This window comes from Bacillus sp. FSL K6-0138, assembly GCF_037982765.1.
Taxonomy (GTDB): domain Bacteria; phylum Bacillota; class Bacilli; order Bacillales; family Bacillaceae; genus Bacillus; species Bacillus glycinifermentans.
Genome location: NZ_CP150286.1, coordinates 3587501 through 3702843, shown reverse-complemented (window position 1 = coordinate 3702843; position 115343 = coordinate 3587501). Strand labels below are relative to the sequence as shown.

Below are 115343 nucleotides of genomic sequence, written 5' to 3'. Positions count from 1 at the left end.
CCGTTTCTGAACGGAATCACTTCGCGGTGTTCAGGAGACAGAAGGTCGGAACCGCTCATCAAGTAATCTTTCGTATCCACGCCCATCAAGTGAAGCAGGGTAGGTTCCACATCGACTTCGCCGCCGTATTTGTGGGATTTTACCCCTTTGACACCCGGTGCGTGGATGAACAGCGGAACCCGCTGTAATTGAGCATTCTCATACGGTGTAATATCTTTGCCCAATACTTTGGACATCGCTTTATTATGGTTTTCAGAAATGCCGTAGTGGTCGCCGTACATGACCACAATCGTATTATCATACAATCCTGATTTTTTCAGATCGTTGAAAAACTGTTCGAGCGCCTGATCCATGTAATGAGCCGATTGGAAATACTGGTCAACGACGCTGTCGCCCGTGTTTCCGGCCGGGAAGTCTGTATCGCCTTCATCCATTTCAAACGGGAAATGGTTTGACAGCGTGATGAACTTCGTATAGAACGGCTGCTTCAGGCTATTTAACAGCGGCATGGATTCTTTGAAGAACGGTATATCCTTCATGCCGTAGTTTTTCGTATTCTCTTCGCTCATATCGTAGTACGTCGCGTCGAAAAATTTGTCATATCCGATGGCTTTGTACATTTCATTGCGGTTCCAGAACGTTTTGTAGTTGCCGTGGAAAACCGCGGATGTATAGCCTTGGGATTTCAAAATCGCCGGTGCCGACTGAAGCGTGTTTTGCGCTTTATTGATGAATACCGAACCTTGTGATAAAGGATACAGCGAGTTGTCCATCATAAATTCGGCGTCTGATGTTTTACCTTGTCCAGTTTGGTGGAAAAAGTTATCGAAATAGAACGTTTCATTGTCGTGTGCCAGCGAGTTTAAAAACGGCGTAACTTCTTTGCCGTCAACCTTATAGTCGATGATAAAATTCTGCAGCGATTCCATCGAAATATAGACGACGTTCATGCCTTTCGCTTTTCCGAAATACTTAGGATCCGGCTTATCATAATTGGCTTTGATATAGTTTTCGACGTCTGTAACATCGCTTGATTTTGCAAAGGCGCGCTGGCTGTTTGACCTGATGTTTTGAACCGCGTCGTAGATTGTGAAGTTGTATGTGCCCAAATACTTCACAAGGTAGTTCCGGTCAAATGAGCGGGTGAGAAGCTCCGGACGGTCCATCTCCGCAACTGCAAGATTGGCGAGAAAGACCAGGATGCTTGCACCCATTACGATTTTAAACGGACGCTTTGTCGTTTTTTCAGACGGTCTGTTATAAAAAACGGCCAATGCGATCAATATGATCGTATCGATAAAATAAAAGACATCGAGAGGATGCATTAATGAGAAAATACTGTCCCCGAGCTGTCCGCCGTTTGTTCTTGCCTGCATGATCGTAGGCAGCGTGATAAAGTCACTGAAAAATCTGTAGTATACGATGTTTGCGTAAAGCAAAAAAGACATTAAAAAATGAATCACTATTATGGCTGTCTGCTGTAATTTTTTCTTGAACAGAAGTCCAAATCCAAGAAAGAACAAGCTTGAGCTAATCGGATTCACAAAAAGCAAAATCTTTTGTACTATGTTGGTTATTCCTAAATTAAATTCAATTACATAAGCAGCATACGTTTTTAGCCATAGCAATACAACGGCTATCAGAAAAAAGGCAAGCCCTCTTTCCTTTATAAATCTTTTCATTGTTACACTCCTTTTTCCGGATCAGCATAAAACCATCGGAACGAAAGAAAAAACGAATGTATAAAATATACCATGAAATGCCGATTTAGAAAAGCGTTAACTGAGCCGGCCGAAGAAACGGCAAAACCCCCGGCGGAAAACGGTTTTTTGAGGATTTTTCAGCGATCTGGAAATATTTTGCGCAGACTAGTATTGGCTCTGTTATTGTTTTATGGCAGACTGATTTATAATATGAATGAAAAAGGCTGGTGAGAACATGGATTTCTCATATCTAATCTCTGAGGACAGAATTAAGCGGGCGATTGAGGACGGGGAGTTTGACAGGCTGCCGGGAATGGGCAAGCCGCTTAAAAAAGATGAAGCAGCCCATGTTCCAGAAGATCTCCGGATGGCTTACAGGGTGCTGAAAAACGCCGGAATGGCCGGTGATGAAGGGGCTTTGAAAAAAGAGCTGATGACCATTGAAGAATTGATCGCCAAATGTACGGACGAAAGCGAACGCGAGCGGTTGATGGAAAGAAAAACGGAAAACAGGCTCAAGCTTGACAGGCTTGCAGACAAAAAAGGCCTGTTCGACAAACCTGCGTCCGCTTTTTATAAAGATAAGGTGTATCGCCGGTTCGGCCGTTAGCAGAAATAGAGGCAGACCTTAAAGGTCTGTTTTTTTATTTTTTTGAAAGCGCTGTAAAAAATCTGTTGACTACTTGTATATACAGATATACAATAAAAGCATAACATGTATATACAAGTATAGAACGGAGGGGTTGGCATGGGGGAACTGAACAGATCTGCACGGCAAATTGCCGATGCTATCGGCGGTGCGGAAAATATAGCAGCGGCCACTCACTGTGTGACTCGTTTGCGATTTGCATTAATAGATGAAAGCAAGGTTGATCAAGAGGCGCTTGATCAAATTGACGTCGTGAAGGGATCGTTTTCGGCGAACGGCCAGTTTCAGGTGGTGATCGGCCAGGGGACGGTCAACAGCGTATACGCCGAGTTCGTGAAGGAAACAGGAATCGGCGAAGCCACGAAGGATGATGTGAAGAAAGCTGCTGAGAAAAAGATGAATCCTTTGCAGCGTGCCGTGAAAACGCTTGCAGATATTTTTATTCCGATTTTTCCGGCAATTGTTACAGCTGGATTGCTGATGGGGATCAACAATATTTTAACGGCACAGGACATTTTCTTCAGCGGGAAGTCGATCGTTCAAGTTTATCCGCAGTGGGCTGATCTGGCCAATATGATCAATTTGATTGCGGGAACGGCATTCGCCTTTCTGCCTGCCTTAATCGGCTGGTCGGCCGTGAAGCGTTTCGGCGGCAATCCGCTTCTTGGGATCGTGCTCGGCGTCATGCTGGTGCATCCGGATCTCTTAAACGCCTGGGGATACGGTGCTGCGGAGCAAAGCGGAAAAATCCCCGTTTGGAACCTTTTCGGCCTTGAGGTGCAGAAGGTCGGGTACCAGGGGCAGGTGCTGCCGATATTGATCGCTTCCTATTTGCTTGCGAAAATTGAGCTGTTTTTAACGAAGCGGACTCCCGAAAGCATTCAGCTGCTCGTCGTTGCTCCGATCACGCTGCTTGTGACAGGCTTTGCGTCGTTTATCATCATCGGGCCGGTTACATTTGCAATTGGAAACGCTTTAACTTCCGGGTTTATTGCGGTATTCGGCACATTCGCAGCTCTTGGGGGCCTCTTGTACGGCGGGTTGTACTCGGCCCTCGTCATAACCGGAATGCATCACACGTTCCTTGCGGTTGACCTGCAGCTCATCGGCTCTAAGCTCGGCGGGACATTTTTATGGCCGATGCTCGCGCTCTCCAATATCGCTCAAGGGTCGGCGGCGCTTGCGATGATGTTCATTGTAAAAGATGAAAAACAAAAAGGGCTTTCTTTAACATCAGGTATTTCCGCTTATCTCGGCATTACAGAACCGGCGATATTCGGGGTGAACCTGCGGTACAGGTTTCCGTTTATCATCGCGATGATCAGCTCCGGGCTTGCCGGAATGTATATTTCCTCACAAGGCGTTTTGGCGAGCTCTGTCGGAGTCGGCGGCGTCCCGGGCATTTTCTCAATCATGAGCCAGTATTGGGGCGCGTTTGCGATCGGAATGGCTATTGTGCTGGTGGCGCCGTTTGCCGGAACATACGTCTATGCAAGAATGAAACAAAAATCCTAAACGGGAAGAGACGCATGTTGCGGTCTCTTTTCCCTTTTCAATAGAAAGAAAGTGGTGGTGCTGATAATGGAAACGAAACAACAGCCATGGTGGAAAACAGCCGTGGTCTATCAAATCTATCCGAAAAGCTTCAACGACACGACAGGAAGCGGTGTCGGCGATATTCAGGGCATCATCGAAAAGCTTGATTACATAAAAGAGCTTTCCTGTGATGTCATTTGGCTGACGCCGATCTACGAATCTCCTCAACGTGACAACGGCTATGACATCAGCGACTATTACCGGATTCATGAAGATTACGGAACAATGGAGGACTTTGAGCGGTTGTTGGAGGAAGCCCACAAACGCGGCTTAAAGGTGATCATGGATCTTGTCGTCAACCATACGTCGACAGAGCACAGATGGTTTAAAGAAGCATCATCGGCGAAAGACAATCCTTACCGGAATTTTTATATTTGGAAGGATGGGAAGCCGGACGGATCAGAGCCGACGAACTGGGAGTCGAAATTCGGCGGCTCCGCATGGGCATTTGATGAAAAGACGGGTCAATATTATCTCCATCTTTACGATGTGACGCAGGCTGATTTGAATTGGGAGAATGAAGAGGTCAGAAAAAAAGTATATGAGATGATGCATTTCTGGTTCGAAAAAGGGATTGACGGCTTCAGGCTCGACGTCATCAATGTCATTTCCAAAGACCAGCGCTTTCCGGATGACGACCAAGGAGACGGACGGAGGTTTTATACAGACGGTCCGCGCGTTCACGAATTTTTGCATGAAATGAACAGGGAAGTCTTTTCACAATATGACAGCATGACAGTCGGAGAAATGTCATCGACATCAATTGCCGATTGCATCAAATACACGAACCCTGACAGTCAAGAGCTGAATATGGTGTTTAACTTCCATCATTTAAAGGTCGACTATCCAAACGGGGAAAAGTGGAGCTTAAGCGAATTTGATTTCTTGAAATTAAAGAAGATTCTTTCTGAATGGCAGACGGAGATGAATAAAGGAGGCGGCTGGAATGCGCTGTTCTGGTGCAACCACGATCAGCCGCGGATCGTCTCGCGCTACGGGGACGACGGGAAGCACCGCAAAAAATCGGCGAAAATGCTGGCGACGGCGATCCATATGCTGCAAGGCACCCCTTACATTTATCAAGGTGAAGAAATCGGAATGACCAATCCGAAATTTGATGATATTTCGCAGTATCGGGATGTGGAATCTATAAATATGTATTGCTTAATGAAAGAAGAAGGAAAGCCCGAACAAGAGATCATCGGCATCTTAAAAGCGAAATCGCGCGATAATTCGCGGACACCGATGCAATGGAACGGCGGGGAAAACGCAGGGTTTACGACGGGAACGCCTTGGATTCCGATTCCCGCAAACTACAAAGACATCAATGCCGAGGAAGCGCTGCAAGATCCCGATTCGGTTTTTTACCATTATAAAAAGCTGAATGAGCTGCGGAAAGAATACGAGATTATCACAACAGGCGATTTTCAGCTCATTCTTGAAGGCGATCCGCAGCTTTTCGCATATATAAGAAACGGAAAAAACGAAAAGCTCCTCGTCATCAATAATTTCTACGGCAAGGAAACCGAGTTCCGCCTGCCTGAAACTATCGATTGCGAAGGGTATTCTGCCGAGGTTCTGATCACAAACGATCCGGAGATTCCGGAACAATTCGGCCGTTTTACGGTAAAGCCTTATCAATCGATAGTTTATCATCTTGCCAAACCATGCTAAACTAAGCTGGGTGGTAAAAAATGAAAGTCAACAAATATGTCATGATTTATAAAGAAATCGCCGAACAAATCGATCAGGGCATCCTGAACGCCGGCGATATCCTGCCGTCGGAACACGATCTGACAGACCGGCACGACACGTCGAGGGAAACCGTTCGAAAAGCGCTGAATATGCTTGCTCAAAACGGCTACATTCAAAAAATCAGGGGAAAAGGATCAGTCGTCCTCAACAGGGAAAAAATGCAGTTCCCGGTTTCCGGACTGGTCAGTTTTAAAGAGCTTTCCGAAACGCTTGGAAGAGAGACGAGCACGACCGTACATGAATTCGGCTTGACCCATCCGGGTGTATATATCCAAAAACAGCTTCGGATCAAAGAAGACGAAGAGGTATGGCGAGTCGTCAGGTCCCGGACAATCAACGGAGAGCGCGTCATCCTTGATAAGGATTATTTTATCCGTAAAAGCGTCCCGCTTTTAACGAAAGAGATATGCGAGGATTCCATTTATCAATATATTGAGGAGGAGCTTGGACTCGCGATCAGCTATGCCCACAAGGAAATCGTCGTTGAGCCGTGTACGGAAACGGATCAAACATATTTGGATTTAAACGGATATGAGCACATCGTCGTCGTGAAAAACTATGTGTTCCTCGATGACACGACACTGTTTCAATATACGGAAAGCAGACACCGGCTTGATAAATTCCGGTTTGTCGATTTTGCAAGACGGGAAAAGTAGCATGGTTCGCCTGACGGCGGCCGTGTTTTTTTGTGTGGAGCCGTTTCTCATCGCGTCCAATCTGAATATGATGCCAAAGGCAAGGCATGAGAAATGGAGGCTATGCGAATGATTCATGAGACCGTTAAGGTTGGAAAGAACGTGGTATTGGGAGAAGGTGCCGTCATTGAAGAAAACGTGGCGATCGGGGATGACGTGACGATCGGCCACCATGCGATCATCAAGAAGGATACACAGCTCGGAAGCGGAGTGATGATCGGCGATTTGGCCGTACTCGGCAAAGAGACTTCTTCAAATAAAAAAATGGCGCGCCAGCCGAAAAAAGCAGGCGGACCTTTGGTGATTGAAGATGGATCCGTCATCGGTTCAAACGTTGTCATCTACAGAGACGTCCGCTTGGGAAAGGGCGTGTTTGTGGGCGATATGGCAAGCATCCGCGAAAATGTAACAGTCGGAGAAGAAAGCATCATCGGCCGAAGCGCCATGGTTGAGAACAATACAAAGATCGGGTGCAGGGTTACCGTCCAAACGGGATGCTATATCACCGCCGATATGGAAATCGAAGATCAAGTATTCATCGGTCCGTGCTGTTCAACATCAAATGATAAATATATGGGAACGGGAAATTATCAATATAAAGGTCCAACGATTAAAAGGGGAGCAAAAATCGGCAACAATGCGACATTGCTGCCATCTGTCGTTATCGGAGAACACGCCGTAATCGGCGCCGGAGCCGTCATCACAAGAGATATTCCCGCCGGAAAAACCGCTTACGGCAACCCGGGCAGGGTGATGAAATAACCGTCTTCTATCGAGTGACGGTTATTGACTTTGAGAGAATATATGTTAAATAACGTGACTGCTTGAGAGAAAAAGTCATAGTATATAAAGCTTCAATTTCTATTGAAAGGTAATTGCAGCGAATATATGAAAGAATTGGGGGTGGAAACATGTCCATTCAAAACGCAGTGATTAACGGCAGTTTTGAAAACGGGTCCCTCCCTCCCTGGGCAGGTGCAAATGCTGCTGTTACAAGCCTATTTTCCCATTCGGGGTTTTTCTCGGCAGCTCTTATTGGCGGAACAGTTACTTCCTTCATTGCACAATTTGTTCCGGCAAGTCCGGGAGAAGGAGAGGAATTTCTCGTTTCTTTGGCGAAAACCGGCTTTCTTCCGGCTCCTTCGGTCACAATACAGGTCAGTTATTTTGACAATCAGTTTAACTTTCTTGGAAACGGTCTATTTGCTACCATTCCGGCAGGGAGAATACCCGCTGTCGAAAACGGGACGTGGCTGGAAGTTTACCAAACGACAACTCCGGCTCCGTCAGGAACCACACAGGCATTCATTTTAATCAACAATCTTCCGCAAGCGGGAACCGCGAATATTTTTGTTGATGATGTTGCTTTGTTGAATGCCACGGGAGCGACGGGTCCAACTGGTGCAACGGGAGCAACCGGAGCAACAGGAGCCACAGGGGTAACGGGAGCGACAGGAGCCACGGGTCCAACTGGTGCAACGGGAGCGACAGGAGCGACAGGCGCAACAGGAGCCACAGGCCCAGCCGGAGCGACAGGCGCAACAGGAGCCACCGGACCGACAGGAGCGACAGGAGCAACGGGAGTAACAGGAGCGACAGGAGCAACGGGAGTAACAGGAGCAACGGGAGCGACAGGACCGACCGGAGCAACGGGAGCGACAGGACCGACCGGAGCAACGGGAGTAACAGGAGCAACGGGAGCGACAGGACCGACCGGAGCAACGGGAGCGACAGGACCGACCGGAGCAACGGGAGCGACAGGACCGACCGGAGCAACGGGAGCGACAGGACCGACCGGAGCAACGGGAGCGACAGGACCGACCGGAGCAACGGGAGCGACAGGACCGACCGGAGCAACGGGAGCGACAGGACCGACCGGAGCAACGGGAGCCACCGGAGCGACAGGAGCAACCGGAGCAACAGGCGCCACCGGAGTAACGGGAGCCACCGGAGCAACAGGAGCCACAGGGGTAACGGGAGCGACAGGACCGACAGGACCGACCGGAGCAACGGGAGCCACCGGAGCGACAGGAGCAACCGGAGCAACAGGAGCCACCGGAGCGACGGGAGCAACAGGAGCCACAGGGGTAACGGGAGCGACAGGACCGACAGGACCGACCGGAGCAACGGGAGCCACCGGAGCGACAGGAGCAACCGGAGCAACAGGCGCCACCGGAGCGACAGGAGCAACGGGAGTAACAGGAGCAACCGGAGCCACGGGTCCAACTGGTGCAACGGGAGCGACAGGACCGACCGGAGCCACGGGAGTAACAGGTCCGACTGGCCCAACCGGACCAGGAAGCTTACTTGCAGCCCCAGCTCAGTCAACCTCTCCGCAAACATTAACCATTGGAACGGAAACATCAGTTTTAACAACGTCTATTGTTTCTGCAGCTGACCAAAACATAAAACTGGATTCTATGGCTGAAGTAGATATAGTCATAGGGCCTGCTACTGCTTTTAGCTATAGTGTTATTTTCAGTTTGATTAGAAATGGAGAAGTGGTTGCTGAAGTGTCTGCTGATGCTCAAGATGAAAAATCGGCAGGAACCGTTCGGGTATATAGCGAAATTCCTAATATAACTTGGATTGACATTCCGGGTGCAGGCTCTCAATCTTATGAAATTAGATTAAATGTTACTGGCACAAATCTTCTTTCAGCAACAGTAAATACAAGGTCTTTAAATGCTATAATTTTTGATTAGTTTATAGAAATCCCTTTAGGCAATGTATAACGTACATGCTTAAGGGGATTTTTTATTTGGTAAAGAAAAAATGCCGAAGGTATGACATGAGCTGCAAGCCTTATTTTGATTGACCTTTAAAAGAAGGTCAAAAACCTTAGCACATAACCTAGGATATTAAAACTATATTTAGAATTAAATCTTTATCTTAAAAAACCCTCCTTTTTTTCTGTTTGTAAAAAGAATGAAAATAGAGGATTTTATCTATACGATTCTTATGTATTTTTCATACTTCTATTTGAGGGATGTTTTAATCTCTATTTTAAAAAAAGGTGGTGAAATATGTTTGCCAATCGAAAATAGAATAACGAATGGAGGATTTGAAACAGGCTCTCTTTCACCTTGGTCGGGTTTCAATGCTTCAATAACTTCCAATTTTAGTCACTCCGGTTTTTTCAGTGCTAGTTTATTAACTACATCTATTGCAATATTGGCTCAAAGTTTTCCGGTAAATCCAGGGGAAAACTTTGAATTTCTTTTATCCATCTCTAAAGCAAATAACAACTCCAATCCTGATATTTTAGTAGTAGTAGATTTTTATGATGCTTCATTTAACTTTTTGGAACAGGGATTAAGCATTACAGTTCCTGTGAATCATCTTTTTGCGAGTAATGTTTGGAATGAAATATATGCAACAACTGAGATCGCGCCACCTGGAGCAGCAGTAGGTACACTCTTGATTCAAAAACTTCCTCTTTCAAACGGAGCTCCAATTTTAATTGATGATGTTGCTATGTTAACAATCGAGCAACCTGGAGTGACAGGACCAACAGGACCAACCGGAGCAACGGGTTCAACCGGAGCCACCGGGGCGACAGGAGCCACGGGAGCCACTGGTGCAACCGGAGCCACTGGAGCGACAGGAGCCATCGGAGCAACAGGTGCAACGGGAGTAACAGGTCCGACGGGAGCAACAGGCCCAACCGGAGCAACAGGAGCCACCGGAGCAACAGGAGCCACAGGCCCAGCCGGAGCGACTGGCCCAACCGGAGCAACAGGAGCCACGGGAGCAACCGGAGCGACAGGAGCCACGGGTCCAACCGGAGTAACAGGTCCAACGGGAGCAACGGGAGCAACCGGGGCAACGGGAGCAACCGGAGTAACAGGTCCAACGGGAGCCACCGGAGCGACCGGAGCAACAGGTCCAACGGGAGCAACAGGCGCAACTGGAGTAACCGGCGCAACTGGTGCAACCGGAGCGACAGGAGCAACAGGACCGACAGGTCCGACGGGACCAACCGGGGCAACCGGAGCCACCGGAGTAACAGGAGCAACCGGAGTAACAGGAGCAACGGGTCCAACGGGAGCCACTGGTGCAACCGGAGCAACCGGAGCCACCGGAGTAACAGGAGCAACGGGTCCAACTGGAGCGACAGGTCCGACAGGAGCGACAGGAGCCACTGGTGCAACAGGAGCAACCGGAGTAACGGGAGCAACCGGAGTAACGGGAGCCACCGGAGCAACAGGAGCCACCGGAGCGACAGGTGCAACGGGTCCAACCGGAGTAACAGGTCCAACGGGAGCAACGGGAGTAACCGGAGCGACAGGAGCAACGGGAGTAACAGGAGCAACGGGAGTAACAGGAGCAACCGGAGTAACAGGAGCAACGGGAGCAACCGGAGCGACAGGAGCCACCGGAGCAACAGGTGCAACGGGAGTAACAGGTCCGACGGGAGCAACGGGAGTAACCGGAGCTACGGGAGCAACGGGAGCCACCGGAGCGACAGGAGCAACAGGACCGACAGGTCCGACGGGACCAACCGGGGCAACCGGAGCCACCGGAGTAACAGGAGCCACCGGAGTAACAGGAGCCACCGGAGTAACAGGAGCCACCGGAGTAACAGGAGCGACAGGAGCCACCGGGGCGACAGGAGCCACCGGAGCAACAGGTGCAACGGGAGTAACAGGTCCGACGGGACCAACCGGGGCAACCGGAGCCACCGGAGTAACAGGAGCAACGGGAGTAACCGGCGCAACAGGTGCAACCGGAGCGACAGGAGCAACAGGCCCAGCAGGTCCAACAGGAACAACTGGAGCGACAGGAGCCACCGGAGCGACAGGAGCCACCGGAGTAACAGGAGCCACCGGAGCAACCGGAGTAACGGGAGCGACAGGCGCAACCGGACCGACCGGAGCAACAGGTCCAACGGGAGCCACCGGAGCGACAGGGGCAACCGGAGTAACGGGAGCAACCGGCGCAACAGGAGCCACTGGCGCAACCGGAGTAACGGGAGCGACAGGTGCAACGGGAGCAACCGGGGCAACGGGAGCAACCGGGGCAACAGGAGCAACGGGAGCAACCGGGGCAACAGGAGCAACGGGAGTAACAGGAGCAACGGGAGCAACCGGGGCAACAGGAGCAACGGGAGTAACAGGAGCAACGGGAGTAACCGGAGCGACAGGTGCAACAGGCCCAGCAGGTCCAACTGGAGCGACAGGTGCAACAGGAGCCACTGGCGCAACCGGAGTAACGGGAGCGACAGGTGCAACGGGAGCCACCGGGGCAACCGGAGCCACCGGGGTAACCGGAGTAACGGGAGCCACCGGGGCGACAGGAGCCACGGGAGCCACTGGTGCAACAGGAGCCACCGGAGCAACCGGACCGACAGGTCCGACGGGACCAACCGGGGCAACGGGACCAACCGGAGTAACAGGTCCAACGGGAGCAACCGGAGTAACAGGAGCAACCGGAGTAACAGGAGCAACCGGGGTAACAGGAGCCACCGGGGTAACCGGAGCAACGGGAGCGACAGGCCCAACAGGAGCAACCGGAGTGACGGGTCCAACCGGAGCAACCGGTCCAACTGGAGCGACAGGAGCGACAGGAGCCACTGGTGCAACAGGAGCAACCGGCGCAACAGGAGCCACTGGCGCAACCGGAGTAACAGGAGCAACCGGGGTAACGGGAGCCACTGGAGCAACAGGTGCAACGGGAGTAACAGGTCCGACGGGAGCAACCGGAGTAACAGGAGCAACCGGAGCAACGGGAGCAACAGGAGTAACCGGAGCAACCGGAGTAACAGGAGCAACCGGGGTAACAGGTGCAACGGGAGCGACAGGTCCGACAGGAGCGACGGGAGTAACCGGAGCGACAGGAGCAACGGGTCCAACCGGAGTGACAGGAGCAACGGGTCCAACCGGAGTAACAGGTCCAACGGGAGCAACCGGGGCAACGGGAGCAACCGGAGCGACAGGCGCAACGGGAGTAACGGGAGCAACAGGAGCAACGGGAGCAACCGGAGTAACGGGAGCGACAGGGGCAACAGGGGCAACAGGACCGACAGGTCCGACGGGACCAACCGGGGCAACGGGAGCAACCGGAGTAACGGGAGCGACAGGCGCAACTGGACCAACCGGGGCAACGGGAGCAACCGGAGCGACAGGCGCAACGGGAGTAACGGGAGCAACAGGAGCAACGGGAGCGACAGGAGCAACTGGACCAACCGGGGCAACGGGAGCAACCGGAGTAACGGGAGCGACAGGCGCAACTGGACCAACCGGGGCAACGGGAGCAACCGGAGTAACAGGTCCAACGGGAGCAACCGGACCGACCGGAGCAACAGGTCCAACGGGAGCAACAGGCGCAACTGGAGTAACCGGCGCAACTGGTGCAACCGGAGCGACAGGCGCAACTGGAGTAACCGGCGCAACTGGTGCAACCGGAGCAACAGGTCCAACGGGAGCAACAGGCGCAACTGGAGTAACCGGAGTAACAGGAGCAACGGGTCCAACGGGAGCGACAGGTCCGACAGGAGCAACGGGTCCAACGGGAGCGACAGGAGCCACCGGACCGACCGGAGCAACAGGAGCAACGGGAGCGACAGGTCCGACGGGACCAACCGGAGCAACCGGAGCCACCGGAGCGACAGGAGCAACCGGAGCCACCGGAGCGACAGGGGCAACAGGACCGACAGGTCCGACGGGACCAACCGGTGCAACGGGAGCAACCGGAGCAACGGGTCCAACGGGAGCGACAGGTCCGACAGGAGCAACGGGAGTAACGGGAGCGACAGGAGCGACAGGAGCAACGGGAGTAACCGGAGCGACAGGGGCAACAGGACCGACAGGCCCAACCGGAGCCACCGGAGCAACGGGAGTAACCGGAGCGACAGGAGCAACGGGAGTAACGGGAGTAACGGGAGCGACAGGAGCAACGGGAGTAACCGGAGCGACAGGAGCAACGGGAGTAACGGGAGTAACGGGAGCGACAGGAGCAACGGGAGTAACCGGAGCGACAGGAGCAACGGGAGTAACCGGAGCGACAGGAGCGACGGGAGTAACCGGAGCGACAGGAGCAACGGGACCAACCGGAGTGACAGGAGCAACGGGACCAACCGGAGTGACAGGAGCAACGGGTCCAACCGGAGTGACAGGAGCAACGGGTCCAACCGGAGTGACAGGAGCAACGGGAGCAACCGGAGTAACAGGTCCAACGGGAGCAACCGGACCGACCGGAGCAACAGGTCCAACGGGAGCAACAGGCGCAACTGGAGTAACCGGCGCAACTGGTGCAACCGGAGTAACAGGAGCCACCGGGGTAACGGGAGCCACTGGAGCAACAGGAGCGACGGGTCCAACCGGAGTGACAGGAGCCACTGGAGCCACGGGAGCGACGGGTCCACCAGGTCCAACCGGACCACCAGGGGCGATAGTTGAGGGATCGCCAGGTCCAACCGGTCCACCAGGCCCAACTGGACCAGCTAGCCCGCAAACAGCGCTTTTCTTTACAAATACCTCAGGCTCAATTTCAGTCTATAATCCACCAACTGTTCCGTTAAATACTGAAGTAACTGTTGTGACAGTACCAGGTGTAGCTGTAAGCATTGGTCAAAATGTTAAAATCGATTATGCTCTTGCGGTGGAGGCTGTAAATGCTGCAAACAGCAATATTATTTTTGAATTAAGGCTTTATCGAGATGGGTCTCTACTTCAAACTAGAATATTTAATAGAAGTCTTGCGGTCGCTGGAACACAAAGATTTCCGTTAGCGAACACTTTTGTTGATGTTATACCTGCTGCTGCAACGGCTACCTATACAGTCAGAGTAGCTGTAACAACGGCTTCAAACGTAACTTCTGCAGCGGCATTCAATAGGGATTTAAATATCATTCGATTCCCTTAGGAAAAGGGGGATGTTCTTTTAGAGCATCCCTTTTTATTTTTTAATTAACTAAAATAGAAAGTTTTTAGAGCATCCATTTTAAAAATATCTAGACTCCCTAATTGTAGCTATAAATGTGTTTTATTCGTATGTAAAATAACGTGACCGAGTTATATATGAATTCATAGTATATGCTAGCTTCAATCTTTGAATAAGCATTGAAGCAAATCTAAGAAAAGGAGGTAAAATCCTATATGTCGATTCAAAATGTAGTTGTTAATGGGGGGTTCGAGACAGGGACACTCCCGCCTTGGATTGGCCAAAATGCAACGGTCACAACTCAATTTTCTCATTCAGGTTTTTGGTCGACAACATTGCTGGGAGGAAATGTGGTTTCGTTTATAGCGCAATTTGTCCCAGTTAATCCTGGAGAGGGGTTAGAGTTTCTAGTATCTTTGGCCAAATCAGGATTTTTACCATCTCCTCAAGTGCAAATACAGGTTTCTTTTTTTGATAGTTCATTTAACTTCCTTGGACAGGGGCTATTTGTTAATATTCCATTTAATAGATTACCGGTTGTTGAAAATAACACATGGATTGAAATCTACCAAACGACAGATCCTGCTCCTTCGGGATCTACCATGGCGTTTATTTTAATTAATACGCTTCCGCAATTTGGAACTGCCAATGTCATAGTAGACGATGTAGCACTTTTACAGACTGATGGAGCGGCAGGTCCAACAGGTCCAACAGGTCCAACAGGAGCAACCGGCCCAACCGGTCCGACAGGAGCGACAGGCCCAACAGGCCCAACAGGCCCAACAGGAGCAACGGGAGCGACAGGAGCAACGGGAGCGACAGGAGCAACGGGAGCAACCGGTCCGACAGGAGCGACAGGTCCAACAGGAGCAACCGGTCCGACAGGAGCGACAGGTCCAACAGGAGCAACCGGTCCGACAGGAGCGACAGGCCCAACAGGAGCAACCGGTCCGACAGGAGCGACAGGTCCAACAGGAGCAACGGGAGCGACAGGTCCAACAGGAGCGACAGGCCCAACAGGAGCAACGGGAGCGACAGGCCCAACAGGAGCAACGGGAGCGACAGGTCCAACAGGAGCGACAGGCCCAACAGGAGCAACGGGAGCGACAGGCCCAACAGGAGCAACGGGAGCGACAGGCCCAACAGGAGCAACGGGAGCGACAGGCCCAACAGGAGCAACCGGTCCGACAGGAGCGACAGGAGCGACAGGCCCAACAGGAGCAACCGGTCCGACAGGAGCAACCGGTCCGACAGGAGCGACAGGTCCAACAGGAGCGACAGGTCCAACAGGAGCAACCGGCCCAACAGGAGCGACAGGAGCAACCGGTCCGACAGGAGCGACAGGAGCAACCGGTCCGACAGGAGCGACAGGAGCAACCGGTCCGACAGGAGCGACAGGAGCAACCGGTCCGACAGGAGCGACAGGTCCAACAGGAGCAACCGGTCCGACAGGAGCGACAGGCCCAACAGGAGCAACGGGAGCGACAGGTCCGACAGGAGCAACCGGTCCGACAGGAGCCACCGGAGCAACGGGAGCGACAGGTCCGACAGGAGCCACCGGAGCAACCGGAGCAACCGGCCCAACAGGAGCAACCGGTCCGACAGGAGCGACAGGCCCAACAGGAGCAACGGGAGCGACAGGAGCGACAGGTCCGACAGGAGCGACAGGAGCAACGGGAGCGACAGGTCCGACAGGAGCAACGGGAGCGACAGGTCCGACAGGAGCAACCGGAGCAACGGGAGCGACAGGTCCGACAGGAGCGACAGGTCCAACAGGAGCAACCGGTCCGACAGGAGCGACAGGTCCAACAGGAGCAACCGGTCCGACAGGAGCGACAGGCCCAACCGGAGCAACGGGAGCGACAGGTCCGACAGGAGCAACCGGTCCGACAGGAGCCACCGGAGCAACGGGAGCGACAGGTCCGACAGGAGCAACCGGAGCAACCGGAGCAACCGGCCCAACAGGAGCAACCGGTCCGACAGGAGCGTCAGGCCCAACCGGAGCAACGGGAGCGACAGGAGCGACAGGTCCGACAGGAGCAACGGGAGCGACAGGTCCAACAGGAGCAACCGGTCCGACAGGAGTAACAGGAGCCACCGGAGCAACGGGAGCGACAGGTCCGACAGGAGCGACAGGATCAACAGGAGCAACCGGTCCGACAGGAGCGACAGGTCCGACAGGAGCAACGGGAGCGACAGGTCCGACAGGAGCAACGGGAGCGACAGGCCCGACGGGACCAACCGGCCCATAACAACAATTTAGTTGCTATATAGCTTGTTTTCTAACTGGTTTGTCTATTTGGAATCGGGGAAAGTTTTAAGGGGTGTATGAAAGCTGCGGTTTTCATACGCCTCTTTTTATGTACTGAAAGAAAAAGGACTGCCGATAAGCTAAGGCAGTCCTTCTTTTTTATATGGATCAATCAAATTGTAAGTAAATGTTTGATCTCTATTTTTAGTTTATCAATGTTTTGTTTATATGTTTCACCTCCGGAGCTTAAACTCAAATCAAAGTAGTGCTCCATTTTTTCAATCAGCGGCATGACGCACATCTTCCTCTCTTCCTGATCGAGATGCTGTGTAAAGTTATTGCTTTGGTAATCAATTGCTGTGTTTGCATAGACTTTTCCAAGCGTATAGTACTTCATCGCGGCTCGCTCGGTCGGCTCAAGCTCATTCCATTTGATGTTCGGCAAATAGATTTCTTCGCTGAAATGGTTGATGATATATTCCATTACATAAATAATAGACGGAATTCTTTTAGCGACATTGTAGGTGAAATTATCCTGGTGCCTGCGGTAGCAATAGGCAGGTTTGTGAACGTATCGGCGTTTCCAGCCGCGTTTGATGTTTACAATGCTGTTGAGCGCGTCGCCGGCATATGGATTTTTGGAATCGACCACCCAGGAATGGTTATGATCCCGGTAAAAAGACAGTTTGTATAGCCCGACCATTGGATACACGCCGGAACCGCTTCTTTCAAAGGTCCTGCGGACGGTTTCATTATCTGTATAAGGCTTATAGATCCAGCTCCCGATTCGATTTCCGTTTTTATCGACCAGCAAAAAGTCGCCGTACACATAATCCAAATCCTCTTGTTCAAGAAAATATGTGATAAAATCAGCGAGCACCTCTTCATGCGCCAAATAGTCATCCGCGCTGATAGGCATAACATATTCTCCAGAAGCTTCTTCAAAAATTTCTGCAAATGCCGTATCCGCCATGCCGGAATTTTCGCGATGGCATATCGCTTTGATATGGGGGTATTTGTCTTGATATGCACTGATAATGTCAAGGGAATCGTCTGTAGAACAGTCATCTACGATGATGATTTCGATGTTCGGGTGCGTTTGATTGATCACGGATTGAAGGCATTGGTCCAAAAAGCGGGCGTAGTTATAATTCACGATGCCGACCGTGATTTTGGGAGGATCAAAAAAGACGGTCCGGGTTTTTGTTTTTGCGGGTTTTGCAAATCGGGAGACGGTTTCTTCGATTGTTTTCATTTGTTTTTCTAATGAATAGTGTTCTTCGATAAAGGCGCGGTATTGGTTTGATGAATAGTCGTCTTCAGTGATCATTTCGACGAGTTCATCAATCGTATTCCATACATAGGATCCATCATAAATGGTTTTGGCGCCGTAAAAATTGTGAACGAGCGGCTTCAGCCCTTTTGCCATCGCTTCCATTACCGACATTTGCTGGCTTTCTAAAAGGCTTGTCGAAATCAGGTAGTGCTTATCCTCCAAGTATTGATTAACATCACTTTGCCAGCCGTCGATTTGAACACTGCCTGCTAGACCAAGTTCTTCAATCATTTGCTGAAAGTATAATTGATAGCGGATGTCCTGGTACTGGCCTGCGATAAATAGCTTATATCTCGGGTCTTTGTCGTGGATGGCCTTAAACGCGTGCAATAAAAGCATCGGGCCTTTCTTGTAATTGATATATCCGACATAAGCGATATGAAATCCTTTTTCGCGCTCTCTAAACGTATACCGCTCTAAATCAACTCCGTTTGGAATCGTCACGGTCTTCGTTTTATCCAGGCTTTTCACATGCTTGACGATGTACTCCTCCATATGCTTACCATCAAAAATGACCTGGTCAATAACATCCCAGCGAACCTGATAAGGATACGATGTAAAAGCCTCATAGCTGTGAAGCCTGCAAATTAAGGTTTTTTCGTGAGCGAGAGGCAGTTTGCTTCCGTAAATGGTTAGGTTGTCGCACCATTCAAACCAGCAAATGTCCGCCCACTTCATCCCGTTGTCGATTTGTCTGAGATCTGTGATGATCAGTTTCAGTGCTCTGTATGATTTTGGGAGATGTTCGGCTACAGAGTGTATAAACGTATCTAAACCGGGTTTGACAAAAAAGACGATTTTCGGCCGAAGGCTTTCGACGCTTCGAAAAAGTTCGATTTTCTCGCGAAACAGTTTTTCTTTCTGTACTTTATCCATAAAAAGAGCGGCATCATCATACCATTCACAGGCTTCTTGAAGGCGGCGCTTTTTCTCATTGATAAAACCTAAACTGACCAGCGAGGAAATCTCGAATGGATCGGTTTTCATTTTCTCCTCAATCAGCCGTTCAGCTTCGTCCCATCTGTTTTCATCTATCATTTTAATGATGCCGTTGTCCGTAGCAGCGAGATCGAGTGAACACAGCAGCAGTTCTAATTCATTGTTTTGGGTCATCAAAATCCTCCTGTTAGACGTTGAATTTCACTAGTAATATCTATATTCACAAATAGAAAGAAGTTTCCGGGTGATCCATTGATTCATGATAAGGACACAAACAAGAAGCATAATGCTCTCATAATCTATTGAAGTGAAAATAAAGATGAAGGAAGTGAACGGTTTGATCACAATCAGCCTTTGTATGATTGTTAAAAATGAAGAAGAAGTATTGGCAAGATGTCTTGATACCGTAAAAGACATCGTAGACGAAATCAATATCGTCGATACGGGATCGACCGATAAAACGGTGGAGATTGCGAAACAATACACAGACCGCGTCTTTTTCTTTGAGTGGATCGGCGATTTTGCAGCCGCAAGGAATGAATCGTTTAAGCATGCCACGAAAGATTACATTCTATATCTTGATGCAGATGATGTCCTGCTTGAGAAAGACCGCAAGAAATTAAAAGAATTAAAAGAGACGCTCGATCCGTCCGTTGATTCGGTCTCGATGTATTATGACGCCGGAACGGATGAATTCGGAAACGTCACGTTACGATACCGGCGCAACCGCCTGGTCAAACGCGAGAAAAATTTTAAATGGAGAGGCGACTGCCACCAGTATCTGGAGGTTTACGGCAATATCATCAATGCCGATATTTCGGTGACGCATAAAAAAATCCGCCATTCCGTCGGACGGAATCTCAATATTTATCAAAAGAAAATTGACCGCGGCGATGCGTTTTCTCCGAGAGACCATTTTTACTACGGAAACGAACTGAGAGAGAACGGGCATTATGAGAAGGCGATCGAAAGCTATAACAAAAATATTGAAATGAAAGAAGGATGGATTGAGGACAAAGTATACGCCTGCATCAATAAAGCGGACTGCTACCGCTATCTCGGGGATATGGAAAATGAGCTCAGATCGCTGTTCCAGTCGTTTGAATTTTCGAAAACGCCGCGCGCGGAGACATGCAGCAGAATCGGTTACAACTTTCAGCGCAGGCGGGAATATCAGGCGGCGATTTATTGGTATGATCAGGCGACAAAGCAGGTTCCAGACTCAAATAAATGGAGCTTCAGCTATCCGGCGTATTACACATGGTATCCGCATCTGCAAATGTGTGTGTGTTATTATAATTTGGGAGATTTTGGGAAATCGTATGAACACAATGAAGAGGCCAGAAAATATCGTCCGGAGGATAAGTCCGTCCTTCATAATAAGCAGTTGCTTGAAGGAAAATTAGGCATAAAAAAATAATCGGGGAAAAGCTTACTTTTGAAAAGTAGGCTTTCTTTTAGGCGGCGGGTGGCAATTTGCAGTGCGAGATCATAAATTATTCCAAATCAAGCTGAATAACGAAGGAGGGATCTATGCTGCGCGAAACTTACCTTTCATTTGACGGCTGCACCAGGATGATAACGGATGAGCCGTTATTGACGGCATTGGAAAATACGTTCACGATCGAGTTTTGGGCAAAGCCTGAGGCCGAGACTTTACACGACTTCCGGTTCGCCGTTACGCCGATTTCCGGAGCCTATGGGGACGGCGATGATTCGCGGGCCGGTGTGGGTGTGGCCGTTGGAACGGACGGCGTTGTCATATATGAGCATACAGCGGACGACCTGGCAGCTGTTTTGCATTGTGCCGCGTCGCTCTATGATTGGACGCACATCGCCGTTGTATATGATGATAAAGTCCCGTCCATTTACATCAATGGAGCGTTTGCCGCAAAGGGGACGGTCAGCAGAAGCGATGCGGCGGTTCCGTCAGGCGTGTTCGGGGGAATGAAGACGGGCGGCTTTTATGAGGGAGGCCTGAAAGAAATAAGAGTGTGGAAGGCAGCAAAAACACAATCGGAGCTCAAACGGCACATCAATCAGGAACTTCGCGGAGATGAATCAGGCCTTTTCAGGTATTGGAAATTAGACGAAGGAGCTGGGGACACGGTCAGAGATTCGGTCAATCATCTTCACGGAACGATTGCGAAAGCGAAATGGCAGATGTCAGAGACGCCGATCAACATCTTATTTGCGTACATCGTACCGAGCGGAGGGATTGAAACGCTAAACAGGCAGCGCTGCTACGGACTGGCTAAGCATAAGGTTAACTGCCATTTTTTATACACAGCAGACGGGATCGGTCTGCAAAATGAGCTCGATACGTCAATCTTTGTCACGGACAGTGACGAAGAAATCAAACAGATCATTTATGAGGGTAAATATGACGCGATCGTCGTCAGCTCGGATGTTCGGTTGGCGAAAAGGCTGCGCAATCTCGGATATCAAGGGATTCTGATTTATGAAATTCAAGGGGCGGGAATCAACAAGGAATACATTGACCAATATATTAAACATTTCGCTTATTCGGTGGTTCAGAAGGATTGTGATGCCGTGCTGCACCCGCCGACGCCGCATCTCGTCAAAGCGATCAACACGTATTTTCCTGCTAAGAAAAAGTTCTGTTTGCAAAATTGTTTTCATACGAAAGAATTTCACTATCAAGTCTATCCTTTAGAAAAAAATCCGGTGATCGGCTGGGTTGGGAGGCTTGAAGACAATAAAAACTGGCGGGAGTTTTTGTTGATCGGAGCGGAATTTATCAAGGAAAATCCTGAAGTCAAGCTATGGATGTTCGAAGACAGTACCTTGTCGAGAGCAACGGAGAGAAACGCCTTTGAACAAAAACTCAAAGAACTGAAAATCAGCCGGAATGTGGAGATTTTCGCCAATCAACCCCATCGTAAAATGGCGGAATACCTCTCCATCATCGGCGATTCCGGCGGCTTTTTGTGCTCTACATCAAAAGTGGAAGGGTTCGGGTATGCGGTTCTTGAAGCTATGGTTTGCAGGTGCCCCGTCCTGTCTTCAAACTCGGACGGCGTGCGCAATTTCATCGACCACAACGTGACGGGGAAATTCTATCGGTCAGGCAGCATTGAAGAAGCAGTCAAAGAAGGGAAAGAATTGATGGATAATCTAGCTTTAAGAGAAGTAATCAGACAAAATGCCGTCAAACACATTGAAACGAATTTTTCTCCGGACAAGTACGCAGAAGAATTCTTACGCATGATAAAAAAACTCAAAAAAGGGTGAAAGTCAATATCCCTCTGAATCCAGAGGGATATTTGTCATTTCTTTAAAATGTCGGCAAGCGTTTCCGTATGGTATATCTGGCTGAATGCCGGTTCGTTTTCCGGGATGACGGCGCGATGGCTGATGTGCCCGTTGTCATTGACAAAAAAGACGATATGCTTTGCTTCGGCGCCCCTTGCTTTGTATTGGAGATAATAATGAAACAAACGATTCAGCATCACGTGATTCGAAGGAAAAGCGCCTTTTCCGTAAAGCATGGCGAGCGGTGCATCGGCATTTTGGATTCCGGTTAAAATAGCGGTGTCTTCAGAGGCACCCGGCAGATGGAGAAAGGTCAGCCGCGGATCTTCAATTGCTTTGAGCGCTTCGGACGCCGATTGATCAGGCGTTGTGTCAAGCGCCGTAATCTGATAATTGCTGAACGTCTGTTCAAGGAGCCGCTCCAGTTGATCGACCGTTTGCAGAGATCCGTCAGAAACCGGATAGATGACCGTCAGCTCACACGGAATGTTCCGCCGCTTTCTGGCTTCGAGCTTTGCGAGGTTTAGCGCATGGCGAAATCTGCGATGCTGCTCCTTTGAGTGCCTCAGCTGCGCCGATACGCTCAATGGGGAATCGACCCGGTACGCCGCTAACACCTCCGGAATGTACACAATATCGCAATGTTCGGTCAGCCGCAGCCAATACTCATAATCTTCGACAGGCCACAGCTGATATCCGCCCGTCTTTGCCGCCGCTTTTGACTTATACATAAAAGAGGCGCCGATAAAGCAAATATCGAGAAGCGTTTCCTTCGGCTGCCCCTGATAATTGGAAAATTGCTCTCTTAGGACGGTGCCTTTGTGGTCGATATGGTAAAAATTGCTGTAGGATAAGCCGACGTTTTCCGGCGCGTTTTCAAGCGCGTTCCGATGCTTTTCGATAAATTCGGGATCATACACATTATCGCTGGACACCCATGTTAAGTAACGAATCGATTCAAACTTCTGCAAATAGTTGAAACCCGTATTTAAAGCTTTTGCGATCCCTTCATTTTTCTCCTTTTCAATCAGATGAACCCTCTCGTCTCCTTCGGTTTCGCGTTTGATGATCTCGATATGATCACTCGGTGCTCCGTCAGATACGACGGCAAAATAATAGTTTGTAAAGCTTTGCTCAAGCACCGATTTCAGCGCAAGTTTCAAATAGTCATGATTCTGTTTATACACGGGCATGACAATTCCGACATCCCTCATTTGCATCCCTCTTTAACTTCAAATTTTCACCTTCTTGATAGATTATGTTTTTCTTCATGTTGCTGATATAGGTTTTTCGCCGCTACAGCCGTGACAAGTTCGGAACGTCACACATAAATTATTGGGAACTTTCTCTTGAAGGAGGAATCGGGATGATCCCGTTAATCAATTTGAAACGGCAGTTTCAAACGGTAAAACAAGATATGTTGATAGAGTTTGAGCAGGTATTGGACAGCGGGCAGTATATATTGGGGCCGAAAGTCAAAGAGCTGGAGAATAAAACGGCCGAAAAGCTCGGCGTGCGGGATGCCGTGGCGGTGGCCAACGGAACGGATGCTTTAGTGCTGACGCTGAAAGCGTTTGGCATCGGAAAAGGGGATGAAGTGATCACAACGCCGTTCACCTTTTTCGCTACCGCAGAAGCCGTCTCAAGGGTCGGGGCGACCCCCGTGTTTGCAGACGTCGACCGCGGCACATACAATCTTGATCCGGCAAAAATAGAAGAAAACATCACACCGGCTACAAAAGCGATCATTCCCGTTCATATTTTTGGCCAGCCGGCTGATATGGACGAGATCAATGCGATCGCCAAAAAGCACGGGCTGATTGTGATTGAAGACGCCTGCCAGGCATTCGGCGCGGAATACAAAGGCCGTCCCGCAGGCAGCCTCGGGGATGCGGCCTGCTTCTCATTTTTTCCGACGAAAAATTTAGGCACGCTGGGCGACGGGGGAATGGTAACGATGTCTGATCCTGAAGCGGCCGAACGTGTAAGGACGCTCAGAACGCATGGTACAAGCAAAAAATACTTTCACGACAAAATCGGTTTTAACAGCCGGCTTGATGAACTGCACGCGGCCGCCTTGCTCATTCTGCTTGAAAAAATCGACGGCTGGAATGAACAAAGAAGAAAGGTCGCCGGCAAGTACCGTGAGGCATTGAAAGAGGCATCAAACCTGACGCTGCCGACAGAAAAAGAAGACTGCTCCCACATCTACCACCTCTTCTGCATCGGAGCAGAAAACCGTGAAGAGATCATGCAGGCGCTTGAAAACCGGCAAATCCACTCAGGCATATACTATCCGTGCTGTCTTCATCTTCAGGACGTCTACTCTTCATTGCAATACAAAAAAGGAGATTTCCCGGTGGCCGAATCATTGTCTGACACGCTTTTTGCGATTCCGATGGACCCTTTCCTTACAAGCGATGAACAGGATCAGGTCATCTCCGTGCTGCTTGCAAAAGGAGGAGGGAAGACGTGACGGTTCGATTTGGACTGATCGGCTGCGGTTATATATCAAAAAAACACCTGTTCACCTTAAGCGGGCGCCCTGAAGCAGAGCTTGCAGCGGTCAGCGATGTAACCGAAGAGCGTATGGACGAAGCAGCTGACTACTATCAGTCATTGAGAAGCTTAAAGCCTGAGGTCGCCCGCTATCGGGAATATCCCGACATGCTGGCAGATCCGTCGATCGATGCGGTAATCGTTGCGGCTGTTTCGGGTCTTCATGCAGAAATGGCGAAACGGTCCCTGCTAGCCGAAAAGCATGTCATTCTCGAAAAACCGATGACACTGTCGCTCGAGAAGGCCGATGAGCTCATCCGGCTGGCGAAAGAGAAAAAACGTAAGCTCATGGTCTGCCATCAAATGCGTCATCGGCCGATCATGAAAAAAATTAAAGAAACGATCGAAGAGGGAAAATTAGGGAAGCTGTACTTAGGTACTGCGGCGCTTCGGCTCAACCGGTCTCCGGCTTACTACGCAGCGGCTTCATGGCGCGGGAATTGGGAAAAAGACGGGGGGATGCTCATCAATCAGGGGATCCATCTGGTCGACCTTCTGCAATGGTTTTTAGGAGACGTGACAAGCACATACGGCGATATCCTGACTGCTTCGCCAGGGAAAGAAACGGAAGACGTAGCACTCGGCATCCTGACGTTTGCCAATCAGGCAAAAGGCGTCATAGAAGCCAACATCATCACACAGCCGAACAATCTGGGAAGCTCGCTGTCCATTTTCGGGGAAAAGGGTTCGATTTCGTTGGAAGGCCCGTCATTAAACCGGATCAGCCGCTGGTATATTGCAGGGGAAGAGACGGACAGGGAAGAAGCGGAAAAGCTGATTGATCTCCGGGGTGAACAGGAGGCGATGTACGACAACTTCATCCGTTCCATCCGAGCGGACGAACCGCTCTTGATTGACGGCAGCGAAGGAAAAAAAGCGCTGGACACGATATTCGGAATCTATCAATCCGCACTGACAAAGGAAGTGGTGCATCTCCCCCTTCCATCATTTCAAACGGCTGACATGAGAAAGAAATAGGTGTCGCAAATCGGTAAACCGTCCCTTTCAAAAAAAGAGATAAAACATATTTTATTAAAGGAATGTATGAAGGGGCGATTAAATACATGAATAATCAAGAACAGCAACACCGGACGATAGCTGTCATAGGCCTGGGGTTTGTCGGTCTGCCCTTGTCTATGCTGCTGATATCAAAAGGGTTTTCTGTCATTGGCATCGATTTGGACGAAACGAAAATCAAATCTTTGAAAGCCGGGAACAGCTATATTTCTGATATAAAAGGAGAAACGATCAAGAGCGCCATTACGAGCGGCTTTTTTCGGCCTGCCGCTGACTACGGGCTGATCAAAAAAGCCGAGGCGGTGATTATATGCGTGCCGACGCCTTTGGACGATGAATCGGCTCCGAACCTGGACTACGTGACAAAAGCGGCGGAATCGATCAGGGAGCACCTGCAAAAAGGCCAGCTTGTTGTCTTGGAAAGTTCGACATACCCGGGTACGACGAAAGATCTCGTCAAACCGATTTTGGAAAAAAGCGGCCTGGCGTGCGGGAAGGATTTTTATCTTGCCTATTCACCGGAACGCGTCGATCCCGGCAATAAGTTTCCGATCGAAGTCGTTCCGAAAGTTGTCGGGGGAGCGTCGGACGCCTGCCGGGATCAAGTCTATCAGTTATACAGCAGCATCTATCAGGAAGTCGTTCCGGTCACATCTCCTGAAACGGCCGAGCTGACAAAGCTGCTCGAAAACACGTACCGGTTCATCAATATTTCATTTATTAACGAATTTGCGATGATCTGCGACAAGCTAGGTGTTGACGTATGGGAAGTCATCAGGGCGGCGAGCACGAAGCCGTACGGATTTGCTGCGTTTTATCCGGGTCCGGGAATCGGCGGCCACTGCATTCCGGTCGATCCTTTATATTTGCAATTTATCATCGAAAAAAGAGGCATCTCAAGCGACTTCATTCGACTTTCGGAAGAGATGAACGACAGGATCGTCCGCTATATTGCCGAACGATCGCTGCAATTGGCGCAAAAAGAAAACACAACAGAAGCGAACATTCTCATCTACGGCGTCACATATAAACGAAATGTCGCGGACGTGCGCGAATCAAAATCGCTCGACATCATCGAGAAGCTCGTCGGGATGGGGGCGGAGGTTTCCTATCACGATCCGCATTTTCCAGAGCTTCGAATCGGCGGAAAGGCGTTTTTCAGTCAACCGATTAATTCCGAAACGCTGAAGGAGTACGACTGTATCGTCATTTTGACGGACCACGCCGAACTGCCGAAAGAACTCCTCTTACAACACGCAAAAGTCATCTTTGATACGAGGGGAATTTTAACAGACAGCTCAGGAAACGCTAAAGTCGTTCAGCTCGGAAACGGTCTTTCACAGCCGTGTCATCCGTCAGCAGAAAGCGGATGAAATATAACGGATATATCATGAGAAACAGGTTGAACGACCACCAGAACGGATCGAAATCCCCGCTGAACAGCCAAAAGGCGATCGCTTGCAGGCCGGAACAGAACGTTAGAACAAGGGATACCAGGGCGGCGCTTTTCCATAACGGCCGCTTTTTTTTATGCAAATATAAGCTGGCGAGACCGCTGATCGAAATCAAAAGATCCAGCGGCAAAAACGACCAGTTCCAAGCGATGACGACCGGATCGTCATAATTCTTAAATGCCGCGCTTTCCGGAATGAGGTGAAAAAACGTAACGAACCAATATAAAATAAAGCCGATATCTGTAACAAGCAAAAACGGTTTCAAATATTTCACGGTTTCCTCCTGGTTCAATTGATTGACCGGTGCTCTGTTATATTCAATGCGACGACTCCGGTGATAATCAGAATGATAGAAACGGCTTTCACGATACTGACGCTTTCACCCAAAAAAAGAAAACCGATCAGCGAAATCAAGACGATTCCGACCCCGGACCAAACGGCATAAGCAACGGAAACGTCCATCGTTTTCAGGGTGAGCGTCAAAAACGCCAGGCTCGCACCGTAAAACGCAAGCAGTAGAACGCTCGGAACAACCTTTGAAAAGCCGTTCGACAGCTTCATGCTGACCGTTCCCGCCGTTTCAAACACGACCGCTAAACATAAATAAAGCCAGTGCACATCGATTCCTCCTCTAATCTTGTTTTGTGCTGATCCCGTGTATCAAAATATCGACGGCGGACTTCAGCATCTCTCCCATCGTAAAGCGGTTTTTCAAAGAAGAAGCGGGATCATAAATCTGATTCAGGCTCCCTGTATACATGTGAATGAATAACGGCAAATCGATCTCTTTGATGATTCCTTGCGCCATTCCCTGGTTGAACAGATCTTCTACAACGGCCCAATCGTCTTTTAAGAACGAATCGAGCTTCAGCCATTGGTCATAGTGATATTTTTTCAATTCCGCCAATAGGCGAATATCCATGAATTCAAAATCGGCTGGAACGGCAATCAAAATTTGTTCAATTTTTTCTATCGTGCCAAGCTGTTCATTAGCTGCGATGGCTTGCTCTTTTTCTTTAATCTGTGAGACGACATGATCGATGACTTCGGCTACAAGGTCGTCTTTTGATGCGAAGCATTCATAAATCGTGCGTTTGCTGACGGCCAGCTGTTTTGCTAAATCGTTCATCGTAAAGGTAAATCCTTTTTGCCGAATGAGATGAATCGTTTCCTTCAGCATTCGTTCTTTCATTTCTGTTTGCTCCTTTCTGGTACCTAAGAAAACATTTCGGTACCAAAGGTATTATATACCGGAATTGGACAAATGTAAAATTCTTCTCGCTCACGCCCAGATCAATTCAGAATACAATGTGGTAAAACAGTGCTTAAAGGGTGAGGACCGTGTGGATCGGAGTATCGTTGATCGTCTTGGGGCTGGGGATCAGCATTTTTGCCGTCAGTCTCATTGTCAGCTATTTGTTTGTGATGCCAAACAGGAGCAGCTATGAAGAAACGTTTTTCAGCGGTGTCAGGAATGGGGAGATTATTGCCGATGTGTATCGATCGCATGACAAAGAGGAGCTTTTTTTGACTGCTGAGGACGGCTGCCGGCTTCATGCGATGTATTTCCCGGCTCCGGACAGCCGGAAAGCCGTGATCATCGCCCATGGCATTAAATGGTCGCTGTTTGGTGGCTATAAATATGTTGAGCTGTTCCAGTCGCTCGGCTATCATGTGCTGCTTTGCGACAGCAGATGCCACGGATTAAGCGGCGGTTCGCATGTTTCCTACGGATACTATGAAAAGAACGATTTGGCGATGTGGATAGATGAACTTGAAAACAAGCTTGGGAAAGGCGTCTTTGTCGGCGTGCTCGGCGAATCGCTCGGAGCGGCGGCCGCCGTTGAACTGATGAAACAGGATGAGAGGATTCGATTTTGCATCGCGGATTCGTGTTTCAGCGATTTAACAGAGCTTTGCCGCTACCAGCTGAAAGGGGCCGTCAAGCTGGTTGTGCCGTTTCTCATTCCGCTGACGAGCATGCTGATTAAACGGCGTCACGGCTGGAGCCTTGCCGACATTTCCCCGGTCCGCGATCTTGAACAGACGGATACGCCGCTGTTCATTATCCACGGCAAAAATGATCAGCTCGTTCCGCCGCAAATGGCCGAAAGCCTGTACGAGCGGAAAACGGGAATCAAGAAGCTGTATTTGATCGAGGGAGCGGGACACGTCGGCGGATTTCGCCAAAACCCCGAAGTTTATATCCGGAAGGTTCAAGACTTTTTGCTGCAGGTTGAACCGGTCAAATAGTTACTCGGCAGCCGCCGATTGTTTGCGCGCTTCTTCGATTTTATCGGCATGCGACACTCCCCAGTTCATCATTTGGTTGATGATCGGAATTAACGTCTGGCCGAATTCAGTTAAACGGTATTCGACTTTTGGGGGAACCTGCTTATAAATTTCGCGGTGAACGATGCCGTCGCGCTCCAGCTCGCGAAGCTGCAGGGTCAGCATTCTTTGCGTTACTTTAGGGATTAAGCGGCGCAGCTCGTTAAAGCGCTTTTTCCCGTCTATTAAATGAAACAGGATCACGCTTTTCCATTTGCCGCCGATAATGTCAATCGTCGCTTCAACCGGGCATGAATATCCGGCCGGTCCTTTGCAGTCTTCCATCTTCATCTCTCCTTAGTATAAAAAATGATACTATCCAACAAAAATGTGCGTACTTTTTATCTTTTATTATAATAATTAGAATGTAATTGAGAAAGGAATACACTTTTTAGTAAAGGAGAGAAGCAAATCATGGCAGATCAATCAAAGAAACAGGAGATTCTTGAAGCATTTCGATTCAGACATGCCACAAAAGAATTCGACCCGGATAAAAAGATTTCAGATGAAGATTTTCAGCTTATTCTGGAGGCCGGCCGACTGTCGCCAAGCTCAGTAGGACTGGAGCCGTGGAAATTTGTCGTCGTTCAAAACAAAGAGCTGCGCGAAAAGCTCCGTCAAGTCTCATGGGGGGCACAGGGACAGCTCCCGACCGCCAGCCATTTCGTGCTGCTGCTCGGCCGCACGGCTAAGGAAATGAGATATGACTCCGACTATATCGCACATCAATTAAAGCATGTGAAGAAAATGCCGGATGACATCATCGAAAACATGGTAAAAGAAGACGGCGTGATCAAGAGCTTCCAGGACGGCGATTTTCACTTGTTCGAAAGCGACAGGGCGATGTTTGACTGGGTCTCCAAACAAACGTACATCGCGCTTGCCAATATGATGACGGCAGCCGCTTTGATCGGCATCGATTCCTGCCCGATTGAAGGCTTCAATTATGACAAGGTTCATGACATCCTTGAAAAAGAAGGCCTGCTTGAGGAAGGGCGGTTTGACATTTCGGTAATGGCCGCGTTCGGATACCGCGTTAAAGAGCCTCGTCCGAAAACAAGGCAGGAGCTTGATCAAGTCGTGAAATGGGTCAACTAAAAAAAAGCCGGTTCTCCGTGATCTGCACCCTGTCAAGTAGACAGTGGAAATAACTAAAACACACTAGACGGCTTTAGCCCTGTATTCCACTGGGCTGAGGCCGTTTAGTTTTTCTTGTAGACGATCGTGGTTGTAAAAGTGGATATATTCATCAATTGCGCTTTGAAGTGCCTCAAATGTCTCGTACGAATTCCGTCTGTATTTCTCGCATTTTAATTTCCCCCAAAACGACTCAATGGGGCCGTTATCAATACAGCGGCCGACGCGGGACATACTCTGTGTCATATTTGCGTTTTCAATCATCCTTCTAAACTGGTGGGACGTGTATTGAAAACCTCTGTCGCTGTGAAGGAGAGGACGTGCGTTTGGGGCTGCCTCAAGCGCTTGGTTCAAGGTTTTAAACACAAGGGCGTTATTATTGGATTTCCCCAGCACATAAGACACGACCATTCCCTCATGAAGATCTAAAATGGCACTGAGGTACGCTTTCCGATGGCCGTATTTTAGCTCTGTCACATCAGTCACCCATTTTTGATTTGGTTTGTCCGCTTTAAACTCTCGATTCAGGATATTTTCGGACACATGTTGAGGCGTCGCTTTGCCGTAACGTTTTTTCTTCCGCCGAATGACACACTCCAGCTTGGCAATTTTCATCAGCCGATAGATGCGCTTATGATTGAGGCGCTCTTTAAAGCGGCGGTTCATGTTTAAGGTCATTCTGCGGTATCCGTAGATACCGCCAATTTGTTCGTGAAGTAGCGCCATTTTGGCGATAATCTTTTCATTCTGTTTTTCTCTCGCTGAAGGTACTCGGCTCCTCCATTTGTAATACCCCTGGCGCGAAACTTCGGCAATCTCACATAACATTTGGACAGAAAAGCCTTCTTTTCGATTCAGCTCTAAAATGGCGAGATATCGATCTTCGTACCGAACCTGACTTAGAACCGCCTCCTTTTGATCTCTTCCAACTTTTTTAAGAACGCATTCTCTGCGCGCAAACGCTCATTTTCCTGTTCCAGCCGTTTGTTTTCCCGTTGAATTTTTTCTTCAGGTGTCAGTTCTTCTTCGGTTTTGCGTTTCCCTCGGTTGTCTTTTAAGGCCTCTTCTCCGCCTTCTTGATACTTTTTCACCCATTGATACACCTGTTGGTAGGAGACTTGATGAATCTCCATTGATCTGGCGTAGTCCTTTCCATGAGCTAGACAATCCTTCGCAATCTCAATCCGTTCTTCCAATGAAACGTTCTTCCGTTTGGTCATCAAACGATTCCTTCCTCTCCCGCTGTCTTTTAACGTTTTATGACCATTATAAAGCTCAACCCACTTCATGAGTACGGATTTACTGGAAATCTTATATTTTCTCGAGATTTCTCTTTGAGAGTAGCGTCCGGATAAGAAGTCTTTCACGGCATTGTATTTTAATTCTGCGGGATAGAACTTATGGCGCTTTGAACGTTCCAAACTCTCCACACCCGCCATATCATGCGATGTTCTCCATTCACGAATCGTTTCGGCATGAATGCCATATTTTTCTGCGATCTCCTTCACCGAATTATTGCCCTGATCACATTCTGATAGAATATTCAATTTTTCTTCTTTTGAAAACCATTTTCCAGCCATGAAAAAACTCCCCCAAGGCAAACAGATTTTTTTATTTCATCTGTCTACCTTTAGGGGAGCATATCACCGCAGAACCGGCTTTTTTATATTTACATTTGATTGATTTTTTTCCGGTGGTAAAGGTAGAGACCGCTTCCGGATACGAGCAGCAAAAGGCCGAACATGAGCCAATTGTAGATAGTAGAGGCCGTATCAGGCAATGATCCGTTTGCCTGATCAGCCGGGTCTTGTCCGCCGTTTACACCGTCTGTGCCGTTTCCGGAGCTCCCGCCGGCGGGATCGTCTCCGCTTGCGGGCGGAGCTGAAGGCGTCCCGGCATTGCGTGCGTTTAAGACGGTATATTCGCTGAAATGATTCACATATCCGGCGACGGTTTGGTCTTTCGTGTAGCCGTTTTTCACTTTTGTGAAGCGGTTATGCTTCCGGTCGACGTGATAGACGCCTGCTTGTTTGTCAGGCTTATCGACTTGGAAAAACAGTCCGACCGGCTTTTTGAATGAGCTGACGGCTTTTCCTTTTTGGCGGATACTGAAATCGTACACTTTCGTAACCGCCTGTTTGATGTCCTTCCCGATTTTGATGCCGATCTCCGTCTCTTCCTTTTTCAGATTTGCGGCCGGAAGCGCCATGGCGATTTTATCGTTTTTCAGCGTAATGTTTGGATCGTTCGTTCTTTCTTTAATGAGATTGGTTTGCGCTTTTGCCATGTTCAGCTTAATGTCTTCCTGCTCTGTATCAGGGAAATAGACGATCGCCTTGTTGGCGTTTTGCGCGTATGTTTGAAACGGCTTTTCCTTCAGCGTCCATATGCCGGTTGCCTGCTTATCCGGCAGGAAAACCTCCGTGATTCTGTCTTCGATGCTCGGTGAGACCGAAGCGGATAATTTAAGCTGTTCCGTAAAAATCTCATAGTCGGTAAATCCGAGATCCACTCCATTTTTCGCCTGTTTAAAGACAGAGTAGCCGTCACCGCCTCCGCCCATAAAGTTGTTTGTGGCGACACGGTACGTTTTCTTTAGGTTAAGCGGCCGGGACTTGCCTTTTTCATCGGCAAGGTTCACGTCTAAAATTCGTTCCCCTTTCGGTTTATTCAATGTAAAAGTATACGTTAAACCGGCCACATGAGGAAACGCGCCGCCGCCTTCTTCCACCTGGCTGACGCCGTGCTCAAGCGCTTCTTTGATCTGTGCTCCGGTCAAATCGGCGGCATAAAGCGTATTTCCGAACGGCATCACGGTAAGAACCTCGCCGAGAGTGACGGGGCCTTTGTCGATTCCGCTTCTGATTCCGCCGCCGTTTGTGATCGCAATGTCAGCGCCGCCTGCTTGTTTGGCCTTTCTAAGCATACCGTCTGCAATGAAGTTCCCGAGGTTGGTTTCCTTTGACCTGACATGCTCGCGGGTTCCGTCCAGGGGAACATCGGCAATGCCGACGACTTCGGTTTTTAAGTCTTCAAGTTCATTTTTAAAACCGTCAAGTATACCTTTGGCATCTTTATCCTCGGCCGTATTTTCATCGATTGCGATCAACCTGGAGCCCGATTTGCCCGTTTGAACGATTCCGTTTTCATCAAAGGCGACATCGACTCTCCCTAAAAACTGTCCGTAGTCTTTTGCCTGGGCGACGATTGTCGGCTCCTGATTCGGAACGACTTCCAACCGGTCGACGAGCGTATGCGTGTGTCCGCCGATGATCAAATCGATTCCCTGCACTTTTTTCGCCAGCTCCAAGTCGCGGCTATAGCCGATATGGGTGAGGGCGATGATTTTGTTGACCTTTTCTTTCTCCTTGATGTCCTTGACGGTTTTTTCTGCGGTTTGATACGCGTCATTGAAGGCGATGTTTGCCCCGGGACTTGACGTATATGACGTATCCTCAGTCGTCAGTCCGAAAACGGCTACCTTTTCGCCGTTCACATCAAGGAGAATGTACGGATAGATTCCCGTTTTTTTAGGTTCGCCGGCCTTTAAGACCGCCGGTTTTTGCGCGAATCGGTTCAGCTTCGGCTCTTTTGACACATCGACATTAGAACTGACGATCGGAAATGCAGGCGCCTCGAATTTATGTTTGTTCCCCGGATCAACTGCGGCGCCGTTTCCGCCGAGAAAATCGGCCAGCACGCCCGGTCCTTTGTCAAATTCATGGTTGCCGAACGTCATCGCGTCATAGCCCATCATGTTCATCAGCTTCAGATCGGCGAGGCCGTTCCATTTTGTAAAATAAAGATCTCCGGAAAACACATCGCCGGCATCAAGCAGAATATTGTTTTGTGTTTGCGAGCGGACTTCTTTTACCTTTGCTGCGCGTCTTGCCGCATTGTCGAGGTGTGCGTGTGTATCATTCGTATGCATCACCGTTAACGTCCAGTTTTCATCATCTTTCGGCGGCTCTGATCCATCTGCGTCAAAATTCAGCTTGTATACGCCGTATCCGCTGTTTTCGGATTCTCTGACGAAATCGATGTCTTTTGCTTTCTCGGCAAAAGGCTTCGCAAGAAGGGAAGATTCAAACGTCACGTTTGCTCCTTTAATCGGCGCGATCGACCAGTTGTTGTCCGCGGCCGGATTGATCGTTCCTTTTTCTATAATGTAATTCATCAGCACCTGCCGGTTTTCGTCAGCAGCTGCGTACACGACTTTGTCCTGTGTCAAGTGAGGGAATCCGCCTCCGCCGGAAGCGCGGTAGTTGTTGGTGACAACGAGAAATTCCTGATCGTCCTTGACGGGCTTTCCGTTATAGGCGAGGTTTTTGACGCGGCTGGCCTCGGGATGTTTCAGTCCGCCTGTAGTGCTGTATTTCGCCGGCTGTGTGACATCGATCTGATACGTCACACCGTCGATCACATCGAAATTGTATGATCTGAAGTCCGGATTAAGGAGCGACTGTTCTCCCGTTTTAGATGGATCGATTTGGTTGAATTGCCCCGCGGACATCTCGATCCAGTCTTTGACCTCTTTTCCGGTCAGTTTGACGATATACAGCGTATTGTCGTACAAGTACAGGTCGCCGATGTTTTTAATGGCGAGATCGCCGGCTTTTATGTTCGTAAAGTAATCAGCGCCGTTGCGGCCTCCCGCTTTAAACGGAGCGCCGGCCGACAAGATCGGCAGGTCCTTGTATTCCGTATCTTTCATGACGTCCTCGGCATACCACTTTTGCGCATCAGTGACGATCTGGATGGACGGATCGTCCTTTACTTGGGAGAAAAAGCTGTTAATATCCGTTTCCGTTTTGCCGACGGGTTTGCGGACGTAGTCCAGCGTTTTCTCATGGGTATCCTGAATGGCTGACACCACCGTTTCGTTTTGCGAGGCTACGTTTCCGGAGACGGCTTCCGTTTTCGCGCTTGCATCCTTGACCGTCCATTTTCCGCCGATTTTTTCAAGCTGCATATCGATAATGCCTAAATGGCTCCCCCAGTTTTTCGGCATCACGACCGGAATCCCGTTAATTGTGCCTTTTTGAATATCAATTTTCGCATTTCCGGCATAATCGGGGCCGGGGAACAGGCCGTGCTGGTGGCCTGAGATGATCGCGTCGATCCCGTCAGCTTTCAAAGCAAGGTCAAGCACGGCATTTTCCGCTCCTGCCGGCTGTTCTTCAGTTTCGATGCCGGTGTGAGCGATCGCGATGATCACGTCGGCGCCTTCCGCTTTCATTTTCGGAATCGTTTCTTTTGCTGATTCGGCAATGTCCTGCACCTTGATTTTGCCGTCCAGGTGCTTTTTGTCCCATGTTAAAATCTGCGGCGGGACAAATCCTGTGTAGCCGACTTTCAGCTGCTGCTTTTGCCCGCTTTCGTCGGTGAATGTCCTCTCTTCGATTGTGTACGGCTTATATTTGTTTTGCCCGTCCATCGTTTTGATATTGGCGTTGACGATGGGAAATTGTGCACCTTTGAGTGTCCCGTCCAAAAATTCAAGCCCGTAGTTGAATTCGTGGTTTCCGAGCGTGCCTGCGTCATATTTCAGCTTGTTCATGACATCAATGATCGGGTGTGTTTTCGAGCCGGAGATGATCGGTTCGCGTTCATGTTTGAAGACATATTCTCCAAGAGGGTTTCCTTGAATCAGGTCGCCGTTGTCGACGAGAAGCGTGTTAGGATTTCGGCTGCGGTATTTTTCGATGAGCTGCGCCGTCCGGGACAGCCCGAATTCCGCCGTCTCTTTGTCGGCATAGTAATCATAATTCATCATATGTGCGTGAATATCCGTCGTGCCCAATATGCTGAGATTGACAAGGGGATGTTCTTCCGCATGGGTCTGGGTGTTTGGAAAGAGTAAGCTAAGTATCATCGCTGAGGTAAGCAGAATACGGAGAACTGAAAACCGTCTATTCTGTATTCCCACCATTTCTCCACCTTTCAGATTAAAGTAACACCCTCTATTGTAAGAACTTTTTGTAAAGTTTTGTAGATATTTCGTTTCGAATATTGTAAACAGTCTGAAATTGATTCTAAAGTCTTCGTCTGTCTGACAATCCTTTTGGGTATTTCGGAGGATCCGGCCGCCGGATGTTTTATTTAGTGTGGCAGGGGTAAAAGGATTTATGTAGACAAAAGATGTTGGGAGTGAACGTAAATGGGCAAAAAAATTGCAGTCCTGCTGACAGACTACTTTGAGGATTCCGAGTATGCCGAACCTGCCAAATCGTTCAAAGATGCCGGACATGAGCTGACGGTCATCGAAAAAGAAAAAGGCAAAACGGTGAAAGGAAAGCAGGGACAGGCAGAAGTTGAGACAGACGCATCGATAGACGAAGTCAGTCCCGCCGATTTTGACGCCTTATTGATTCCGGGCGGATTTTCTCCTGATATTTTAAGAGCGGATGGACGGTTTGTATCATTTGCAAAAGCCTTTATGGATGAGAAAAAGCCGGTATTTGCAATCTGCCACGGACCGCAGCTTTTGATCACGGCCAAGGCGCTTGACGGCAGAAGCGCGACAGGCTACACATCGATTCGCGTTGATTTGGAAAACGCCGGAGCCAAATTTCAGGACAAAGAAGTTGTCGTGTGCCAAGACCAGCTTGTCACGAGCCGGACGCCGGACGACATTCCGGCATTTACGCGTGAAGCATTGAAATTGCTCGGCTAAGCAAAAAAGACCGGATGTGATTCCGGTCTTTTTTTTGCTGAGAGCCTATTTGCGCAGTGCAGCGAGCTCTTCGGCGATCGCCTGCATTTCGCTTGGGCTGAAGGATTTCTTTTTCATTACCATTTTGTGCAAATATTCAAGATCATCAAGCTTTTCATCGCTGAAGTCCTCCGCTTTGATGACGCTGATGTTCAGCATGTTTAATTTTTGCGAGATCTCTTCGACCATTTTGTTCAGCACGGCTGTTTTTTGATCAGACAATCGGGCACTTCCTTTCCCTCGGATTTCGTAGTCTTTATTGTAACAGAAATGCCTGAGAAGAAAAGGACCATTGTCAGGTAAAGCGATTTCGGCAAGCCAGGGAGATTGATCAGATTCGCAATCGGTCCCGGCCGCTCCGTCTTCTACGGCCTGGACGAGAATGATAAGGCCGGAAAAGACATAAAATAAGGCTGTGGCCGGTGCCAGCCGGCAATGGCCGGGAGATTCACAAAAGTATAGCTGCCGATAGGCTTGAATTCGGAAGGAGCCTCGCCGTTACATATTCCCCTTTTATGACCAAAACCGCTCCGATAAAAACCAAACATTTTATCTTCGGGCTGCCGAAACTTCTCCTCGATCAGAGGCAGATATTCTGACCAAAGTTGAAAAAATAAGAAAAAACTTTAGTATAAAATCAAATACGTTTTTCTTTTAGAAAAGAGGGGAAAGAAATGATAAAGGTGTTATTCGTCTGCCTCGGCAACATTTGCCGGTCGCCGATGGCGGAAGCGGTATTCAACGACATGCTCAACAAAAGCGGGCTTTGCCGACATATAGAAGCCGATTCGGCCGGCACCGGAAACTGGCATGTCGGCAAGCCGCCGCATGAAGGAACGCGCGCGTTGCTGGCGGAAAAGCGGATCAGCTGTGAGGGGCTGTACGCGAGACAGCTCACGGCAAACGACTTGGAAGTGTTTGATTACATCATTGCGATGGATGCTGAAAACGAAGGGAATATCAGAAGGATGGCGGGCTTCGCCAAAAAGCCCGTGATCAGGCGGCTTCTTGACTTTGTCGATGACAGCAAAACGAAAGATGTCCCAGATCCTTACTACACGGGGAATTTTGATGAGGTGTACGGGCTTGTAGCGGAAGGCTGCCGTCAACTGCTCAACGAAATCAAAAAAGAACACAATTTATAAAAAAGGGAGAGATCTTTGATGAAAGGTGAACGCGTCGTTCTTAGAAACATCCTCCTCGGCGCCTCGGTCGGGGCGGTCATGTCACTCTTGCACAAACCGACAAGGGAAGCCTGCGGTGCGAAATTGTCGGCCTGCAAAAGCAAAGTCAAACTCTACCGGAACAATCCGAATCTGTTAACCGACTGCATCAAAGAGAAGATTGAAGAAACGAAAAAACTGTCGGCATCTGTTACAGACGACCTGAATTTTTTAAATCAACAGATCAGGGAATTGAAGGAAACCACCCCTAAGGTGATCGAATTAATCGAGGAAACGAGGGAGCATTTCTCCAAAAAATCTGACAATCGTCTGGAGTGAGAAAAGTGGTGAGCTTTGTAAAAGAGCTGGTATGGCGCTTTCTGCTGCATGAAGGGCCGAGCAAATCAGCAGAACTTGCGTATTTTTTCCTTTTGTCCTTGTTTCCGTTTATGATCTTTTTGCTCACGCTGATCAGGTATGTACCCGTCAAGACCGCGGATGTCATCGGCCTGATCGCGCAGTACGCCCCTGAGAATACGCTTTCGATTATCGAAGAAACCCTCAAAACGGGAAACAGGGGGCTCCTTTCCTTCGGTATCATCGCGGCGGTATGGTCGGCTTCAAACGGAGTAAACGCGATTGTCAGGGCGTTTAACCATGCCTATGAAGTAAAGGAAACCCGCTCTTTTATTATGGTTCGCCTGACCTCGCTTTTCCTGACTGCGGCGCTTGTGTTCACGATCCTAATCGCCCTGCTGCTTCCGGTATTCGGCAGAGTCATCGGCCATTTTATCGCAGGTCTCGACGGTACGCCGCACATGTTTCTAGCGGCTTGGTCAGCGATTCGCTGGGGAATCAGCCCGCTCGTCCTTTTGATCGTATTTACGGCTTTGTACCTTTTTGCGCCGAACAAACGGCTGTCATTTACATTCGTGCTTCCCGGCGCGATTGCGGCAACCGCAGGCTGGATCATCGTCAGTGTCGCATTTTCTTATTATGTCAGCGAATTCGCAAACTACAGCGCCACCTACGGAAGCCTCGGCGGAATCATCGCTTTGATGGTCTGGTTTTATTTAAGCGGAATGATGATTATTTTAGGAGGCGAAATCAATGCCCTTTTGCATAAACGTAAAATCATTCCTGAAAAAAATCCGGCAAAACGAGCAACCTAAAAAGGAACCTTTTAAAAAGTTCAAAGCGGAGGGATCATCATGACAAAGCATACGAAAAAAGGCGGAAGCCATAACAAGCAAAACTCAAAGCAAAGCTCAAAACATAAAACGAGCGGAAGCGCCAACGGACAAAACGGATATCATTAAAGGTTCCCCGGCATTCAAAAAGGCCGTCTGCATTCATGCAGGCGGCTTTTTAAAGCGGTTTTGCCTCTGACTGATGCCGGATGCCTTTCGTACCTTTAGATCTTCCAAAAAGCACGCCAAACCAGATCAAAGCCATCACAAGCGTAATGAAATAAAACAGATTCCCGTTCTCAAATGTTTGCATATACCAGCCCCCGGCGACGGGTCCGAAAATGCTTCCGAAGCTGAAGGTAATTCCGCACATCAAGTTTCCGGCTGGAAGAAGGTGCTTTGGGAGCAAATCGGCCATAAAGCTGATGCCGAGAGAAAAAGTCGAACCGACGGCCATTCCCGCCGCAAAAAAACATCCCGCTAAAAACGGCGAAGAATCGGAGAACCCTGCTGTAAAAAAACACCCCGCACCGACGGCCAAAATCACGAGCAGCACCTTTTTTCTCCCGAATTTGTCGCTCATGATGCCGAGCGGGTATTGAAACACGATGCTGCCGATGGCAAAAGCAGGCAAAATGATCGATACGCCTTCAACAGAGATCCCCGATCTGAGCGCATACACCGGGAAGTTCCCGTTGAGCGCGGTCTCTAAAAACCCGTAGCCAAACGTAGGCAAAAAGGCGACCCATCCAAGCAAAAACGCCTGGAAAAAGCGCTTCAGGCTGTTATCGGCCCTGGTGTCTCCCGCGCTTTTTTCAGGGAAGTCATTTTTCAGGAAGAAAATAAACAGCCAGGCCATTAGACTGAACGCACCCGAGATGATAAACGGCAAGGAAGGTGCAACCTCAACAAGCGGCGTTAAAAAAGGTCCAGCGGCAAATCCGAGCCCGAAAGAAAGCCCGTATAACGAAATATTCCGCCCGCGCTTTTTTTCAGACGACAGGGTCGTCACCCATGTCTGTGTTGAGAAATGGAGCATATGATCGCCGATCCCGATCAACAGCCGCAAAAAGAACCAGACGATATACGACTGAATCAACAAAAAACTGAACAGGCTTGCGACCACCATCATCCCGCCGATCACGATCAGCGGCTTAAAGCCGAGCCTTCTCAGCGGCGCTTCCATGAACGGGGAAGCGATCAACACGCCGATGTAGAGGCCTGTGGCGTGAAGCCCGTTCAAAGCCGCGGAATGTCCTTCCTGTTCAAAAATAACCGAAATGACCGGGAGCAGCATCCCTTGGGAAAATCCTGATATACTGACAATTAAAACGAGTATGAAAAAGTGAAATCGTGACATCGCCAATTCTCCTTATCGTGGTCCTTCTTTGATCGTACAACTAGAGGAAGTTTTTAGGCAAGACGATTTTCAGCAAGAGGTGAAAACGATGGAAATGAAATCGAATGAAAACGGTTTTTATGCCGATTTCGAATATGGCCGTCTTACGGTCTCCGGCCAAGAGGAAGCAGGGTTCAGGCCATATCAGCTCATGGTCGCTTCAATCGCGGCTTGCAGCGGGGAGGTCTTTCGCAAAATCCTTGAAAAAAAGCGGCTGCAACTAAAAGGTATGACCATCAAGGCCAAAGAAGAACGCGTACCGGAAGAAGCGAACCGTCTGAAAAGCATTCATCTGCATTTTATTTTGAAAGGAGAACGCCTAAGACCCGACATCATCGAAAAATCGCTGAAGGGGGCGATGAAAAACTGCGCGATGGTCAAGTCTGTTCAGGGCACCATAGACATTACCGAATCGTTTGAAATTCTCTTGTAGGCGTTTCAATCATTCGCCGATGCGGAATAGAACAGTATGTCCGTATATAATCGGACGGGTTCGTGCAAAAATAACCTACAACGATACGTATGAAATGAGGAATCTTCCATGGGCCGTATTTTCTTTATAATGATGGCTGCAGGCGTTCCGCTGTCGATTGCCGGAAGCGTTTTGCATTGGCCGTCTACGCTGATGTTCATCATTTACTGCCTTACGATTATCGCGCTTGCCAGCTATATGGGGAGAGCGACAGAGAGCCTCGCGATTATCGCCGGCCCGAGGGTCGGCGGTCTATTAAATGCCACATTCGGCAATGCTGTTGAGCTGATCATTTCCATTTTCGCATTGAGAGAAGGGCTGATCGGAATCGTGCTCGCTTCCCTGACAGGTTCTGTACTCGGCAATCTTCTGCTTGTAGCGGGCCTGTCGTTTTTCATCGGAGGCCTTAAATACAAGAGGCAGGAGTTTAATGTTTATGATGCCAGGCATAATTCAGGCCTGCTCATGTTTGCGGTCATCGTGGCGTTCGTCATTCCGGAAGTGTTCACGATCAACATGACCGAGCCCAAGAAACTGACGATGAGCGTCGGGATCAGCATCATCATGATTTTGCTGTACTTGGCCGCGCTTTATTTTAAGCTTGTCAGCCATCGAGGGGTCTATCAGTCAAATCTCGAAGCCGAGGAAGAAAAAGAAGAGCCGGAATGGTCGGGAATGCGAGCTACGCTGATTTTGTTTTTGGCGACGCTTGCCGTGGCTTACATTTCGGAAAACCTCGTTCATACTTTTCATTCGGTTGCCAGACAATTCGGCTGGTCAGAGCTTTTTATCGGCGTCATCATTGTCGCGATCGTTGGAAACGCTGCAGAACATGCGTCAGCTGTCTTGATGGCTTTTAAAAACAAGATGGATATCGCGGTTGAAATCGCCATCGGTTCAACCCTGCAGATTGCGATGTTCGTCGCGCCGGTGCTTGTGATCTGTTCTCTGTTTTTCCCAACCGGGATGCCGCTCGTCTTTACTTTGCCTGAGCTTGTCGCGATGGCCTCCAGCGTTCTTTTGATGATCGTGATTTCCAACGACGGGGATACGAACTGGTTCGAAGGAGCGACATTATTGGCGGCGTATATCATTATGGGAATCGGTTTCTTTCTTCTTTAAAAAAAGATGGATAAAGGCGTCTGTTACGGAAAACACTAAAGAAAAAGGAACAGAAAGAGTGATAGTATGAAAAAGCTTTTGTGTTTTACGCTGACCGCGTTTTTATCCTTTAGTTTTTTCGCTGTACAGGAAGCAGATGCAGCTAAACCGATCAAGATTCCAAGCTCTGTCACTAACATTTCCAAAGAAAACACGTATCCGAACGCCTCGCAGGACCAGCCGCGGCTGCAGCCGAGCGAATTGGCCCAAGAACTTCTGAAAACATCAGATACGGCGATCGAAAACCCGCATTTGATTAAAATGCTGAATGAAACAAGCATTTCGGGGACACCGACCGCCATTGGATACAGAGCGACGATTTATTTGGGAAGATGGGCGCTGGGATACACGTCCAACGAAACCGTCGCAAACTGGGAATACCGCAAAATCAACACAAACCGCTTTGACAACAGGGGCGGAAAAGCGCCTGCCGAGCTGACTTATTCGCAGGAGCAGACGAGTAAAATCAAGGGCGGCTTAACCGCAAAAGTGCCGAAATCAGACGATGTAAAAAATATGATGATGCTCAAAGCCATGGAAAAAACGAAGCTGCCGCTTGCATTTGAAACTGTCGTAGGAGCCGGCACAAAGCGGGATCAGGTGTATAAGATTTCTCCGAAAAAGCTCGGCTACCTGAATGCATACGCCCCGGCCGTAAATGAAAAGGGGAAAGTCACTTACGGAGAAGTCTACCTCGTCCTAAGAGGCAATAAACGAAAGCTTGTCGTCAAAAATATTACCTCACAAGGAATCGGAGCTTGGATTCCTGTACAGGATCACCTGACTTTCAGCTTTCAGCTGAGCAATCAGCCAAAATAAAAAAGCAAGCCGAAAAAGGCTTGCTTTTTTAGATTCTTGCTTTTCGGGAAGAAAAATCGACATTCTCGTAATAGCTGTTTTTCACCAATACATTCGGGCCGAGGCACCTCACGTTTGGACAATGGCAGCTCAGCTCCCGGGCAAGGTCTGTTTTTCTCCATCTGCTGTAGGCATCTGTCAGGCTGTCTGTTTGAATATTGCCGAGCGGCGGAGTATCGCCGAAATCCGTCACAATAATATTGCCGTCGAAAATATTCACGTTCAGACGGGAACGCCCGTCAGGATCATTTCTGACCGTGACATTTTTGGCTGCGCGAAGGCGCTCGAGGAGGGCGTGGTCTTCAGGATCGGAGCTGCACGCATAAAAAGGCAGGGTACCGAACAGCATCCACGTATTCTCATCGCGGATGTCGAGAAGGCGATGAATCGCTTCCCTCATCTCCTTCAAGCTCAATGACTCGAGCGCGCTTGCAAAATCGCTCGGATACATCGGATGCACTTCATGGCGCTGGCATTTCATTTCCTCTACGATCTGGCGGTGAATATGTTCGATATGAGGAAGCGTCCGCTTGTTCAGCATCGTCTCAGCTGATACCATCACCCCTTCATTGACAAGCGTCCTGCTGTTTTCGATCATTTTCTCGAAATAGCGGGCGCGCTGCGCAAATGTCGGCTTCTTATCCATCATCGCAAAGCCGATTTCGGCAAAGTCCTCGACCGTTCCCCAGTTGTGCGAGATGTGAAGAACGTCCAAATAAGGGATGATCAGCTCATAGCGGCCGATATCGAGCGTCAGGTTTGAATTAATCTGCGTCCTGACGCCGCGCTCGTGCGCATATTTTAATAAAGGAACGACATATTCCTTTACCGATTTTAACGAAAGCATCGGCTCTCCGCCGGTAATGCTTAAAGAGCGGAGCCGCGGAATTTCATCAAGCCGTTTTAACAGCAGGCTGAGCGGAAGCGCGTTCGGATCCTTCGGCTGAAGGGTATACCCGACGGCACAGTGCTCGCAGCGCATATTGCAAAGTGTTGTTGTCGTAAATTCAACATTCGTCAGCTGCATATCGCCGTATTGGTCAACGTCCATATACGCTTCCCACGGATCATATTCCGGCGTGATCGGACGGACCGTCATTTTTTGTGTCATGGCATATCTAACTCCTTTATCGATAGGACATACTAATATAGCCCAACTATTCATTTTAGACCTCATCCCTGAGCTCTGCAAGTGAAGGATCATTGAAAAAAAGCGTGGAATAGGCTACCATAAAGGAACAAAAAGGAGGAGAAGCATGGGCAACGCAGTAACTGATAAAGCACAGCAAGTGAATTATTTGAAAAACAGATTGGATATGTTTATGTCTGTCATCGATTCTTTAGACCCTGAATCGACGGACATTGAAGATATTGACAGGCTGATCGGCATGCTTGACGACCTTGAAGCCAAGTATGAACGATTTAAAAAAGACTGGAAGTAAAACCGCGAGCCACCCCAAAGCCGCGGTTTTTTCGTGTTTTCCAAGTGTTGCTTGGTATGAAAAACAGAGCTCTTTTGCACAATAAGGAAAAATGAAGCTGGGAGCGAAGATCATGAAACGAATCTGTGCCATATGCTGCGGATTTCTGATGATGCTGGCTTTTTCGGGCAATGCGCAAGCGATATCCAACAAGCCGTTTCATTGGGGATTCGCCAAAAGCAAAAACCATCAGCCGGTAGACGCGGGAAAAGAGTTCAACGAAATGTTAAAAAAGTACGACGCCTTTTATTTGGGCAATACAAAGGAAAAGACGATCTACTTAACGTTTGATAACGGCTATGAGAATGGATATACCCCGAAGGTGCTCGATGTCTTGAAAAAACAAAACGTCAAGGCGGCTTTCTTTGTGACAGGCCATTTTGTCAAAGACAAGCCCGAGCTCATCAAAAGGATGGCAGATGAAGGCCACATCATCGGCAACCACTCATTCCACCATCCAGACCTCACGACGAAAACGAGCCGCGTCATTCAAGAGGAATTGGAATCCGTCGATGAGGAAGTGTTTAAAATCACAGGCAAAAAGAACAATCTCTATTTGCGCCCGCCGCGGGGCGTATTCAGCGAACGGGTGCTGGCCGAAGCGAAAAAGCTCGGCTATCAGACCGTCTTCTGGTCAGTCGCCTTTGTCGACTGGAAAATCGACGCCCAAAGAGGCTGGAAATACGCCTATGACAACATGCTGAAACAGGCGCATCCAGGCGCCGTCTACCTGCTGCACACAGTGTCAAAAGACAATGCCGAGGCACTTGACAAGGCGATTACCGATTTGAAAAGAGAAGGGTATACATTCAAAAGTCTCGACGACCTGATGTTTGAAAAATATATGATGCTAAAGCCCCTATAATGAAAATCCTCCCGAAATCCGGAGGATTTTTCTTTAGGCTTAAAAATAATGCTTCCGGCTCTTTCAATTCCTCCAGGCAATCCCATAGAATAAAAAACCATTTTATATACATATATTACTAGATTTAAAAAAGAAATAGGTTTATTATTATATTCGAAGGGGGAATTACCATGTCAAATTTAGTGAAGTCAGTCACATCACCTAAAAAATTTATCACGGGAAAACGATTGCTTGAGAACTTGAACGATTATATTAAAGATTTTGGCGACAAGGCTTACATCATTTGCGACGAATTTATTTTGGAACGGGCCCAAAAAGAAGCCGGAGAATCTATTAAAAAAGCAGGCAATCAAGCCGTTTTTGAAAAATTTAATTATGAGTGTACACAGGAAGAAATCGATCGAAACAGGGAGCTTGCACGCGAAGCGGGCGCGAACATCATCGTTGGGATCGGGGGCGGAAAAACGCTTGATACGGCAAAAGCGACAGCATATTATGAAAATCTGCCGGTCGTGATTTTCCCAACCATCGCTTCAACAGATGCTCCTTGTACGGCGCTGGCCGTCATCTATAAACATAGCGGAGCATTTGACCGCTATTTATTTTTGCCGACAAACCCTGACGTCGTTCTCGCTGACTCAGATATTTTATCTGCAGCGCCGCCGCGCTTTTTCGCCGCCGGAATCGGTGACGCGCTGGCGACATACTTTGAAGCGCGCGCATGCTATCGCGCCAACGGGGATAACCTCGTGCTGATGAAGCCTTCAACAACGGGCCTCGGCCTTGCCCGCCTTTGCTATGATACGCTATTGGAAAACGGCGTAAAAGCAATGCAGGCTGTCAAAAACGGAATTTCGACGCGCGCCGTGGAAGATACCATTGAAGCGACGATTTATTTGAGCGGAGTCGGCGCGGAATCAGGCGGTCTTGCCGCAGCCCACGCCATCCACAACGGAATGACGGCCGTACCGGCCCTTCATCATGCTCAGCACGGCGAAAAAGTCACCTTCGGCCTTCTCGCTCAGCTCGTCCTTGAAAACGTGCCGACAGAAGAATTGGAAACGGTCATCAACTTCATCAAAGGCGTCGGCCTCCCGCTGACATTAAAAGACCTTGGAGTCGAGGAATTCGTCGAAGAAGAATGGCGCCAAGTCGCTCAAAGCGCTTGTGCGGAAGGCGACACAATGGGCAACATGCCGTTCCCTGTCACACCTGACGACGTCTACAACGCCATCATCGCCGCCAACGCGATCGCAGAGTCTTATCACGATTAAGGCGGACAAGCTGCTTCCCGGGGAGGGGAGCAGTTTTTTATGTGCGACGAAATGGGGATTATGAGAATCTAAAAAAGCAGGCAGGGCGCCTGCTTATTCTTTTTCTCCGATGTCTTTTAGGTATTGTTCGCGTTCTTTTTTATCCGGATAGGCTGTTTTTATGTACTCTTCCTTTTCTTTTTTCGTATATTCGCTCCAGTCGGTGAAGCGGTCTGCAACGTCTTTTGAATATCCCATACTACTTTTGTTAAAGGCGATGTGAATGAAGCGGTTTCCCCGATTGGTTTGAATACGTTCGGGCTGTATTAAAAGTTGGGTACCCGCCCGGCTTTTTATTTTTTCACCTTAATTTCAAAATCCGGTGCTTCAAGCTCACCAGATATTCCCACATCTTCATTCCCGGGGGCCGTGAACGTGATGTCGTACGTTTTTTGCGAATGTGGCGGTGCTTCCAGCGTTTCCGGCTTGAATTGAAATTCATAGACATCGTCAGGCGAAAGCGAGACCCGCTCGGTGTTTGTTCCATAATTGTTCACTTTGACCGTACAGTTCATCTCGCCGCCTTCTTCATTTCCGTCATAGCTGCATGAACTTTCTCTGCTTATGTACTCGACCGCATCAGAGCCTGTTGCGTTCCATTTCAAAAAAACCATCAATTGCTCGGTGACAAGCGGGTAAAGCGCGGTCAATCCCATTATAAACAGGAACAGCTTAAAGCGGATCCACGGCGTTTTTCTGTAATGGAGCGAAGCAAGCACGAATCCGGCAATAATGAGAAAAATACCGGCAACAGCGGCGTAATAAAGGCCGCCATGGCTTCGGACAGGTCCGCCAAACATGCGGATGATCGCTTCGCCTGCCGGAAACTCCTGGTGGGTGTTGGCGCCAAACAGCAAACCAAACACAATCAGGCCGATTCCGACCGATCCTTTGTGAAGCTTCATGTTGCCCCTCCTCATTTATATCGTCTCATATAGTAGTCGAAGCGGAGCTCAAAAGGTTTCCTTTTTTACTTGAAAATGTCAAACCATCCTTTGTGGCGAAACCAGATGATCATGCCGGCGACGACGGCGGCCATGACGCCGAGTATGAAAAAATACCCGTAGCGCCAATGAAGTTCGGGCATGTTGTCAAAATTCATGCCGTATACGCCGACGATAAACGTCAGCGGAATGAAAATCGTCGATACAATCGTCAGCGTCATCATGATCGCGTTCATCCGGTTGGAGTTCAGCGTCTGGTAGCTGTCTCTTAAATCAGCGGTCATATCACGGTTGTTTTCGACGATTTCAGTCAGCTTGAGAAGATGGTCGTAGATGTCATTGTAATAGGCTTTTCGTTCGCGGTGATCTTTTAAATGCTCTATATTTAAAATCCGATAGAGCAAATCGCGCATCGGAATGATCGTTCTTCTGAGCTTCAAAAGATCGCTTCTGATGTCAAACACTTCGTTCATCAGCGTTCCAAACGTTTTCCGGTTGTCGCTTTCGGCAATTTCATTAAGCCGGTCTTCGATTTGATACAAGATTGGAAAATACTCATCGACAAGCTGATCCATAATCATATAGGCAATATGGTTCGGACCTTTCTTCCAAAGGGTTTTGTCTTCTGAAAACCGCTTTCTCACCTTTTCAATACCCGTTGATTGATGAAAGTGGAATGAAACAACGTAATTTTTTCCGACGAATAGGTCGACTTCTTCAGAAGCTAAAGTTTTTTGATTTAAAGCATGAATAACGAAAAAAAGATATTCTTCATATTGATCAAGCTTCGGGCGCTGCAAATAATGAAAGCAGTCCTCAATCGACAATGGGTGAAAGTCAAAATGGTCTTTCAGCAAAGAAGCTTCCTCTTCAGTAGGCTGATCGAAATCGGTCCAATACCATTCTATCTCTTGATCTGCCAGCCTTTCCGTAGAAATGCCGGATAAAAGCCGTCCATCTTTTGTAATCGCGGTATGTGTAAACATTGGCAACCCTCCACCTTCATCATAGCATGCTCCCGGCACCTGGTATCATTCAGTTAAAAAATTAAATTTCCGCCGTTTTATAAGTGAAAAGCAAACATGGTATACTGTGGACAAAGAAGAAAAGGGATGGGAAGCCATGTGGAAGGAAATCGTAAGCGTATCACCTCCTTATCAATTCGACCGCGTTCTTGAGAGACTGTCTCTTGATCCGCTCAATGCGGTCAGCCTTGAACAACGGGAAGTCAGGCTCCCGCTTCGCAATCTGAAGAAAAAGCCGTCCGTCGTTACGGTCAAAGGGGCAGGGACGGCTGACGCTCCTCAATTTATCGTCAGCGGAACAGACGATCAGGAGTTCATGATGGAAGAAGTGAAGCGGATTTTCGGGTGGAAAGAAAGCCTTCAGCCCGTTTTGGATCATTTTTCAAAAACGAGCTTGTCCAAGCTGTTTGAAGATCATGCGGGAACGCCGCTAGTCCTCGATTTTCAGCTGTATCATTGCCTGATGAAATGCATCATCCACCAGCAGCTGAACCTGTCGTTCGCTTTTACGCTGACGGAGCGGTTCGTTCATACATTCGGCGAACTGAAAGACGGCGTCTGGTTTTATCCGCTTCCCGAAACGATTGCAAAGCTCGATTACAGCGATCTCCGCGACCTCCAGTTCAGCATGAGGAAGTCCGAATATGTGATCGATACATCAAGAATGATCGCTGAAGGGGAGTTAAACCTTGATGAGCTGTCATCGCTGACAGATGAAGACATCATGGAAAAGCTGGTGAAAATCAGAGGGATCGGCCCGTGGACCGTGCAAAACGTCCTGCTCTTCGGGCTCGGGCGCCCAAACCTGTTTCCGATGGCTGATATCGGCCTGCAAAAAGCGATCAAGCGCCATTTTGGCTTAACAGATAAACCGACAAAAGACGAAATGCTTGAAATGAGCAGGGAATGGCAGCCTTATTTAAGCTATGCTTCCCTGTATTTATGGAGGAGCATTGAATAGAAATGGAGAGAACATGAGTGAAACGTGAAAGCAAAAGATCATCAGCAGAAATAAAAATCGGACAGCAATTTCCGCTGACGATCAAGCGCCTCGGCATCAACGGCGAAGGCGTGGGCTATTTTAAGAAAAAAGTCGTCTTCGTTCCGGGCGCCCTGCCCGGCGAGGAAGTCGTCGTCGAGGCGACAAAGGTTCATCCGAAATTTTCCGAAGGCCGTGTCAAAAAGGTGCGCAAACGCTCGGAGCACCGTGTCAAACCGCCCTGCATCATCTATGAACAGTGCGGGGGCTGTCAGCTTCAGCACCTGGCATACGATCAGCAGCTGAAAGAAAAGCGGGACATCGTCATTCAGTCGCTTGAACGCCACACCCGCTTTGATATCGGCAAGATGGAGATCAGGCCGACGATCGGGATGGATAATCCGTGGCATTACCGGAATAAAAGCCAATTCCAGCTCGGCACGAAAAACGGAAAAATGGTTGCCGGCCTGTACGGGCTTGATTCGCATCGCCTCGTTCCGATTACTGAATGCATCGTCCAGCATCCGGGGACAAACAAAACGACGCAGACCGTCAAGCAGATTCTCGAGGACTTCGGCATCTCCGTCTATGATGAACGGAAGCGGACCGGCGATGCCCGGACGATCGTCACAAGAGTGGGCTTTGAAACGGGAGAGGTGCAGGTCGTGCTCGTCACGGCAAAAGACGAACTCCCGCGCAAGGAGCTGATCGCTGAAGAAATCAAAAAACGCCTGCCTGAGGTGACATCGGTCATCCAAAACGTCAACAAAGCGAAAACATCGGTGATCCTCGGCGAAGATACAAGGCTGCTTGCCGGCAATATGGTCATTCAGGAATTTCTCGGAGACGTCTCATTTGAGCTGAGCGCCCGCGCCTTTTTTCAGCTCAACCCGATCCAGACCGTCAAGCTCTACGACGAAGTGAAAAAAGCAGCCAAGCTGACCGGCACAGAAAAGGTCGTCGACGCCTACTGCGGGGTCGGCACGATCGGAATGTGGCTCGCAGACGGCGCCGGAGAAATCCGCGGCATGGACGTCATAAAAGAATCGATCGAAGATGCCAACAAAAACATGAAAAAGCACGGCATCGAAAACGCCCGATATGTCACAGGCACAGCCGAACACTGGCTGCCAAAATGGACGAAAGAAGGCTTCCGCCCTGACGTCGTCATCGTCGACCCGCCGAGAACCGGCTGCGACCGGACGTTTTTGGACACGATCAAACAGGTCAAGCCGAAGCGGTTCGTCTACGTCTCATGCAACCCGTCAACGCTCGCCAAAGACCTGCAGTATGTAGCGAAAGATTACCGCGTCGAATATATTCAGCCTGTCGATATGTTTCCGCAGACCGCCCATGTGGAGAGTGTCGTATCGCTCAAGCTGAAATAAAACGCCTTCCACAAGGCGTTTTTTAGCGGAATCACAAAGGAGGTACAAACGATGAAAAGACTCTGCATCATCCCCTGCGGCAAGAAAAAGATCTGGGATGTCGATCCGTCGAAGGGGCCGTCTCCCGCGCGGGACGTGTATCTCAGCCCGTTCCATCAGGCGTGCCGCACATATGCGCAAACCTTTTTTGCCGATTGGACGATCCTCTCCGCAAAGCACGGTTTTCTGCTCCCGGAGGATATTGTCCCGGAAAACTACGATGTCACCTTCGGTATGCGCCACCCGGAGATCATGCCGCTTGATGAGCTGAAGGCGCAAGCCGAACAGAAACACCTCACGCAATACGATGAAATCGTGATGCTCGGCGGAAAAAAATACCGTCCCGTCCTTCTGAGCGTGTTTGGAAAAGAGCAGCAAATCACCTATCCGCTGGCCGGGTACCGGGGAATCGGCTACATGCTTCAGGCGCTGAAAGAGGCCGCGGATGAAAGATTAGAACTTGGGACAAAATGAGTTTTTTCATTTTGTCTCTTTTTTTATGAAAAGTGTAACAAATGAACCATTTGCGGCCACTAAATACTTGGGAAGAAAAATGTCAGGTGCCCACAGGTTTGGGGATTCAGCCGGCGGTCAAAACGATCGCTTTTTTTCATTGCCAAACATGTGTTGAAAAAGGCTTTTCGCTCCAAGCGGCATAGAGCCGGTCCAGGAGCATCTTTTTCACAGGGAAAAACGAAATGGAGGGATACCATGGAGGATAAGACGCGCTATATTATTCGCGATTTGCTTCCTCTGTACCGGGAAGGACTGCTGAGCGAAGAGACCGCGAAGTGGTTTGAGGAGCAGGTCAAAAACAACCCGGAATACAAAAAGCTGGCGACAGAAACCCCGCTTCCAAAGAAAATCATCGATCACAGGCTTTCTCTTTATCAGATCTTGTTTACGGCCATTTCTTTTTTTCTCGCGATCAAAACGTCGCTTTTAAATGGAAGCTTTGGCTTCATATTATGGTATGCGGTCCTTGGCCTCTTCATCTATCTGTTCTACCGGAATGTTAGAATTGTTTTCCTGCTCTCATTTGTTCCGATTTTCATTTGGGGAGTTGCCGATTCGCTTGCAGAACTCGCCGGCGGGGAGGCCATCGGGGGAACGACGCTTGGGGAATATGTGATCAGCTCGATTTGCGGGGCGGTCTGGCTCGCCGTGATTCACTGTTTATTCGCCATTGTCGGAAGCTTTATCGGCTGGCTGTGCATCAAACTGGCAGAAAGCGGGTCATGTCATGAAAAAGAAAATCGTATATAGTGTGCTCCTTTTCATTACCGTAGCTTTCGTACTTGCCGCATACAATTCATTTAACGGCAACCCGGTAAGCGGGATGTTGTCGAAAAAAGCGCTTGAGCGTTATTTGGCAGAGCGCTATCCTGACAAGGAGCTGGAAATTGAAGAGGGCGTATACAACTTTAAGTTTGCGGAATATGTGTTTGATGTCACGGAAGTTGGCGATCAAACAAGAACGTATCAGTTCACGCTTACGGGGTTTTTCAAACCGGAGGTCAACATTGACGGCATTCACGATGCGAATCTTGATGAGCAGTTGATGAAGCGGCTGGGCGGCGAAGCTTCAAAAGAACTGAAAGCGGTTTTAGAGCGAAAAGTGAGGCATCTCGTGGACGCCGACGTTTATCTGGAGGTTTTAAAGGACAAACTCGCAGATAACGCAAAATGGAGCAAAGACATCAAGCTCGATGGACCGATGCAAATCGAACTTGTACTGGATGCGGCAGACAGCAATCAGGAAGACATTTATCGCGCCGCGAAAACGGTTCAGCATGTTTTGAAAGATCAAGGATATGATTATGAATATGTCAATATCAACGCAAATGATTTTGCTGGAGAGGACACAAAAGATATGGAAAGCGGTTATGTCAAATATGCCGTATCGTTTGAAAAAGGCGCTGATATCAAGCTCAGCGATGTTGAAACACTCAATCAATAAACCATTCACCCCTATTTCCTGCGATTGGAGATAGGGATTTATTCTTTTTTCATTCCGCTGCAAAAAGCGGCGACCGTCTGTTTCACAAATGCGTCTTTTGCGATTTTTTGAAATCGGCCTGCAGCAAGCGCATTTGAGGAGAAAAATCCGTATAAAGTTGTCAGAAACACGAAAGCCTGCGAACCTGCATCACCTGCTTTGACCAGGTCTTTCTTTTGCATTGCGACAATATAATCTGTCACATAACGAAGGAGTTCTTCCGTGTGCTCCAAAATAAAACCAAACAGATCAGACAGCCTTTCTCCCTCTTGGACGGCGATAAGATACAGCGGTTTGTTGTTTTCCATGAGCTGCAGATAGGATTCGGCAATCAGCGTTAAATCTTTTTCCAAATCCCATGTAATGCTGCTTTCAAAGATCGTTTTAAAGGCGGGGATATATGAAAATTTTTGAACGGCGGCTTCCAAAAGTCCTTTTTTTGTTTTGAAATGCCGGTAAACCGTCATTTCGCTTACGCCTGCAGAAAGGGCGATATCCTTGATCGTCACTGATGTAAATCCGTCATTTTGCATTAAGTCCAAGGCAGCAGAAATAATCCGGTCGTTCGTCTCTTGCATGCATGAATCCCTCCATTTTATGATAGTTAGTAGTAACTAATATCAGTCTAAACAGGCGGCATTTGCATGTCAAGCTGTTTAAAAATGGACGAAAAGGAGTTTTACAGATGGCAAACGTATTAATCGTAAACTTTCCGGCAGAAGGTCACGTCAATCCAACTTTAGGCATCACAAAGGCCTTTGTTGACAGGGGAGACAATGTTCATTACATTACAACGGAAAAATTTAAAGACAGGTTGGAAGGTGTAGGTGCGACTGTCCATCTGCATGAAGATTTGCTTAGAACCGCGAGCATCGATCCGGGGTCTCCTTCCGGTCTTCTTTCGTTTTTGAAGATTCACCTGCGGACATCGCTGTATATATTGGAGGTCGTGAAGGAACTGGCCAAAAGCATTCAGTTTGATTTCGTTTATTATGACACATTCTGTGCGGGGGAACTGGTCAGGGATTATTTAAATATCCCGGGAGTCGCGTCATCTGCTTCATTCCTATTCGGAGAGGAGCATCTGGATATTCTGCCGCTGCACCCGGATTCGGGCGTGCCGCTCAAAATGGACAAAGAATGTGAAGACCTGCTTGCCGAGATCAAAGAAACATACGGAGTGTCCCCGCGCCATGTCTCTCAATTTATGAGCAACCGGGCTGAGTTGACCGTCGTGTATACTAGCCGTTATTTCCAGCCTGAGAGCGGCCGGTACGGGGATGACTATTTGTTTATCGGCCCGAGCTTTCCGAAACGGCTGGACAAAAAGCACGACTTTCCGCTTGAGAAGCTAAAGGAGAAGAGGGTCATTTATATTTCAATGGGCACGGTTTTGGACAAAACGGCGGAATTTTTCAACTTGTGCATTGATGCGTTTTCTTGTTTTGAAGGCATCGTGGTGATAGCGGCGGGAGAAAGAGCCGACTTCTCGCATTTGAAGGATGTTCCCGAAAACTTCATCATAGCCCCTTATGTTCCGCAGCTTGAAGTGTTGAAAGAAACGGATGTATTCATTACCCATGGAGGAATGAACAGCGTAAATGAAAGCATCCATTTTCAGGTTCCGATGGTCGTCGTGCCCCATGATAAGGATCAGCCGATGATCGCCGCGCGGCTTGCTGAATTGAATGCAGGCTATACGATTTTCAAAGACAAGCTTGATGGGAACACATTGCGGCACGCTGCAGATCAAGTATTGAACAACAGCCTATATAAAGAAAACATTCAAAAAATCGAAGAGAGCTTCCAGAGCAGCATGGAGATGAACGAAGCGCTTAAACGCATTGATCAATATGCCGCCCAAAAAGCAAACCGCTAACCGGTTTGCTTTTTTTTGCTAATTGCGATGCATAATTCGCCTGAAAAAGAAAAAAATAGAATGAATAAATTTTGAGAAAGGGTGTTGTGCAATGCGCAAATTATGGCTGTCTTTATTGGTAATCGCGCCGTTGTCCTTCTTCGCCCCGCTTTCTGAGGCGCATGGGGAAACGCGCGATCTTACAGAGCAGCAAAAAAATGAACTGGCTTCGATGCAAAGGGATATTATGGAGAAGAAAAAACAGCTGATCAACAAGTATGTCGAGTACGGAATTATTGATCAAGAGAGAGGGAAAGAGATCAAATCCCATATTGAGCAACGCTATGAAAAAGAGAAAAAGAACGGGTTTATGCCGAAGTGGCATCATGACAAGGAAAAGAAGTTCTATAAACATCATATGCCATAAAAACGCATGCCTCGGAATGACAGCGTCAATTTCTTCGTGACAAAAGTGTAAAGACAGGTGTAAACTAATACTCATGTAAAATCAGCTAAGAGGTGAGTGAGTATGAAGAACAACCGTCCGGCTTCCGAGCGGAAGCTGCTCGGCGTTGCTGGTCTCGGCTGGCTTTTTGATGCCATGGACGTCGGAATATTGTCGTTTATTATCGCTGCTTTACACAAGGAATGGAAATTGACGCCTGAAGAGATGAGCTGGATCGGCAGCATCAACTCAATCGGCATGGCTGTCGGGGCTTTTTTATTCGGGCTATTGGCCGATCGCATCGGCCGTAAAAACGTATTTATCATTACCCTGCTGTTTTTCTCGGTGGGCAGCGGCTTATCTGCTTTTACAACGACACTTGCGGCATTTTTGGTTTTGCGCTTTGTTGTCGGCATGGGGCTTGGAGGAGAGCTTCCGGTCGCATCAACGCTCGTATCGGAGACCGTTGCCCCCGAGCGGCGGGGAAGGGTCGTCGTCCTGCTGGAAAGCTTTTGGGCATTCGGCTGGCTGGCCGCAGCACTGATTTCGTATTTTATTATTCCGCATTACGGCTGGCAGATCGCCTTGCTCATTACCGCGCTTCCGGCGTTTTACGCGCTGTATCTGCGCCTGGCGCTTCCCGACTCGCCAAAATACGGCACGATTGCTAAAGAGCGGAAGCCGTCCATTGTTGACAATATAAAAAGCGTCTGGTCCGCCCGCTTCGTCCGTCCGACGGCGATGCTGTGGATCGTCTGGTTTTGCGTCGTTTTTTCCTATTACGGGATGTTTTTATGGCTGCCGAGCGTGATGGTCATGAAAGGATTCAGCATGATTCAAAGCTTTGAATATGTATTGGTCATGACTTTGGCCCAGCTGCCCGGCTATTTCTCGGCCGCCTGGCTGATCGAGAAAGCCGGCCGGAAAATGGTCCTCATTCTTTACCTGCTCGGAACAGCCGCCAGCGCCTACTTTTTCGGAACGGCCGAGTCGCTCGCCCTCCTGTTGGCGGCAGGAATGTTTTTATCATTCTTCAACCTTGGCGCATGGGGAGCGCTTTACGCGTATACGCCTGAGCAGTACCCGACGCAGATCAGGGGGACCGGCGCCGGAATGGCCGCTGCGTTCGGCAGAATCGGCGGGATTTTGGGGCCGTTCCTTGTGGGCAGTCTCGTCAGCCAAGGCACATCGCTTTCCGTCATTTTCCTGATCTTCTGCCTGGCGGTTTTGGCAGCCGTCGGCGCGGTTCTCTTTTTGGGAACGGAAACGAAGCAGCAAGAGCTTGCTTAGTTGTGCGAAGGGCGTAAAGAGGGATCGGAAAAGGATAAACATCGCTTAAAGACGTTGAGAGAAGGTGAGCCGCACCTTCTCTTTTTGTGAAAATAGTACTATTGATGCAAAAGCCTGAACAGAATAGAATCGTAATAAGAACAAAATATCGGCGGGTTTGTTACTGGTAAAGCAGGCAAGACCTAAAATATGACGAAGGACCTACTCCTTTCAGTGCGCTTTCTTGCGCCTATCGGCAGACGTCCTTCGCATGTTTTAGGTCTTTTTTCGTTCTTTGGCCGGCGCGTTTTTTCCGAATGTCACATTTTTCATTTTGATCGCTGGCTGCTCATTTGATAGGATAAAAAAATTGAAGGAGGAGACACCGGTTATGGAGCATAAAGAAATCGCAAAAGAACTGTTGTCCAGGATCGGCGGCAGCGAAAACGTCATCGATATCAGCCACTGTACGACAAGGCTGCGTTTCAATGTCAAAGATGATACAAAAATAGATATTGCCTCAATCGAAAAGCTGGAGCACGTGCAGGGGACTTTTTTTAGGTACGGCTTATTTCAAATCATTTTCGGAGCGGGCACCGTTAATAAAATCTACAAAGAAATGCTTCAATTATGTGAACCGGCTCCTATAGAGAAGGAAATAGAACCTCAATCTCGAATGAATCGTTTTACGAGATTTGCAAAAACGTTGTCTGATATATTCGTCCCGATCATTCCGGCAATGGTCGCAAGCGGGCTGATCAAGGGGCTGATCGGGGTCCTCAAGGAATTTGGACTAAGCGCAGCGGACGTCCCGGCTATGAAAATGCTCGATATTTTTTCGAGTTCCGCATTTATCATTCTCCCCGTGCTGCTTGGATTCAGCGCGGCGAAGCAGTTTGGTGCGAATCCGTATCTGGGGGCGGTCATCGGCGGTATTCTCACCCACCCGGATTTGCTCGATCCTTCATTGCTCGGCAGCAAAGCACTGCCATCCGTTGATGTTTTCGGGCTTGAAGTGCCATTGATCGGATATCAGGAGACGGTCATCCCGATTCTGTTGTCCGTTTATATCATGAGCTGCATTGAAAAGCTGCTGAAAAAAATCGTTCCCCGCTCTTTGGATTTGCTTGTCATTCCGTTTGTAACGGTGATGATTACAGGATTTGCTGCACTGTTTATCATGGGGCCTGTTTCTTTATTCATCGGCCGTTTGATGAGTGAAAGCCTGGGCTTTGTTTATCAATATGCGGGACCGGTTGCCGGCCTGTTATTTGGCGGACTTTACTCATTGATCGTCCTGAGTGGCCTGCATCACAGCTTTTATGTGATCGAAGCCTCGCTGCTTGCAGATCCCGAATACGGCGTCAACTTTTTGCTTCCGATCTGGTCGATGGCCAACGTCGCTCAAGGGGGAGCCGGGCTTGCCGCATTTATTAAAACGAAAAACGCCGATATCAAAAAGATTGCGATACCCGCCTCACTTACCGCCTTTCTCGGAATCGTCGAACCCGTGATGTTCGGCGTCAATTTAAAATATCTCAGGCCGTTTATCGGTGCAGCGATCGGCGGCGCGCTTGGCGGTGCATATGTGACCTTCGTCCACGTCGCCGCCAATTCATACGGGCTGACCGGCATTCCGATGATTTCGATCATTTTGCCGCTCGGAACCGCCAATCTCGTTCATTACTTGATCGGTTTTGCGATTGCCGCGGTTTCTGCGTTCGTTGCGACGCTGTGTCTTGGCTTGAAAGAGGAAAAAGAATAATTCCGTTTTCATTACCAAAACAGGGATGAAAGGAAGGCAGCTATGAAAATCAAGAAAATCTTAAATAACAACGCGCTGGTAGTGAAAGACCGTGATGAAGAAAAGATCGTGCTGGGGTCCGGAATCGCCTTTCAGAAAAAGAAAAATGATGTTGTGGACAGGTCTAAAATCGAAAAAATCTTTGTCAAGAAAGATTCAACAGAGTACCGCCAGTTTAAGAATATATTAAAAACGCTTCCGGAGGATCACATTCAGATTGCAGAGGACATCATCTCTCATGCGGAAAAGGAGCTGGGGATTAAAATCCACGAACGGATCCATGTTGCTTTCTCAGACCACCTGTCGTTTGCGATTGAACGCCTCAGCAAAGGAATGGTCATCAAAAATCCGCTGCTTCATGAAGTCAAAGTCCTATATACGAAAGAATTCCAAATCGGACGCTGGGCGAAAGCGCTCATTAAAGAGAAGCTTCACATCGACATCCCCGAGGATGAAGTCGCAAACATCGCTTTACATATACATACCGCCAAAACAAACGCCGGGGATATGACCAAAACGCTCGACCTTACGACAATGATCAGGGATATCATCAGAATCATCGAAAACAGATTGAACATCACGATCAAAGACGAAACGATTTCATATGAAAGGCTTGTCACGCATCTCCGGTTTGCGATTCAGCACGTCGAAGCGGGTGAGACCTTTTATGAACTTGATGCTGACATGATGGACCTGATTAAAAAGAGGTTCAGACAAGCCTTTTTGTGCGCGCGCGAAATCGGGGAATTCGTCAAAAAAGAGTACGGGTTTGAATTTCCGGAAAAGGAATTATGCTATATTTCAATGCATATTCAAAGGTTTTACCAGCGGTCGGTTTAACCTTATGAGAAAACACCGGCAGTCTGTGCCGGTGTTTTTTATTGGACGAGCATGCCTTTAGCGACTGCATCGGCTTTCTCTTTGCCCTTTAACAATTCAGCCAGCTTTAAGGCAAACGGGATCGTTGTCGCAGGCCCGCGGGAGGTAATGATATTCCCGTCTATCACGACGTTTTCATCTGTGACGATGTCCGCTCCTGTAAGCTCCTTCTCAACGCCGGGGTAGCAGGTTGCTTTTTTGCCGCTGACAAGCCCCGTTTTTCCAAGCGTCATCGTCGCGGCGCAAATGGCGGCAACGTATGTTCCGGATGCTGCGGCTTCTTTTAAAGTCTCATGCAGGGCATCATGCTCAAGCATTTTTTTGCTTCCCACGTTTCCTCCCGGCAGAATCAGCATGTCCGCTTCACGAAAGTCGGCGTCGTCAAACATTTTGTCGGCTTCAACGACGATGCCGTGTCCGCCTTTGACGCTTCGTTCTGGATCGAGGGAGACGGTGACGGTTTCCACTTCCGCCCTCCGTAAAATATCAATCGTTGCAATCGCTTCGATTTCTTCAAATCCGTCAATTAAAAAGACATATGCTTTTGTCATGGAATCGACCTCCTTACTCTCCATTCTAACGGCCAAAAAGTTTTTCTGGCAAATCATTCGTAGACAAAACGAGACGCGGGTCTCATTTTGTTTCTTTTTTCGCCCGTCTCTTTGAGAGCCATCTGCGACGGAGCGGCTTTTTTTATGTTGGCACGATTTTTGCTTAATAAAAAGTGAGCGATAAAAGATAGGGAGGTTTTGCATAATGGAAGCGGCATTGACAAAGGAAAAAGCGGAATGGATGTACAAAAAAATGCTCGAAATCCGCAAATTTGAAGACAAGGTGCATGAGCTGTTCGCCCAGGGAATATTGCCGGGATTTGTCCACCTTTATGCTGGGGAAGAAGCGGTGGCGGTCGGCGTCTGCGCCCATTTAAACGACAAAGACAGCATCACGAGCACGCACCGCGGTCACGGGCATTGCATCGCAAAAGGGTGCGACATCAAAGGAATGATGGCTGAGATCTACGGAAAAGCGACAGGGCTTTGCAAGGGCAAGGGAGGATCGATGCACATCGCAGACTTTGACAAAGGAATGCTCGGCGCAAACGGGATTGTCGGCGGCGGTTTTCCGTTGGCCTGCGGGGCTGCTCTTACAGCCAAATATAAAGGTGAGAAAAATGTAAGCGTTTGCTTCTTTGGTGACGGCGCAAACAATCAAGGCACTTTCCACGAAGGGATCAATCTCGCTGCCATCTGGAAGCTGCCTGTTATCTTCGTTGCCGAAAATAACGGCTACGGCGAAGCGACGCCGTTTTCCTACGCGTCGAGCTGCAAAGCGATCGCCGACCGTGCCGCGGGCTACGGAATTCCAGGCGTACAAGTGGATGGAAAAGACGTGATGGCCGTCTATCAAGCGGCCGAAGAGGCGGTAAAACGGGCGAAGAACGGCGAAGGCCCGACGTTAATCGAATGCATCACATATCGCAATTACGGTCATTTTGAAGGGGATGCCCAGCGCTACAAGACGAGCGAAGAAAAACTGGAGCATCAAGAAGAAAAAGATGCGATCTCCATTTTCAGACGCGAATTGCTGGCAAGTCAGAAGCTGACTGAAGAGGAGCTTGACCGGATTGAAACATCTGTCGCAAAAGCGGTAGAGGAAGCGGTCGAGTTCAGCGAAAAAAGCCCGTATCCTGATCAGGCCGAACTGCTGACAGACGTGTATGTTTCCTATTAATCGATTCAAAGGGGGAATTGAAAAATGGCGAGAGTATTAAGCGTGTCAGGCGCGCTCAATGAAGCGATCAAACTGGCGATGAGAAAAGACGCCGATGTTATTTTAATGGGGGAAGACGTCGCCGGCGGAGCGAACGTCGACCACCTGCAGGATGATGAAGCGTGGGGCGGCGTGCTTGGCGTGACAAAGGGGCTCGTTCAGGAATTCGGAAGGGAACGGGTTCTCGATACGCCGATCAGTGAAGCTGGGTATATCGGCGCTGCAATGGCTGCCGCTTCAACGGGTCTCAGGCCGATCGCCGAATTGATGTTCAATGATTTTATCGGCACCTGTTTGGACCAGGTGCTGAACCAAGGTGCGAAGTTCCGCTATATGTTCGGCGGAAAAGCGGAGGTGCCGATAACGATCAGAACAACGCACGGGGCTGGCTTCAGAGCGGCTGCCCAGCATTCGCAAAGCCTGTATGCCCTTTTTACAAGCATTCCGGGGCTGAAGGTGGTCGTACCTTCTGCTCCTTATGATGCCAAAGGCTTGCTGCTTGCGGCGATTGAAGATCAAGATCCCGTCATCTTCTTTGAAGACAAAACATTATACAACATGACCGGTGATGTCCCTGAAGGTTATTACACGCTTCCGATCGGCAAGGCAGACGTGAAGCGGGAAGGTTCTGACGTGACGATCTTCGCCGTCGGCAAACAGGTCAACACGGCTTTAGAAGCAGCAGAACAGCTTGCGGCCCGGGGAATCGAGGCGGAAGTCCTTGATCCGCGCAGCTTGTCGCCGCTTGATGAAGAGGCGATTCTGGCTTCAGTAGAAAAAACAAACCGGCTTGTGATCGTTGATGAAGCGAATCCGAGGTGCGGCATCGCCGCGGATATCGCCTCCCTGGTCGCAGATAAGGGATTTGATTTGCTGGACGCCCCGATCAAAAAGGTGACGGCGCCGCACACACCTGTCCCGTTTTCGCCGCCGCTTGAAGACATCTATCTGCCGACGCCTGACAAGGTAATGAACACCGTTTTGGAGCTTGTTGGAGAGACATCGTCTCAAGGCGTGTGACATTAAGAAAGGAGAGAGAAAACATGGCCGTCGAAGTTGTCATGCCAAAGCTTGGAATGTCAATGAAAGAAGGGATCGTGTCCGCCTGGAATAAAAAAGCCGGGGAAGCCGTTGAAAAAGGAGAAAGCATCGCTAGCATCAACTCTGAAAAGATCGAAATGGACATCGAGTCGCCGGCAAAAGGGACCGTTTTAGAAATTAAAGTGCCTGAAGGAGAAGGTGTGCCGCCGGGAACCGTCATCTGCTGTATCGGCGATGAAAGCGAACAGGCCCCAAAAGAAAAGGGACCGAAACCGGCGGGAGAACGCCTGAAAATTTCTCCAGCCGCCCGTAAAATCGCTGAAGGCGCAAACGTGGACATTCATTCGATACAGGGCACTGGACCGGGCGGAAGGATTACGAAGGCTGATGTTTTAAAGGCGCTTCCTGAAGAGCCGAAAACACAGCCGGCCAAAAAGGATCAGCAGCCTGTAAACACGATGAGGAAGACGATCGCCGCTAGGATGACAGAAAGCCTGCAAAACAGCGCACAGCTTACCATCACGATGAAAGCCGATGTAACCAAACTGACCGCCCTGCAGCATCAACTTAATGAAACGGCCAAAACAAAATATGATACAAAGCTGACGCTGACCGATTTTGCCGCAAGGGCGGCGACGCTTTCGCTATTGGAGCACCCTGAGATGAACAGCTCATATCAAGACGAAAGGCTTTCGATTTATGAACACGTCCATTTAGGAATTGCGGCCGCATTGGACGGCGGTTTGGCGGTTCCCGTCATCCGCCATGCCGAGCGCCTGCCGTTAATTGAACTGGCAAAAAAAATAAAATGGTACGCTGAAAAAGCACGCGAAGGCCGGCTTCTTCACGATGAGATTGAAGGTTCAACTTTTACGATCACAAACCTGGGCGCGTACGGAGTCGAGCATTTCACGCCGATCTTGAATCCGCCTGAGGCGGGGATCCTCGGAATCGGCCGGATGTACGAAGCGCCCGTTTACAAGGAAGGGGAATTGTGCAAAAGCGATATCCTTCCGCTGAGCCTGACGTTTGATCATCGGGCGCTCGACGGGGCGCCGGCCGCGGCGTTTCTGACAACCGTAAAAACGTATTTGGAAAACCCTGCATCGATTCTTTTATAGAAAGAAGGTGAAAACATGACACTCGCCATAATCGGAGGAGGACCGGGAGGATATGTGGCGGCGATTACCGCCGCCCGCCTCGGCAGGGAAGTCATATTGATTGACCGCGGGCCATTGGGAGGAACGTGTCTGAACGAAGGCTGCATCCCGACAAAAGCGCTGCTTGAAAGCGCGGATGTGTATGAAAAAATCAAGGCGGCCAATGAGTTCGGCATTGATCTGCCGCAAGAAGGAGCCGTCATTCGATGGCAGGGCGTTCAGAAGCGAAAAACGGCGATCGTCCAAAAGCTTTTAGGAGGCATCACCTATTTAATGAACAAAAACAGGATCAAGGTGCTGAACGGAAAAGCGTCTTTTCTCTCCGAACGCGACATCCTTGTAGAAGGAGAAGGGCAGAGGGAGGTCGTCAAAGCCGATCAAGCGATCATCGCCTCGGGTTCTGAACCGGCGGAGCTGCCATTCGCCCCTTTTGACGGGAAGTGGATCATCCATAGCGGCGATGCCATGGCGCTTCCGTCCATTCCCGACACGATTTTCATCATCGGAGGAGGCATCATCGGCTGCGAATTCGCAAGCATTTTCAGCAGAATGGGCGCTAAAGTCGTCATCGCTGAGAAAGCCGGGCAGATTCTGCCTGAAGAGGACCCTGACATCGCCGCATTTTTGCGCAGCAAGCTTGAACAATCCGGAGTCGACGTCATGACATCCGTATCTGTTGAACGGCTTGATCACATTCAGAAGAAAGCCTTTTTGAACAATGGAGTAGAAATCGGTGCAGACGTTTGTTTAATCGCGATTGGCCGGAAGCCGAGGGTGTCGGATTTAAACCTTGATCATATCGGAATTCAATATGACAGCAGGGGCATTTACGTTAATCAGCATATGCAAACGAACCTTCCGCATATCTATGCCTGCGGGGATGTGACGGGCGGCGTACAGCTTGCACACGCCGCCTTTCACGAAGGGAAAATCGCCGCTTCCCACGCTTCGGGCAAAGACGTGCAGGCAAGCGGCGAGATCATCCCGCGCTGCATCTATACTTCACCTGAAATCGCCGGCGTCGGGCTGAATGAAAAGAAAGCAAGGGAACGATATGGCGATATTCGGGTGGGAGAGTTTTCGTTTTCCGCAAATGGGAAAGCGCTTATCTTACACGAACCTGTCGGCAAGGTGAAAATCATCACGGAGCCGGAATATAACGAGATCGTCGGCGTATCCATCATCGGGCCGAATGCCACCGAACTGATCGGGCAGGCATCCATTATGATGCATGCCGAGATGACGGCTGACGCAATGGAGAATTTGATCGCCGCACATCCGACTCTTTCAGAAACGATTCACGAAGCATTACTGCAAACCACGGGGCAGGCCGTCCATTGCTGATGCATCTAAAAAAGCAATGTTGAAAGCGCTTTTATAATTCTCTATAATGAGAAAAAAGCCCTTAGGAGAGGATGGAATGAATCCGACGCCCTGCTATTTAAATACGTGGAAGCGCTTCGTTCAGGAGGGGCTGCTTGACGGGTCCCGCCTGAACAAAAGAGTCATGGAATCATGGTACCGCTGTAAAAATGCAAATGTGAATCCGTATTTAGATAAAGGACGGTCGATATTGCAAAAGGATTTGTTCAACGCTCAAAAACAGAAGCATTCCGAATTTTTTGAGGCCGCCCTGCCTTATTTGAAAAAGATCAGCCTTGAATTGGAAGAATCGGAAATGATGGCTCTTCTCATCGATGCGGACGGCTATGTGCTAAGCTTGGCGGGAAGCAAAAGAACGCTTGAAGAAGCAAGAAAAATCAATTTTGTCGAAGGGGTGTGCTGGACAGAAACGGAAGTCGGTACAAACGCAATCGGTACGGCGCTTGAAATCGGCGAGGCCGTCTCGATTAACGGAACAGAGCATTACTCCGTCGCCTCCCATCAATGGAGCTGTTCAGCCGCCCCGATCCGGCATGAGGACGGAACGACCTTAGGCGTCATTGACATTTCCTGTCTCGCTGACAGGCGGCACCCTTTTATGCTCGGCATGGCAGCGACCGTGGCCCATGCCATTGAACGCGAAATCAATGTCCGCTCAAAACGAAAAGAAGTGGAACTCGTCAACCGTTGTCTTGAGATCATCGATTCTGATGAACCGTTTATCGTCTGCAATGATAAAAAAGCGATCGTTTCGGCAAGCAAGCCTGTGCGCGAACGTTTTTCAGACTGGCGCGGCATGAATGTCAATGAATTGCTTAGCCGGGGGTGTTACACCCGCTCGGAACAGAAAATTGTCTCAGACATAAACGGAGAGCCGCTCGGAACCTCAATCTCATTGAGAGAAGCCCCGCAAAAAGAACATACCGGAACATTTATATCCTATTTCAGCTATAGAGGAGCCGCAGGTACAAGCGAGGTATTTCAAAAGGCGCTCAACGAAATGAAAATGGCAGCAAATACGGATGCCAACGTATACATATGGGGGGAAACAGGTTCTGGAAAAGAATTGGCGGCAAGGGCGATCCATGAGGGGAGCGCCAGAAGAAACGGCCCTTTTATTGCCGTAAATTGCGGCGCCATTCCCGAAAGCTTAATGGAAAGCGAACTGTTCGGTTATGCGGAAGGCGCGTTTACCGGGGCGAAACGCCGCGGCTCAAAAGGGAAATTTGAGCAGGCTGACAAAGGAACGATCTTCTTGGATGAAATCGGAGAAATCCCCCATGCGATGCAAGTTGCGCTGTTAAGGATCATCGAGGAGCGGAAGGTCACCCCGATCGGCGGCACTCATGAAATTCCTTTGGACATCAGAATCATTTCTGCAACCCATCGCGATATAACCGAGCTTTTACGAAAAGGGAAGATTCGCAAAGATTTGTACTACCGCCTTCATGTCTACCCCGTCAACATTCCGCCGCTGAGGGAACGGAAAGAAGATATTCCCGATTTGTTCACCCATTACAAAAAGAAGCATCAGTGGAATGCCGAATGTCCTGATCATTTTTTTCGGCGGCTTGAAGCATACCATTGGCCTGGAAACATTCGTGAACTTTTCAATGTTTTTGAACGTCTGAGAGTGTTGTTTCCTTCCGGAGGAATGATCTGCGAGGCCGATTATGAACCGGTCCTGAGCGCGCTTGACTGGCAAAGCTCAGAACCGCCTGCCGCAGATCGCTGTTCAAGCGCGCCGCTTACATTCAGGGAGCATATCCAAAAACATATGATGATGGAGGCTTTGCAAAAAACGAAAGGCAATGTGACAAAGGCCGCAAAGCTGGCAGGCATTCCGAGAAGCACGTTCTACAAGCGCCTGCAAAAGTATAATTTATAGCTATCCTCTCGGCGCCCAAAGCATGATGCATACACCCGCTAAACAGATGACAGCCCCGACCCAGTCATAGAGGTCAGGGGTTTTTTTGTCGACCCACCAGCCCCACAGAACGGCAAGAATGATAAACACACCTCCGTAGGCGGCATACACGCGGCCGAATGACGGGAACTTCTGCAACGTTGGGATGATCCCGTAGGCGATTAAAATCAGGCTTCCGCAAATTCCGTACCAAGCCGGCTTGGACTCCCTCAACCACAGCCAAACAAGATAGCCCCCGCCGATTTCAGCCAAACCCGCGAGCAGAAATAATAGCAGTGCAATCAGCATAAACGAAACACTCCAATTACGATGTCTTACACTGATTGTACAATAATCCCATGGGAAATTTCCCGCTTTCCGTGAAAATAAACAGAACACGATTATAGGAACTGTCTGCCCCAAACCTGTTGGATGCCGATGTAAAGCGTGATATAAGTAACATGTAAACGCTTATAAGGGGGCAATAAAATGAACAAATCGTATTCGATCGTCATAGCCGGAGGAGGAAGCACTTTTACCCCGGGAATCGTTTTGATGCTGCTGGACAATCTTGATGACTTTCCGATCTCCCGCCTGAAGCTTTACGATAATGACGAGGAGCGCCAAAACAAAATCGCAGGCGCCTGTGAAGTGTTGATTAAAGAAAGGGCGCCTCATATTGAATTTTTGGCGACGACTGATCCGAAAGAAGCGTTTTCTGAGGTCGATTTTGTGATGGCTCATATCAGGGTCGGAAAATATGCGATGAGGGAGCTCGACGAAAAAATCCCTCTGAAATACGGAGTTGTCGGCCAGGAAACGTGCGGACCGGGAGGAATCGCCTATGGAATGAGATCCATCGGCGGCGTTCTCGAGCTGATCGATTATATGGAGACCTATTCTCCTGATGCGTGGATGCTCAACTATTCCAATCCGGCTGCCATTGTCGCCGAGGCGACGAGAAGGCTGCGCCCGACTTCAAAAGTGCTGAACATATGCGATATGCCGATCGGCATTGAAGACAGAATGGCCCAAATCCTTGGATTATCTTCCCGGAAAGAAATGGTCGTCCGTTATTACGGCCTCAATCATTTTGGCTGGTGGACGTCAATCTGTGACAAGGCCGGAAACGATCTGATGCCGGCGATCAAGGAACACGTCGGGAAGTTCGGCTACATTCCGAAAAACGAACAAGAACAAGCAGAAGCAAGCTGGAATGATACCTTCAAAAAGGCCCGTGAAGTCTACCAGCTTGATCCGGATACGCTGCCAAACACATATTTGCAATATTATTTCTACCCGGATGATATGGTGAAAAAATCGAATCCCGATTTTACCCGGGCGAACGAAGTCATGGAGGGCAGGGAAAAATTCATTTTCGGCGAATGCGAAAAAATCGTCAGGGCGCAATCGTCTGCAGACAGCCAAATCAAAATTGATGACCATGCTTCATATATCGTCGACCTTGCCCGTGCGCTCGCATATAATACGGGGGAACGGATGCTGTTAATCGTTGAAAACAACGGCACGATCGAAAACTTTGATCCAACGGCGATGGTTGAGGTACCGTGCATCGTCGGCAAAAACGGGCCTGAGCCGATCACGGTCGGCCGGATTCCGCAGTTCCAAAAAGGACTGATGGAGCAGCAGGTATCCGTTGAAAAGCTGGTTGTCGAAGCGTGGATTGAAAAGTCGTATCAAAAACTGTGGCAGGCGCTGACGTTGTCTAAGACGGTTCCAAACGCACGAACGGCAAAGCTCATTTTAGACGACCTGGTTGAAGCAAACAAAGATTACTGGCCGCCGCTGGCAGAGAAAAACCTTCAGCCGTCATAAAGGACGTCGCGTTTTACATGCCAACCGGCAGTTGATTCATTGCTTGGCATAACCCCCATTTTTTCTCGTATTTTATATAATAAAAATAGAGAAAAAATGGGGTGAACATGATGCAATTGGAAGAATTGATGAACAAGCATTATAAAAAACTAAATGAAAATGATTTTCATATTTTGAAATATATTTTGAATCATCAGGATACCTGCTACAAGCTAGGCATAAATGAACTGGCTAAAAAGTGCAATGTATCACGCACTTCTATTTTAAGGCTTTCTCAAAAGCTTGATTTCAGCGGATACAGCGAATTTCGGGTGTTTTTGAAATGGGAGGCGGAGAAGCGGGCGGAAGAGCGGGATGAATGCCGTTCTTTCGAAGGGCTGATGAGGGATATGGAAGCCAGCATGAAATATTTAAAAAATACGGATATGCGGAAGATGTGCAAACTGATTGACGAAGCAGACCGTATTTTTGTGTACGGCTCCGGCACGGCCCAAACTTCCTGCGCTTGTGAGCTGCAGCGCATGTTTATACCCCGGCACAGGTATTTGATGGTCATCAAAGATCAAATCGAATTCGAAATGATGATGTCTGATTTTACCGATCAAGATCTTATCATCATCATTTCGCTGTCCGGGGAAACCCCGTCTCTGATTCCGCAAGCCCAAACGCTCTCTGCCAAAGGGATTCCGTTTATTTCCCTGACCAACCTGAAAAATAATTTACTCGCTCAATTGACGCCGTACAACCTCTATGCGACGAGCCAGCCTGTAACGATTTCTTCTCATACAGAACTGACGGCGTTTGCTCCTTTTTTTCTCGTCGGGGAAGCGTTGTTTCGCAGTTATATCGATTACACTGAAGAAAAGAACCGGACCGAAAAAAATCATGTTTAACAAACAAGGGGGGGTTACATTGATGCAAAAAGTGCAGCGATTCGGCAGCGCCATGTTTGTTCCGGTCTTGTTATTTGCGTTTGCGGGAATCGTCGTGGGACTGAGCACTTTATTTAAAAACGAGCAGCTGATGGGAGCGATCGCCCGGCCTGACACCTTTTGGTATCAATGCTGGTATATCATTGAGGAAGGGGGCTGGACCGTATTTAGGCAGATGCCGCTGTTGTTCGCGGTCGGCATTCCGATCGCACTCGCGAAAAAAGCTCAGGCGCGCGCATGTTTGGAAACGCTTACTACCTATTTGACCTTTAACTACTTTATCAGCGCCATCCTCACCGTTTGGGGCGATTTTTTCGGCGTAGACATGAGCCAGGAAGCCGGGGGAACCAGCGGACTTGCAGAAATTGCAGGCATCAAAACCCTTGACACAAACATCATTGGCGCGATTTTGATTTCTTCTATTGTCGTGTATATCCACAACCGCTACTTTGATAAAAAGCTGCCCGACTTTCTGGGGATTTTTCAAGGTTCTTCATTTGTCGTGATCATCTCGTTTGCCGTCATGCTGCCGGTCGCTTTGGCAACAGCGTACATTTGGCCGATGGTTCAAGGCGGTATTGCATCATTGCAAACGTTTCTCGTGGGGTCGGGCGCATTTGGCGTATGGGTCTACACATTTCTTGAAAGGGTCTTGATTCCGACGGGGCTTCATCATTTCATATACACGCCGTTTGTTTTCGGACCGGCCGTTGTTGAAGGCGGGATTGTCACCTATTGGGCCCAGCACCTCGGGGAGTTTTCAGCCAGTGCGCAGCCGCTGAAGGAGCTGTTTCCGCAGGGCGGGTTTGCGCTTCACGGAAACTCCAAGATCTTCGGAATTCTTGGAATCGCACTTGCCATTTATGTGACAGCCAAAAAGGAAAAGAAAAAAATCGTAGCCGGCTTGTTGATTCCGATTACCTTGACGGCCATGATAGCCGGGATCACAGAACCGATTGAGTTTACCTTTTTATTCATCTCGCCTTTGCTGTTTTTGGTCCACAGCCTTTTAGCGGCTACAATGGCGACATTGATGTATGCTTGCGGAGTTGTCGGGAATATGGGCGGAGGTTTAATCGAAATCTTGACGCTCAACTGGATACCGCTCTTTCATTCGCATGGCAGCACTTATCTGTTTCAAATATTGATCGGCCTTTCCTTCTCAGTCATTTATTTCTTTGTATTCAGATTCCTGATTTTAAGAATGGACATCGCAACACCGGGGCGGGAAAAAGGTGAACAGCAGGAAACGAAGTTTTATACAAAACAAGATTTCAAGGCGAAGAAGCATTCAGAAAAAGAGGTTTCAGCGGGCAGGGAACACGAAGAAGATCAAGCGGTTCTTTGTATTCGCGCCCTCGGCGGAAAAGATAACATCGCGGAAGTGACGAATTGTGCGACACGTTTGAGGGTCAGCGTCTATGACGAATCAAAAGTGCAGCCGGACAACGAATTTAAAGCGCTGGGCGCCCACGGTGTGGTCAGGAACGGCAAAGCTTTGCAGATCATCATCGGCCTTTCGGTTCCTCAGGTAAGGGAAAGGGTGGAGAAGCTGCTGGACAGCTAAAAAAGAGCATGCTGCCTTTAAACATTTTGAGACAAGGCAGCTTTTTTATATGCCCGGTTTTAAGCATTAAACTTCAGTTTTTCTATATCGCGCTTACTGGCCGCAATTTCCTTTGTCATCTCATTCAGGTTGTGATCGAAAAACGCGGTTCTTTGAAATAATTTATCGAACTTCTTTCCTGTATCAAGCTTAAAAGCGGACAGTTCTGCCTGGGTTTTCTCCTGCGCTTCTTTAAGCGCCCCGAGCATAGTAAAGACCTCGGTTTTAAAGTGATCAAAATGTTTTTGATGTGCCAGGGTTTTCACTTTAAAAGATGTAAATTCTTTTTTAAACGATGTGAGGTCTTTTTTGAGAGTGCTCATTTCGTCTTTAAGAGAAGTAAAAGCTTTTTTTAAGAAGGCGACCTCACCCTTAACAGAAGCCAGATCTTTTTTAATAAAGCTGACTTCGTCTTTAATTAAGATGAGTTCCTTTTTAAAAGGGTGAAGCTCTTCTCTGAATATGGTCCTGATGGTTTGTTCGAGTGTTGCGCTCATGTTTTCGCCTCCTTTCCGCCCTTTCACTATACCATGGATTGAAGTGCTGCAAAGGAGGGGAAAGGGAAGTTTTGCCGTTTGAAAACGTATAATTGACTATAGGAAAAACTGAACTGCAGCAAACAAAAAAGGCAATGCCCTGTCGGCATGCCTTTTTTAATGATTTTTTTCCTGAAGGTCTTCGATTTCGATCCATTTCTGCGACCAGTCTTCGATTCCTCTTAGCACGGGTTCAAGCGCTTGTCCTTTTTCGGTCAGGGAGTACTCTATCCGTACGGGGGTTTCGGGGTAAACGTGGCGATGGATGATACCTTCATGTTCAAGTTCTTTTAATCTTTCGGATAACAGCCTTCCGCTGATGGGAAGGGATGATTCTATATGACAAAACCGCTGCGGGCCGTTTAGAAGCTGGTGAATGATCAATCCGTTCCAGCGCTGACTTATCATTTTCATTCCTTTTTCAAATTTGGGACATAAAGATGATAGGCTCATGTTCCTCACCTCTCTAGGTATATTATAGCGATTTTCGAATAAATGAGCAAAGATCAGGAAATGTCTTGACGTAAGTATGTTATTTATATATACTAACTTACACAAAGTAAGTAACGAACGAAAAAAGGAGGATATTATTGTCATATCTGATGAGATGTTAATAGATTGATAGGATGGATGTTTGCCGGTGTTCAAGATTGCGGACTTAAAATAAAACCAAAAAGGAGATTATGATGAATAAAAAATACGAAATTGGTGCATTAATATTACGTCTAATTACAGGTTTTACGTTTTTCCTTCACGGATTGTCAAAGTTTCAAGGGGGAATTGAAAACACCGTCGGATTTTTCAGCAGTGTCGGGATTCCGGGCTTTCTTGCTTATATCGTAGCGATCATCGAGCTGGCGGGAGGAGCCTTGATGATCCTTGGTCTTGGTACCCGGATTATCGGAGTTTTATTTGCCGTTGTCATGCTTGGAGCTATTTTCACAGTAAAGCTTTCCGCCGGGTTCATGGGAACTGACGGAGGCGCGGGCTATGAATTTGATGTCGCGCTTCTTGCAATGTCCGTTTCCCTTGCATTGAGCGGAAGCAGCATGCTGTCTTTCGACAGCTTGTTTCGCGCCAAACGGCAAGAAGATTTGTCTGAGAAATTGTCTTAAGAAAACAGCGCCGGAAAAGGAGGAAATGATAATGACTAAGCAGATACATCCGCATACAGAACTGGGCCATGTCAAGCTAAAGGTCAGCAATCTCGAAAGGTCCATCTCCTTTTACCGGGACGTGATCGGCTTACAAGTGTTAAAACGGAATGACAAGACGGCGGAGTTCACCGCCGACGGAATGCATCCGCTGCTTTTGATCGAAGAGATCCCAAATGCGGTGGTGCTCCCTGAAAGGTCTGCCGCGGGTCTTTATCATTTTGCTATTTTGCTGCCAAACCGCAAAGAGCTGGGCTTGGCTTTGAAAAACTTGCTTAGCTCAGGCGTTGAAATCGGCCAGGGGGATCACCTCGTCAGCGAGGCGCTGTATTTGTCAGATCCGGATCAAAACGGGATTGAAGTCTACAGGGACCGGCCGCGTGAAGGATGGAAGCGCGATGATGAGGGCAATTATGTGATGGGAACGGAGCCCGTTGATATAGCGGGGCTTCTGGAAGAAGCCGGTGACCGGGAATGGAAGGGGCTTCCCCCTGAAACAAAAATCGGCCATGTTCATTTTCACGTGAGGGACTTGAAAGAGGCAAGAGAGTTCTACCATTCTGTGCTCGGATTCGGCATAGCCGGGGATTATCGGTTCATGTCAGCGCTTTTTGTCTCTGCGGGCGGCTATCACCACCATATCGGATTAAATGTGTGGGCCGGGCAGGGTGCTCCTTTTGCTCCGGCTGAAGCCGCCGGCATGGCTTATTATACGGTCCTTCTGCCGAATCAGGCCGAGCTTGAAAACACCCTTGATAAACTGAAAAGCTCAGGGCATGCGCCCCGCCGAAAAGAGGGCGCATGGTTTGTGAAAGATCCGGCTTCAGGAGTCGATATCAGATTAACCGTTAAGTAAAGATGAAACAATTCGTTTCATCTTTTTTTATGCCGTAAACAATGACAAATACAGCAAAGAATGAGACAAAACAGACATCAATAACAAAGATTCGCGGTCAGGAGCTGTGCTAACATAAATGTACCAAATGCTTTTATTTGGAAAAATAAAAGGGGTGAGGATTGGTGGCAAAGCATCTGACCGGGAGCTTGCAGCAGCGGGCTGTCTGGAATCCCAACATCGGGAATGGGCGTTTTCGCAATCCTGTTCTGTTTATGGATTATTCAGATCCTGACATCGTGAGAAAAGGCAGCGATTTTTTTATGGCGGCTTCAAGTTTTTCTTGTTTTCCAGGTATTCCGATTTTGCATTCCCGTGATTTGGTGAATTGGAACATTATAGGCCATGTGTTTGATCAGCTTCCATTTGAAGTCTATAAAGAGCCGGCGCACGGAAGAGGGGCATGGGCGCCGAGCATTCGATACCATAACGGCGCTTTTTGGGTATACTTCGCCACCCCTGACGAAGGGATTTTTATGAGCAAAACAAAGGATCCGTTCCGCGGTTGGGAGCCTTTGGTTCATGTGAAAAAAACGAAGGGATGGATCGATCCGTGCCCGTTTTGGGATGATGACGGCCAAGCCTATTTGATACACGCTTATGCAAACAGCCGAATCGGCATTAAAAGCAAGCTGAACCTGTGCAGAATGAAAAACGACGGAACGGCTTTAATAGACGACGGAAAAATCGTGTTTGACGGGGCGCTGAACCATCCGACAATCGAGGGGCCGAAGCTGTATGAGCGGGCCGGACTTTATTATATTTTCGCCCCGGCCGGCGGGGTGAAGGAAGGGTGGCAGACGGTTCTCCGCAGCAGGAGCATCTATGGTCCGTACGAAGACCGAATCGTCCTTCATCAAGGGAGCACGGACATTAACGGACCGCATCAGGGCGGGCTTGTCGATCTTGATTCAGGCGAATCGTGGTTTCTCCATTTTCAAGACCGCGCCGCATTCGGCAGGATCGTCCACCTTCAGCCTGTCAGCTGGGAAGACGGCTGGCCGCGGGTCGGGGAAGATATCGACAATGACGGCATCGGCGAGCCCGTTTTGGAGTGGGAGAAGCCGAACACGGAAAGCGAAGATGTACTTGAGCCCCATTGTCAAACAAGCGACGATTTTTCTTCAAAAAGCCTTGCCCTTCAATGGCAATGGCAGGCCAATCCAAAACGGGAGTGGTACTCTCTCCATGCCAGGCCGGGACACCTGCGCCTGTACAGCCGCCGATTGCCTGACCGATGGAAACTCGGCAGCATGCCGAACGTCATCATGCAGAAATTTCCGGGGCCAAGATTTACGGCGACGGCCAAACTGTCGTTATTCGCTTTATCAGAAACAATCCGCGCCGGGCTCGCCGTCATGGGAAAAGAGTATGCCTATCTCGCTTTTTCCAAATCTGAAAAAAGCGGGCATGTCATCGCTTTTTATAAAGGCAGCATTGCAGATGGAGCAGAGGATATCAAAACGGAAGAGCACGAGGTTTCCGAAAGCACGGTTTATCTCAGGGTGACAGCCGACGAAAAAGCGGTATGCCGATTCAGCTACAGCTTTGACGAGAGGCATTTCACGGCGATAGGCGAGGCATTTCAAGCCCTCCCCGGATTCTGGATCGGCGCCAAGGTGGGAATGTTTTGCGCAGATGCCGGAACAGCCGGGCCTGAGGGTTATGGCGATATCGATTGGTTTATCGTTGAACAGAAGGGAGCCTGCCGGAATGAAGGATAACAGGACGTATACAAATCCTGTACTGACAGGTTTTCATCCTGATCCGTCGATTATCAGGGTCGGCGACGACTACTATATGGCGAACGCCACCTTTCAGTATTTTCCGGCGATTGCGATTTCTCATTCTAAAGATTTGGTGCATTGGCGCATCATCGGCCACGGCATTACCGAAGGTTTGGACCTTTCTGATATTAAAGATTCCCACGGCATATGGGCGCCCGATTTATCGTATCATGACGGGACCTTCTACATTTTCGCGACTTTCAGGCTGAACGGGCCGACTATGATCAACGGAAAAAAGCTGATCCGCAGGCAGATCATGATCAAGTCAGACCGTCCGGAAGGCCCTTATACAAAGCCGGTATTCATCGATGAAGGCAGCGGTATCGATCCTTCCCATTTTGTCGATGATGACGGAAAACACTATATGCTGCTTAGTCCGGCATGCACGCTTTTTCCGCTAAATGACGAATGTACAGAAATCACAGGCGCGCCGTCGCTGATTTGGGAAGGGACGGGCAGAAGGGCGCCGGAAGGGCCCCATCTCCTCAAAACAAATGGATACTATTATGCCATTTTGGCTGAAGGAGGAACAGGCTATTCCCATTCGATCACGATCGCGCGCTCCAAGCATTTATACGGTCCATATGAGCCGTGTCCGCATAATCCGATTTTGACGCAAGCAAATCCCGATGCCCTTTTGCAGCGGGCAGGCCACGGCAAGCTCGTCAAAACGCAAAACGGCGAATGGTGGGCGGTATACCTGTGCGGCCGACCGAATGAAGGTAACTTCACAACCGTCGGCAGAGAAACCGCCTTGGACCCCGTGCAATGGGGAGAAGACGATTGGTTTGTCATCAACAATTTACGCGGTCCGAGCACGATCCAGGCTGCCCCGAACCTTCCGGAAGTCAAATGGGAGGAAAAGGATTTCGATGATTTTCTTGATGATTCGCTTGATTTACAGTGGCAGTTTGTCAGGAATCCAGACCATTCCGGCTGGTCTTTAACAGAAAAGCCGGGTTTTCTCAGGCTCTGGACAGGTGATGCTGATCTACGCGAAATAAAAGCGAAAAATACGATCGTCAGAAGGGAAAAACACCACCAGTACAGCGCTGTGCTGAAGCTCTGCTTTGCGCCGTCGAAAAACGGGGAACAGGCGGGGCTCACCTGTTATTACAGCACGAATAACTACTTGAAATGCTGCCTCATTTACGAGGACCGTTTGAAGGTCAAAGTGATTGAAAACCGAAACGGCGTTCAGAAAACGCTGGGCGAAAAAAACGTCAAGGAAGGGCCGATATATGTAAAAGCCGTCATCAATAAACAGACGAGGAATTTTTACTACAGCTATGAAGAAAAGCATTGGCACCATGCAGGCGGCACGGAAGACGCCACCTTTTTAAGCGATGAAGGCGCCCGCGATGAAAAAGGCCATACGGGGACAATGGTCGGGATGTATGCGAATAACGGCGGAAGCAAAAGGAGGATACCCGCTGACTTTGACTGGTTCCGCTATACGGCTTTTTAATAATCTCTGCTCTTTTTCCGGTACTGCAGCGGCGGGATGCCGACGATGTCTTTAAATACCTTGTTGAAGTGGCTGATATGCTTGAAACCGGTTTTTTCGGCTATGCTCAACATCTTCTCATCCGTATCGCGAAGGTATTTTTTCGCCTCCCGGATTCTGATGTGCCGGATATATTCATGAAGATGAAAGCCCGTGACCTTTTTAAACGCCCTGCTTAAATAGGAAGGGCTGATGTAAAACCGTTGTGCCAATCCGTTCAGCGTAATCGTTTCATGAAAGCGCCCGTTGATGTATGATGCGATTTCCGATATTTTTTCGTGCATCGGATGAAGCTTCGGCTCATCTTTTTGGCCGCCGCTTTTGAGGGAGCGGTAAATGCTGAACAGCAATTGAAACAATAAAGCCCTGATGACATCCTCATACCCGTCTTTCTTGAGCCTGCACTCCCGTTTCATGTCCAAAAGAAGCTGTTCGACAGATGTTTGTTCTCTCAGCGGAAACGAGATGCAGTTTGTATGCTCAGGAAACGGAAGCAGCCGGTGTTTGCTGCATGCGAGAAGCGGTTTGATGAAATCGTGGGAAAAATTGACCGAAATCCGCTCGAATTCCTGAACTTCCGTACTTGACGTTCTGTGCACGTCATGGGGATTGATGAAGATCATACTGCCTTTTTCGGCGGTATGTACCTTTTGGTTAATAAAATAGGTTCGTTCGCCGTTCAGCAAATAATACAATTCATAGCCTTCATGGCCATGCGGTTTATTCATTTCGGTAAAACCTTTTCTTTGCATGTACTGAATCGAAAAAGAACGCTCATCAATGTAATATTTGGGGTGAAGCATGGCGGACATTTCTCCTTTTTGAAAGCGTTATCTTTTTAGGAACGGGAGGGACAGCATGTACAGATTGTTTTGTTTAATGTTGTTGTTCGTATTTACAGCCGGCTGCGCAAATGATGAAAAAGCGGCGACAGTAGAGGGGGCTGCGCTTACAATCGACTGGCTGGTTCCGCTTCATACCCCGCAGCCGCCGAAAGGCGAAGCGCTTGCTGTGATTGAAGAAAAGACGAATACGAAGCTTGACCTCATTTGGGTTCCGGACTCGACAAAGGAAGAACGCCTCAGTGCTGTGCTTGCCGGCGGGAACATGCCTAAAATCATCACGCTGCCGGACCTTGACGACTCCGCAGCCGTAAATGCTTTGCGATCGGGAATGTTTTGGGAAATCGGTCCGTTTTTGAAAGACTATCCGAATTTAAAAAAATTGGATAAAACCATTTTAAAAAATATCTCGATTGATGGCAAAGTTTACGGGATTTATAGAGAACGGCCGCTGGCGAGACAGGGCGTCGTCATCCGCAAAGACTGGCTCGACAATCTCGGGCTGGACACGCCGGAGACGGCGGAGGATCTATACAGCATTGCCAAAGCGTTCACAGAACAGGATCCTGACCAAAATGGCAAGGACGATACGATCGGCCTTGCGGACCGCAATGATTTGGAATTCGGGGCTTTTAAAACGGCGGCATCGTATTTCGGGGCCCCGAATAAATGGGGACAGACCCAAGACGGCAACTTGTTTCCCGATTTTCAAAGCGGCGCATACTTGGAAGCGATGAAGTGGATGAGAAGAATTTACGACGAAGGGCTGATGAATCGGGATTTTGCGGTGACAAGCAAAACACAGCAGCAGGACTTGGTGATCCAGGGAAAAGCGGGAATATATATCGGAACGATGAGCGATGCGATGAATTTGCGCGATCAAGGCTTGAGCTGAATTCTGACTTTGAGCTTGATATCGCAAACCGCATCAAAGGCCCGGACGGCAAGGAGCAAACATGGGCGCTCGGCGGCCACGGCGGCCTCTTTGCCATTTCAAAGTCAAGCGTCAAAACGGAAAAAGGGGTTAAACAGATCCTTGCGTTTTTTGACCGAATCGCTGAAGAGGATCTTAACAATTTAATGCTATACGGCATTGAAGGCGTTCACTATGAAAAAAAGGGAGATCAACACTACGTTCGAAAACACGAAAACTATCATCGGTGGGAGGCGGACATTCAGCCGCTGCAGCAGCTGATCGGCGTGAACAAGCAGGCCTTGAAAAGCGCCGAAGACCCGCTGCGCGCCAAACAAGAGAAGCTGGAAAAAGACAACAGGGAGATTGCTGTTCTCAATCCGGCTGAGCCATTGTACTCCGCAACGCAAATGGACAGAGGGACGGAATTAAAAAAGATCATCGATGATGCGACATTTCGATTTATTCTTGGTGAAATTGACGATAAAGGCTTTGAGGAAGCCGTCAAGAAATGGGAAAGCCAAGGCGGAAAAAAGATCATCGAAGAGTTAAATGAAGATGCCAAAAAATCATAAAAGCCCCTGGGAAAGGGGCTCTCCATCACCGGACTTGAAGAACGGATGTTAAATAGTGCTTCAATGCTTCGATCTGTCCCAGTGCATCGGCTTCAGCCTTTCCTAAATAAATCGTCTGCATGACGATGGCGTCATTCATGTTCATGAAAAACTTTGTAATCGTTTCGACCGGCTGAAGCGGATCAAATTCGCCATTGTCTGCGCCTTTCTGCAAAAGCCCGGTGAAATGAGCGGCAAACGTTTCATACCTTTTGATAAGGTACGTTTTCCGTGAACCGTTCCGCCAGCTTGTAAAGAAATATTCAAATTGGACGGCTGCAAACGAATCCGCAATCTCATCCAGCCCTTCTTTAAAATCATCGATATACGAGAGAATGATGCTCCATACGCTTTCATCAGACCTTGAGCGTTCCTGCAAATCTTTCAAAAAAACGTCAAGATGCTTTTCAATGATGTGTTTGAACATGTCTTCGGTGCTTGAAAAATAAAGATACACGCCCCCGCGGCTGAAGCCTGATTCTTCAACGACGTCTTTCATCGTCGTCATCTCAAAGCCTTTACGCTTAAACACACGTTCCGCAGCTTTTAAAATCTCAGCCTTCCGTCTGTCTTTCTGTTCCTGTGTGATTTTCGGTGACAATCGTTGTCCCCCTTCCTTTGGATAACATGATAACCGCCGCCCCCAGGACTGCCAGCAGGCTTCCGGAGAAGATGAATGCGTTTTTGACGCCGGCCCATTCTGCAAGAAGGCCTCCGCAGCCCATTCCCGCCACAGACCCAAAAGTGGTCGCGCTTTGTATGGTCCCGAAGATGCGCCCGGTGTATGAAGCCGGAACGGTTTGCTGGGCGAGGATATGAAAAGGAATGTATACGAGGGAAAATCCAGCCCCTGCAAAGAAAAAAACGGTTAAAAATAACACGTGCAGCCATTCGCCGGCGAGACCGGCGATAAACGGTGCGCTTCCGATCGAAATCCCGAGCATCATCGAGCCGCCGATAAAAAAGCGTAAAAACGACCGGATCACAATTTTGCCGAGGAAAGCAGTCGTTAAAAGCATTCCTGCCCCGCTTGCCGACATACAAGTTCCGATCAATTCGGCAGGGGCCCCCGGGAGCTCCCGAACGAGCACGACGATTTGTGAATCCGCGATTTGCAGCACCAATATGACAAAGAAGGATACAGTCAAGCCGGTGAAAAGCAATCGGTTTTTCTGAATGAAGACGATCCCTTGTGTAAAATCCTCAATCAGCCGGACGGGGGATTTCAGCCTGCCCGATCTTCGCTCAAGATAGGGATCTTTCGGCAAAGCGAAAAGGAGAAGGCCTGACAGGAGAAACAATGCCGCATTGACGTAAAAGGAGACATGGATGCTAAAGGCTGCGATCAATCCCCCAGCTATCGCAGGCCCGATGATTTTGCTCCCGTTATCGATCATTCCGCTGACAGAAACGGCTTTCTGCATGTGCGGTTCAGAAACGATTTCTTTTAATTTACCATTTTTAGCAGGAACGAAAAAAGAAGAAAATGAGCTTAGAAGAAATAATAAGACGTAAAGGCTCCATATTGATTCGGCAAATAACATCAAAAAAGCCGTGCACGACCGTCCGATTTCAGAGGTGATCATGATCGTTTTCCGATTATAGCGATCTGCCAGCACCCCCGCGAACGGCGTGATGCCGATCACAGGAACGGCAAAACACATCATCAATGCCGACATTTCCAAAGGAGACGCCTGAAATTGAAACCCGGCCAAACTTAAAACCGCCAATACCTGAATCCAATCGCCAAAGCTTGAAAGAATTTGAGACCCCATCAGTATGAAGAAAGGTCTGTTCAGAGCCAATCTGTTTTCAGCGTTCATATGTCCTCCTTACAAAAACGACACATGTGTCGTTTTTGTTCTATTTTACCAAACGCTTTATGGAAAAACATCAGTTTTTTGGAATATAGGGTCAATTTCTTTAAAACATGTTAAATAAACAATATAATTCCATAAAGAAGAACATAAAGGAGGAACTTAAGATGGAGGTTGCCGTCATATACGCACATCCCAATCCAAACAGTTTTAACGGAGCGATTTTGAACGAGGTGAAAAAAGCGCTTGAGGACGGAAACCATTCTTATACGGTCATCGATCTGTACAAAGAGCGTTTTGACCCGGTCCTTGTATTCAATGAAAAGAAACGGCGGTCTGACATGAAGGACGACCCTGAAACGGCGGAATACCGGAAGATTATGAAAAACGCAGATCACCTCATCTTGATTTACCCGTTGTGGTGGGGCGGAATGCCGGCGATTTTAAAAGGGTTCATCGATCGAGTATTTGTCGCCGGTGAAGCCTATACTTATGAAGGAAAGCTGCCGAAAGGACTGCTTAAGGCGCGCACGGCTTCGGTTTATTACACGGCTGACGCACCCGGCTGGTATCTGCGGTTTTGGCGGCGGGATGCCGATTGGATTACCGTAAAAGACAACATCTTGAAATTTTGCGGCGTTCGGCGTGTCAGACGTTTTTTATTTCCGCAAGTGAAAGACAGCACAGTTGAAAAACGAAAAAAATGGCTTGATCGCATATATCGGTCGGCAGCCTTTTCATCTAAAGGGGGATGATGATGGAAAAGCATACGAAATGGCTTGATTGGGCCAAGGAAATACAGGCGCTTTCACAAGCCGGGCTCACGTATACAAAAGACGATTTTGACAAGGAGCGCTTTCTGCGTCTTCGCGAGATCAGCTGCGAAATCATCGCTGAGTACACAGAGGCCGATTTTTCGAAAGTAAAAAAGCTGTTTGCCGGCGAATCAGGTTACCAAACGCCAAAAGTAGATGTCCGCGCCGTCATATTCAAAGCGGATCGCCTCCTACTCGTACAGGAAAAAGCGGACGGCAAATGGGCGCTTCCCGGCGGATGGGCAGATATCGGCCTGACGCCGAAGGAGACCGCCGTTAAAGAAGTGTTTGAAGAAACAGGCTTTAAGGCTGAAGCCGGAAAACTTTTGGCCGTCATGGATAAAAAACGCCACAACCATCCGCCTTCAGCTTACCATGTCTACAAAATGTTTATCGCCTGTGATATTGTTGGAGGGAAGGCAGCCGCGGGAACGGAAACGAAAAACCTCGGTTTTTTCTCATTGGAAGATCTGCCTGACTTATCAGAAGCAAGAAATACGTACGCTCAGATCAAATTTCTTTTTCAAGAAAAAAACGGTTCCGATCAGGTGTACTGTGACTAAAAGGGGGCAATTTCACTGGAAGATTTAAGATATCCAATCGGAACATTTCAAGCTCCGCACCAAGCGGATAAACAAGAGCGCGCTGATTTGATCAGAGCACTGAAACAAGCGCCCGCTATGCTGAAGGAAGCCGTATCAGGTCTGAATGACACGCAGCTTGATACGCCTTACCGAACGGGAGGATGGACGGTTCGCCAAGTCGTCTTCCATGTAGCCGACAGCCATTTGAACGGTTATATTCGCTGCAAGCTGGCACTGACAGAGGAAACGCCGCTCATTCGGCCGTACGATGAGCAAAAATGGGCGGGACTGGCCGATTCCCTTACATTCGATCCACAATTGGCAATAGAGCTTTTAGAGCCGCTTCACAACCGCTGGGCAGCTCTATTTGAAGCGCTGACAGATGCGGATTACGAAAAAGCGTATTTACACCCGGACACCGGGGAGGAGATCAGCCTCCATCATGCGCTTGCCCTTTATGTTTGGCATTCGAAACACCATACTGCCCATATCACGTCGCTTCGGGAATGAACGGGGTGGATCTAGCAATGGAACGCGCACTCGGCGCGTTTTTTTGCTTGACTGTCTGATTTCCCGGCGGGTTGTTAAAACTGTGAAAAGAAGATGTTTTAAAATAAGAAGACGAGGGAATTGATTGAAACGTACGATAGAGAGAAGAGGTATTCATGAAAAAAAATGCGCTTTCTGTCTTAAGAATCATATTGCCGGCAGCCGTACTTCTGCTGGTCGTTTATCAGGCCAGAAAAGAGCTCGCCGGGCTGTCCGTCAAAGAGACCTTTCTGATTATAAACAATGTCGAAAGAAGCAATCTGTTCATATTGGTTTTTATCGGCCTTATGGCCGTTCTTGCCATGTCTTTATACGATTTTGTGCTAGTCCGTTCTCTCGGGATGAAGATTTCCAGGTGGAAAACGGTCAGAGTGTCATGGATCGCCAATTCGTTCAACAATGTTCTTGGATTCGGCGGCCTGTCAGGCGCCGGTTTACGAACGATTCTTTATAAAGAGCATGTCAGTGATGTCAAGCTGCTGATCAAAGGAATCGCAACGCTTGCAACCTCAGTTCTTCTCGGACTGTCCGTTCTCAGCATGTTCGTCCTCATCGGACTGCTGTCTCCGGGAAAACTGCTTTTTGAAAAGACGTGGCTTTTCCTTGGTGTCATCGGAATGGCGCTGATCGTTCCCGTCCTCATCATCTTTTTGATCGTCAAAAGGAAGAGGGGCGGGTCCATAGAAAAAGGTTTGAGACCTTCTGTCTTTTTTTCATATTTGGGTGCATCTGTCTGTGAATGGATTGCGGCAGGGCTGGTTATGTATTTCTCGCTCATCACCTTGGGAATAGACCTTGACGCTAAAAAGGTCCTCGGCGTTTTTGCGATCGCTTCCGTCGCTGGAATGATCAGCCTTGTCCCTGGCGGGTTCGGCTCATTTGATTTGCTTTTTTTAGTCGGTATGAATCAATTCGGCGTCGATAATGAAATTATCCTGACAGCGATTGTTCTTTACAGGCTTGCCTACTCGTTTATTCCTTTTGGGTTCGGCCTTCTTTTTGCGGCGGCGGACATGACGGGGAATACGATAAAAAAGCTTGAAGAAAAGCCGATTATTGCACCGGCAATAGAGACGACCAACATTCTGCTGGTCTTGCACAGAGCTTTGCTGTTCCGTTTGCTGAACGGCTCGCTTGCCGTAATTTCATTTTGCTGCGGAGCGATTATTCTGGCGTCTGCCGCCCTCCCGATCGACAGGAGCACGCTCATTACGGATATTCCCCGCCATATGCTGACGGTATTGAACGGCCTTTCCATCAGCTTTGGTTTGATTTTATTGATCGTCCCGCTTGAGCTCTATAAGAGGACAAAGCGTTCCTTGTATTTGGCCTTGACAGCTTTGGCATTTGCTTTTGTGTTCAGCATTTTGAAAGGTTTTAATATCAGCGCGGTATTTATCACGCCGATCGTGTTCATCCTGCTTATTTTGCTGCGGCGGCAGTTTACGAGGGAGCGGTCTGTATATACCTTTTTACAAATGGCGTGGGCCGCGTTTATTTACCTTTTTGCCCTTTGGAACTACAATATCATCGCCTCCATCATGTGGGAGAGGCTCGGTCATGTGGTCGTAAAAGACTATTACATCCACAGCGAACAGCATGTCGATTATGCGACAGTGTTTGCTTTATTGTTTGTTCCGATGTTTTGCGCCATTTTTATTTGGCTGTTCAACAGAAAGGTTAACCCGATCGGTGAAGAGCCGGACTTTGAAAAGCTGGAGCAATTTTTAAATGAAAAAGGCGGAAACGCTTTGAGCCATTTAGGCTTTTTGGGAGATAAGCGGTTTTTCTATTCGAGCGACGGCAATGCGCTGATTCAATTTGCGAAAATCGGCCAGCGTCTCGTTGTTCTCGGCGATCCTTCCGGCCAAAAGGAATCCTTTCCACTCATTTTGCAGGAATTCCTTCATTTGGCCGACCAAAAAGGCTACCTCGTGATTTTCTACCAGATTGAGCGGGAGGATATGGCGCTCTATCACGATTTCGGCTACCGTTTCTTTAAGCTTGGCGAAGAGGCGATCGTCGATCTCAACACCTTTACGATTAAAGGAAAAAAACGGGCCGGTTTAAGGGCGATATACAACCGCTTTGAACGGGAAGGGTATACGTTCCACGTCGAACAGCCGCCGTTTTCCAAAGATTTTCTCAATCAGCTGCGGAACGTATCTGATGAGTGGCTGGGACGAAAAAAGGAAAAAGGATTTTCGCTCGGTTATTTTAAGGAAGAGTATTTGCAAAAGGCGCCGATCGCTGTATTAAAAGATGAAGACGGCGAGATCGTCGCATTTATGAATATCATGCCGATGTACCAGGAAGGAGAGATTTCCATCGACTTGATGCGTTATTCCCACAATGCGCCGAAAGGCATCATGGATGCGCTGTTTATCCACTTGTTTCAATGGGCGCAAGAGCAGGGCTATACCGCATTTAACATGGGAATGGCCCCGTTATCAAACGTCGGCACATCCTTTCAGTCATTTTGGACGGAGCGGCTCGCCGCCGTGATATTCAACAATGTCAGCTATTTATACAGCTTCAGCGGCCTCCGCTCGTTCAAAGAAAAATACAAACCGGAATGGCGCGGAAAATATTTAGCCTACAGAAAAAACAGATCGCTGCCGGCCTCTATGTTTCTCGTCACAAGGCTGATCGGGAGACGGGAGAAGTGATGGGCTGTCTTTTTGTTAAAAGACAGCCTTATTTGTATAACATGAATTTCATTTTCGAAAATCAATTTTTCCGAAGTTTCAAAAAACCATCACTCCCCTTATAATGAAAAGAAACCGCGAAACAAGGGGGATACACATGAAACAAGTCGAAGTACTCAGGTATGATGCATTTTCAAAGGAGCCGAATAAAGGAAATCCGGCGGGGATCGCGTTGGAAGGGAGTCGTTTGGCCGACGAAGAGATGCAGCTGATTGCAAAGAAAGCAGGATATAATGAAACTTCATTTTTGCTGCCGAGCAAGTCGGCTGACCTTCGCCTCCGCTATTTCACGCCCGGACACGAAATGAATTTATGCGGCCATGCGACCGTTGCTACCCTTTATGCGCTCTATGAAAAAGGCGGGATTGGACCAGGAGCAGAGCTGAAGGTAGAGACAAAGGCCGGCATTTTGACCGTTAAGACGGGTTATGCCGATGAAGGGAAGCATTTTTTTGTGACGCTGGAGCAGGCGCCGCCGAGCTTTCGTCCGTTTGCGGGAGACAGGGCCAGGCTGGCTGAAGCACTCGGCATCACTGAAGCGGATTTCCACGATTCATTGCCCATCGTTTACGGAAGCACCGGGACTTGGACGCTGCTGGTACCCGTTCAGAATTTGGCGGCATGCCGTAAGATGCAGCCGAAAAATTCCGAATTCCCTGCTATTTTAACGGACATGCCCCGCGCTTCTGTCCATCCGTTCTCTTTGGAGACGATCCACCGTGACAGCCATCTTCACGGCCGGCATTTTTCTTCGCCGTATTCCGGGACGATTGAGGATCCCGTTACCGGAACGGCTTCAGGTGTAATGGGAGCCTATATGAAAACGTACGGTAAAGCCGATCAAAATGTATTTTTGATCGAACAGGGGCAGGAAATCGGCAAAGACGGGAAGGTGAAAATCGAAATTTTTGAAGAAAACGGCGAGATGAAGGCGGAAATGACGGGAACGGCCGTTTTTGCGGAAAAGCAAATCATCGACATTTGAAACCGCCGCTTCTGTTCTGAATGAATGGATTATCGTTGAAAACGGGAAAATAAACCTTTATAATCAACAATGATAATCATTTTCATTTGAGGAGGCGCTGATATGAGCGATATCTTGCAGTCTGAAAAAGGCAGCATTCGTAAAACGATAAGAAATAGAAGAACGATTCGGAAATTTAAAAGCGATCCGGTGCCTAAAGAGGTTGTCCTTGAGCTGCTGGAAGACGCGGTTTATGCGCCAAATCACAAGCTGACAGAGCCGTGGCGGTTTATTTATGTCGGAACAGAAAGCGGAAAGCAGAAGCATGCCGACAATTTAGATAAGGCATTCCAAGAGATTAAGCCTGATAGGTCTGAAGAACAAATCAAAAAATTCAGGGACCATATCATGAGTGTTCCGGCTTTTCTCTTTGTCATTTTGAAGGAAGACGAAAATGAACGGGTCAGAAATGACGACTTCGCAGCCGTCAGCTGTTTGATTCAAAACCTTCAGCTTCTCGCCTGGGAAAAAGGGATCGGGATGGTGTGGAAAAGCGGACAGGTGCTTTATAACCGAACGCTTCAGCAATTAATGGGGCTTGACAGCAATGAACGGTTTGCTGCGATTTTGCAGATCGGCTATCCGGCGGAAATTCCTAAAGCGCAAACAAGGACGCCCGCAAAGCAGCTTCTTTCGGAGCTTTCTTAAAGAAGAAAGCCCTGCAAACAGGGCTTTCGAAATGAATGCTACTTTGACTGCCGCTCTTTGGCGCGTTTGTCAGCCGCTTCCATGCGGCTTTGAGCTTCGCGGTCATCCTGATCGGCAAGCTCAGCAGAATATTCCTCATAAACACCGTCAGTTTCTTTTTTATACTGATCAGGCACTTGAGGAAGCTTTTGTTTATTTTTGTCGCGGTTTTTGTGGATTGAATTTCTGCCCATTCTCACATCACCCCTAAGTCATTAATCAGCCGGACAATGTTATTGTTGGCTGATCAGACTGCCGCTATGCATTATGATTTTTCATCGGCGGCCCGCTTTGCTCTTTTAAATTCCCGCTGATACATGACTTCCTGCGTTTTGGTCAAGGTCGTTTTCATTTGATCACGCTTTTTCTTTTCAGCCATTTTTAAAGCCTCCTAAACATCAGATTATTCACAGGCTGTCCGTTTTGGAGGCATTTATACAATGTTACGCTTCTTTTAAGCGGAGGCTTTCGTCTTCAAACGTCCGCAGGCTGTGCAATGTGTAAAGATCTTTCGGGATTTCAAACAAATGAAATGCATCGCTGTCCCCGCCGTTCAGCCTGCCGGGATCAGCGAAAACCGCGTATGGCAGCTTTTCGGCGGCTTTGAGGGAGCGCATGTTTGTTTTTCTGATTTTCATAAATACCGTCTCAACGTTTTTTTCATAAAAAAGCTCGCAGAAAAACGCGTTTTTTGCCCGCTGATTATAGCCTTTTCCGTGGTAAGGCTTCCCGAGCCACGTTCCTAAAAATCCCGTATTTCCTTTTATTTCATATAAACTGATGCAGCCGATCGGATTCTCCCATTCGTCGAGAATCGTGCGGGAGATCAGTTTTCCCTGTTCTTCCTCTTCGATGATGTTCTTCACATGAAACATATACTCTTCAATGGTCTCCGTTTTATTCCGGACAAAAGGAAATACTTCCGGATGTTTCACAAGATCAAAAAGTGCATGGCAGTCGGCCATTTCACGTTTTTTCAGCATGGCAGCCCCTCCTTGAGGGCGGCTTTCCTTCATCAAAAAGATGCTGCTCCACCCTCGAAATTTTTTAATCAAATATGTCTTGCCCATCCATTAAAAAATTCGGGGTGGGAATCGAACCCACTAAAACCAGAGACCTGGTGGCGCACCATTTGCCTTCCCTATTCATATCAAACTGCTTTTGATTTCTATATTTTACGCAGCAAAAAAGCGAAAAGATACAAGGCTATTGCGGGAAAATTGCGCTTAAAAAAGCTCTTTTGGCGAAACCGGTAAATTTCTGCTCTTGCCCGTGATGTATTTTTGTTCGGTTTCTGCCGGTTTTCTTGATAAAATATAGACGTGATGTCCGAGCGTCGGTTAAACGCCGGAAATTTCATCATGATCTCTCAAACAGAAAACGAGAGAAGGGAGTTTTTTATGCCGTATATTACAAAAATCTCCGCCCAGAAAAACAATAAAGACCGCGTCAATATTTTTCTGGACGAAAAATACGCGTTCAGCGTTGACATGGATGTTCTCGTTAAGTTTAATCTGAAAAAGGGAAAACAGCTTGATGAGCTTGACGTCATCGAAATCCAGTATGGCGATGATATTAAAAAAGGTTTTAATCAAGCGCTCGATTACCTTTCGTACAGAATGCGCTCAATAAAAGAAGTCAAAGACCATTTAAAGAAAAAAGGCGTCGCAGATTCCGCAGTGACCGAGATCATTCATATGCTCAAAAGCTATAAATACGTAGATGACCGGGAATTCGCGGCCGCTTATGTAAGCACTCACCGCAAAACGAGCGGCAAAGGCCCTGATGTTCTATATAAAGAGCTGCAATTAAAAGGAATCGATGAAGAGCTGATCAAGGAGGCATTAAGCTCATTTACGTTTTCCGAACAAGTGACAGCCGCTGTAAAACACGCTGAAAAAGTGCTGAAAAAGGGGAAAAAACTGTCTTCCAAAGAGATGAAACAAGCAATCGAACAGCAGCTAATCCGAAAGGGATATTCATTCGATGTGATCAATTGCGCTCTTTCAGAAACAGACTATGAAAACGATGATGATGCGGAAAAAGAAGCGCTGTACAAGCATGGGGAAAAAGCAATGAGACGCTACAATTACGACGGCTCGTACGAAACGAAAATGAAAGTAAAACAATTTTTGTTTCGCAAAGGATTTCCGCTTGATATGATCGATCAATATTTAGACGAAGAGGGATGAAGAAATGGAGAAAAGATACAGTGAGATGACGGCATCAGAACTGCAAAGGGAGATCGGCCTCCTAACGGAAAAGGCGAGAAAGGCGGAGCAAATGGGGATCGTTAACGAGCTTGCCGTTCACGAACGGAAAATCGCGATGGCAAAGGCGTACCTTTTAGATCCGGCCGATTTTAAGCCGGGTCATGTATATGAAATCGAGGGTGCAGGAGAGGATTTTTATATCCGCTACCTGAACGGCGTCTTTGCCTGGGGATACCGTCTCAAATCCCCCGAGCATGAAGAGGGCCTGCCGATTTCTTTATTAAAAGAAAAGGATTAAGGCAAGCTTAACCCTTTTCATATCAGCGGCTATCTTGTATGGATGCGCGTGTTGCGCTGGAGAATGATGAGATCCTGGGTCTGCTGTGTTTCACCGTTTACCTGCGCCCGCGCATGTTTCGTGTTCGCCCAAGGCTGCGGATAGTTTTGCGTTTTCATCTGGTAAAAATCGTTTATATAAGGTTTGCGGTTTGCACACAAAGAAACTCACTCCATCCAGAAAAAAATTTAGCGTTTGCCGGAAGCCCTCATTCTTTCTTGAGGATGGGTATTCGTGCTTCCGTCAGCGCGCTTTGAAGCAAAATCATCTTTGGCCCGGGGCTCACCTTCAAATTTGTTGTCGTTCATGTTCGGAAAGCCTCTTGCTTTATTCCGCATTTGTTATAGGCTCCTCCATTCACATCCAAAATGTTTGACGTCTTCGCTTTAGAAGACGTAATGTTAGTATATGAAATGGATGACGTTTTCAAAAAGAAAGTTTTTTCCTAAAGGAAGGAGGGAAAGTTCAAGGTGGAAGAACACGGAAGCACACTTTGAAAAGCTGACAAATGCGCTTCTTGAAAAGAACCATATGCTGAGCTACGCGCAAGCCAGAACTTGGGTAGAGCTCTTGTGGGAAGACTTTGAAACGGCATTTGCCAAAGCCGGCCATCCTTACAGGGGAATAGAACTGACGGAACGCGTCGTTTTAGAATGGATTGAGGACTACGGCAGCCATCTGCATTTATTCGAGACCGACAATTCTTCTTTTCAAGACCTGTTTACCTTAGACAACGGACTGCTGCATTAATCGTTTTTTCATTTTCTGTGCGAAAGGAATGTGATGAAATGAAGGCAATCGTTATCGGTTCAGGGATCGCAGGCGCGAGTGCCGCATATCACCTCGTGAAAAGAGGAGCGGACGTATCGATTTTGGATGAAGGGCATGAAGGGCAGTCAACCAAAGCCGGAGCGGGAATCATCTGCCCGTGGTTTTCTTCCAGAAGCGAAGACTGGTATCGTTTGGCAAGAGCGGGTGCCGCATATTACCCTTCCCTTGTATCACAGCTGAGACAAGACGGGGAAACCGACACAGGCTACGCCAAAACGGGTGCGCTGCGGGTAAGCGGAGATGTTGAAGCGCTCGGTCGAATTGAAAGAAAATTAAGAGAACAAAAGCGTGAAGCGCCTGAAATCGGTGACATCACCCGCTTATCAAACGAAGAGGCAAGGCGGCTGTTTCCTCCGCTTGCTGACGGGCTTGAAGCGATTTATGTATCAGGAGCAGCCCGCGTGGACGGCCATCTGCTGCGAAACGCGCTTATTTCGGCGGCAAAAAAGCACGGGGCCGTCTTATTGAACGGCAAGGCGGAGCTCTCTGTTGAACAGGAGGTCATAAAAGGCGCAACCATTGACGGCCGGCTCCTGTATGCAGATGCGGTGATATTGGCCGGAGGCGCTTGGACGAATCAATTGCTTCAGCCTTTGGGCATACAGCTGCCATTAGAGCCGCAGCGCGGCCAAATCGTTCATTTGAAGGTCTGTGACGGGGAGACTGGAAAATGGCCGGTTGTTTTACCCGATACAGACCATTACATCGTATCATTTGACGGTTCTCGGGTGGTAGCCGGAGCGACAAGGGAAACCGGCTCAGGATTTGATTACAGAATCACCGCCGGAGGAATAGAGGAGGTCTTGAATGAAGCCTTGTCCGTTGCACCGGGTCTCCACGGTGCGGCTCTCGAAGAAATCAGAATCGGATTCCGTCCGTTTACAAAGGATTTGCTTCCCCTTCTCGGGTACATTCCGGGTGCGGACGGTTTGATCGCGGCCACAGGATTCGGCCCTTCAGGCTTAACGATCGGCCCTTACGCCGGTTCGCTCATTGCTTCTTTGGCGTTTGGAGAAAAAACGGATCTTCATATAGACCAATACCTTCCAGTAAGAGACATATCAAAATAATCGGAAACTACTCCTTAAATTTTTTTGAGTTATATCATTTTTTGCCACTTGTTCATAGATGTCTGATATAATGACAAAATAATGTTGTGGAAAATAGTGCAGCATGCCCACTGTTTTCCTTTTGTTGTGTTTTTATAGGCGTGCGAAGTTATCCTGCTTATTTTTAATATGTCCAAAAGAGGTGCCTTTAAGTGAAGAAAGGAATCGTTTCGATTATTATTCCTTCCTATAATGAAGCAAGCAACATTAAACTGATTTATAAATCATTGAGGAACGAATTTCAATCCATTGATTATGAGTATGAAATTTATTACATAAACGATGGCAGCACAGATCAAACTTTGGAGGAAATCAAAGATCTGGCGGAAAAAAATGAGCGGGTGAAATATATTTCATTTTCAAGAAACTTCGGCAAGGAAGCAGCCATTCTTGCCGGTTTTCAGCATGCCCGCGGCGATGCCGTCGTCGTCATGGATGCGGATTTGCAGCATCCGACATACCTTTTGCCTGATTTTATTAAAGGGTATGAAGAAGGCTATGACCAGGTGGTTGCCCAGCGGAATCGAAAGGGAGACAATCCTGTAAGGTCTTATCTGTCTTCGCTTTATTACCGTTTCATCAACAACGCGGTCGAAGTCGATTTAAGGGACGGTGTCGGCGATTTCCGGCTATTGAGCAGAAAAGCCGTCAACGCGCTGCTCAAGCTGAGCGAAGGAAACCGTTTTTCCAAAGGGTTGTTTTGCTGGATCGGCTTTGATCAAAAAATTATTTATTACGAAAACGTCGAACGAAAAAACGGAAAATCAAAGTGGTCGTTCCGGCACTTGCTGAACTATGGGATCGACGGCATCGTTTCGTTTAACAACAGGCCGCTTCGCATTTGCTTTTACACCGGAATGTTCATTTTGTTCCTTTCGCTTATTTATATTGTTGCAACGTTTATCAGGATTTTGAAATACGGTGTTATTGTTCCGGGCTATTTTACGATCATTTCGGCTGTTTTGTTTCTCGGCGGAGTTCAGCTTCTCAGCCTCGGGATCATCGGCGAGTACATCGGGAGAATCTACTATGAAACGAAAAAGCGTCCTCATTATTTAATACAGGAGGCAAACATCGGGCATGGAGAAGCTCATGAAAAAAATGAATCTTGAATTTATTCGCTTTGCCATTGTAGGCGTCGTTAATACGTTGAATTACTATGCGGTTTATTTGCTGCTTCACTTTTTGCTGCATATCGATTATATGGCATCACACGTTGTGGCTTTTCTTGTCAGCCTTGTGATTTCATTTTTCCTGAATTGCTATTTTACGTTTAAAACGAAGCCGACTTTTGCGAAGTTTTTGCAGTTTCCGCTGACACAGCTGTTCAATCTGGCCGCGTCTTCTTTCTTTATGTACGTTTTTGTGAACCTTTTGCACATGAACAGTGCGGCAGCTCCGCTTGCTTCCATGTTTTTAACCGTTCCTCTGACATTTCTGTTGACAGGGAAGATTTTGAAAAGAGACAGGGGAAAGATATGAAAAAAACAGCATTATTATTTGTCATATCAAGCATTGCCATTTCTTTGGCCGCCCATTTGTTTTTTCTGTTCGAATGGGCACACGGCCGCTATATGACGGGGAACGGCGACGGGCTTGCGCAGATGGTCGTGTTTAAAGCATTCCTTTTTGACCAATACAAACACGGCAACTTTTTTTATTCCTATTCCTTCGGCCTGGGAGGCGGAATCTACAGTCAGCTTGGTTATTATTTCACGACATCTTTTGTGTTTCTTGCCTCTTTTGCCGCGGTCCTGCTGCTTCAGTTTTTTCATCTGGCGGGGAATGCAGATCCCCTGTTTTGGGCGAATGCTGCGGTTTTTATCAGCGCGGTTAAGCTCGGCCTGATTATTTTGACCGCTTCGTATGCATTTTTATATATGGTGAAAAATAGAGCGGCCGCTTTTACAGGAGCCGTTTTGTACGGAACGTCGGTCATCTATTTCCGCCATACGGTGTTCTGGGAGTTTTTCAGCGATTCGATGCTCTGGCTGCCTCTGCTTGTCGCAGGAGCGGAAAAAATCATCAGGGAAAAGCGTCCGGGCCTGTTTATCCTGGCCTGCTCTTTGACGCTGTTTAACAATTTTTATTTTGCGTACATCAATTTGATTTTCATTGCGATCTATGTCGTCTTTCGCTGGTTTATTCATCTTGATGACCGCGAGGCGTCAAAGTGGGAGCAATTCAGGATGTTTTTCGCGTCGTGTCTGATTTCCTTCGGGATCAGCGCCGTTTCTTTTGTGCCTGCCGTCTACGGCTTTTTGAACAATTTGCGGCCGCCGTATGATCAGCCGGTCCCGTTGTACGACTTCACAGATGACATCTTGTTTTCGAGCCGCATCATCCTGCTGCCGGCGGCTTTTGTCTTGTTTTTGTTCGTTTTTTCCTTTTATAAAAACAAAACGTTCAGGCTGTTTGCCGGAATCAGCCTGCTCTTGGGCCTTCTTCATTTCAGCCCGCTCGCCGCGAGCGCGTTTAACGGCTTCTCTGCCCCGCAGAACCGTTTTGAATATCTGCTTGCCTTTACAATCGGTGGGGCCGCGGCCGCCGGCTTAAGCAGCATCAAAAGCATCAGGCGCAAAGAAATTGCATGGTCGTGCCTATTGACTGTTTTGGTATACGTAGCAGTCATTTTCCGCGAAGACCTTGATTTGTCGCTGCTGACAAATTGGAGCTCGCTCGTTTTGCTGTTTTTAACAATGGGCGCATTTATCGCCGCCGGTTTGCGATATCGAAAATCGCTGCTCGTTTTGCACGGCTGTGTATTGGCATCGGCTGTATTCGTTGCCAATACATATGAAAAATACGTCCTTTCGGAATCGAGTGAAATTAAATCGGTTTCGAAGAGTTATTTGACGAGCAATGATTATGACGGCGAAGAACAGCGGGAGCTCCTGGAAAACATCAAAAAAGACGACGGAGGAGATCCATATACGAGAATCGACTGGATGAACGGCGTCCGCAACAATACGCCGATGATCCAGAAATTCAACGGCTTCAGCGCTTATTCAAGCATCCTCAACAAAAATCTGCTGCTGTTTTATTGGACAGACCTTGAAGTCGATATGGGGAGGGAAAGCGTCAGCCGCTATGCGACAATGGGCGGCCGCGCCAATTTGTACAGCCTGTTGTACGGCAAGTATTATATGAGAGAGAAGGAAAACGCTTCTGATGCTCCTTACGGATTTGAGAAAACGGACGAGTCGAAACATTATGTCGTCTTTAAGAACAACTACACGCTTCCGTTTATCCGGACGGCCAATACCGTTTATTCCGAAAAAGACATGGATAACGCGCCGGTTTTGGCAAAAGAGCATGCCATGCTGAAAGGAATCGTTTTAGAAAACCCGGGCGAAAAAGCGAAGCCTCCTACAAGCTCTGATTTGATGGGACAGACGAAGTTGAAGAAGAACGGGGCGAGCTACGAAAACGGCGTGCTCAATGTGACATCGGAAAACGGCGGAATCGATCTCATTCCGCCGGATAACGTCCCGAAAGAAGGCGACTACTATGTCACCTTTTATTTGAAGAGCCTTGCAAAAGACCAGTTTTTCAACCTGAAGGTCAATGATTACATCACCTCAAGAAAATCAAACAAGTCGATTTATAAAACGGGGGTTTACGATTTGACGATCAGGGTGCCGAAAGCGGAAAAGGTTTCGATCCGGCTTCCGAAAGGGAAATATAAGCTCGACGGTCTGAAGCTCTATCAGGAGGATTACCAAACCTTAAAACAAGCTTCTGCGAAAAAAGCGCCGGACGCACGCATGAACTGGAAACAAAACAAATTGTCGATCCAATATCAAAACAATAACGGAGACCGGTACATGGTGCTGCCGATTCCGTTTGAAAAAGGCTGGGAAGTCACAGTGAACGGAAAAAAACAAACCGTTCAAAAAGCGAACTATGCATTCACCGGCTTTTCCATCGACAAAGGGAAAAACGACATTCAGCTCGTATATTACCCGCCTTATTTCAAAGAAACGCTTGCCGTCACCGTCATCGGTCTTGCGGCCGGAATCTGGTACAGCCGGAGAAGAAAAAAGCTTGGCTCTTAAACGGAGCCAAGCTTTAATTTTTTCTGCAATTTTTCTTCGCTGAAAATCCAGCCCGTATACGACCGCATTAGATCCAAAGAGTCACGGTCGATATGGGCGATGGCAACGAACGGATAATGTTCTTTGCTGCGGTATCTCAAATCGATAAAACGGACCTCGTAATGGTCCTTATACGTATCGATTTCCCATCTGTAAACAGGCGAAAAAGAAAGAAAGGCTGAGATGTTCTTATCCTGTTTCGCTGCTTTCATGACGGGCGAATCGGGTAACGGAACCCTGTTGAATGTATCAAGAATGACGATCTTTCCATCGATGCTTCTGCCGACGTAAAAAGCCGATTTGGCCTTGACGGCGATTCGCCACTGTCTGAATTTCATCGTCGGTGATATAATGATCTCTTCAATATCATCGATTTTCCTGCGGAGCTCTTGTTTGATCCGCCTTTGCATCACAAACCTCAGGATATAGTAGCCGGCGAGGATGCCATAAAGGGTCAAAAACGTATAGCCCTGATCTGCGCCCGCAAGCCAAACGGCGATTGCCGCAAGATGACTGACGAAGATAAACGGGTCGAATGTATTGATCAAACCGAGCGCCACCCATTTTCTTGTAAATGGTCGAAGCGCCTGGGTACCGTACGCATTAAAAATGTCGACGAACACATGCAGGGCGACTGCGGCAAGCGTCCACAGCCAAAGATGAAGCAGGTTTGCATCAGGGTAAAACAAATACAGAATCCCCGGAAACAATAATGACCAAATGAGGACGGCGGGAATTGAATGGGTAATTCCCCTGTGATGTCTAATATAAACAGCGTTGTTTTTCAACTTTAAAATTGTATCGATATCCGGGGCCTGTGATCCGGCGATTGTCGCGATCATGACGGCCTGAGCCATTGCCGGGTCCATTCCGACGGCGGGATCCAGCGTCGCGATGCCGCCGAGCGCAACACCCATGACAACGTGTGTGCCAGTATCCATTGGTGACCTCCCCTAACGGTGTTTCAAAAATCGTATTCCATTGCCTTATTCCCAACGCCGTCCCAATACCAAACAGGAAAAGCAGCAGCTGAAATATTTAACGCTTTTGCTTTCCTCGCTTTTCATGTAACATGTTTATCGTGTATACATTTAGTTTACAACAAAAAGCCAAAAGAACAAAAGTGCAGTGTGTAAATGTGACGAGGACAGGCAAGGAGAAGTTTCATGATTGATCTGAAAAATAAATTAGAGCAAAAAAATATTAAACAATTTCAGGAAGATTTAATTTCTTGGTATGAAAAAGAAAAACGGGATCTTCCGTGGCGTTCTGACAGCGATCCTTATAAAATATGGGTTTCCGAGGTCATGCTGCAGCAGACCAGAGTGGAGACGGTGATCCCGTATTTTAACAATTTCATCGAAAAGTTTCCGAACGTAAAGGCTCTGGCTGAAGCTGATGAAGAAAAGGTGCTTAAAGCCTGGGAAGGACTGGGCTACTATTCCCGTGTCCGGAATCTGCAAAGCGCAGTCAAAGAAGTGCATGAACGATACGGCGGAGTTGTTCCTTCCTCAAAAGAGGAATTTGGCGGTTTGAAAGGCGTAGGTCCTTATACGCGAGGAGCGGTGCTCAGCATCGCCTACAACCAGCCTGTACCGGCGGTCGACGGCAATGTGATGCGGGTGATGTCACGCATTCTTTCGATATGGGATGACATCGCAAAACCGAAAACCAAAACATTGTTTGAAAACATCGTTGAAGCCTTTATTTCTAAAGAGAAGCCTTCTGAATTCAATCAAGGGCTGATGGAGCTCGGCGCCATCATCTGCACGCCGAAATCGCCTTCCTGCCTTTTGTGTCCCGTCCGTGAACATTGTTCTGCTTTTGCGGAGGGGTGCGAAAAAGAGCTGCCCGTCAAAAGCAAAAAGAAAAAACCCGGGGTGAAAAGCCTTGCCGCAGTTGTTCTGACAGATGAAGAAGGCTCAGTCTACATCCATAAAAGGCCGGGCTCAGGGCTGCTTGCGAACCTGTGGGAATTTCCGAATACAGAAACGCAAAAAGGCCTGAAAACAGAACGGGAGCAGCTTTCGGCATTTTTGAAGGAACAAGCCGGAGTCGATGCCGAAATCGGTCCTCTTGAAGGAGTCGTCGAACACGTCTTTACACACCTAGTCTGGAACATTTCCGTTTTCTTCGGGAAAACGCGCAATCAGCCGGATGATTCCTATTTGAAAAAAGTAACAATAGAAGAGCTTGATGAATACGCCTTCCCGGTATCACACCAGAAAATATGGAATATGTATATGAAATAGGCAGCTTGACCGTGCATGCTGCCCGTTAATCATACTGAATATCGGTGCCGTGCGTATAATCGGCTTCACGGCGGCTCAGACCGCCTCTTGTTTTAATCTCTTTTACAACCTCCACATATTCCGCATGTCCCTCTTCATTTAAGAAGGGCATCATTTGCTGGAAGGCGTGGTGGAAATAGAGGAGCTCCGCATCTTTCCATTCGTGCTTCGGCGTTTGATCGAGCTCGCTCATGTCACGTCCGACGTACATAAGGCGAAAGCCTCCTTTTGAAAAAATGGATGACATTATTTTGCAACGAATTGAAATAACTATACTAGGAGATGAATAAAAGATGGAACAAAGAAAATGCGCGCTTATTACAGGAAGCAGCAGGGGAGTCGGAAAAGCGGCTGCTCTGAGGCTCGCGAAAAACGGCTACAATATTGTCATTAACTATGCGAGAAGCAAAAAAGCAGCTTTGGAAACCGCTGAAGAAATCGAGCGTCTCGGCGTAAAAGCGCTTGTTGTCAAAGCGAACGTCGGCCAGCCCGCGAAAATTAAAGATATGTTTCAGCAAATCGACGAGGCGTTCGGCAGACTTGACATATTTGTCAACAATGCCGCATCAGGCGTTCTCCGCCCGGTTATGGAGCTTGAAGAAAGCCATTGGGACTGGACGATGAACATCAATGCCAAAGCTTTGCTTTTTTGCGCTCAGGAAGCGGCGAAACTGATGGAAAAAACAGGCGGCGGCCATATCGTCAGCATCAGCTCGCTCGGTTCGATCCGCTATTTGGAAAACTACACGACGGTCGGCGTATCAAAAGCTGCGCTTGAATCTCTGACAAGATATCTCGCTGTCGAGCTCTCGCCGAAAAATATCATCGTCAATGCCGTATCCGGCGGGGCAATTGACACAGACGCACTGAAGCATTTTCCAAACCGCGAGGAGCTTCTCGAAGATGCCCGGAAAAACACACCTGCCGGCCGCATGGTTGAGATCGATGACATGGTCGATGCGATCGAATTTTTGGCATCCGGAAAAGCGGATATGATCCGCGGCCAGACGATCATCGTTGACGGCGGCCGTTCCCTGCTCGTTTAAATTTTTGTGCATGAATGAATAGGATATCACCCGACTGCACAATCTAAGTGTCGTGGAGGTGATATACAATGGCTAACCAACAATCCAAAACAAACGCACAAAAAGTAAGACAACAAAACCAAGCTTCTGCACAAGGTGGTCAGTTCGGCACTGAATTTGCCAGCGAAACTGACGCGCAGCAAGTAAGACAAAATAACCAGCAAGCTGAGCAAAAGAAACAACAAAACAGCTAATCACTGAAACAGGAAAAAGCGCTTCACCATTCGGTTGAGGTGCTTTTTTCTTTGCGACAAAAATTCCGAATCTTAGGCAGAATCAGTCAAAGGACATTTCACATGTATAGAGAAATGATACATAGGCAATAAATGGAGTAGAGCAAAGAATGGAGGATATCAATGCCGGAATTTGAAAACTTGGTTCAGGGCCAGATGGAGATTATGGACAAGTTGTTATACCTTCAGGCAGAGATTGAAAGATGCCAGGAAATCGAAAAAGAACTGATGGCCCTTGAAAAAAAAGCCCAGCTATTATCAATTCGGGAAGACATCTCCCAAAAACGAAGAGATCTCGCCGCTATTCAGGATTTGTTTCAAAAACAGACGGAACAGGTCATACAGGCTTACCAAAAAATCGAAGCCTAAAGTTTATCTTTATCGCTTTCCTGAAAAAAGAGCCATTCCTGGTCCGGAGTGGCTGTTTTATTTTCATTTTTTATTTTCAACCGTTATAATAAATAAAAGAACTGTCGGACAGGCGATGTGAAACACTGACTTGTAAGGCTTTTGCAAAGAAAGTAGGGGAGAAACATGGGCTTTCCCAAGGAAGGAGAAACCATTCAAATTCATAGCTACAAGCACAATGGGCAAATTCATCGAATATGGAGCGAAACGACGATATTAAAAGCAACGGAATTGTGCATCATCGGCGCCAATGACCGGACGGTGGTCACCGAATCAGACGGCCGGACATGGGTGACACGAGAGCCCGCCATTTGTTATTTCCATGCCAAGCAGTGGTTTAACGTCATCGGCATGCTTCGCGAAGACGGCATTTATTACTATTGCAACATCAGCTCGCCGTTTGCTTTGGACGATGAAGCCATCAAGTACATCGATTATGATCTGGACGTGAAAGTCTTTCCCGATATGACCTACCATATCCTTGATGAAGACGAATATGCAGACCATAAAAAAGCGATGAATTATCCGAAGGAAATAGACGGCATCTTAAGATACCATTTGAATACGCTGCTGCACTGGATTCACCAAAGGAAAGGGCCGTTTGCTCCGGAGTTTATCGATATTTGGTATGAACGGTATCTCCATTATACAAAATAAACCAACAAGCCTGTTGAGTATCAACAGGTTTTTTGCAGTGGACTCACACTATCAAAAATAGAGAGGGGGATGTGAGTGTGGGTATTATCAGAAGATATATGGAATTTGTCAAGCCGTATAAGTGGAAAATCATCGTTACAGTTCTGATCGGCATCATTAAATTTTCGATTCCTCTTGTTATTCCGCTCCTTTTGAAATATGTAGTCGATGACATTATTCAAGGAAACGGAACGGTCCAGGAAAAAACATCTTCACTATTTACCGTAATGGCGGTCGTGTTCGCCATTTTTTTGCTGCTCCGGCCGCCTGTCGAATACTACCGGCAGTATTTCGCGCAATGGACGGCAAGCAAGGTGCTGTATGATATCAGAGACAGGCTTTTTTCCCATATTCAAAGGCTAAGCCTCAGATATTATGCGAATACCCGCGCCGGCGAAATTATTTCAAGGGTGATCAATGACGTCGAACAGACAAAAGAATTCGTCATCATCGGGCTTATGAATGTTTGGCTTGATGTAATGACGATTTTTATCGCCATCGCCATCATGATGACGATGGATGTGAAGCTGACGATTATTTCGATCATTTTATTCCCGCTTTACGGGCTGTCGGTTAAATATTTTTACGGCAGGCTGAGGATCTTGACGAGGGAGCGGTCCCAGGCTTTGGCCCAAGTGCAGGGCCACCTTCATGAAAGGGTTCAGGGTATGCCTGTGATCAGAAGTTTTGCCATCGAAGAACACGAACAGAGGCATTTTGACAACGAAAATGGAAACTTCCTCGGCAAAGCGATCCGCCATACGGCATGGAACGCGAAAACGTTCGCAGTAGTCAACACGATTACAGACCTCGCACCGCTCATCATCATTACGGTTGCAGGATACCACGTGATTCACGGTTCGTTGACGGTCGGAACGATGGTAGCGTTTGTCGGGTATATCGAAAGGCTGTATAATCCGTTGAGGCGGCTTATTAATTCGTCGACAACATTGACCCAGTCCGTCGCATCGATGGACAGGCTGTTCGAATTCATCGATGAGCCGTATGAATTAAAGGATAAACCGAATGCTGTGAAAGCAGGCCGTTTAAAAGGCGTCGTCGAATTTAAAAACGTCTCGTTTCAATATGAGGAAACAAACGACATGATTTTGCAAAACCTGTCTTTAACGGCAAACCAGGGCGAAACGGTCGCACTCGTCGGCATGAGCGGAGGCGGAAAATCCACGCTCGTCAGCCTGATCCCGAGGTTCTACGATGTTACGTCAGGGAGTCTCTTAATCGACGGTGTAGACGTCCGGGATTACGAGGCGAGAAGTTTAAGAAACCAGATCGGCATGGTGCTGCAGGACACCTTTTTGTTCAGCGAATCGATCAGGGAAAACATTTCGATCGGAAATCCGGAGGCATCGATGGACCAAATCATTGAAGCGGCAAAGGCGGCGAATGCCCACGATTTCATTATGGAGCTGCCTGACGGATATGAGACGAAGGTCGGTGAACGGGGAGTCAAGCTTTCAGGAGGGCAGAAGCAGCGGATTTCGATCGCACGGGTTTTCTTGAAAAACCCTCCGCTATTAATCCTGGATGAAGCCACCTCTGCGCTTGATCTTGAAAGCGAGCATTATATTCAAGAAGCGATGGAAAAGCTCGCGAAAGACCGGACGACTTTTATCGTCGCCCACAGGCTGTCAACGATCACGCACGCCGATAAAATCGTCGTGATTGAAAACGGACAAATCGCCGAAACGGGAACCCACGAGGAGTTAATGAACCGCGAAGGCCATTATAAGCATTTATTCACCATTCAAAAACTGAATTGATATAAAAGCCCGGCTTCAATGATATGCTCCCCTAAAGGTAGACAGATGAAATAAAAAAATCTGTTTGCCTTGGGGGAGTTTTTTCATGGCTGGAAAATGGTTTTCAAAAGAAGAAAAATTGAATATTCTATCAGAATGTGATCAGGGCAATAATTCGGTGAAGGAGATCGCAGAAAAATATGGCATTCATGCCGAAACGATTCGTGAATGGAGAACATCGCATGATATGGCGGGTGTGGAGAGTTTGGAACGTTCAAAGCGCCATAAGTTCTATCCCGCAGAATTAAAATACAATGCCGTGAAAGACTTCTTATCCGGACGCTACTCTCAAAGAGAAATCTCGAGAAAATATAAGATTTCCAGTAAATCCGTACTCATGAAGTGGGTTGAGCTTTATAATGGTCATAAAACGTTAAAAGACAGCGGGAGAGGAAGGAATCGTTTGATGACCAAACGGAAGAACGTTTCATTGGAAGAACGGATTGAGATTGCGAAGGATTGTCTAGCTCATGGAAAGGACTACGCCAGATCAATGGAGATTCATCAAGTCTCCTACCAACAGGTGTATCAATGGGTGAAAAAGTATCAAGAAGGCGGAGAAGAGGCCTTAAAAGACAACCGAGGGAAACGCAAAACCGAAGAAGAACTGACACCTGAAGAAAAAATTCAACGGGAAAACAAACGGCTGGAACAGGAAAATGAGCGTTTGCGCGCAGAGAATGCGTTCTTAAAAAAGTTGGAAGAGATCAAAAGGAGGCGGTTCTAAGTCAGGTTCGGTACGAAGATCGATATCTCGCCATTTTAGAGCTGAATCGAAAAGAAGGCTTTTCTGTCCAAATGTTATGTGAGATTGCCGAAGTTTCGCGCCAGGGGTATTACAAATGGAGGAGCCGAGTACCTTCAGCGAGAGAAAAACAGAATGAAAAGATTATCGCCAAAATGGCGCTACTTCACGAACAAATTGGCGGTATCTACGGATACCGCAGAATGACCTTAAACATGAACCGCCGCTTTAAAGAGCGCCTCAATCATAAGCGCATCTATCGGCTGATGAAAATTGCCAAGCTGGAGTGTGTCATTCGGCGGAAGAAAAAACGTTACGGCAAAGCGACGCCTCAACATGTGTCCGAAAATATCCTGAATCGAGAGTTTAAAGCGGACAAACCAAATCAAAAATGGGTGACTGATGTGACAGAGCTAAAATACGGCCATCGGAAAGCGTACCTCAGTGCCATTTTAGATCTTCATGAGGGAATGGTCGTGTCTTATGTGCTGGGGAAATCCAATAATAACGCCCTTGTGTTTAAAACCTTGAACCAAGCGCTTGAGGCAGCCCCAAACGCACGTCCTCTCCTTCACAGCGACAGAGGTTTTCAATACACGTCCCACCAGTTTAGAAGGATGATTGAAAACGCAAATATGACACAGAGTATGTCCCGCGTCGGCCGCTGTATTGATAACGGCCCCATTGAGTCGTTTTGGGGGAAATTAAAATGCGAGAAATACAGACGGAATTCGTACGAGACATTTGAGGCACTTCAAAGCGCAATTGATGAATATATCCACTTTTACAACCACGATCGTCTACAAGAAAAACTAAACGGCCTCAGCCCAGTGGAATACAGGGCTAAAGCCGTCTAGTGTGTTTTAGTTATTTCCACTGTCTACTTGACAGGGTGCAGATCACAACGAAAGCCGGGTTTTTTTCTCCCCTCCAAATTTCGTACATATTTCCTATCCCGTGTAAATACAATTTAAAAAATACAAGCATCCGGAGGTGAATATGTGACAAAAGAGAAATTGCTTGAAGTAGCGGATCTATCCGTTTCCTTTCAAAAGAAAAAGGAGGAAATCCCGATTGTTCAAGGCGTTTCTTTCACCCTCCATAAAGGTGAAATCGTTGGAGTCGTCGGTGAATCCGGCTGCGGCAAAAGCGTCACCTCCATGGCTTTGATGGGGCTGAATGCAAATGCTCATACAACGGGTAAAGTCCTGTTTCAGCAAAAGGATCTTCTTAAGCAGTCGGAAAAAGAATGGCGGCATATGCGCGGGAATGACATCGCAATGATCTTTCAAGAGCCGATGACCTCGCTCAACCCTCTTTTCACGATCGGAGATCAGCTCACAGAAGCTCTATCCAGCCACACTGACATTCACAAAAAGCAAGCGGACGAAAAAGCCGTTCGCATGCTGGAAACCGTCGGCCTTCCGAGACCGGAGCAGCTCATGAAACAGTACCCCCACGAATTATCAGGCGGCATGAGGCAGCGCGTTATGATCGCGATGGCTTTGATCTGCGATCCGAAGCTATTGATCGCAGATGAACCGACAACGGCTCTTGACGTCACCATCCAGGCTCAGATTCTTTCCCTTTTAAAGAAAATGAACGCAGAATTTAAAACAGCTATTCTTCTGATCACGCATGATCTCGGCGTTGTACACAACATTTGCGGGCGGGTGATGATCATGTATGCCGGCCGGATCGTTGAAGAAGGAAGCGTCACTGCCATTTTTAAAGATCCGAAGCATCCTTATACGAAAGGTCTGTTTGCTTCCATTCCCGCATTCACCGGCAAATCGGAGAGACTGACTTCGATTGAAGGACAAGTGCCGAAGCCGGGAACGATCAAAAAAGGCTGCATGTTCGCCCCGAGATGCCGGCACAAAACCGGCCGCTGCACGATAGAAGAACCGCTCCTGAAGAAACTGAACGATGAACACGCCGTACGGTGCTTTCTCTATGAGGAAGGAGGGACAAATGGATAACGAACTGTTGAACGTCAGCCGGCTGAAAACATATTACCCGGTTTCGCGGAAAAAAACGGTCAAAGCGGTAGATGATGTCTCATTTTCGGTGAAACAAGGGGAAACCTTGGGGGTTGTAGGAGAATCGGGCTGCGGCAAATCGACATTGGGTAAATCGATATTGCGGCTAACAGAACCGACGTCAGGCAAGGTGACCTTTCTTGGGAAAGAGATCACCGGACTCGGGCCAAAAGACCTTCGGAAGATGAGAAGACAGTTTCAGATGATTTTTCAGGACCCTTATGCTTCTTTAAACCCCCGCATGAAAATCAAAGACATTTTAGAAGAGCCGCTAATCGTCCATAAGCTCGGGACAAAGGCTGAAAGAAAAGAAGTCGTCCGGTCGATGCTCGGGATCGTCGGCCTGGATGCTTCGTATGGAGAGCGTTATGCTCACCAATTCAGCGGCGGCCAGAGGCAAAGAATCGGAATTGCAAAAGCGCTGATCACAAAGCCGAAGCTGATCATCGCCGATGAACCCGTTTCAGCGCTCGATGTGTCTGTACAGGCGCAGATTTTGAATCTCCTGTCAGACCTCCAGGAAGCTTTTTCATTAACCTTTCTCTTTATTTCGCATGATCTGGGGGTCGTCCGCTATATCAGCGACCGGGTGGCGGTCATGTATTTCGGAAAAATCGTCGAGATGGCTGAAGCAGATGCATTATTTAGAGCGCCGAAGCATCCGTATACGGAATCCCTTTTGGCTGCTGTGCCTGTTATCGGAAAGGGGGAAGCTGATGAAGCGGTGCCAGAGGGCCCGGCTCCGGCAATCAATGAAAAAGGGTGCCCTTTTTACGGCCGGTGCCGAAGGCGGGAAGCCAGGTGCAAGGATGCGGTGCCTATGCTGGAAGAAAAAACGGAAGGCCATTATGCCGCGTGCCATTTACTTTAGCTGAGGAGGCGATAGGATGAAAAGAAAACATTGGCTGAAAGGCCTGGGAATGCTGCTGGCTGTCTCCTTATTTTTAATGGGGTGTTCCGATTCAGAGAGCCAAAAAGAAGGAGGCGGTGCAAAAACCGGAAAAGATACGCTGATTTTCGGGAGAGGCGGTGATTCCACTTCGCTTGATCCGATAACGACGACAGAAGGCGAAGCGTTTAAAGTCACAACCAATATCTTTGAAACCTTGCTGAATTACGGAGAGCAGGACACGACGCTAAAACCGGGCTTGGCCGTCAAATGGGATGCTTCCGATGACGGACTGACATACACGCTGCACTTGAGAAAAGACGTCAAATTTCACGACGGAACCGATTTTAATGCAGAGGCAGTCAAATACAACTTTGACAGGTGGATGAACGGAGACGAGGAAAAATTTCCTTATTACGGGATGTTCGGAGGCTACAAAAAAGATAAGGGGCACGTTATTAAAGATATAAAAATTCTCGATGATCATAAAATCCAATTTATTTTAAAACGGCCGCAGGCGCCGTTTCTAAAAAATCTCGCCATGACCTCATTTGGAATCGCAAGCCCTGAGGCAATTGAAAAATACGGGGACAAATTCAGGGAGCACCCGGTCGGAACGGGTCCGTATCAATTCGTAGAATGGAAGCCGAATGACCGCATTGTCCTTGAAAAGTATGAAGACTATTGGGATGAGGGGAAGCCGAAGCTGAAAAAGATCATTTTTAGAGCGATTCCGGAAAACTCGGCCCGTCTGAACGCGCTAAAAACCGGTGAGATCGATTTGATGGACGGCGTGAATCCGTCGGACATCGAAAGCATCAAAAGCGACCCCAATCTGAAAATAATTGAAAGGCCGTCGATGAATATCGGCTACCTCGGGCTGACGACAACGAGAAAGCCGCTTGACAATAAGCTTGTCCGCCAGGCGCTAAACCATGCCGTCGATAAGCAGGCGATCATCGATTCCTTCTACGGCGGGCGCGCAGACCCTGCGAAAAATCCTTTGCCTCCTTCGCTTGAAGGCTATAATGACAAGGTCGAGCCGTATCCGTACGATCTCAAAAAAGCAAAAGAGATCTTGAAAGAAGCGGGCTACCCGGACGGATTCAGCATGGAGCTGTGGGCGATGCCTGTTCCCCGTCCATATATGCCTGACGGGATGAAAATCGCCGAGGTGATTCAAGCCGACTTTGCAAAAATCGGGGTCAAAGCGAAAATCGTCACTTATGACTGGGCCACGTATTTAGACAAAGCGAGCAAAGGCGAAGCCGATTCGTTTTTAATGGGATGGACTGGCGACAACGGAGATCCCGATAATTTCCTCTATACGCTGCTTGACAAGGACAATATCGGGGGCAACAACTATACCTACTTCAGCAATGACAAGCTTCACGACATCTTGATCGAAGCCCAGTCAGATCCCGACCAGACTAAACGAAACAAGCTTTATGAAAAAGCGCAGGAGCTGATTCACGAAGAATCGCCGTGGATTCCGCTCGTTCACTCGACGCCGATTTTGGCCGGGGCGAAAGATATTGAAGGATACGTCCCTCACCCGACGGGGAGTGAAGTATTATCAGACGTACAATTTAAATAGTGCACAAGGTGGTGACAGCCGTTGCTTTCTTACTGTTTGAAGCGGACCGGCATGCTGATCCCCGTCCTTATCGGCATGACGCTGGTCGTCTTTTCCATCATCCGCTTTATACCGGGTAACCCCGCCCAGGTGATTCTCGGACAAAGGGCGACAAAAGAAGCAGTTGAGCAGCTGACTATGCAGCTTGGCCTTGATGAGCCCTGGTATATTCAATACGGAAGATATGTCGGAGATTTGCTGAGAGGGGATTTAGGAACCTCCATCCGCACAGGGGCGGCGATTACTAAAGAAATGCAGCCTTATTTGTTCGCCACCCTTGAGCTCGCTTTTTTTGCGATGCTGATCGCCGTACTCCTCGGCGTGAATGCGGGAATCGTCAGCGCCTGGTTCAAAAATTCGGTGTTTGACTATATGGCGATGCTGATCGCTTTAGTCGGCGTATCGATGCCGATTTTTTGGCTCGGGCTGATGGGGCAATGGTTTTTTTCAATCGAGCTTGGCTGGCTGCCGACCACCGGAAGGGAGGATGTGAGAAACCCGGTTGATACGATTACCTATATTCATACGCTTGATACGCTGCTAAACGGGCGATTCGATCAGTTTGGAGAAACGATCCGCCATTTAATCCTTCCTGCATCCGCCCTGGCCACCATCCCTGCCGCGATTATCGCGAGAATTACGAGAGCGAGCATGATCGAGGTTCTTCAGTCCGATTATATCCGCACCGCAAAAGCAAAAGGCGTTCGTATGTTTTTCGTCATCTATAAGCACGGTTTAAAAAACGCGTTTATTCCGATTCTGACAGTCATCGGCCTGCAGACGGGACTTTTGCTAGGCGGCGCAATTTTAACGGAAACGATTTTTGCCTGGCCGGGCATCGGCCGGTACATTTATGATGCGATCAGCTATCGGGACTATCCGGTGATCCAATCGGGAATCCTTGTGATCGCCTTCATCTTCGTCATGATCAATTTCGTCGTCGATCTGTTGTATGCCGTCATCGATCCGAGAATTAAATATTAGGAGGCGGTGAAATATGGATGTGCTGCAAGATGAACGCCGGGAGGGAGAAGCGAAAAGCCGCTCTCTTCTTGCGGAAAACGTTCAGCGGTTTTTCGATCATAAGCTTGCTGCGGCCGGCAGCATTCTGGTCGCAGCGTTTATCCTGTTGGCCATTTTCGCGCCGCTGATCGCTCCATACGGGTTAAACGATCAGTCGCTATCAGAAAGGCTTGCTCCGCCGTCTGCCGAACACCTTTTTGGAACGGACGATTTCGGCAGGGACATTTTCTCAAGGGTGCTGCACGGAGCAAGGCTCTCCCTCTGGGTCGGATTTTTCTCCTGCTTAGGGTCAGCCGTTGCCGGAACGCTCTTGGGCCTGATTGCGGGTTTTTACGGCAAATGGGCGGACGGGCTGATCTCAAGGATATTTGACATCATGCTCGCGTTTCCCAGCATCCTTCTTGCGATTGCGATCGTCGCCATTCTCGGGCCCTCGCTTGAGAACGCGCTGATTGCGATTGCCATCATCAATATTCCGACGTTTGGAAGGCTCGTCCGTTCGAAAGTGCTCAGCATCAGGCAGGAGGAGTATATTCTGTCTGCGAGAGCCGTCGGTATGTCCAACATCCGCTTGATGTTCAAGCATATTCTCCCAAACAGCATGGCGCCTGTTATCGTGCAAGCAACGCTCAATATCGGAACTGCGATTATTGAAGCCGCGGCTCTCGGCTTTTTAGGATTGGGGGCTCAGGCTCCAAATCCCGAATGGGGGAAAATGCTTGCCGACGCCCGCCCTTATTTGGCACAGGCTCCGTGGACCTTGTTTTTTCCGGGAATTTCAATCATGCTGGCGGTGCTCGGCTTTAATTTAATGGGCGACGGGCTCCGCGACACGCTTGATCCGAAAACGAAAGAAGGGAAATAAAAAACCCGGTTAACGCTTTCGTTAACCGGGGCCTTTCATTTAATCATCATCGACTTCCAGCTCGCTGTCTTCGCGGTGATACGTTTGGAAGCTTGAGATCAGCGTTTCCAAATGGCAGAGCTGTTCACGGTATTCCACGGCGCTCGCCATGATGGTCAGCATATTGTAATCCAGCAGTTCCTCCTTTAATTTATCCTGGTTTTTCAGGAACGATTCGGTCAAATGCTGTTTGTATACGTCTCCTTCTTCGAGAAGGTCTTCGTTTTCATGCGTTTTGATCCTGCCGACAAACCGCATCAAAATCCGCTCGTGCCAATGCAGAAGATAATCGAGTTCTTCGATCAGCGTATTCTGGAATTCCTCCGGCATGTGATAAAAATCGTTTTCAAGCCGGTGCAGCTTTTTCAGTGTATCAAGCGCGCGGTTTGACGCGATAATCGCCTGTCTGAAAAGGACGAGCTTTCTTGACTTCACGTATGTGGTACGTTTTAAATAGCTCCGTTCTTCTTTGTAAAGCAAGTAAAGATGGTCGACTTTCATCATTTTTTCTTTCAGTTTTTCGATGTCTTCTTTCAGCATGGTGTGCTCTGTCGTTTTCCGCGTCAACAGCCGGATCCATTTTATCACTTCGTCCGTGTTTTCGACGATATGGCTGACGAGCTTTGTTTCGTATTTAGGCGGCAAAAAGATCAGGTTGACAAGGAACGCAGACAGAACGCCCAGGATGACCGTTGCAGTCCTGATCAATGCGAACATCAAAAAGTTGTCGCCTGAGCTTTCCAGTATGGCAATAACGGTAACAAGAGCAATCGAAATCGTGTTCTCGATCTTCAGTTTTAAGTTAATCGTAATGACAATAACCGCCGTCAACCCGATAATAATCGGACTGGGTTCAAAAATAAGACCAAAAATGATAGCTGTCGCTGCTCCGATAATATTCGCCTGCACTTGATCGACAATCGTCAAAAATGAACGATAGATCGAAGGCTGGATCGCAAAAATGGCCGCAATACCGGCAAAAATCGGGGCCGGCAGGCCGATCCAAGCCGCGAGGTATAGAGCGAGCGTAATGGCAATGCCTGTTTTGAAAATACGGGCACCTAGTTTCATTAGGCTTTACTTGCATCCCTTTCTATAATAAATTCGTTATTTCTGCTAATTTGCCAAACAATAAAGTAATATACAGCGATCTCCGGAAATATTCAACCCATTTTTAAGAAAAAACAAAGCGTTGTCAAAAAACTGATCCGATAATGTTCAAATGTATAAAAAAGAGAGCAAACATGCTCCCTTTATCACACCTGCTGTTTCAATTGTTTGAACGATTCATCGACGGCCTCAAGCGTATCCGCGATATCTTTTTCCGTATGCGCGATCGTGATAAACCACGCTTCGTATTTTGAAGGGGCGAGGTTGATTCCCCGTTCCAGCATCAGCTTGAAAAATGCGGCAAACTTTTCACCGTCGGTATTTTCGGCCTGTTCGTAATTCTCGACTTTCTCCGTTGTAAAATAGACGGTGAGCGCCCCTTTCAAACGATTGACCGTGATGTCGATGCCGTGCGTTTCGGCATGTTTTAAGATTCCCTTTTCAAGCATGGCGCCGAGACGGTCCAGCTTCTCGTACGTTCCTTTTTCTTTCAGGACTTCAAGACAGGCGATGCCCGATAAAATCGACGCCGGGTTACCAGCCATTGTACCGGCTTGATATGCGGGACCGAGCGGGGCAACCTGCTCCATAATTTCCTTCTTGCCTCCGTAAGCGCCGATCGGCAGCCCGCCGCCGATGATTTTGCCGAGCGCGGTCAGATCAGGCTTAACGCCAAGCAGGTCCTGTGCTCCGCCATACATGAAACGGAAGGCGGTAATGACTTCGTCATAAATGACCAGTGCACCGGCGTCGTGAGTCAGCTGATTCACCTGTTCGAGAAAGCCGCTTTTCGGTTCAACGATCCCGAAGTTTCCGACGATCGGTTCAACGAGTACCGCGGCGACATCGTCGCCCCATTTATCAAGAGCTTCTTTATAGCTGTCAATATCATTGAAAGGAACGGTGATCACTTCGTTTGCGATGCTTTTCGGAACCCCGGCGGAATCAGGCGTGCCGAGCGTTGAAGGACCTGACCCGGCGGCGACCAGCACGAGATCGGAGTGGCCGTGGTAGCAGCCGGCGAATTTGATGATCTTCGTCCTTCCGGTATACGCGCGGGCGACGCGAATCGTCGTCATGACCGCTTCCGTTCCTGAATTAACGAATCTCACTTTATCCAAAGAAGGGATGGCTTCCTTCAGCATCTTGGCAAATGTGACTTCGTGCTTTGTCGGCGTACCGTAAAGCACGCCGTTTTCCGCAGCGCTTTGAATGGCCTTTGTAACGTGCGGATGGGCATGTCCGGTAATAATCGGCCCGTATGCCGCGAGATAGTCTATGTACTTATTCCCGTCAACATCCCAAAAATAAGCGCCCTTCGCTTTTTCCATCGCGACCGGAGACCCTCCGCCCACAGCTTTGTACGACCGTGACGGACTGTTGACGCCGCCTACTATATGTTGAAGAGCTTCTTCATGAAGCTTTTCCGATTGTGTATGCTGCATAATATCCTCCTCATTTCTATAAAGCCTCTGTCTATAGCTATATTGTAACACGTTGTGAACCGAGAGCAAAAATGAAGCGGCGGCGATTTGAACACGAGGGAACTGTTTTTTATAATGAGAAGAAGCAAACGATTAAAATAAACAGGAGGCAAAGCAATGACTGTAGAAATTGGACAAAAGGTGCCTGATATCGAACTGCTGGGCGACCATGGCGAAAAAGTGAAATTGTCAGATTTTCAAGGGAAATATATCGTGCTCTATTTTTATCCGAAGGATATGACGCCAGGATGTACGACCGAAGCATGCGATTTCAGGGACAGCCACCAAAGCTTTGCGGAGCTTGATGCCGTCATTATCGGCGTCAGCCCGGATGATCAGGGAAGACATGAAAAATTTAAAGAAAAACACGATCTTCCGTTTCTGCTGCTTGTCGATGATGAACATAAGCTAGCCGAAGCGTTTGACGTATGGAAGCTAAAAAAGAACTTCGGCAAAGAATACATGGGAATCGAACGCTCAACCTTTCTCATCGATAAAGAAGGCCGCCTTGTAAAAGAATGGCGAAAAGTAAAGGTGAAAGATCACGTTGCAGAGGCTCTTCAAGCTGTAAAAGAGGTTTCTGAAAAATAAGAACGGCAAGGGGCCGGACCATTATCAGGTCAGGCCCTGTTTGCCGGGTACATAATTGGCCGGCTGTTAGACCATCATGTAAATATAGAGCGGATTTAACCTGAAAAAGGGGATTTCGAGAGGGATTGGAATTGACAAAGATTCTAATCAGGAGTTACACTATTTATAAACGTTATAATATAAGAATTTTTTTTAGAAGTGAGGTGCATGACGATGGCTGAACATAACCTGAAAGAAGCGTTGGAAGCGTTGAAGGAAACCGGGGTGCGAATTACTCCTCAACGTCATGCCATTCTGGAATTCCTCGTAAATTCTATGTCTCATCCAACTGCCGATGATATATATAAAGCGCTTGAAGGAAAATTTCCAAACATGAGCGTCGCAACGGTTTATAACAATTTACGGGTTTTTAAGGAAGCAGGGCTCGTTAAAGAATTGACATACGGAGATTCTTCAAGCCGGTTTGACTTTGTGACTTCCGAGCATTATCATGCGATTTGTGAGCGCTGCGGAAAGATCGTGGACTTTCATTACCCTGGGCTCGACGAAGTAGAGCAGCTCGCTTCACACGTGACAGGATTTAAAGTCAGTCACCATAGACTGGAAATATACGGTTTGTGTCAGGAATGCGATAAAAAAGAAAGCCATTAAAAAGAGCTGGCCGCTTTTTTAACGGTCAGCTTATTTTTGTTTTAGAGCTTTTCGATTATACGATTCATTAAATTCCTTACCTTCAAGGTTTTTATCAAGAGTAAGAGGTTCCCTGCAGTGCATGCACATATCGACCCGGCCGAGGATCTTGGTCGGCTGTTCGCAGTTCGGACAGATGACTTTGACCGCTTTTGTCGAAAGCATTCCTATCCAAAAATAAACCGCAGTGCTTAACATGATAGACAATACCCCCAAGAGCATAAACACCGACATCACTAAGACCGACGACCTGAAAAAGATTCCGACGTACATAATGATGAAACCGACAAATACCAAGCTTAACGCAAACGTTCTGATTTTGTTGATTTTGCTAGAATATTTCGCCATATCCATCCCCCTCTCTCTAATATAGCATATTGAAGATGTGATATTCTTTAATAAATTGGAACTTTTTTATAGAGAGTTTCCGGGGAATTGATTATAATAATTCAATGTGTTTTCAAAATAAAGGAGTTTTTACTGGCTCGTAGAAGTAGGTAGAAAACGAAAGAGAAGCATTTTGAGCAATGTATTTTACATCGTATTGGAGGAATGGTGATGGAAAATCTTCTCCGTCCGATTTACCAGGAAAGAGCAAGCCGCCCTGATACTTTAGCTGTTATGATTATTGAGAGGAGAAACCAAACCTCATCTGCAACAGATAACTTTGATGCGGCATTATTAGTGATTGTAAGCAAAGCCGAGGAACCGATATTTGTGAAGCATTACGAATTCGACGGAAAAACGGCTTCTCTTCATATCATTTCCGTTGAACAGCTCCAGGAATGGATTTTGCTCGGCACAAACAGAAGAATAATAGATTGGATTCTGAACGGGAAAGTTCTCTTTGACCGAAATGAATATATCGCAAAGCTGATTGAGCAGCTTAATACGTTTCCTTTTTCAGAACGGAAACTGAAAATCGGACTTGAATACGGAAAGTTAATCAGAAGGTATATAGAAGGAAAAGCGTTTTTTGAAGAGGATCAGTTTTTGGATGCATACAATTCAATCGTGCATGCTTTGCACCATTTAGCCAGAATCGAAGTCATAGATAAAGGCTTTCATCCCGAAGTAACGGTTTGGAATCAGGTCCGGCATATGGAGCCGCAGGTGTACAAGCTGTATAAAGAACTGGTAGAAAGCAACGAAAGCCTGCAAAAAAGGCTTGAGTTATTGTTCCTCGCAAGCGATTTTCTCATTCATTCAAAAGCC

General features: G+C 48.1%; 108 protein-coding genes and 1 pseudogene (2 of these 109 running past the window's edge). 76 read left to right on the top strand and 33 right to left on the bottom strand.

Annotated features, from left to right (window positions below; translation table 11 throughout):
* A protein-coding gene (locus MHB78_RS19565; RefSeq protein ID WP_046130368.1) for an LTA synthase family protein crosses the window boundary here: on the bottom strand, nt 1-1682 show its 5' portion. The gene continues 280 nt to the left of window position 1, outside the view; the window shows 1682 of its 1962 coding nt (coding positions 1-1682); its start codon is at nt 1680-1682; its stop codon lies beyond the left edge, outside the window.
* A 256-nt stretch (nt 1683-1938) separates the two neighbouring features.
* Here MHB78_RS19565 and MHB78_RS19560 point away from each other — a divergent pair, with 256 nt between their 5' ends.
* From MHB78_RS19560 to MHB78_RS19525, 8 genes are all read left to right on the top strand, one after another.
* On the top strand, nt 1939-2313 hold the full coding sequence (locus MHB78_RS19560; RefSeq protein ID WP_046130366.1) for a DUF1992 domain-containing protein: 375 nt from the start codon (nt 1939-1941) through the stop codon (nt 2311-2313).
* A 138-nt stretch (nt 2314-2451) separates the two neighbouring features.
* Nucleotides 2452-3867 (top strand): PTS system trehalose-specific EIIBC component, encoded by a 1416-nt coding sequence (gene treP, locus MHB78_RS19555; protein WP_046130365.1) that lies wholly within the window; start codon nt 2452-2454, stop codon nt 3865-3867.
* 66 nt (nt 3868-3933) lie between these two features.
* Nucleotides 3934-5622, top strand: coding sequence for an alpha,alpha-phosphotrehalase (treC, locus tag MHB78_RS19550; RefSeq protein WP_046130364.1), 1689 nt, complete (start codon nt 3934-3936; stop codon nt 5620-5622).
* A 20-nt stretch (nt 5623-5642) separates the two neighbouring features.
* Nucleotides 5643-6359 (top strand): trehalose operon repressor, encoded by a 717-nt coding sequence (treR, locus tag MHB78_RS19545; protein ID WP_046130363.1) that lies wholly within the window; start codon nt 5643-5645, stop codon nt 6357-6359.
* 108 nt (nt 6360-6467) lie between these two features.
* The gene (locus MHB78_RS19540; protein WP_046130362.1) at nt 6468-7160 is read left to right on the top strand and encodes an acyltransferase; all 693 of its coding nucleotides are present in this window, start codon (nt 6468-6470) and stop codon (nt 7158-7160) included.
* A gap of 149 nt (nt 7161-7309) precedes the next feature.
* Entirely contained in the window at nt 7310-9103 is a 1794-nt protein-coding gene (locus MHB78_RS19535) for an NTTRR-F1 domain (RefSeq protein WP_065894195.1), read from the top strand.
* Between the two features lie 343 nt (nt 9104-9446).
* Nucleotides 9447-14264, top strand: a complete 4818-nt coding sequence (locus MHB78_RS19530; protein ID WP_340034111.1) for an NTTRR-F1 domain — start codon at nt 9447-9449, stop codon at nt 14262-14264.
* Between the two features lie 233 nt (nt 14265-14497).
* A complete protein-coding gene (locus MHB78_RS19525) occupies nt 14498-16534 on the top strand; it encodes an NTTRR-F1 domain (RefSeq protein WP_340033079.1) in 2037 nt (678 codons plus the stop codon).
* Nucleotides 16535-16705: 171 nt separating this feature from the next.
* On the opposite strand, the gene MHB78_RS19520 is transcribed toward MHB78_RS19525, so the two are convergent.
* Nucleotides 16706-18982: a glycosyltransferase gene (locus MHB78_RS19520; protein ID WP_046133046.1), complete on the bottom strand. Its 2277-nt coding sequence runs from the start codon at nt 18980-18982 to the stop codon at nt 16706-16708.
* A gap of 163 nt (nt 18983-19145) precedes the next feature.
* On the opposite strand from MHB78_RS19520, the gene MHB78_RS19515 reads away from it, so the two are divergent.
* Nucleotides 19146-20228 carry a glycosyltransferase gene (locus tag MHB78_RS19515; RefSeq protein WP_046133049.1) on the top strand — a complete coding sequence of 361 codons (1083 nt, stop codon included), beginning with the start codon at nt 19146-19148 and terminating at the stop codon, nt 20226-20228.
* A 113-nt stretch (nt 20229-20341) separates the two neighbouring features.
* A complete protein-coding gene (locus tag MHB78_RS19510) occupies nt 20342-22063 on the top strand; it encodes a glycosyltransferase (protein ID WP_082094187.1) in 1722 nt (573 codons plus the stop codon).
* Between the two features lie 35 nt (nt 22064-22098).
* Here MHB78_RS19510 and MHB78_RS19505 read toward each other — a convergent pair whose 3' ends face one another.
* Nucleotides 22099-23298 (bottom strand): glycosyltransferase family A protein, encoded by a 1200-nt coding sequence (locus MHB78_RS19505; protein WP_046133045.1) that lies wholly within the window; start codon nt 23296-23298, stop codon nt 22099-22101.
* Nucleotides 23299-23450: 152 nt separating this feature from the next.
* Between MHB78_RS19505 and MHB78_RS19500 the strand changes: the two genes are divergently transcribed.
* The 3 genes from MHB78_RS19500 to MHB78_RS19490 all read left to right on the top strand — a co-directional run bounded on the left by MHB78_RS19500 (nt 23451) and on the right by MHB78_RS19490 (nt 27033).
* Nucleotides 23451-24560, top strand: coding sequence for a DegT/DnrJ/EryC1/StrS family aminotransferase (locus tag MHB78_RS19500; RefSeq protein WP_046133044.1), 1110 nt, complete (start codon nt 23451-23453; stop codon nt 24558-24560).
* Entirely contained in the window at nt 24557-25621 is a 1065-nt protein-coding gene (locus MHB78_RS19495) for a Gfo/Idh/MocA family oxidoreductase (RefSeq protein WP_046133043.1), read from the top strand. Before MHB78_RS19500 ends, MHB78_RS19495 begins: the two co-directional genes overlap by 4 nt.
* Before the next feature lie 86 nt (nt 25622-25707).
* Nucleotides 25708-27033, top strand: a complete 1326-nt coding sequence (locus MHB78_RS19490; RefSeq protein ID WP_046133047.1) for a nucleotide sugar dehydrogenase — start codon at nt 25708-25710, stop codon at nt 27031-27033.
* Here the strand turns inward: MHB78_RS19490 and MHB78_RS19485 are convergent.
* Genes MHB78_RS19485 through MHB78_RS19475 form a run of 3 tightly spaced genes read right to left on the bottom strand, consistent with a single transcriptional unit; the run spans nt 26969 to nt 28306 of the window.
* Nucleotides 26969-27388, bottom strand: coding sequence for a YvaD family protein (locus tag MHB78_RS19485; protein ID WP_046133042.1), 420 nt, complete (start codon nt 27386-27388; stop codon nt 26969-26971). The two genes, MHB78_RS19490 and MHB78_RS19485, sit on opposite strands and share 65 nt — an antisense overlap.
* Nucleotides 27389-27402: 14 nt before the next feature.
* Complete coding sequence (locus MHB78_RS19480; RefSeq protein ID WP_046133041.1) at nt 27403-27732, bottom strand: multidrug efflux SMR transporter; 330 nt, start codon at nt 27730-27732, stop codon at nt 27403-27405.
* 13 nt (nt 27733-27745) lie between these two features.
* Nucleotides 27746-28306: a TetR/AcrR family transcriptional regulator gene (locus tag MHB78_RS19475; protein WP_046133040.1), complete on the bottom strand. Its 561-nt coding sequence runs from the start codon at nt 28304-28306 to the stop codon at nt 27746-27748.
* Between the two features lie 149 nt (nt 28307-28455).
* Between MHB78_RS19475 and MHB78_RS19470 the strand changes: the two genes are divergently transcribed.
* Complete coding sequence (locus MHB78_RS19470) at nt 28456-29367, top strand: alpha/beta hydrolase (protein ID WP_046133039.1); 912 nt, start codon at nt 28456-28458, stop codon at nt 29365-29367.
* On the opposite strand, the gene MHB78_RS19465 is transcribed toward MHB78_RS19470, so the two are convergent.
* Nucleotides 29368-29730, bottom strand: a complete 363-nt coding sequence (locus MHB78_RS19465; RefSeq protein WP_231947429.1) for a helix-turn-helix domain-containing protein — start codon at nt 29728-29730, stop codon at nt 29368-29370. It abuts the gene before it with no gap.
* A gap of 129 nt (nt 29731-29859) precedes the next feature.
* Between MHB78_RS19465 and MHB78_RS19460 the strand changes: the two genes are divergently transcribed.
* Complete coding sequence (locus MHB78_RS19460) at nt 29860-30543, top strand: NAD(P)H-dependent oxidoreductase (RefSeq protein WP_046133037.1); 684 nt, start codon at nt 29860-29862, stop codon at nt 30541-30543.
* Between the two features lie 63 nt (nt 30544-30606).
* Here MHB78_RS19460 and MHB78_RS19455 read toward each other — a convergent pair.
* Both MHB78_RS19455 and MHB78_RS19450 read right to left on the bottom strand, forming a co-directional pair.
* Nucleotides 30607-32162, bottom strand: a protein-coding gene (locus MHB78_RS19455; RefSeq protein WP_231947364.1) for an IS3 family transposase whose coding sequence is annotated in 2 segments (ribosomal slippage) — nt 30607-31505 and nt 31505-32162 — 1557 coding nt in all. Because the reading frame shifts where the segments join, the coding sequence is not laid out codon by codon here.
* A gap of 89 nt (nt 32163-32251) precedes the next feature.
* Complete coding sequence (locus tag MHB78_RS19450) at nt 32252-36514, bottom strand: bifunctional 2',3'-cyclic-nucleotide 2'-phosphodiesterase/3'-nucleotidase (protein ID WP_046131030.1); 4263 nt, start codon at nt 36512-36514, stop codon at nt 32252-32254.
* 228 nt (nt 36515-36742) lie between these two features.
* On the opposite strand from MHB78_RS19450, the gene MHB78_RS19445 reads away from it, so the two are divergent.
* Nucleotides 36743-37258 (top strand): type 1 glutamine amidotransferase domain-containing protein, encoded by a 516-nt coding sequence (locus MHB78_RS19445; protein WP_046131029.1) that lies wholly within the window; start codon nt 36743-36745, stop codon nt 37256-37258.
* 45 nt (nt 37259-37303) lie between these two features.
* Here the strand turns inward: MHB78_RS19445 and MHB78_RS19440 are convergent, their stop codons facing one another.
* The gene (locus tag MHB78_RS19440) at nt 37304-37519 is read right to left on the bottom strand and encodes a DUF1128 domain-containing protein (protein WP_046131028.1); all 216 of its coding nucleotides are present in this window, start codon (nt 37517-37519) and stop codon (nt 37304-37306) included.
* A 452-nt stretch (nt 37520-37971) separates the two neighbouring features.
* Here MHB78_RS19440 and MHB78_RS19435 point away from each other — a divergent pair, with 452 nt between their 5' ends.
* Genes MHB78_RS19435 through MHB78_RS19425 form a run of 3 tightly spaced genes read left to right on the top strand, consistent with a single transcriptional unit; the run spans nt 37972 to nt 39632 of the window.
* Nucleotides 37972-38442 (top strand): low molecular weight protein-tyrosine-phosphatase, encoded by a 471-nt coding sequence (locus MHB78_RS19435; protein ID WP_046131026.1) that lies wholly within the window; start codon nt 37972-37974, stop codon nt 38440-38442.
* Between the two features lie 18 nt (nt 38443-38460).
* On the top strand, nt 38461-38799 hold the full coding sequence (locus MHB78_RS19430; RefSeq protein WP_046131025.1) for a hypothetical protein: 339 nt from the start codon (nt 38461-38463) through the stop codon (nt 38797-38799).
* 8 nt (nt 38800-38807) lie between these two features.
* Entirely contained in the window at nt 38808-39632 is an 825-nt protein-coding gene (locus tag MHB78_RS19425) for a YhjD/YihY/BrkB family envelope integrity protein (protein ID WP_046131031.1), read from the top strand.
* Between the two features lie 196 nt (nt 39633-39828).
* Here the strand turns inward: MHB78_RS19425 and MHB78_RS19420 are convergent, their stop codons facing one another.
* Nucleotides 39829-41010, bottom strand: a complete 1182-nt coding sequence (locus MHB78_RS19420; protein WP_046131024.1) for an MFS transporter — start codon at nt 41008-41010, stop codon at nt 39829-39831.
* Nucleotides 41011-41098: 88 nt separating this feature from the next.
* On the opposite strand from MHB78_RS19420, the gene MHB78_RS19415 reads away from it, so the two are divergent.
* The 3 genes from MHB78_RS19415 (at nt 41099) to MHB78_RS19405 (ending at nt 43501) form a co-directional block, all read left to right on the top strand.
* Nucleotides 41099-41482 (top strand): OsmC family protein, encoded by a 384-nt coding sequence (locus MHB78_RS19415; RefSeq protein ID WP_046131023.1) that lies wholly within the window; start codon nt 41099-41101, stop codon nt 41480-41482.
* A gap of 108 nt (nt 41483-41590) precedes the next feature.
* Nucleotides 41591-42643, top strand: a complete 1053-nt coding sequence (cax, locus tag MHB78_RS19410; RefSeq protein WP_046131022.1) for a calcium/proton exchanger — start codon at nt 41591-41593, stop codon at nt 42641-42643.
* 66 nt (nt 42644-42709) lie between these two features.
* Nucleotides 42710-43501, top strand: coding sequence for a YfkD famly protein (locus tag MHB78_RS19405; RefSeq protein ID WP_046131021.1), 792 nt, complete (start codon nt 42710-42712; stop codon nt 43499-43501).
* Between the two features lie 28 nt (nt 43502-43529).
* Here MHB78_RS19405 and yfkAB read toward each other — a convergent pair whose 3' ends face one another.
* A complete protein-coding gene (yfkAB, locus tag MHB78_RS19400) occupies nt 43530-44651 on the bottom strand; it encodes a radical SAM/CxCxxxxC motif protein YfkAB (protein WP_046131020.1) in 1122 nt (373 codons plus the stop codon).
* Nucleotides 44652-44796: 145 nt separating this feature from the next.
* Here yfkAB and MHB78_RS19395 point away from each other — a divergent pair, with 145 nt between their 5' ends.
* The 3 genes from MHB78_RS19395 (at nt 44797) to MHB78_RS19385 (ending at nt 47160) form a co-directional block, all read left to right on the top strand.
* Nucleotides 44797-44982, top strand: a complete 186-nt coding sequence (locus tag MHB78_RS19395; protein WP_046131019.1) for an SE1561 family protein — start codon at nt 44797-44799, stop codon at nt 44980-44982.
* A 112-nt stretch (nt 44983-45094) separates the two neighbouring features.
* A complete protein-coding gene (pdaA, locus tag MHB78_RS19390; protein WP_046131018.1) occupies nt 45095-45886 on the top strand; it encodes a delta-lactam-biosynthetic de-N-acetylase in 792 nt (263 codons plus the stop codon).
* 170 nt (nt 45887-46056) lie between these two features.
* Nucleotides 46057-47160 carry a glycerol dehydrogenase gene (locus tag MHB78_RS19385; protein ID WP_046131017.1) on the top strand — a complete coding sequence of 368 codons (1104 nt, stop codon included), beginning with the start codon at nt 46057-46059 and terminating at the stop codon, nt 47158-47160.
* 93 nt (nt 47161-47253) lie between these two features.
* Here MHB78_RS19385 and MHB78_RS19380 read toward each other — a convergent pair whose 3' ends face one another.
* The 3 genes from MHB78_RS19380 to corA all read right to left on the bottom strand — a co-directional run bounded on the left by MHB78_RS19380 (nt 47254) and on the right by corA (nt 49129).
* Entirely contained in the window at nt 47254-47397 is a 144-nt protein-coding gene (locus tag MHB78_RS19380; RefSeq protein ID WP_231947431.1) for a hypothetical protein, read from the bottom strand.
* A 95-nt stretch (nt 47398-47492) separates the two neighbouring features.
* A complete protein-coding gene (locus MHB78_RS19375) occupies nt 47493-48104 on the bottom strand; it encodes a hypothetical protein (RefSeq protein ID WP_046131016.1) in 612 nt (203 codons plus the stop codon).
* 65 nt (nt 48105-48169) lie between these two features.
* Complete coding sequence (gene corA, locus MHB78_RS19370; RefSeq protein ID WP_046131015.1) at nt 48170-49129, bottom strand: magnesium/cobalt transporter CorA; 960 nt, start codon at nt 49127-49129, stop codon at nt 48170-48172.
* A gap of 136 nt (nt 49130-49265) precedes the next feature.
* On the opposite strand from corA, the gene MHB78_RS19365 reads away from it, so the two are divergent.
* From MHB78_RS19365 to MHB78_RS19345, 5 genes are all read left to right on the top strand, one after another.
* Nucleotides 49266-50129 (top strand): DNA-3-methyladenine glycosylase, encoded by an 864-nt coding sequence (locus MHB78_RS19365; RefSeq protein ID WP_046131014.1) that lies wholly within the window; start codon nt 49266-49268, stop codon nt 50127-50129.
* 17 nt (nt 50130-50146) lie between these two features.
* Nucleotides 50147-51535, top strand: a complete 1389-nt coding sequence (gene rlmD, locus MHB78_RS19360) for a 23S rRNA (uracil(1939)-C(5))-methyltransferase RlmD (RefSeq protein ID WP_046131013.1) — start codon at nt 50147-50149, stop codon at nt 51533-51535.
* Between the two features lie 51 nt (nt 51536-51586).
* Nucleotides 51587-52048: a DUF6884 domain-containing protein gene (locus MHB78_RS19355; RefSeq protein ID WP_046131012.1), complete on the top strand. Its 462-nt coding sequence runs from the start codon at nt 51587-51589 to the stop codon at nt 52046-52048.
* Between the two features lie 237 nt (nt 52049-52285).
* Nucleotides 52286-52840, top strand: a complete 555-nt coding sequence (locus MHB78_RS19350; protein WP_046131011.1) for a hypothetical protein — start codon at nt 52286-52288, stop codon at nt 52838-52840.
* Nucleotides 52818-53534 carry a hypothetical protein gene (locus MHB78_RS19345; RefSeq protein ID WP_046131010.1) on the top strand — a complete coding sequence of 239 codons (717 nt, stop codon included), beginning with the start codon at nt 52818-52820 and terminating at the stop codon, nt 53532-53534. Before MHB78_RS19350 ends, MHB78_RS19345 begins: the two co-directional genes overlap by 23 nt.
* Nucleotides 53535-53572: 38 nt before the next feature.
* Here MHB78_RS19345 and MHB78_RS19340 read toward each other — a convergent pair whose 3' ends face one another.
* Entirely contained in the window at nt 53573-54151 is a 579-nt protein-coding gene (locus tag MHB78_RS19340) for a TetR/AcrR family transcriptional regulator (RefSeq protein ID WP_046131009.1), read from the bottom strand.
* A 107-nt stretch (nt 54152-54258) separates the two neighbouring features.
* On the opposite strand from MHB78_RS19340, the gene MHB78_RS19335 reads away from it, so the two are divergent.
* The 5 genes from MHB78_RS19335 (at nt 54259) to MHB78_RS19315 (ending at nt 59789) form a co-directional block, all read left to right on the top strand.
* On the top strand, nt 54259-55452 hold the full coding sequence (locus tag MHB78_RS19335) for a macrolide family glycosyltransferase (RefSeq protein ID WP_046131008.1): 1194 nt from the start codon (nt 54259-54261) through the stop codon (nt 55450-55452).
* A 91-nt stretch (nt 55453-55543) separates the two neighbouring features.
* Nucleotides 55544-55858, top strand: coding sequence for a YckD family protein (locus MHB78_RS19330; protein ID WP_046131007.1), 315 nt, complete (start codon nt 55544-55546; stop codon nt 55856-55858).
* Between the two features lie 102 nt (nt 55859-55960).
* Complete coding sequence (locus MHB78_RS19325; RefSeq protein WP_046131006.1) at nt 55961-57166, top strand: MFS transporter; 1206 nt, start codon at nt 55961-55963, stop codon at nt 57164-57166.
* 370 nt (nt 57167-57536) lie between these two features.
* Nucleotides 57537-58910 carry a sucrose-specific PTS transporter subunit IIBC gene (locus MHB78_RS19320; protein ID WP_046131005.1) on the top strand — a complete coding sequence of 458 codons (1374 nt, stop codon included), beginning with the start codon at nt 57537-57539 and terminating at the stop codon, nt 58908-58910.
* Between the two features lie 42 nt (nt 58911-58952).
* On the top strand, nt 58953-59789 hold the full coding sequence (locus MHB78_RS19315; RefSeq protein WP_046131004.1) for a PRD domain-containing protein: 837 nt from the start codon (nt 58953-58955) through the stop codon (nt 59787-59789).
* Between the two features lie 38 nt (nt 59790-59827).
* Here MHB78_RS19315 and MHB78_RS19310 read toward each other — a convergent pair whose 3' ends face one another.
* The gene (locus tag MHB78_RS19310; RefSeq protein WP_046131003.1) at nt 59828-60379 is read right to left on the bottom strand and encodes a DJ-1 family glyoxalase III; all 552 of its coding nucleotides are present in this window, start codon (nt 60377-60379) and stop codon (nt 59828-59830) included.
* Between the two features lie 205 nt (nt 60380-60584).
* Here MHB78_RS19310 and MHB78_RS19305 point away from each other — a divergent pair, with 205 nt between their 5' ends.
* The 5 genes from MHB78_RS19305 to MHB78_RS19285 all read left to right on the top strand — a co-directional run bounded on the left by MHB78_RS19305 (nt 60585) and on the right by MHB78_RS19285 (nt 67070).
* Nucleotides 60585-61559, top strand: a complete 975-nt coding sequence (locus MHB78_RS19305; RefSeq protein WP_046131002.1) for a thiamine pyrophosphate-dependent dehydrogenase E1 component subunit alpha — start codon at nt 60585-60587, stop codon at nt 61557-61559.
* A 24-nt stretch (nt 61560-61583) separates the two neighbouring features.
* Entirely contained in the window at nt 61584-62618 is a 1035-nt protein-coding gene (locus tag MHB78_RS19300) for an alpha-ketoacid dehydrogenase subunit beta (RefSeq protein ID WP_046131001.1), read from the top strand.
* 23 nt (nt 62619-62641) lie between these two features.
* The gene (locus MHB78_RS19295; RefSeq protein WP_046131000.1) at nt 62642-63760 is read left to right on the top strand and encodes a dihydrolipoamide acetyltransferase family protein; all 1119 of its coding nucleotides are present in this window, start codon (nt 62642-62644) and stop codon (nt 63758-63760) included.
* 15 nt (nt 63761-63775) lie between these two features.
* The gene (gene lpdA, locus MHB78_RS19290; RefSeq protein WP_046130999.1) at nt 63776-65143 is read left to right on the top strand and encodes a dihydrolipoyl dehydrogenase; all 1368 of its coding nucleotides are present in this window, start codon (nt 63776-63778) and stop codon (nt 65141-65143) included.
* A gap of 76 nt (nt 65144-65219) precedes the next feature.
* Nucleotides 65220-67070, top strand: a complete 1851-nt coding sequence (locus MHB78_RS19285) for a sigma-54-dependent Fis family transcriptional regulator (RefSeq protein WP_046130998.1) — start codon at nt 65220-65222, stop codon at nt 67068-67070.
* Here the strand turns inward: MHB78_RS19285 and MHB78_RS19280 are convergent, their stop codons facing one another.
* Entirely contained in the window at nt 67071-67397 is a 327-nt protein-coding gene (locus tag MHB78_RS19280; RefSeq protein ID WP_046130997.1) for a YnfA family protein, read from the bottom strand. It abuts the gene before it with no gap.
* A 180-nt stretch (nt 67398-67577) separates the two neighbouring features.
* Here MHB78_RS19280 and glvA point away from each other — a divergent pair, with 180 nt between their 5' ends.
* From glvA to MHB78_RS19265, 3 genes are all read left to right on the top strand, one after another.
* Nucleotides 67578-68924: a maltose-6'-phosphate glucosidase gene (glvA, locus tag MHB78_RS19275; protein ID WP_046130996.1), complete on the top strand. Its 1347-nt coding sequence runs from the start codon at nt 67578-67580 to the stop codon at nt 68922-68924.
* Between the two features lie 110 nt (nt 68925-69034).
* Nucleotides 69035-69817 carry a MurR/RpiR family transcriptional regulator gene (locus tag MHB78_RS19270; RefSeq protein WP_046130995.1) on the top strand — a complete coding sequence of 261 codons (783 nt, stop codon included), beginning with the start codon at nt 69035-69037 and terminating at the stop codon, nt 69815-69817.
* Nucleotides 69818-69836: 19 nt separating this feature from the next.
* Nucleotides 69837-71423: an alpha-glucoside-specific PTS transporter subunit IIBC gene (locus MHB78_RS19265; protein ID WP_099047023.1), complete on the top strand. Its 1587-nt coding sequence runs from the start codon at nt 69837-69839 to the stop codon at nt 71421-71423.
* 59 nt (nt 71424-71482) lie between these two features.
* Here the strand turns inward: MHB78_RS19265 and MHB78_RS19260 are convergent, their stop codons facing one another.
* Both MHB78_RS19260 and MHB78_RS19255 read right to left on the bottom strand, forming a co-directional pair.
* Nucleotides 71483-71959: a hypothetical protein gene (locus tag MHB78_RS19260; protein ID WP_046130989.1), complete on the bottom strand. Its 477-nt coding sequence runs from the start codon at nt 71957-71959 to the stop codon at nt 71483-71485.
* A gap of 156 nt (nt 71960-72115) precedes the next feature.
* The gene (locus MHB78_RS19255) at nt 72116-72451 is read right to left on the bottom strand and encodes a winged helix-turn-helix transcriptional regulator (protein ID WP_046130988.1); all 336 of its coding nucleotides are present in this window, start codon (nt 72449-72451) and stop codon (nt 72116-72118) included.
* 233 nt (nt 72452-72684) lie between these two features.
* Between MHB78_RS19255 and MHB78_RS19250 the strand changes: the two genes are divergently transcribed.
* The 4 genes from MHB78_RS19250 (at nt 72685) to MHB78_RS19235 (ending at nt 77302) form a co-directional block, all read left to right on the top strand.
* Nucleotides 72685-73113: a DoxX family protein gene (locus MHB78_RS19250; RefSeq protein WP_046130987.1), complete on the top strand. Its 429-nt coding sequence runs from the start codon at nt 72685-72687 to the stop codon at nt 73111-73113.
* A 31-nt stretch (nt 73114-73144) separates the two neighbouring features.
* Nucleotides 73145-74008, top strand: coding sequence for a VOC family protein (locus tag MHB78_RS19245; RefSeq protein ID WP_046130986.1), 864 nt, complete (start codon nt 73145-73147; stop codon nt 74006-74008).
* Between the two features lie 164 nt (nt 74009-74172).
* On the top strand, nt 74173-75771 hold the full coding sequence (locus MHB78_RS19240) for a glycoside hydrolase 43 family protein (RefSeq protein WP_046130985.1): 1599 nt from the start codon (nt 74173-74175) through the stop codon (nt 75769-75771).
* On the top strand, nt 75761-77302 hold the full coding sequence (locus MHB78_RS19235) for a glycoside hydrolase family 43 protein (RefSeq protein WP_046130984.1): 1542 nt from the start codon (nt 75761-75763) through the stop codon (nt 77300-77302). The genes MHB78_RS19240 and MHB78_RS19235 overlap by 11 nt, the downstream gene beginning before the upstream one ends.
* Here MHB78_RS19235 and MHB78_RS19230 read toward each other — a convergent pair.
* Nucleotides 77299-78144 (bottom strand): AraC family transcriptional regulator, encoded by an 846-nt coding sequence (locus tag MHB78_RS19230; RefSeq protein ID WP_052948525.1) that lies wholly within the window; start codon nt 78142-78144, stop codon nt 77299-77301. The two genes, MHB78_RS19235 and MHB78_RS19230, sit on opposite strands and share 4 nt — an antisense overlap.
* 55 nt (nt 78145-78199) lie before the next feature.
* Between MHB78_RS19230 and MHB78_RS19225 the strand changes: the two are divergent.
* Nucleotides 78200-79671: pseudogene (locus MHB78_RS19225) on the top strand (extracellular solute-binding protein).
* A gap of 25 nt (nt 79672-79696) precedes the next feature.
* Here MHB78_RS19225 and MHB78_RS19220 read toward each other — a convergent pair.
* A complete protein-coding gene (locus tag MHB78_RS19220) occupies nt 79697-80311 on the bottom strand; it encodes a TetR family transcriptional regulator (protein ID WP_046130982.1) in 615 nt (204 codons plus the stop codon).
* Nucleotides 80265-81533 (bottom strand): MFS transporter, encoded by a 1269-nt coding sequence (locus MHB78_RS19215; protein ID WP_046130981.1) that lies wholly within the window; start codon nt 81531-81533, stop codon nt 80265-80267. The genes MHB78_RS19220 and MHB78_RS19215 overlap by 47 nt, the downstream gene beginning before the upstream one ends.
* 161 nt (nt 81534-81694) lie before the next feature.
* Between MHB78_RS19215 and MHB78_RS19210 the strand changes: the two genes are divergently transcribed.
* The 6 genes from MHB78_RS19210 to MHB78_RS19185 all read left to right on the top strand — a co-directional run bounded on the left by MHB78_RS19210 (nt 81695) and on the right by MHB78_RS19185 (nt 87855).
* Complete coding sequence (locus MHB78_RS19210; protein WP_046130980.1) at nt 81695-82282, top strand: NAD(P)H-dependent oxidoreductase; 588 nt, start codon at nt 81695-81697, stop codon at nt 82280-82282.
* Nucleotides 82283-82284: 2 nt separating this feature from the next.
* Nucleotides 82285-82905, top strand: a complete 621-nt coding sequence (locus tag MHB78_RS19205; RefSeq protein WP_046130979.1) for an NUDIX hydrolase — start codon at nt 82285-82287, stop codon at nt 82903-82905.
* A gap of 9 nt (nt 82906-82914) precedes the next feature.
* A complete protein-coding gene (locus MHB78_RS19200; protein ID WP_046130978.1) occupies nt 82915-83436 on the top strand; it encodes a YfiT family bacillithiol transferase in 522 nt (173 codons plus the stop codon).
* A 155-nt stretch (nt 83437-83591) separates the two neighbouring features.
* Nucleotides 83592-86144, top strand: a complete 2553-nt coding sequence (gene mprF / locus MHB78_RS19195) for a bifunctional lysylphosphatidylglycerol flippase/synthetase MprF (protein WP_046130977.1) — start codon at nt 83592-83594, stop codon at nt 86142-86144.
* Between the two features lie 136 nt (nt 86145-86280).
* Nucleotides 86281-87168: a PhzF family phenazine biosynthesis isomerase gene (locus tag MHB78_RS19190; RefSeq protein ID WP_046130976.1), complete on the top strand. Its 888-nt coding sequence runs from the start codon at nt 86281-86283 to the stop codon at nt 87166-87168.
* Between the two features lie 102 nt (nt 87169-87270).
* On the top strand, nt 87271-87855 hold the full coding sequence (locus MHB78_RS19185; RefSeq protein WP_046130975.1) for a nitroreductase: 585 nt from the start codon (nt 87271-87273) through the stop codon (nt 87853-87855).
* Between the two features lie 38 nt (nt 87856-87893).
* Here the strand turns inward: MHB78_RS19185 and MHB78_RS19180 are convergent, their stop codons facing one another.
* The 3 genes from MHB78_RS19180 to MHB78_RS19170 all read right to left on the bottom strand — a co-directional run bounded on the left by MHB78_RS19180 (nt 87894) and on the right by MHB78_RS19170 (nt 88877).
* A complete protein-coding gene (locus MHB78_RS19180; protein WP_046130974.1) occupies nt 87894-88088 on the bottom strand; it encodes a YfhD family protein in 195 nt (64 codons plus the stop codon).
* Between the two features lie 71 nt (nt 88089-88159).
* Nucleotides 88160-88273 carry a YfhE family protein gene (locus MHB78_RS19175; protein WP_082094105.1) on the bottom strand — a complete coding sequence of 38 codons (114 nt, stop codon included), beginning with the start codon at nt 88271-88273 and terminating at the stop codon, nt 88160-88162.
* A gap of 64 nt (nt 88274-88337) precedes the next feature.
* Nucleotides 88338-88877: a GNAT family N-acetyltransferase gene (locus MHB78_RS19170; RefSeq protein WP_046130973.1), complete on the bottom strand. Its 540-nt coding sequence runs from the start codon at nt 88875-88877 to the stop codon at nt 88338-88340.
* A gap of 417 nt (nt 88878-89294) precedes the next feature.
* Between MHB78_RS19170 and recX the strand changes: the two genes are divergently transcribed.
* Nucleotides 89295-90086, top strand: coding sequence for a recombination regulator RecX (recX, locus tag MHB78_RS19165; protein ID WP_046130993.1), 792 nt, complete (start codon nt 89295-89297; stop codon nt 90084-90086).
* 4 nt (nt 90087-90090) lie between these two features.
* A complete protein-coding gene (locus tag MHB78_RS19160; protein ID WP_046130971.1) occupies nt 90091-90405 on the top strand; it encodes a YfhH family protein in 315 nt (104 codons plus the stop codon).
* Nucleotides 90406-90434: 29 nt separating this feature from the next.
* Here the strand turns inward: MHB78_RS19160 and MHB78_RS19155 are convergent, their stop codons facing one another.
* Together MHB78_RS19155 and MHB78_RS19150 are read right to left on the bottom strand one after the other, a co-directional pair.
* Complete coding sequence (locus MHB78_RS19155) at nt 90435-90605, bottom strand: YpzG family protein (RefSeq protein ID WP_082094104.1); 171 nt, start codon at nt 90603-90605, stop codon at nt 90435-90437.
* A 27-nt stretch (nt 90606-90632) separates the two neighbouring features.
* Nucleotides 90633-90782, bottom strand: coding sequence for a small, acid-soluble spore protein K (locus tag MHB78_RS19150; RefSeq protein ID WP_046130970.1), 150 nt, complete (start codon nt 90780-90782; stop codon nt 90633-90635).
* 163 nt (nt 90783-90945) lie between these two features.
* Here MHB78_RS19150 and MHB78_RS19145 point away from each other — a divergent pair, with 163 nt between their 5' ends.
* From MHB78_RS19145 to MHB78_RS19125, 5 genes are all read left to right on the top strand, one after another.
* Entirely contained in the window at nt 90946-91194 is a 249-nt protein-coding gene (locus tag MHB78_RS19145; RefSeq protein WP_269082040.1) for a YfhJ family protein, read from the top strand.
* Between the two features lie 38 nt (nt 91195-91232).
* Nucleotides 91233-92345, top strand: a complete 1113-nt coding sequence (locus MHB78_RS19140; RefSeq protein ID WP_046130969.1) for an FAD-dependent oxidoreductase — start codon at nt 91233-91235, stop codon at nt 92343-92345.
* Between the two features lie 191 nt (nt 92346-92536).
* Nucleotides 92537-93496, top strand: a complete 960-nt coding sequence (locus MHB78_RS19135) for a glycosyltransferase family 2 protein (protein WP_046130968.1) — start codon at nt 92537-92539, stop codon at nt 93494-93496.
* Nucleotides 93465-93866, top strand: coding sequence for a GtrA family protein (locus tag MHB78_RS19130; protein WP_082094103.1), 402 nt, complete (start codon nt 93465-93467; stop codon nt 93864-93866). Before MHB78_RS19135 ends, MHB78_RS19130 begins: the two co-directional genes overlap by 32 nt.
* Nucleotides 93863-96442 carry a YfhO family protein gene (locus tag MHB78_RS19125; protein ID WP_046130967.1) on the top strand — a complete coding sequence of 860 codons (2580 nt, stop codon included), beginning with the start codon at nt 93863-93865 and terminating at the stop codon, nt 96440-96442. Before MHB78_RS19130 ends, MHB78_RS19125 begins: the two co-directional genes overlap by 4 nt.
* Here MHB78_RS19125 and MHB78_RS19120 read toward each other — a convergent pair.
* Nucleotides 96439-97422 carry a metal-dependent hydrolase gene (locus tag MHB78_RS19120; RefSeq protein WP_046130966.1) on the bottom strand — a complete coding sequence of 328 codons (984 nt, stop codon included), beginning with the start codon at nt 97420-97422 and terminating at the stop codon, nt 96439-96441. The genes MHB78_RS19125 and MHB78_RS19120 overlap by 4 nt on opposite strands.
* Before the next feature lie 225 nt (nt 97423-97647).
* On the opposite strand from MHB78_RS19120, the gene mutY reads away from it, so the two are divergent.
* Entirely contained in the window at nt 97648-98733 is a 1086-nt protein-coding gene (gene mutY / locus MHB78_RS19115; protein ID WP_046130965.1) for an A/G-specific adenine glycosylase, read from the top strand.
* Between the two features lie 25 nt (nt 98734-98758).
* Here mutY and MHB78_RS19110 read toward each other — a convergent pair whose 3' ends face one another.
* On the bottom strand, nt 98759-98983 hold the full coding sequence (locus tag MHB78_RS19110; protein ID WP_046130964.1) for a hypothetical protein: 225 nt from the start codon (nt 98981-98983) through the stop codon (nt 98759-98761).
* Nucleotides 98984-99065: 82 nt separating this feature from the next.
* Between MHB78_RS19110 and fabL the strand changes: the two genes are divergently transcribed.
* From fabL to MHB78_RS19055, 11 genes are all read left to right on the top strand, one after another.
* Nucleotides 99066-99818 carry an enoyl-[acyl-carrier-protein] reductase FabL gene (gene fabL, locus MHB78_RS19105; protein ID WP_046130963.1) on the top strand — a complete coding sequence of 251 codons (753 nt, stop codon included), beginning with the start codon at nt 99066-99068 and terminating at the stop codon, nt 99816-99818.
* Nucleotides 99819-99886: 68 nt separating this feature from the next.
* Nucleotides 99887-100051, top strand: a complete 165-nt coding sequence (locus tag MHB78_RS19100; protein ID WP_003179939.1) for a gamma-type small acid-soluble spore protein — start codon at nt 99887-99889, stop codon at nt 100049-100051.
* 162 nt (nt 100052-100213) lie between these two features.
* Nucleotides 100214-100459, top strand: coding sequence for a YgaB family protein (locus tag MHB78_RS19095; RefSeq protein ID WP_046130962.1), 246 nt, complete (start codon nt 100214-100216; stop codon nt 100457-100459).
* Nucleotides 100460-100624: 165 nt separating this feature from the next.
* Nucleotides 100625-101155: a DUF402 domain-containing protein gene (locus MHB78_RS19090; RefSeq protein ID WP_046130961.1), complete on the top strand. Its 531-nt coding sequence runs from the start codon at nt 100625-100627 to the stop codon at nt 101153-101155.
* Nucleotides 101156-101232: 77 nt separating this feature from the next.
* Nucleotides 101233-102975: an ABC transporter ATP-binding protein gene (locus MHB78_RS19085; RefSeq protein WP_046130960.1), complete on the top strand. Its 1743-nt coding sequence runs from the start codon at nt 101233-101235 to the stop codon at nt 102973-102975.
* Between the two features lie 85 nt (nt 102976-103060).
* A protein-coding gene (locus MHB78_RS19080) for an IS3 family transposase (protein WP_231947364.1) occupies nt 103061-104616 on the top strand; the annotation gives its coding sequence in 2 pieces (ribosomal slippage) (nt 103061-103718 and nt 103718-104616; 1557 coding nt in all).
* A 144-nt stretch (nt 104617-104760) separates the two neighbouring features.
* Nucleotides 104761-105741, top strand: a complete 981-nt coding sequence (locus MHB78_RS19075) for an ABC transporter ATP-binding protein (RefSeq protein WP_046132230.1) — start codon at nt 104761-104763, stop codon at nt 105739-105741.
* On the top strand, nt 105734-106672 hold the full coding sequence (locus tag MHB78_RS19070) for an oligopeptide/dipeptide ABC transporter ATP-binding protein (RefSeq protein WP_046132229.1): 939 nt from the start codon (nt 105734-105736) through the stop codon (nt 106670-106672). The genes MHB78_RS19075 and MHB78_RS19070 overlap by 8 nt, the downstream gene beginning before the upstream one ends.
* A 16-nt stretch (nt 106673-106688) precedes the next feature.
* On the top strand, nt 106689-108287 hold the full coding sequence (locus MHB78_RS19065; protein WP_046132228.1) for an ABC transporter substrate-binding protein: 1599 nt from the start codon (nt 106689-106691) through the stop codon (nt 108285-108287).
* A 21-nt stretch (nt 108288-108308) separates the two neighbouring features.
* Entirely contained in the window at nt 108309-109310 is a 1002-nt protein-coding gene (locus MHB78_RS19060; RefSeq protein WP_046132227.1) for an ABC transporter permease, read from the top strand.
* 13 nt (nt 109311-109323) lie between these two features.
* A complete protein-coding gene (locus tag MHB78_RS19055; RefSeq protein ID WP_046132226.1) occupies nt 109324-110214 on the top strand; it encodes an ABC transporter permease in 891 nt (296 codons plus the stop codon).
* A gap of 39 nt (nt 110215-110253) precedes the next feature.
* Here the strand turns inward: MHB78_RS19055 and MHB78_RS19050 are convergent, their stop codons facing one another.
* Both MHB78_RS19050 and MHB78_RS19045 read right to left on the bottom strand, forming a co-directional pair.
* Nucleotides 110254-111324: an aromatic acid exporter family protein gene (locus MHB78_RS19050; RefSeq protein WP_046132225.1), complete on the bottom strand. Its 1071-nt coding sequence runs from the start codon at nt 111322-111324 to the stop codon at nt 110254-110256.
* A gap of 185 nt (nt 111325-111509) precedes the next feature.
* Nucleotides 111510-112808, bottom strand: a complete 1299-nt coding sequence (locus MHB78_RS19045) for a glutamate-1-semialdehyde 2,1-aminomutase (RefSeq protein WP_046132224.1) — start codon at nt 112806-112808, stop codon at nt 111510-111512.
* Between the two features lie 156 nt (nt 112809-112964).
* Here MHB78_RS19045 and bcp point away from each other — a divergent pair, with 156 nt between their 5' ends.
* Complete coding sequence (bcp, locus tag MHB78_RS19040) at nt 112965-113438, top strand: thioredoxin-dependent thiol peroxidase (RefSeq protein WP_046132223.1); 474 nt, start codon at nt 112965-112967, stop codon at nt 113436-113438.
* A 213-nt stretch (nt 113439-113651) separates the two neighbouring features.
* The gene (gene perR, locus MHB78_RS19035; RefSeq protein WP_046132231.1) at nt 113652-114089 is read left to right on the top strand and encodes a peroxide-responsive transcriptional repressor PerR; all 438 of its coding nucleotides are present in this window, start codon (nt 113652-113654) and stop codon (nt 114087-114089) included.
* Between the two features lie 30 nt (nt 114090-114119).
* Here the strand turns inward: perR and MHB78_RS19030 are convergent, their stop codons facing one another.
* Nucleotides 114120-114476, bottom strand: a complete 357-nt coding sequence (locus MHB78_RS19030) for a YgzB family protein (protein ID WP_046132222.1) — start codon at nt 114474-114476, stop codon at nt 114120-114122.
* A gap of 210 nt (nt 114477-114686) precedes the next feature.
* Between MHB78_RS19030 and MHB78_RS19025 the strand changes: the two genes are divergently transcribed.
* Nucleotides 114687-115343 carry the 5' portion of a nucleotidyltransferase-like protein gene (locus tag MHB78_RS19025; RefSeq protein ID WP_046132221.1) on the top strand. 228 nt of this gene lie beyond the right edge of the window, so 657 of the gene's 885 nt are visible here — the first part of the coding sequence; the start codon lies at nt 114687-114689; the stop codon falls past the right edge of the window.

Bases quoted from the DNA above. Each gene is read 5' to 3' on its own strand.
- MHB78_RS19230 (WP_052948525.1), bottom strand. From the start codon at position 78,144: ATGCTTCACCCCAAATATTACATTGATGAGCGTTCTTTTTCGATTCAG.
- mutY (WP_046130965.1), top strand. From the start codon at position 97,648: ATGATTGATCTGAAAAATAAATTAGAGCAAAAAAATATTAAACAATTT.
- MHB78_RS19305 (WP_046131002.1), top strand. From the start codon at position 60,585: ATGGAAGCGGCATTGACAAAGGAAAAAGCGGAATGGATGTACAAAAAA.
- MHB78_RS19420 (WP_046131024.1), bottom strand. From the start codon at position 41,010: ATGTCACGATTTCACTTTTTCATACTCGTTTTAATTGTCAGTATATCA.
- MHB78_RS19255 (WP_046130988.1), bottom strand. From the start codon at position 72,451: ATGAGCCTATCATCTTTATGTCCCAAATTTGAAAAAGGAATGAAAATG.
- MHB78_RS19415 (WP_046131023.1), top strand. From the start codon at position 41,099: ATGGAAATGAAATCGAATGAAAACGGTTTTTATGCCGATTTCGAATAT.
- MHB78_RS19100 (WP_003179939.1), top strand. From the start codon at position 99,887: ATGGCTAACCAACAATCCAAAACAAACGCACAAAAAGTAAGACAACAA.
- MHB78_RS19170 (WP_046130973.1), bottom strand. From the start codon at position 88,877: ATGCTGAAAAAACGTGAAATGGCCGACTGCCATGCACTTTTTGATCTT.
- MHB78_RS19030 (WP_046132222.1), bottom strand. From the start codon at position 114,476: ATGGCGAAATATTCTAGCAAAATCAACAAAATCAGAACGTTTGCGTTA.
- MHB78_RS19300 (WP_046131001.1), top strand. From the start codon at position 61,584: ATGGCGAGAGTATTAAGCGTGTCAGGCGCGCTCAATGAAGCGATCAAA.
- MHB78_RS19285 (WP_046130998.1), top strand. From the start codon at position 65,220: ATGAATCCGACGCCCTGCTATTTAAATACGTGGAAGCGCTTCGTTCAG.
- MHB78_RS19350 (WP_046131011.1), top strand. From the start codon at position 52,286: ATGGAGGATAAGACGCGCTATATTATTCGCGATTTGCTTCCTCTGTAC.
- MHB78_RS19260 (WP_046130989.1), bottom strand. From the start codon at position 71,959: ATGAGCGCAACACTCGAACAAACCATCAGGACCATATTCAGAGAAGAG.
- MHB78_RS19055 (WP_046132226.1), top strand. From the start codon at position 109,324: ATGGATGTGCTGCAAGATGAACGCCGGGAGGGAGAAGCGAAAAGCCGC.
- MHB78_RS19380 (WP_231947431.1), bottom strand. From the start codon at position 47,397: ATGGGATATTCAAAAGACGTTGCAGACCGCTTCACCGACTGGAGCGAA.
- MHB78_RS19345 (WP_046131010.1), top strand. From the start codon at position 52,818: ATGAAAAAGAAAATCGTATATAGTGTGCTCCTTTTCATTACCGTAGCT.
- pdaA (WP_046131018.1), top strand. From the start codon at position 45,095: ATGAAACGAATCTGTGCCATATGCTGCGGATTTCTGATGATGCTGGCT.
- MHB78_RS19450 (WP_046131030.1), bottom strand. From the start codon at position 36,514: ATGGTGGGAATACAGAATAGACGGTTTTCAGTTCTCCGTATTCTGCTT.
- MHB78_RS19395 (WP_046131019.1), top strand. From the start codon at position 44,797: ATGGGCAACGCAGTAACTGATAAAGCACAGCAAGTGAATTATTTGAAA.
- MHB78_RS19525 (WP_340033079.1), top strand. From the start codon at position 14,498: ATGTCGATTCAAAATGTAGTTGTTAATGGGGGGTTCGAGACAGGGACA.
- fabL (WP_046130963.1), top strand. From the start codon at position 99,066: ATGGAACAAAGAAAATGCGCGCTTATTACAGGAAGCAGCAGGGGAGTC.
- lpdA (WP_046130999.1), top strand. From the start codon at position 63,776: ATGACACTCGCCATAATCGGAGGAGGACCGGGAGGATATGTGGCGGCG.
- MHB78_RS19250 (WP_046130987.1), top strand. From the start codon at position 72,685: ATGAATAAAAAATACGAAATTGGTGCATTAATATTACGTCTAATTACA.
- MHB78_RS19365 (WP_046131014.1), top strand. From the start codon at position 49,266: ATGTGGAAGGAAATCGTAAGCGTATCACCTCCTTATCAATTCGACCGC.
- MHB78_RS19475 (WP_046133040.1), bottom strand. From the start codon at position 28,306: ATGAAAGAACGAATGCTGAAGGAAACGATTCATCTCATTCGGCAAAAA.
- MHB78_RS19375 (WP_046131016.1), bottom strand. From the start codon at position 48,104: ATGAAGCTTCACAAAGGATCGGTCGGAATCGGCCTGATTGTGTTTGGT.
- MHB78_RS19095 (WP_046130962.1), top strand. From the start codon at position 100,214: ATGCCGGAATTTGAAAACTTGGTTCAGGGCCAGATGGAGATTATGGAC.
- MHB78_RS19050 (WP_046132225.1), bottom strand. From the start codon at position 111,324: ATGAAACTAGGTGCCCGTATTTTCAAAACAGGCATTGCCATTACGCTC.
- MHB78_RS19335 (WP_046131008.1), top strand. From the start codon at position 54,259: ATGGCAAACGTATTAATCGTAAACTTTCCGGCAGAAGGTCACGTCAAT.
- MHB78_RS19320 (WP_046131005.1), top strand. From the start codon at position 57,537: ATGGAGCATAAAGAAATCGCAAAAGAACTGTTGTCCAGGATCGGCGGC.
- MHB78_RS19140 (WP_046130969.1), top strand. From the start codon at position 91,233: ATGAAGGCAATCGTTATCGGTTCAGGGATCGCAGGCGCGAGTGCCGCA.
- MHB78_RS19175 (WP_082094105.1), bottom strand. From the start codon at position 88,273: ATGGCTGAAAAGAAAAAGCGTGATCAAATGAAAACGACCTTGACCAAA.
- MHB78_RS19235 (WP_046130984.1), top strand. From the start codon at position 75,761: ATGAAGGATAACAGGACGTATACAAATCCTGTACTGACAGGTTTTCAT.
- treR (WP_046130363.1), top strand. From the start codon at position 5,643: ATGAAAGTCAACAAATATGTCATGATTTATAAAGAAATCGCCGAACAA.
- MHB78_RS19435 (WP_046131026.1), top strand. From the start codon at position 37,972: ATGATAAAGGTGTTATTCGTCTGCCTCGGCAACATTTGCCGGTCGCCG.
- MHB78_RS19215 (WP_046130981.1), bottom strand. From the start codon at position 81,533: ATGAACGCTGAAAACAGATTGGCTCTGAACAGACCTTTCTTCATACTG.
- MHB78_RS19490 (WP_046133047.1), top strand. From the start codon at position 25,708: ATGAATAATCAAGAACAGCAACACCGGACGATAGCTGTCATAGGCCTG.
- MHB78_RS19520 (WP_046133046.1), bottom strand. From the start codon at position 18,982: ATGACCCAAAACAATGAATTAGAACTGCTGCTGTGTTCACTCGATCTC.
- MHB78_RS19045 (WP_046132224.1), bottom strand. From the start codon at position 112,808: ATGCAGCATACACAATCGGAAAAGCTTCATGAAGAAGCTCTTCAACAT.
- MHB78_RS19090 (WP_046130961.1), top strand. From the start codon at position 100,625: ATGGGCTTTCCCAAGGAAGGAGAAACCATTCAAATTCATAGCTACAAG.
- cax (WP_046131022.1), top strand. From the start codon at position 41,591: ATGGGCCGTATTTTCTTTATAATGATGGCTGCAGGCGTTCCGCTGTCG.
- MHB78_RS19120 (WP_046130966.1), bottom strand. From the start codon at position 97,422: ATGGATACTGGCACACACGTTGTCATGGGTGTTGCGCTCGGCGGCATC.
- MHB78_RS19315 (WP_046131004.1), top strand. From the start codon at position 58,953: ATGAAAATCAAGAAAATCTTAAATAACAACGCGCTGGTAGTGAAAGAC.
- MHB78_RS19385 (WP_046131017.1), top strand. From the start codon at position 46,057: ATGTCAAATTTAGTGAAGTCAGTCACATCACCTAAAAAATTTATCACG.
- MHB78_RS19430 (WP_046131025.1), top strand. From the start codon at position 38,461: ATGAAAGGTGAACGCGTCGTTCTTAGAAACATCCTCCTCGGCGCCTCG.
- MHB78_RS19160 (WP_046130971.1), top strand. From the start codon at position 90,091: ATGGAGAAAAGATACAGTGAGATGACGGCATCAGAACTGCAAAGGGAG.
- MHB78_RS19130 (WP_082094103.1), top strand. From the start codon at position 93,465: ATGGAGAAGCTCATGAAAAAAATGAATCTTGAATTTATTCGCTTTGCC.
- MHB78_RS19535 (WP_065894195.1), top strand. From the start codon at position 7,310: ATGTCCATTCAAAACGCAGTGATTAACGGCAGTTTTGAAAACGGGTCC.
- MHB78_RS19560 (WP_046130366.1), top strand. From the start codon at position 1,939: ATGGATTTCTCATATCTAATCTCTGAGGACAGAATTAAGCGGGCGATT.
- MHB78_RS19540 (WP_046130362.1), top strand. From the start codon at position 6,468: ATGATTCATGAGACCGTTAAGGTTGGAAAGAACGTGGTATTGGGAGAA.
- MHB78_RS19210 (WP_046130980.1), top strand. From the start codon at position 81,695: ATGGAGGTTGCCGTCATATACGCACATCCCAATCCAAACAGTTTTAAC.
- treC (WP_046130364.1), top strand. From the start codon at position 3,934: ATGGAAACGAAACAACAGCCATGGTGGAAAACAGCCGTGGTCTATCAA.
- MHB78_RS19150 (WP_046130970.1), bottom strand. From the start codon at position 90,782: ATGCGGAATAAAGCAAGAGGCTTTCCGAACATGAACGACAACAAATTT.
- MHB78_RS19185 (WP_046130975.1), top strand. From the start codon at position 87,271: ATGAGCGATATCTTGCAGTCTGAAAAAGGCAGCATTCGTAAAACGATA.
- treP (WP_046130365.1), top strand. From the start codon at position 2,452: ATGGGGGAACTGAACAGATCTGCACGGCAAATTGCCGATGCTATCGGC.
- MHB78_RS19125 (WP_046130967.1), top strand. From the start codon at position 93,863: ATGAAAAAAACAGCATTATTATTTGTCATATCAAGCATTGCCATTTCT.
- MHB78_RS19270 (WP_046130995.1), top strand. From the start codon at position 69,035: ATGCAATTGGAAGAATTGATGAACAAGCATTATAAAAAACTAAATGAA.
- perR (WP_046132231.1), top strand. From the start codon at position 113,652: ATGGCTGAACATAACCTGAAAGAAGCGTTGGAAGCGTTGAAGGAAACC.
- MHB78_RS19245 (WP_046130986.1), top strand. From the start codon at position 73,145: ATGACTAAGCAGATACATCCGCATACAGAACTGGGCCATGTCAAGCTA.
- MHB78_RS19295 (WP_046131000.1), top strand. From the start codon at position 62,642: ATGGCCGTCGAAGTTGTCATGCCAAAGCTTGGAATGTCAATGAAAGAA.
- corA (WP_046131015.1), bottom strand. From the start codon at position 49,129: ATGTTTACACATACCGCGATTACAAAAGATGGACGGCTTTTATCCGGC.
- MHB78_RS19325 (WP_046131006.1), top strand. From the start codon at position 55,961: ATGAAGAACAACCGTCCGGCTTCCGAGCGGAAGCTGCTCGGCGTTGCT.
- MHB78_RS19445 (WP_046131029.1), top strand. From the start codon at position 36,743: ATGGGCAAAAAAATTGCAGTCCTGCTGACAGACTACTTTGAGGATTCC.
- bcp (WP_046132223.1), top strand. From the start codon at position 112,965: ATGACTGTAGAAATTGGACAAAAGGTGCCTGATATCGAACTGCTGGGC.
- MHB78_RS19070 (WP_046132229.1), top strand. From the start codon at position 105,734: ATGGATAACGAACTGTTGAACGTCAGCCGGCTGAAAACATATTACCCG.
- MHB78_RS19500 (WP_046133044.1), top strand. From the start codon at position 23,451: ATGATCCCGTTAATCAATTTGAAACGGCAGTTTCAAACGGTAAAACAA.
- MHB78_RS19280 (WP_046130997.1), bottom strand. From the start codon at position 67,397: ATGCTGATTGCACTGCTATTATTTCTGCTCGCGGGTTTGGCTGAAATC.
- recX (WP_046130993.1), top strand. From the start codon at position 89,295: ATGCCGTATATTACAAAAATCTCCGCCCAGAAAAACAATAAAGACCGC.
- MHB78_RS19405 (WP_046131021.1), top strand. From the start codon at position 42,710: ATGAAAAAGCTTTTGTGTTTTACGCTGACCGCGTTTTTATCCTTTAGT.
- MHB78_RS19310 (WP_046131003.1), bottom strand. From the start codon at position 60,379: ATGACAAAAGCATATGTCTTTTTAATTGACGGATTTGAAGAAATCGAA.
- MHB78_RS19340 (WP_046131009.1), bottom strand. From the start codon at position 54,151: ATGCAAGAGACGAACGACCGGATTATTTCTGCTGCCTTGGACTTAATG.
- glvA (WP_046130996.1), top strand. From the start codon at position 67,578: ATGAACAAATCGTATTCGATCGTCATAGCCGGAGGAGGAAGCACTTTT.
- mprF (WP_046130977.1), top strand. From the start codon at position 83,592: ATGAAAAAAAATGCGCTTTCTGTCTTAAGAATCATATTGCCGGCAGCC.
- yfkAB (WP_046131020.1), bottom strand. From the start codon at position 44,651: ATGACACAAAAAATGACGGTCCGTCCGATCACGCCGGAATATGATCCG.
- MHB78_RS19330 (WP_046131007.1), top strand. From the start codon at position 55,544: ATGCGCAAATTATGGCTGTCTTTATTGGTAATCGCGCCGTTGTCCTTC.
- MHB78_RS19065 (WP_046132228.1), top strand. From the start codon at position 106,689: ATGAAAAGAAAACATTGGCTGAAAGGCCTGGGAATGCTGCTGGCTGTC.
- MHB78_RS19505 (WP_046133045.1), bottom strand. From the start codon at position 23,298: ATGAGGGATGTCGGAATTGTCATGCCCGTGTATAAACAGAATCATGAC.
- MHB78_RS19180 (WP_046130974.1), bottom strand. From the start codon at position 88,088: ATGGGCAGAAATTCAATCCACAAAAACCGCGACAAAAATAAACAAAAG.
- MHB78_RS19355 (WP_046131012.1), top strand. From the start codon at position 51,587: ATGAAAAGACTCTGCATCATCCCCTGCGGCAAGAAAAAGATCTGGGAT.
- MHB78_RS19110 (WP_046130964.1), bottom strand. From the start codon at position 98,983: ATGTACGTCGGACGTGACATGAGCGAGCTCGATCAAACGCCGAAGCAC.
- MHB78_RS19465 (WP_231947429.1), bottom strand. From the start codon at position 29,730: ATGGAAGACTGCAAAGGACCGGCCGGATATTCATGCCCGGTTGAAGCG.
- MHB78_RS19510 (WP_082094187.1), top strand. From the start codon at position 20,342: ATGCTGCGCGAAACTTACCTTTCATTTGACGGCTGCACCAGGATGATA.
- MHB78_RS19190 (WP_046130976.1), top strand. From the start codon at position 86,281: ATGAAACAAGTCGAAGTACTCAGGTATGATGCATTTTCAAAGGAGCCG.
- MHB78_RS19460 (WP_046133037.1), top strand. From the start codon at position 29,860: ATGGCAGATCAATCAAAGAAACAGGAGATTCTTGAAGCATTTCGATTC.
- MHB78_RS19205 (WP_046130979.1), top strand. From the start codon at position 82,285: ATGGAAAAGCATACGAAATGGCTTGATTGGGCCAAGGAAATACAGGCG.